This is a genomic window from Clostridium sp. CM042, assembly GCF_055080995.1.
Genome location: NZ_CM143646.1, coordinates 1 through 115,343 on the forward strand (window position 1 = coordinate 1; position 115,343 = coordinate 115,343).

General features: G+C 31.7%; 120 protein-coding genes and 2 pseudogenes (1 of these 122 running past the window's edge). 110 read left to right on the forward strand and 12 right to left on the reverse strand.

Annotated features, from left to right (window positions below):
* Positions 1–299 precede the first annotated feature (299 nt).
* On the reverse strand, positions 300–467 hold the full coding sequence (locus ACWJJ7_RS00005) for a ribbon-helix-helix domain-containing protein (protein ID WP_462959418.1): 168 nt from the start codon (positions 465–467) through the stop codon (positions 300–302).
* A gap of 125 nt (positions 468–592) precedes the next feature.
* Between ACWJJ7_RS00005 and ACWJJ7_RS00010 the strand changes: the two genes are divergently transcribed.
* The 4 genes from ACWJJ7_RS00010 to ACWJJ7_RS00025 all read left to right on the forward strand — a co-directional run bounded on the left by ACWJJ7_RS00010 (position 593) and on the right by ACWJJ7_RS00025 (position 2,539).
* Positions 593–907, forward strand: a complete 315-nt coding sequence (locus ACWJJ7_RS00010) for a hypothetical protein (RefSeq protein ID WP_462963354.1) — start codon at positions 593–595, stop codon at positions 905–907.
* Positions 908–1,010: 103 nt separating this feature from the next.
* Positions 1,011–1,304: a hypothetical protein gene (locus ACWJJ7_RS00015; RefSeq protein WP_462963355.1), complete on the forward strand. Its 294-nt coding sequence runs from the start codon at positions 1,011–1,013 to the stop codon at positions 1,302–1,304.
* A gap of 43 nt (positions 1,305–1,347) precedes the next feature.
* A complete protein-coding gene (locus ACWJJ7_RS00020) occupies positions 1,348–2,232 on the forward strand; it encodes a ParM/StbA family protein (protein WP_462963356.1) in 885 nt (294 codons plus the stop codon).
* Entirely contained in the window at positions 2,213–2,539 is a 327-nt protein-coding gene (locus ACWJJ7_RS00025) for a hypothetical protein (RefSeq protein WP_462963357.1), read from the forward strand. Before ACWJJ7_RS00020 ends, ACWJJ7_RS00025 begins: the two co-directional genes overlap by 20 nt.
* A gap of 48 nt (positions 2,540–2,587) precedes the next feature.
* Here ACWJJ7_RS00025 and ACWJJ7_RS00030 read toward each other — a convergent pair whose 3' ends face one another.
* Positions 2,588–2,728, reverse strand: coding sequence for a hypothetical protein (locus ACWJJ7_RS00030; protein WP_165411885.1), 141 nt, complete (start codon positions 2,726–2,728; stop codon positions 2,588–2,590).
* Positions 2,729–2,816: 88 nt separating this feature from the next.
* Positions 2,817–3,026: a helix-turn-helix domain-containing protein gene (locus ACWJJ7_RS00035; protein WP_462963358.1), complete on the reverse strand. Its 210-nt coding sequence runs from the start codon at positions 3,024–3,026 to the stop codon at positions 2,817–2,819.
* A 1,112-nt stretch (positions 3,027–4,138) separates the two neighbouring features.
* Between ACWJJ7_RS00035 and ACWJJ7_RS00040 the strand changes: the two genes are divergently transcribed.
* The 5 genes from ACWJJ7_RS00040 to ACWJJ7_RS00060 all read left to right on the forward strand — a co-directional run bounded on the left by ACWJJ7_RS00040 (position 4,139) and on the right by ACWJJ7_RS00060 (position 11,058).
* A complete protein-coding gene (locus ACWJJ7_RS00040; RefSeq protein WP_462963359.1) occupies positions 4,139–4,639 on the forward strand; it encodes a GNAT family N-acetyltransferase in 501 nt (166 codons plus the stop codon).
* A gap of 167 nt (positions 4,640–4,806) precedes the next feature.
* Positions 4,807–5,328, forward strand: coding sequence for a GNAT family N-acetyltransferase (locus ACWJJ7_RS00045; RefSeq protein WP_462965045.1), 522 nt, complete (start codon positions 4,807–4,809; stop codon positions 5,326–5,328).
* Between the two features lie 218 nt (positions 5,329–5,546).
* The gene (locus ACWJJ7_RS00050) at positions 5,547–5,933 is read left to right on the forward strand and encodes a hypothetical protein (protein ID WP_462963360.1); all 387 of its coding nucleotides are present in this window, start codon (positions 5,547–5,549) and stop codon (positions 5,931–5,933) included.
* A 228-nt stretch (positions 5,934–6,161) separates the two neighbouring features.
* Positions 6,162–8,117, forward strand: a complete 1,956-nt coding sequence (locus tag ACWJJ7_RS00055; protein WP_462963361.1) for a DNA gyrase/topoisomerase IV subunit B — start codon at positions 6,162–6,164, stop codon at positions 8,115–8,117.
* A gap of 16 nt (positions 8,118–8,133) precedes the next feature.
* Positions 8,134–11,058 (forward strand): DNA topoisomerase IV subunit A, encoded by a 2,925-nt coding sequence (locus ACWJJ7_RS00060; protein ID WP_462963362.1) that lies wholly within the window; start codon positions 8,134–8,136, stop codon positions 11,056–11,058.
* A 47-nt stretch (positions 11,059–11,105) separates the two neighbouring features.
* Here the strand turns inward: ACWJJ7_RS00060 and ACWJJ7_RS00065 are convergent, their stop codons facing one another.
* A complete protein-coding gene (locus ACWJJ7_RS00065) occupies positions 11,106–11,573 on the reverse strand; it encodes a GtrA family protein (protein WP_462963363.1) in 468 nt (155 codons plus the stop codon).
* Positions 11,574–11,734: 161 nt separating this feature from the next.
* Between ACWJJ7_RS00065 and ACWJJ7_RS00070 the strand changes: the two genes are divergently transcribed.
* Positions 11,735–13,000, forward strand: coding sequence for a M16 family metallopeptidase (locus tag ACWJJ7_RS00070; protein WP_462963364.1), 1,266 nt, complete (start codon positions 11,735–11,737; stop codon positions 12,998–13,000).
* Positions 13,001–13,140: 140 nt separating this feature from the next.
* Entirely contained in the window at positions 13,141–14,910 is a 1,770-nt protein-coding gene (gene recJ, locus ACWJJ7_RS00075) for a single-stranded-DNA-specific exonuclease RecJ (RefSeq protein ID WP_462963365.1), read from the forward strand.
* A gap of 116 nt (positions 14,911–15,026) precedes the next feature.
* On the opposite strand, the gene ACWJJ7_RS00080 is transcribed toward recJ, so the two are convergent.
* From ACWJJ7_RS00080 to ACWJJ7_RS00090, 3 genes are all read right to left on the reverse strand, one after another.
* A complete protein-coding gene (locus ACWJJ7_RS00080) occupies positions 15,027–15,209 on the reverse strand; it encodes a small, acid-soluble spore protein, alpha/beta type (protein ID WP_462963366.1) in 183 nt (60 codons plus the stop codon).
* A 290-nt stretch (positions 15,210–15,499) separates the two neighbouring features.
* The gene (locus tag ACWJJ7_RS00085) at positions 15,500–15,685 is read right to left on the reverse strand and encodes an alpha/beta-type small acid-soluble spore protein (RefSeq protein WP_165412136.1); all 186 of its coding nucleotides are present in this window, start codon (positions 15,683–15,685) and stop codon (positions 15,500–15,502) included.
* A 52-nt stretch (positions 15,686–15,737) separates the two neighbouring features.
* Positions 15,738–15,923 (reverse strand): alpha/beta-type small acid-soluble spore protein, encoded by a 186-nt coding sequence (locus ACWJJ7_RS00090; RefSeq protein WP_165412135.1) that lies wholly within the window; start codon positions 15,921–15,923, stop codon positions 15,738–15,740.
* A gap of 222 nt (positions 15,924–16,145) precedes the next feature.
* Between ACWJJ7_RS00090 and ACWJJ7_RS00095 the strand changes: the two genes are divergently transcribed.
* The 33 genes and pseudogenes from ACWJJ7_RS00095 (at position 16,146) to ACWJJ7_RS00255 (ending at position 46,533) form a co-directional block, all read left to right on the forward strand.
* The gene (locus ACWJJ7_RS00095; RefSeq protein WP_462963367.1) at positions 16,146–17,219 is read left to right on the forward strand and encodes an undecaprenyldiphospho-muramoylpentapeptide beta-N-acetylglucosaminyltransferase; all 1,074 of its coding nucleotides are present in this window, start codon (positions 16,146–16,148) and stop codon (positions 17,217–17,219) included.
* 175 nt (positions 17,220–17,394) lie between these two features.
* A complete protein-coding gene (locus tag ACWJJ7_RS00100; protein ID WP_462963368.1) occupies positions 17,395–18,786 on the forward strand; it encodes an MBL fold metallo-hydrolase RNA specificity domain-containing protein in 1,392 nt (463 codons plus the stop codon).
* Between the two features lie 221 nt (positions 18,787–19,007).
* The gene (locus ACWJJ7_RS00105; protein WP_462963369.1) at positions 19,008–19,433 is read left to right on the forward strand and encodes a flavodoxin; all 426 of its coding nucleotides are present in this window, start codon (positions 19,008–19,010) and stop codon (positions 19,431–19,433) included.
* Positions 19,434–19,676: 243 nt separating this feature from the next.
* Positions 19,677–23,189 (forward strand): pyruvate:ferredoxin (flavodoxin) oxidoreductase, encoded by a 3,513-nt coding sequence (gene nifJ, locus ACWJJ7_RS00110; protein WP_462963370.1) that lies wholly within the window; start codon positions 19,677–19,679, stop codon positions 23,187–23,189.
* 152 nt (positions 23,190–23,341) lie between these two features.
* Positions 23,342–23,755 (forward strand): DUF1292 domain-containing protein, encoded by a 414-nt coding sequence (locus tag ACWJJ7_RS00115; protein ID WP_462963371.1) that lies wholly within the window; start codon positions 23,342–23,344, stop codon positions 23,753–23,755.
* Between the two features lie 242 nt (positions 23,756–23,997).
* Positions 23,998–24,642 carry an HAD-IB family hydrolase gene (locus tag ACWJJ7_RS00120; RefSeq protein WP_462963372.1) on the forward strand — a complete coding sequence of 215 codons (645 nt, stop codon included), beginning with the start codon at positions 23,998–24,000 and terminating at the stop codon, positions 24,640–24,642.
* A 116-nt stretch (positions 24,643–24,758) separates the two neighbouring features.
* Positions 24,759–25,643, forward strand: coding sequence for an aminotransferase class IV (locus ACWJJ7_RS00125; RefSeq protein WP_462963373.1), 885 nt, complete (start codon positions 24,759–24,761; stop codon positions 25,641–25,643).
* A 105-nt stretch (positions 25,644–25,748) separates the two neighbouring features.
* Complete coding sequence (locus tag ACWJJ7_RS00130; protein ID WP_462965046.1) at positions 25,749–27,704, forward strand: flagellar assembly protein A; 1,956 nt, start codon at positions 25,749–25,751, stop codon at positions 27,702–27,704.
* A gap of 11 nt (positions 27,705–27,715) precedes the next feature.
* Positions 27,716–28,165 carry a chemotaxis protein CheW gene (locus ACWJJ7_RS00135; protein ID WP_462963374.1) on the forward strand — a complete coding sequence of 150 codons (450 nt, stop codon included), beginning with the start codon at positions 27,716–27,718 and terminating at the stop codon, positions 28,163–28,165.
* A 14-nt stretch (positions 28,166–28,179) separates the two neighbouring features.
* A complete protein-coding gene (locus tag ACWJJ7_RS00140; protein ID WP_462963375.1) occupies positions 28,180–28,668 on the forward strand; it encodes a chemotaxis protein CheD in 489 nt (162 codons plus the stop codon).
* A 150-nt stretch (positions 28,669–28,818) separates the two neighbouring features.
* Positions 28,819–29,388 (forward strand): annotated as a pseudogene (locus tag ACWJJ7_RS00145) (CheB methylesterase domain-containing protein); the annotation flags it as partial.
* Between the two features lie 3 nt (positions 29,389–29,391).
* A complete protein-coding gene (locus tag ACWJJ7_RS00150; RefSeq protein WP_462963376.1) occupies positions 29,392–30,156 on the forward strand; it encodes a CheR family methyltransferase in 765 nt (254 codons plus the stop codon).
* Positions 30,157–30,200: 44 nt separating this feature from the next.
* Positions 30,201–32,234 carry a chemotaxis protein CheW gene (locus ACWJJ7_RS00155; protein ID WP_462963377.1) on the forward strand — a complete coding sequence of 678 codons (2,034 nt, stop codon included), beginning with the start codon at positions 30,201–30,203 and terminating at the stop codon, positions 32,232–32,234.
* A gap of 12 nt (positions 32,235–32,246) precedes the next feature.
* The gene (locus ACWJJ7_RS00160; protein ID WP_462963378.1) at positions 32,247–32,846 is read left to right on the forward strand and encodes a chemotaxis protein CheC; all 600 of its coding nucleotides are present in this window, start codon (positions 32,247–32,249) and stop codon (positions 32,844–32,846) included.
* A gap of 16 nt (positions 32,847–32,862) precedes the next feature.
* Complete coding sequence (locus tag ACWJJ7_RS00165; protein ID WP_462963379.1) at positions 32,863–33,222, forward strand: response regulator; 360 nt, start codon at positions 32,863–32,865, stop codon at positions 33,220–33,222.
* Between the two features lie 12 nt (positions 33,223–33,234).
* Positions 33,235–33,636 (forward strand): chemotaxis protein CheW, encoded by a 402-nt coding sequence (locus ACWJJ7_RS00170; protein ID WP_462965047.1) that lies wholly within the window; start codon positions 33,235–33,237, stop codon positions 33,634–33,636.
* A gap of 110 nt (positions 33,637–33,746) precedes the next feature.
* Positions 33,747–34,742 carry a flagellar motor switch protein FliM gene (gene fliM / locus ACWJJ7_RS00175; protein WP_462963380.1) on the forward strand — a complete coding sequence of 332 codons (996 nt, stop codon included), beginning with the start codon at positions 33,747–33,749 and terminating at the stop codon, positions 34,740–34,742.
* Positions 34,735–35,958 carry a flagellar motor switch phosphatase FliY gene (gene fliY / locus ACWJJ7_RS00180; RefSeq protein ID WP_462963381.1) on the forward strand — a complete coding sequence of 408 codons (1,224 nt, stop codon included), beginning with the start codon at positions 34,735–34,737 and terminating at the stop codon, positions 35,956–35,958. The genes fliM and fliY overlap by 8 nt, the downstream gene beginning before the upstream one ends.
* A 245-nt stretch (positions 35,959–36,203) precedes the next feature.
* A complete protein-coding gene (locus ACWJJ7_RS00185) occupies positions 36,204–36,476 on the forward strand; it encodes a flagellar biosynthesis anti-sigma factor FlgM (RefSeq protein ID WP_462963382.1) in 273 nt (90 codons plus the stop codon).
* A 2-nt stretch (positions 36,477–36,478) separates the two neighbouring features.
* Positions 36,479–36,886, forward strand: a complete 408-nt coding sequence (locus ACWJJ7_RS00190) for a flagellar protein FlgN (protein WP_462963383.1) — start codon at positions 36,479–36,481, stop codon at positions 36,884–36,886.
* A gap of 15 nt (positions 36,887–36,901) precedes the next feature.
* Positions 36,902–38,620, forward strand: coding sequence for a flagellar hook-associated protein FlgK (flgK, locus tag ACWJJ7_RS00195; protein WP_462963384.1), 1,719 nt, complete (start codon positions 36,902–36,904; stop codon positions 38,618–38,620).
* 28 nt (positions 38,621–38,648) lie between these two features.
* Positions 38,649–39,572 carry a flagellar hook-associated protein FlgL gene (gene flgL / locus ACWJJ7_RS00200; RefSeq protein WP_462963385.1) on the forward strand — a complete coding sequence of 308 codons (924 nt, stop codon included), beginning with the start codon at positions 38,649–38,651 and terminating at the stop codon, positions 39,570–39,572.
* Positions 39,573–39,614: 42 nt separating this feature from the next.
* A complete protein-coding gene (fliW, locus tag ACWJJ7_RS00205; protein ID WP_462963386.1) occupies positions 39,615–40,064 on the forward strand; it encodes a flagellar assembly protein FliW in 450 nt (149 codons plus the stop codon).
* Positions 40,058–40,273 carry a carbon storage regulator CsrA gene (csrA, locus tag ACWJJ7_RS00210; protein ID WP_462963387.1) on the forward strand — a complete coding sequence of 72 codons (216 nt, stop codon included), beginning with the start codon at positions 40,058–40,060 and terminating at the stop codon, positions 40,271–40,273. Before fliW ends, csrA begins: the two co-directional genes overlap by 7 nt.
* Before the next feature lie 14 nt (positions 40,274–40,287).
* Positions 40,288–40,635, forward strand: coding sequence for a flagellar protein FlaG (locus ACWJJ7_RS00215; protein ID WP_462963388.1), 348 nt, complete (start codon positions 40,288–40,290; stop codon positions 40,633–40,635).
* A 47-nt stretch (positions 40,636–40,682) separates the two neighbouring features.
* Positions 40,683–40,973, forward strand: a complete 291-nt coding sequence (locus tag ACWJJ7_RS00220; protein ID WP_462963389.1) for a hypothetical protein — start codon at positions 40,683–40,685, stop codon at positions 40,971–40,973.
* Positions 40,974–40,985: 12 nt separating this feature from the next.
* Entirely contained in the window at positions 40,986–41,387 is a 402-nt protein-coding gene (fliS, locus tag ACWJJ7_RS00225) for a flagellar export chaperone FliS (RefSeq protein ID WP_462963390.1), read from the forward strand.
* On the forward strand, positions 41,384–43,042 hold the full coding sequence (gene fliD / locus ACWJJ7_RS00230) for a flagellar filament capping protein FliD (protein WP_462963391.1): 1,659 nt from the start codon (positions 41,384–41,386) through the stop codon (positions 43,040–43,042). The genes fliS and fliD overlap by 4 nt, the downstream gene beginning before the upstream one ends.
* Positions 43,043–43,078: 36 nt before the next feature.
* Positions 43,079–43,420 (forward strand): hypothetical protein, encoded by a 342-nt coding sequence (locus tag ACWJJ7_RS00235; protein ID WP_462963392.1) that lies wholly within the window; start codon positions 43,079–43,081, stop codon positions 43,418–43,420.
* Between the two features lie 186 nt (positions 43,421–43,606).
* Positions 43,607–44,851, forward strand: coding sequence for a flagellin N-terminal helical domain-containing protein (locus tag ACWJJ7_RS00240; protein ID WP_462963393.1), 1,245 nt, complete (start codon positions 43,607–43,609; stop codon positions 44,849–44,851).
* A 194-nt stretch (positions 44,852–45,045) separates the two neighbouring features.
* Positions 45,046–45,867: a flagellin gene (locus ACWJJ7_RS00245; RefSeq protein ID WP_462963394.1), complete on the forward strand. Its 822-nt coding sequence runs from the start codon at positions 45,046–45,048 to the stop codon at positions 45,865–45,867.
* Between the two features lie 174 nt (positions 45,868–46,041).
* Entirely contained in the window at positions 46,042–46,221 is a 180-nt protein-coding gene (locus tag ACWJJ7_RS00250) for a YjfB family protein (protein WP_462963395.1), read from the forward strand.
* A gap of 18 nt (positions 46,222–46,239) precedes the next feature.
* Positions 46,240–46,533, forward strand: a complete 294-nt coding sequence (locus ACWJJ7_RS00255) for an AAA family ATPase (protein ID WP_462963396.1) — start codon at positions 46,240–46,242, stop codon at positions 46,531–46,533.
* A gap of 197 nt (positions 46,534–46,730) precedes the next feature.
* Here ACWJJ7_RS00255 and ACWJJ7_RS00260 read toward each other — a convergent pair whose 3' ends face one another.
* Complete coding sequence (locus ACWJJ7_RS00260; RefSeq protein ID WP_462963397.1) at positions 46,731–47,081, reverse strand: hypothetical protein; 351 nt, start codon at positions 47,079–47,081, stop codon at positions 46,731–46,733.
* A gap of 276 nt (positions 47,082–47,357) precedes the next feature.
* Here ACWJJ7_RS00260 and ACWJJ7_RS00265 point away from each other — a divergent pair, with 276 nt between their 5' ends.
* From ACWJJ7_RS00265 to ACWJJ7_RS00420, 32 genes are all read left to right on the forward strand, one after another.
* On the forward strand, positions 47,358–48,224 hold the full coding sequence (locus ACWJJ7_RS00265) for a flagellin N-terminal helical domain-containing protein (protein WP_462963398.1): 867 nt from the start codon (positions 47,358–47,360) through the stop codon (positions 48,222–48,224).
* 479 nt (positions 48,225–48,703) lie between these two features.
* Complete coding sequence (flgB, locus tag ACWJJ7_RS00270; RefSeq protein ID WP_462963399.1) at positions 48,704–49,105, forward strand: flagellar basal body rod protein FlgB; 402 nt, start codon at positions 48,704–48,706, stop codon at positions 49,103–49,105.
* Between the two features lie 6 nt (positions 49,106–49,111).
* Positions 49,112–49,546, forward strand: a complete 435-nt coding sequence (gene flgC, locus ACWJJ7_RS00275; protein ID WP_462963400.1) for a flagellar basal body rod protein FlgC — start codon at positions 49,112–49,114, stop codon at positions 49,544–49,546.
* Positions 49,547–49,557: 11 nt separating this feature from the next.
* Complete coding sequence (gene fliE / locus ACWJJ7_RS00280; protein WP_462963401.1) at positions 49,558–49,857, forward strand: flagellar hook-basal body complex protein FliE; 300 nt, start codon at positions 49,558–49,560, stop codon at positions 49,855–49,857.
* A 15-nt stretch (positions 49,858–49,872) separates the two neighbouring features.
* Entirely contained in the window at positions 49,873–51,441 is a 1,569-nt protein-coding gene (fliF, locus tag ACWJJ7_RS00285) for a flagellar basal-body MS-ring/collar protein FliF (protein WP_462963402.1), read from the forward strand.
* 3 nt (positions 51,442–51,444) lie between these two features.
* Positions 51,445–52,458, forward strand: a complete 1,014-nt coding sequence (gene fliG / locus ACWJJ7_RS00290) for a flagellar motor switch protein FliG (RefSeq protein ID WP_462963403.1) — start codon at positions 51,445–51,447, stop codon at positions 52,456–52,458.
* Entirely contained in the window at positions 52,442–53,194 is a 753-nt protein-coding gene (locus tag ACWJJ7_RS00295) for a FliH/SctL family protein (RefSeq protein ID WP_462963404.1), read from the forward strand. The genes fliG and ACWJJ7_RS00295 overlap by 17 nt, the downstream gene beginning before the upstream one ends.
* Positions 53,195–53,211: 17 nt before the next feature.
* Positions 53,212–54,519, forward strand: coding sequence for a flagellar protein export ATPase FliI (gene fliI, locus ACWJJ7_RS00300; RefSeq protein ID WP_462963405.1), 1,308 nt, complete (start codon positions 53,212–53,214; stop codon positions 54,517–54,519).
* 25 nt (positions 54,520–54,544) lie between these two features.
* Positions 54,545–54,979, forward strand: a complete 435-nt coding sequence (gene fliJ / locus ACWJJ7_RS00305; protein WP_462963406.1) for a flagellar export protein FliJ — start codon at positions 54,545–54,547, stop codon at positions 54,977–54,979.
* A 17-nt stretch (positions 54,980–54,996) separates the two neighbouring features.
* On the forward strand, positions 54,997–57,282 hold the full coding sequence (gene fliK, locus ACWJJ7_RS00310) for a flagellar hook-length control protein FliK (RefSeq protein ID WP_462963407.1): 2,286 nt from the start codon (positions 54,997–54,999) through the stop codon (positions 57,280–57,282).
* Between the two features lie 29 nt (positions 57,283–57,311).
* Complete coding sequence (locus tag ACWJJ7_RS00315) at positions 57,312–57,986, forward strand: flagellar hook capping FlgD N-terminal domain-containing protein (RefSeq protein WP_462963408.1); 675 nt, start codon at positions 57,312–57,314, stop codon at positions 57,984–57,986.
* A 33-nt stretch (positions 57,987–58,019) separates the two neighbouring features.
* Complete coding sequence (locus tag ACWJJ7_RS00320; protein ID WP_462963409.1) at positions 58,020–58,442, forward strand: TIGR02530 family flagellar biosynthesis protein; 423 nt, start codon at positions 58,020–58,022, stop codon at positions 58,440–58,442.
* Between the two features lie 72 nt (positions 58,443–58,514).
* Positions 58,515–59,516, forward strand: a complete 1,002-nt coding sequence (locus ACWJJ7_RS00325; protein ID WP_462963410.1) for a flagellar hook-basal body complex protein — start codon at positions 58,515–58,517, stop codon at positions 59,514–59,516.
* 805 nt (positions 59,517–60,321) lie between these two features.
* The gene (locus ACWJJ7_RS00330; protein ID WP_462965048.1) at positions 60,322–61,656 is read left to right on the forward strand and encodes a flagellar hook-basal body complex protein; all 1,335 of its coding nucleotides are present in this window, start codon (positions 60,322–60,324) and stop codon (positions 61,654–61,656) included.
* 111 nt (positions 61,657–61,767) lie between these two features.
* Positions 61,768–61,959: a flagellar FlbD family protein gene (locus tag ACWJJ7_RS00335; RefSeq protein ID WP_462963411.1), complete on the forward strand. Its 192-nt coding sequence runs from the start codon at positions 61,768–61,770 to the stop codon at positions 61,957–61,959.
* Positions 61,960–61,970: 11 nt separating this feature from the next.
* Positions 61,971–62,789: a motility protein A gene (locus ACWJJ7_RS00340; RefSeq protein ID WP_462963412.1), complete on the forward strand. Its 819-nt coding sequence runs from the start codon at positions 61,971–61,973 to the stop codon at positions 62,787–62,789.
* Positions 62,782–63,516, forward strand: coding sequence for a flagellar motor protein MotB (locus ACWJJ7_RS00345; protein ID WP_462963413.1), 735 nt, complete (start codon positions 62,782–62,784; stop codon positions 63,514–63,516). Before ACWJJ7_RS00340 ends, ACWJJ7_RS00345 begins: the two co-directional genes overlap by 8 nt.
* Positions 63,513–63,971: a flagellar basal body-associated FliL family protein gene (locus ACWJJ7_RS00350; RefSeq protein WP_462963414.1), complete on the forward strand. Its 459-nt coding sequence runs from the start codon at positions 63,513–63,515 to the stop codon at positions 63,969–63,971. The genes ACWJJ7_RS00345 and ACWJJ7_RS00350 overlap by 4 nt, the downstream gene beginning before the upstream one ends.
* An 8-nt stretch (positions 63,972–63,979) precedes the next feature.
* Positions 63,980–64,348, forward strand: a complete 369-nt coding sequence (gene fliO / locus ACWJJ7_RS00355) for a flagellar biosynthetic protein FliO (protein ID WP_462963415.1) — start codon at positions 63,980–63,982, stop codon at positions 64,346–64,348.
* Complete coding sequence (gene fliP, locus ACWJJ7_RS00360; protein ID WP_462963416.1) at positions 64,332–65,156, forward strand: flagellar type III secretion system pore protein FliP; 825 nt, start codon at positions 64,332–64,334, stop codon at positions 65,154–65,156. The genes fliO and fliP overlap by 17 nt, the downstream gene beginning before the upstream one ends.
* Positions 65,157–65,166: 10 nt before the next feature.
* Entirely contained in the window at positions 65,167–65,436 is a 270-nt protein-coding gene (fliQ, locus tag ACWJJ7_RS00365) for a flagellar biosynthesis protein FliQ (RefSeq protein ID WP_462963417.1), read from the forward strand.
* Positions 65,437–65,447: 11 nt separating this feature from the next.
* Positions 65,448–67,292 carry a fused FliR family export protein/FlhB family type III secretion system protein gene (locus tag ACWJJ7_RS00370; protein ID WP_462963418.1) on the forward strand — a complete coding sequence of 615 codons (1,845 nt, stop codon included), beginning with the start codon at positions 65,448–65,450 and terminating at the stop codon, positions 67,290–67,292.
* A gap of 5 nt (positions 67,293–67,297) precedes the next feature.
* Positions 67,298–69,364: a flagellar biosynthesis protein FlhA gene (gene flhA / locus ACWJJ7_RS00375; protein WP_462963419.1), complete on the forward strand. Its 2,067-nt coding sequence runs from the start codon at positions 67,298–67,300 to the stop codon at positions 69,362–69,364.
* Positions 69,361–70,530, forward strand: coding sequence for a flagellar biosynthesis protein FlhF (gene flhF, locus ACWJJ7_RS00380; RefSeq protein ID WP_462963420.1), 1,170 nt, complete (start codon positions 69,361–69,363; stop codon positions 70,528–70,530). Before flhA ends, flhF begins: the two co-directional genes overlap by 4 nt.
* Entirely contained in the window at positions 70,524–71,384 is an 861-nt protein-coding gene (locus tag ACWJJ7_RS00385; protein ID WP_462963421.1) for a MinD/ParA family protein, read from the forward strand. Before flhF ends, ACWJJ7_RS00385 begins: the two co-directional genes overlap by 7 nt.
* Before the next feature lie 12 nt (positions 71,385–71,396).
* Positions 71,397–72,041 carry a flagellar brake protein gene (locus tag ACWJJ7_RS00390; protein WP_462963422.1) on the forward strand — a complete coding sequence of 215 codons (645 nt, stop codon included), beginning with the start codon at positions 71,397–71,399 and terminating at the stop codon, positions 72,039–72,041.
* 12 nt (positions 72,042–72,053) lie between these two features.
* On the forward strand, positions 72,054–72,785 hold the full coding sequence (locus ACWJJ7_RS00395; protein ID WP_462963423.1) for a FliA/WhiG family RNA polymerase sigma factor: 732 nt from the start codon (positions 72,054–72,056) through the stop codon (positions 72,783–72,785).
* Between the two features lie 17 nt (positions 72,786–72,802).
* Positions 72,803–73,240, forward strand: a complete 438-nt coding sequence (locus ACWJJ7_RS00400; protein ID WP_462963424.1) for a hypothetical protein — start codon at positions 72,803–72,805, stop codon at positions 73,238–73,240.
* Between the two features lie 8 nt (positions 73,241–73,248).
* On the forward strand, positions 73,249–73,440 hold the full coding sequence (locus ACWJJ7_RS00405; RefSeq protein ID WP_462963425.1) for a hypothetical protein: 192 nt from the start codon (positions 73,249–73,251) through the stop codon (positions 73,438–73,440).
* Entirely contained in the window at positions 73,437–74,219 is a 783-nt protein-coding gene (locus tag ACWJJ7_RS00410; protein ID WP_462963426.1) for a flagellar hook-basal body complex protein, read from the forward strand. Before ACWJJ7_RS00405 ends, ACWJJ7_RS00410 begins: the two co-directional genes overlap by 4 nt.
* 43 nt (positions 74,220–74,262) lie before the next feature.
* The gene (locus ACWJJ7_RS00415) at positions 74,263–75,063 is read left to right on the forward strand and encodes a flagellar hook-basal body complex protein (protein WP_462963427.1); all 801 of its coding nucleotides are present in this window, start codon (positions 74,263–74,265) and stop codon (positions 75,061–75,063) included.
* Positions 75,064–75,216: 153 nt separating this feature from the next.
* The gene (locus ACWJJ7_RS00420; protein WP_462963428.1) at positions 75,217–75,996 is read left to right on the forward strand and encodes a hypothetical protein; all 780 of its coding nucleotides are present in this window, start codon (positions 75,217–75,219) and stop codon (positions 75,994–75,996) included.
* Positions 75,997–76,067: 71 nt separating this feature from the next.
* On the opposite strand, the gene ACWJJ7_RS00425 is transcribed toward ACWJJ7_RS00420, so the two are convergent.
* On the reverse strand, positions 76,068–77,714 hold the full coding sequence (locus ACWJJ7_RS00425; protein WP_462963429.1) for a putative manganese-dependent inorganic diphosphatase: 1,647 nt from the start codon (positions 77,712–77,714) through the stop codon (positions 76,068–76,070).
* Between the two features lie 362 nt (positions 77,715–78,076).
* Between ACWJJ7_RS00425 and ACWJJ7_RS00430 the strand changes: the two genes are divergently transcribed.
* Positions 78,077–80,602 (forward strand): calcium-translocating P-type ATPase, PMCA-type, encoded by a 2,526-nt coding sequence (locus tag ACWJJ7_RS00430; RefSeq protein ID WP_462965049.1) that lies wholly within the window; start codon positions 78,077–78,079, stop codon positions 80,600–80,602.
* A gap of 36 nt (positions 80,603–80,638) precedes the next feature.
* Here the strand turns inward: ACWJJ7_RS00430 and ACWJJ7_RS00435 are convergent, their stop codons facing one another.
* A complete protein-coding gene (locus ACWJJ7_RS00435) occupies positions 80,639–81,052 on the reverse strand; it encodes a hypothetical protein (RefSeq protein ID WP_462963430.1) in 414 nt (137 codons plus the stop codon).
* Between the two features lie 250 nt (positions 81,053–81,302).
* Here ACWJJ7_RS00435 and ACWJJ7_RS00440 point away from each other — a divergent pair, with 250 nt between their 5' ends.
* The gene (locus ACWJJ7_RS00440; protein WP_462963431.1) at positions 81,303–83,594 is read left to right on the forward strand and encodes an AAA family ATPase; all 2,292 of its coding nucleotides are present in this window, start codon (positions 81,303–81,305) and stop codon (positions 83,592–83,594) included.
* Positions 83,595–83,686: 92 nt separating this feature from the next.
* Here ACWJJ7_RS00440 and ychF read toward each other — a convergent pair whose 3' ends face one another.
* Complete coding sequence (gene ychF / locus ACWJJ7_RS00445) at positions 83,687–84,784, reverse strand: redox-regulated ATPase YchF (protein WP_462963432.1); 1,098 nt, start codon at positions 84,782–84,784, stop codon at positions 83,687–83,689.
* A gap of 308 nt (positions 84,785–85,092) precedes the next feature.
* On the opposite strand from ychF, the gene mraZ reads away from it, so the two are divergent.
* From mraZ to ACWJJ7_RS00590, 29 genes and pseudogenes are all read left to right on the forward strand, one after another.
* Entirely contained in the window at positions 85,093–85,521 is a 429-nt protein-coding gene (mraZ, locus tag ACWJJ7_RS00450; RefSeq protein ID WP_462963433.1) for a division/cell wall cluster transcriptional repressor MraZ, read from the forward strand.
* 13 nt (positions 85,522–85,534) lie between these two features.
* Positions 85,535–86,467 (forward strand): 16S rRNA (cytosine(1402)-N(4))-methyltransferase RsmH, encoded by a 933-nt coding sequence (gene rsmH / locus ACWJJ7_RS00455; protein ID WP_462963434.1) that lies wholly within the window; start codon positions 85,535–85,537, stop codon positions 86,465–86,467.
* A 27-nt stretch (positions 86,468–86,494) separates the two neighbouring features.
* Complete coding sequence (locus tag ACWJJ7_RS00460; RefSeq protein WP_462963435.1) at positions 86,495–86,980, forward strand: hypothetical protein; 486 nt, start codon at positions 86,495–86,497, stop codon at positions 86,978–86,980.
* A 46-nt stretch (positions 86,981–87,026) separates the two neighbouring features.
* Complete coding sequence (locus tag ACWJJ7_RS00465) at positions 87,027–89,222, forward strand: stage V sporulation protein D (protein ID WP_462963436.1); 2,196 nt, start codon at positions 87,027–87,029, stop codon at positions 89,220–89,222.
* Between the two features lie 236 nt (positions 89,223–89,458).
* Positions 89,459–90,904 (forward strand): UDP-N-acetylmuramoyl-L-alanyl-D-glutamate--2,6-diaminopimelate ligase, encoded by a 1,446-nt coding sequence (locus ACWJJ7_RS00470; protein WP_462963437.1) that lies wholly within the window; start codon positions 89,459–89,461, stop codon positions 90,902–90,904.
* Positions 90,905–92,320 (forward strand): UDP-N-acetylmuramoyl-tripeptide--D-alanyl-D-alanine ligase, encoded by a 1,416-nt coding sequence (locus tag ACWJJ7_RS00475; RefSeq protein ID WP_462963438.1) that lies wholly within the window; start codon positions 90,905–90,907, stop codon positions 92,318–92,320. It begins immediately after the preceding gene.
* Positions 92,317–93,270, forward strand: a complete 954-nt coding sequence (gene mraY / locus ACWJJ7_RS00480; RefSeq protein WP_462963439.1) for a phospho-N-acetylmuramoyl-pentapeptide-transferase — start codon at positions 92,317–92,319, stop codon at positions 93,268–93,270. Before ACWJJ7_RS00475 ends, mraY begins: the two co-directional genes overlap by 4 nt.
* A gap of 20 nt (positions 93,271–93,290) precedes the next feature.
* Positions 93,291–94,397: a stage V sporulation protein E gene (gene spoVE, locus ACWJJ7_RS00485; RefSeq protein WP_462963440.1), complete on the forward strand. Its 1,107-nt coding sequence runs from the start codon at positions 93,291–93,293 to the stop codon at positions 94,395–94,397.
* A 429-nt stretch (positions 94,398–94,826) separates the two neighbouring features.
* The gene (locus ACWJJ7_RS00490) at positions 94,827–95,645 is read left to right on the forward strand and encodes a cell division protein FtsQ/DivIB (protein WP_462963441.1); all 819 of its coding nucleotides are present in this window, start codon (positions 94,827–94,829) and stop codon (positions 95,643–95,645) included.
* Between the two features lie 40 nt (positions 95,646–95,685).
* Complete coding sequence (locus ACWJJ7_RS00495) at positions 95,686–96,414, forward strand: DUF881 domain-containing protein (RefSeq protein ID WP_462963442.1); 729 nt, start codon at positions 95,686–95,688, stop codon at positions 96,412–96,414.
* Between the two features lie 10 nt (positions 96,415–96,424).
* Positions 96,425–96,763 (forward strand): small basic family protein, encoded by a 339-nt coding sequence (locus tag ACWJJ7_RS00500; RefSeq protein ID WP_165412109.1) that lies wholly within the window; start codon positions 96,425–96,427, stop codon positions 96,761–96,763.
* A gap of 12 nt (positions 96,764–96,775) precedes the next feature.
* Entirely contained in the window at positions 96,776–97,474 is a 699-nt protein-coding gene (locus ACWJJ7_RS00505) for a DUF881 domain-containing protein (protein ID WP_462963443.1), read from the forward strand.
* 136 nt (positions 97,475–97,610) lie between these two features.
* On the forward strand, positions 97,611–98,282 hold the full coding sequence (locus ACWJJ7_RS00510; protein WP_462963444.1) for a YggS family pyridoxal phosphate-dependent enzyme: 672 nt from the start codon (positions 97,611–97,613) through the stop codon (positions 98,280–98,282).
* Positions 98,283–98,326: 44 nt separating this feature from the next.
* Entirely contained in the window at positions 98,327–98,731 is a 405-nt protein-coding gene (locus ACWJJ7_RS00515) for a cell division protein SepF (RefSeq protein WP_462965050.1), read from the forward strand.
* A gap of 70 nt (positions 98,732–98,801) precedes the next feature.
* Positions 98,802–99,053 (forward strand): YggT family protein, encoded by a 252-nt coding sequence (locus ACWJJ7_RS00520; protein ID WP_462963445.1) that lies wholly within the window; start codon positions 98,802–98,804, stop codon positions 99,051–99,053.
* Between the two features lie 24 nt (positions 99,054–99,077).
* Positions 99,078–99,851, forward strand: a complete 774-nt coding sequence (locus ACWJJ7_RS00525) for a YlmH family RNA-binding protein (RefSeq protein WP_462963446.1) — start codon at positions 99,078–99,080, stop codon at positions 99,849–99,851.
* 15 nt (positions 99,852–99,866) lie between these two features.
* On the forward strand, positions 99,867–100,478 hold the full coding sequence (locus tag ACWJJ7_RS00530; RefSeq protein WP_462963447.1) for a DivIVA domain-containing protein: 612 nt from the start codon (positions 99,867–99,869) through the stop codon (positions 100,476–100,478).
* Positions 100,479–100,585: 107 nt separating this feature from the next.
* Positions 100,586–101,278, forward strand: coding sequence for a 5'-methylthioadenosine/adenosylhomocysteine nucleosidase (locus ACWJJ7_RS00535; RefSeq protein WP_462963448.1), 693 nt, complete (start codon positions 100,586–100,588; stop codon positions 101,276–101,278).
* 118 nt (positions 101,279–101,396) lie between these two features.
* Complete coding sequence (locus tag ACWJJ7_RS00540; protein WP_462963449.1) at positions 101,397–101,996, forward strand: TraR/DksA C4-type zinc finger protein; 600 nt, start codon at positions 101,397–101,399, stop codon at positions 101,994–101,996.
* A 170-nt stretch (positions 101,997–102,166) separates the two neighbouring features.
* Positions 102,167–102,319: pseudogene (locus ACWJJ7_RS00545) on the forward strand (helix-turn-helix domain-containing protein); the annotation flags it as partial.
* A 39-nt stretch (positions 102,320–102,358) separates the two neighbouring features.
* Positions 102,359–103,558, forward strand: a complete 1,200-nt coding sequence (locus ACWJJ7_RS00550) for an RNA-guided endonuclease InsQ/TnpB family protein (RefSeq protein ID WP_462963450.1) — start codon at positions 102,359–102,361, stop codon at positions 103,556–103,558.
* A 164-nt stretch (positions 103,559–103,722) separates the two neighbouring features.
* The gene (gene lspA / locus ACWJJ7_RS00555; protein ID WP_462963451.1) at positions 103,723–104,169 is read left to right on the forward strand and encodes a signal peptidase II; all 447 of its coding nucleotides are present in this window, start codon (positions 103,723–103,725) and stop codon (positions 104,167–104,169) included.
* Entirely contained in the window at positions 104,170–105,081 is a 912-nt protein-coding gene (locus tag ACWJJ7_RS00560) for an RluA family pseudouridine synthase (protein WP_462963452.1), read from the forward strand.
* Positions 105,082–105,306: 225 nt separating this feature from the next.
* Entirely contained in the window at positions 105,307–105,843 is a 537-nt protein-coding gene (gene pyrR, locus ACWJJ7_RS00565) for a bifunctional pyr operon transcriptional regulator/uracil phosphoribosyltransferase PyrR (RefSeq protein WP_462963453.1), read from the forward strand.
* 97 nt (positions 105,844–105,940) lie between these two features.
* Complete coding sequence (uraA, locus tag ACWJJ7_RS00570) at positions 105,941–107,224, forward strand: uracil permease (protein WP_462963454.1); 1,284 nt, start codon at positions 105,941–105,943, stop codon at positions 107,222–107,224.
* A gap of 247 nt (positions 107,225–107,471) precedes the next feature.
* Positions 107,472–108,611: a THUMP domain-containing class I SAM-dependent RNA methyltransferase gene (locus ACWJJ7_RS00575; RefSeq protein WP_462963455.1), complete on the forward strand. Its 1,140-nt coding sequence runs from the start codon at positions 107,472–107,474 to the stop codon at positions 108,609–108,611.
* Positions 108,612–109,176: 565 nt separating this feature from the next.
* Positions 109,177–109,641 (forward strand): hypothetical protein, encoded by a 465-nt coding sequence (locus tag ACWJJ7_RS00580; RefSeq protein WP_462963456.1) that lies wholly within the window; start codon positions 109,177–109,179, stop codon positions 109,639–109,641.
* 54 nt (positions 109,642–109,695) lie between these two features.
* Positions 109,696–109,860 (forward strand): hypothetical protein, encoded by a 165-nt coding sequence (locus ACWJJ7_RS00585; RefSeq protein WP_462963457.1) that lies wholly within the window; start codon positions 109,696–109,698, stop codon positions 109,858–109,860.
* Positions 109,861–109,916: 56 nt separating this feature from the next.
* Entirely contained in the window at positions 109,917–110,039 is a 123-nt protein-coding gene (locus tag ACWJJ7_RS00590; RefSeq protein ID WP_462963458.1) for a hypothetical protein, read from the forward strand.
* Positions 110,040–110,219: 180 nt separating this feature from the next.
* Here ACWJJ7_RS00590 and ACWJJ7_RS00595 read toward each other — a convergent pair whose 3' ends face one another.
* Entirely contained in the window at positions 110,220–111,953 is a 1,734-nt protein-coding gene (locus ACWJJ7_RS00595; RefSeq protein ID WP_462963459.1) for an Rqc2 family fibronectin-binding protein, read from the reverse strand.
* A gap of 184 nt (positions 111,954–112,137) precedes the next feature.
* Between ACWJJ7_RS00595 and dapF the strand changes: the two genes are divergently transcribed.
* The 3 genes from dapF to ACWJJ7_RS00610 all read left to right on the forward strand — a co-directional run.
* On the forward strand, positions 112,138–112,959 hold the full coding sequence (gene dapF / locus ACWJJ7_RS00600) for a diaminopimelate epimerase (RefSeq protein ID WP_462965051.1): 822 nt from the start codon (positions 112,138–112,140) through the stop codon (positions 112,957–112,959).
* A 148-nt stretch (positions 112,960–113,107) separates the two neighbouring features.
* Positions 113,108–114,787 (forward strand): GspE/PulE family protein, encoded by a 1,680-nt coding sequence (locus ACWJJ7_RS00605; protein ID WP_462963460.1) that lies wholly within the window; start codon positions 113,108–113,110, stop codon positions 114,785–114,787.
* A gap of 53 nt (positions 114,788–114,840) precedes the next feature.
* Positions 114,841–115,343, forward strand: the 5' portion of a protein-coding gene (locus tag ACWJJ7_RS00610; protein ID WP_462963461.1) for a type II secretion system F family protein. Its footprint extends 499 nt past the window's final position; 503 of the gene's 1,002 nt are visible here — the first part of the coding sequence; it begins with the start codon at positions 114,841–114,843; the stop codon falls past the right edge of the window.

Sequence of the window (115,343 nt, forward strand, 5' to 3'; positions counted from 1 at the left end):
AAAATACCAGGGGTATTTTTATTTGCCAGTTTTTATTTAAGTATTGCCTTGTATAACATTATTTAAGCATATCATTACCAACATATCAATAACCATACGTTTAAAATCAACATGTGGTTAACGTGCATACTTAATAAGACTATAGGTATTAAGACTTTATTAATAAGACTATATTAATAACTCTATATAACAACAACTATATGATTAAGGGTATGCTATAAAATAACGGTTTGGGGTTGTTTTGTTAAGTAGAAGTAGAAATTTAAATAAAAAAATAAGGTAGCCAAATTTATCATTGGTTACCTTTTGCCATATTCTTTTAATAATAAATCTAATGCTTTATCGAATAGCTTTGAAGCGGGTATCGAAGTTTCGTTTGACAAATCTTTAAATTGCCTTAATAAGTCTTTATCAAATGTGCTAGAGTATCTTTCTCTATTAACTAAAGTATCTTTTTTAGTTTTCATAAAAACCTCCTAAACTTAGAGTATACCTATATTATAACATATAAATTGATTAACATTAATTAATGTTGTATACTGATAACAAGTTAATTAATGTTAATCAATGTTAAATAAGGGGGCGACATAACATGGCTACTAAGGGATTTACCAAAATAAACAATTCAATAATTTTCGATTTAGAACTATCAATTGAGGCTGTAGGGCTTTATGCTAAATTACAATACTTATCTACCATGGACAACTTTTCTATCAGAAGAGAACATATAAAATCCATTAGTGGCTATGGAGAAGCCGCCTTCAGGAGAGTTTGGAAAGAACTTAAAGATAAATGTGTACTCGTTGAAACTAAAACAAGAAATAAAGGCAGATATGAGTATGTATATACATTAAAAATATGTAGGTGCCACAAAAATAACGGCTCCAGTAAAGAAAAAGAAAACTAAACATATAGATAGTGATGGTGATGCTCCACTGGAGGGACAAATAACTATTGATGATGTCTTAGGAGCAGAGCAACAAGAAGTAGTTACCATAAATGAAGATGTTGTGGCAGTAGTACAAGCTACGGGGTTTACTGGTTCAGAAGCAACTAAACTTTTAAAAGCGGCTAGTAATGATGTTACTAAGGTTATTGAGTGTCATAAATATACTGTTGCTCAGGACAATGTAAAAGATATTTTTAGCTACACAAAATGGGCAATAAAAAATAATAAAATTTTGAAATGTAAAAAAGAATATGCTGTCAAAGGTAGTTTTAATGATTATCCGCAGCGGAAATATGATTTTGATAAATTGGAAAAGTTACTGCTGTATGGTGAGCAGTATGAGTTGCCAGCATAGGAATGATGGCTAGAGAAAATAAATTAATTGGAGGTTTTTAATAATGAATAAAGGAATGCAAAATACAATTATAGACGTAGGGAATTATTTTATAAAGTATATAGGCGAGAATAAGGGTAGTTTTAGTGCTAAATACACTACAGACTACCAAAGCTACCAAGATAGCTTTCAAAGGGTTCAGATAGAGGGATTTACCACATATTTGACCATTGGAGAGTTCAGTAAAGAATATGACAAAACCAACAAGGAAAACTTTATACCTCAACTTATGTATGCTATATGCAAAGCTAATAGTGGTGACGTTATAAAAACTAATTTATGTTTAATGTTGCCTATAATGCAGATGGCCAGTAAACAAAAGTTAATAGATATAGTAAATAAAAATAAGCATACAAAATTAAAGTTTAATGGCGTAGATAAAGAAATTTTCATAGAGGACACATTAATATTACCTGAGGGTTATAGTAGCTATTTCAGTCTTAGTAAGGAGCAGAAGGCGGGTGATATTTGCATAATAGATTGTGGCAGCAGAACAATAAATCTGTCTATATTAGAAAATGGAAAAGTGGTTAAGCTTCAGACAATCAAATTAGGAAGTTATGACCTATATACTAAAATTAAAAATATAGAGAATAAGGATTATAGCGAGGAAGATATACAAAGACTTATAGATAATAAGATAATTACAGTAGAACCAAAAGAATACGCTTTATTTTTAAGCAATATATTAAACTCTATAAAGCCTTATGCCAATCTTAATACCTATAAAGTTTACTGGACCGGTGGTACAAGCTTAATGTTGAAAAATCATATAAGGCAATTACTTTTAAAGGCAAGTTTTGTATTATATAATGCAAGCACAAGCAATGTAGATGGAGCATTGGAAGCGTGTAAGAAGGTGTGGAATAATGGCGATAAGCAAGAATAGTGTGAGAGTCCAATTCACTCTTAATACAGAAAAAGAAAAAGAAAATCAAATAGTAGAATTCCTTAGTGGATGCATGGACCCCAATAGCTCCATTAAGGAAATAATTTATAATTACATAGTGAGTAACGGTGGTGTAAAGTTGCCACTAGTTACTCCAACAGGAATAAGTGAAGGTGATGCAAAGTTACTCACAGTAAGTAAAAGTGATGATATGAATAAAAATATAGTGAGTAATAGTGAAGAAAAGTTACACGACGTGAGTGAATTAGAAGCAAATGAGCTAGATGAATTAAGTAAGTTTATTTAACTTGTATGCACAATCCCAAAAGCCTTGGAATTATCTCCAAGGCTTTTGTTATTCCTGTTCTTTTAACCATTTTTCGAGTAGCTCATTTACCAGAGACGATAAGCTTTGATTGTCCTGTGCCCTAATCAATCTTATTTTAACTTCTTCTTTTAATTTTAGTTCTATATATACCGTAGTTTTTTCATTCATATAAACACCTCAAAACAATTATACAAAGCACAGGTGTAACATCATACCGTTATGCCATCATACCATTGTAATGGCACTGTAGCTAAAGTTAATTCTCATGGAAGTGATTAAATAAAATCAAATCATGTGGGGAAATCCCTAGAGCTATACCTATTTTAGCTATAGTGTCAATTGAAGGATTTCTCTCTGAGTTTTCGATATACGATATGGCGGACTGGCTTACTCCACTTCTAATTGCTAATTCTTTTTGAGACCATTCTTTTTCCACTCTGTACTCTTTTACTTTCAGTGTATACATAATCGTTCCCCTTAAATAACCTTTATACTACAATATATATTATAATTCTACAAAATTCAATGAATAAATTTTTACAATTGTCGAATGATGGGGAAAGTTACCAATATAGTGGTAGCGGATTAGTTTACAATACAAGAGAAGAGAAAAAGGACATAAATAATTAACAAAAATAAACTCAATTTTAAATTTGCAATGAAAGGAATGGACCTAAGCCAGTATTAATTAATATAAAACAAGAAGCTATTTGACTATAGGCAATATATAGTTATGATATAGACTATAGGGAACGTGTGTTTGCAATTTGTATTTTAATGTGATATTATATATCCATATAAGGATATAGATGGAATACAACTTAAATAATAACAAAGATATTCTAGGAGGTACAAAATGGCTAAAGATGAGATAATCAAAAAACTGGAAAAAGAAAATTTGCGAATTGTAGCAGAAAACAAAAAACTTAAAAAGTTTATTCGAAGTATAAAAAGCTTGTTAGTATGAGGTTGTTTTTCTTACCTATATATATGAAGGGAAAATTCCGTCGGTGACTAATAATTATCAGCCATTTTTCCGACGGAACATTAAACATTAAAAATAATATATAAACATAGACAGACATAAAATACAATTTAGTTTCTGATATAAGCTCTATTCCATGTTAATACATAACCATAAATGAACATAATATAAAGCAAATTGTAACCTCATATAAACACACTCCTCACATTGAGACTATTGTAGATATAGTAAAAGTTGTATAGCCATATATATCAAGGGCTAAGATAGAACTAAGGATTGAGCTTCCTTAGTTCTATTTTTTCGCCTTTTTTCAGGGGCGAAGCCAGATAAAAATTTCGAATAAATGCCCTGAAAATTCACGTTAATCAGTAGTAGATTATTGTATAAAATGGTATAATTTATTCATTGAAGTTGTTTGAAAAATGTAATATTAGGCGTAAAGATTATCTGAAAGGTACCTGTCACCTTTCAAAAATTGGAAATGAATTTTCAATAAAGAGTGTATCAACAGTAATATACGAATTAATATAAGCTAATAAATGGAGTTCTTAAAATTTGCAAAACAAAAATTACTTATATAATAGGGGGGGAATATGATTCGACTAAGACCATATAAATTAAGCGATTCGGAATATATTTTAAATTGGTTTAACGATGAGCTCACTTTCACACAATGGTGTGCAGATAAATTTACATATCCATTAACTAAAGAGCAATTGAATGAGTATTATCATAATTATGAAAAGGATGATAATGCGTGGATAATGACTGCTCTTAATAAAGAAGGAACACCTGTAGGTCATTTTTTGATGCGTATGGCAGATTATCAAAATGAAAGCATCCACTTAGGATTTATTATTGTAGATTCACAAATTCGAGGAAAAGGGTATGGAAAAGAGATGGTATCTTTAGCCATAAGATATGCTTTTGACATATTAAAGGTAAAGAGAGTTACTTTGAGCGTATTTGATAACAATCTTTTTGCTCATTATTGCTACAAAGCAACAGGTATTGTAGATGAAAAGCATAATGAAGGGATCTTCACGTATGGAAACGACAAATGGGGGGGTTATGATATGGCAATAGAAAAATAATTATCCTCATTATGTGCAAATGATTTAATTTGCTTTCTTCTGATAAATCGAAGCAAGTAAAATTAGCACCAGAATGGACGAGTCAATATCAACCTTGGGAAGAAACTAATAAAGCACTTCCGTCTTTAAGAGGTGTATAATGAGTGAACAAAATAAAGGAGGATGCTATGGAAATAATTACATTAACTTTACCAACCAAAGAATATGAGAGACAAGTTTTGGATTATAAAAATGAATTCGAAATAAATGGTGACAGTATGGATGGCACAGCAGGATTACAAAAATCCAGAAGTTTTGATGAATGGTTTTCTGTACTTATAGATAATTCTAAAGAAGAAACTGTCAGAACTGGGTTTGTTCAAGCATCCACCTATTTAGCAGTAAGGACATGTAATCAAAGAGTAATTGGTATGATAGATATTCGTCATCGCCTAAATGGTTATTTGCTTCAATTCGGTGGGCATATCGGATATAGTGTAAGAAAATCTGAACGCAGAAAAGGATATGCAAAAGAAATGCTTTGTTTAGCTTTGAAAAAATGCAAAGACATAAATATCGAAAAAGTCCTTGTTACTTGTGATAAAGAAAATATTGCATCAGTAAAAACAATTATTTGCAATGGTGGTGTCTTAGAAAATGAAATTTCAAAGGGAGGACTAATTACGCAAAGATATTGGATTTCGTTGTAATAACAATAGAGGAGAGAATTAAGTGGCTGAAATAATATATAAAGGTAATTTTACCAATTAAGAGGAGGAAATTAAAAATTATTACTATAAATAATTAGATGGAGAAGTAATATAGTTAACATGAGCATAATTATTTCTGTAATTTAATCAAAACATGTACCCTTTTTTATTTGAATGGCATATTAAAGTAGTATAAACTCAAATAAGGAGGGGACATGATGGTAGAGATAATTACACAATATGTATTAATAGTGCTTTTAGCAATGGGACTTGGGTATTTAGCTTATTTGTTAAAAGAAAAAGATGTAAATATTAAGGACGACTATTTTGGTCTTGATTATATAATACTTGGTTCTTTAACTGCTACAGAATCTACACCTGAAAACGCTAAGAAAATTATTAGAATTGTTTCAAAAGCAGTGCAATATGTAGAAACTAACTATAAAAATAGCGAAAATACCCTTAAAGAAGAAGAAGCTATTAAAATTGTAAAAGAAGGCACTAATTTATTGGATTTTCAAAGTAATGTAGATGACGAAAGCGTAAAATATTTAATAAGAGTAGCTGCGGCATTATTGCCACCAACTAATAAAAAAATAGATTGAGGATATTGGTGACTAAAATTAGATCGAATTACTGTATTGACCAGTAGAAAAATTTTATTCTGCCGGTCAATATTTTTATAGAAAATTGGACAAAAACAATATAAAAGAATAAAAACTCCTCTAAAAACAGAAACTAATGTTCTGTTTTTTTTATTTAAATCTCTTTACCTTTTGTTAATAAACATATAGAATAACAAATGTATGATAAAATTTTATTGGAGGATTTTTATGAGTTTTGATAAAGAAGAAATTCAAACATATGATGTAACAGACTTAACTTCTCTAGAAAAACTAGAGCCTGTAAGAATAAGACCTGGTATGTACATAGGGTCTACAGCAAGCAAAGGCCTACATCATTGTATATGGGAGATTTTAGATAACTCTATAGATGAGATATCTAATGGCTATGGCGATAGAGCTGAAATTATATTAAATAAAGATAAAAGTGTCACTATTGTTGATAATGGTAGGGGTATTCCAACAGGAATACATCCTATAAAAAATAAATCTGGTGTAGAAATGGTATTTACTGAGCTTCATACTGGCGGAAAGTTTAATAATAAAAATTATAGAACTTCTGGTGGACTTCATGGTGTTGGAGCAGCAGTTGTAAATGCATTATCAGAATGGCTACTAGTTGAAATAAAACAAAAGGGGAAAATTTTCACTCAAAGATTTGAATATGCTTATGATGCTGAGTTAAAAAGACTTATGCCAGGTACACCGGTGGGTAAGCTTGAAATCATAGGAGAAACAAAAAAAACAGGTAGTAAAATTACTTTTATGCCGGATAAAAATGTATTCACTACTTTGGAATTCAGTTACGATGTTATTGATGAAAGATTACAAGAATTGGCGTTCCAGAACAAAGGAATTACCTTAGTGTTTAAAGATAAGAGAAAAGACGGAAATATCTTAAAGGAATATCACTCTGACAGGGGCCTTCTAGATTTTATTGATTATTTAAATGAAAGCAAAACTCTTCTTCACAAGGACCCTATATTCTTTCAAGGTGAAAAGGAGATAAATGGGATACAATTGTATGGAGAAATATGTATTCAATTTACTGATTCTACTACAGAATACATTGCTAGCTATGTCAATAATATACCAACTACAGAATCTGGAACTCATGAAACTGGGTTTAAAACAGGGATGACAAGGGCTTTTAAAGAAGGAGCTAAAAAGCTTAATCTTTTAAAAGAGAAAGATAAGGAATTTGAAGGTGACGATTTAAGAGAAGGAATGACAGCAATAGTTAGAATTAAAATAAGTAACCCAATCTTTGAAGGCCAAACTAAAAGCAAACTAGGAAATAATGAGGCATACAGCATGATGAATGAATTGTGTTATGTTAAAATTTTAGAATGGATAGAAGATAATAAAGAGATGGCTACTAACATAATAAATAACGCACTTTCTGCCGCATCTAGGCGGGACAAAATAAAAAAGATTAATGAAGCGGAAAGAAAAAAAGTAGGTAAGGGGGCATCTCCTCTTGCAGGGAAGATTGCAGTATGTACAATAAAAGATTCAAATGTTACAGAATTTATAGTAGTTGAAGGGGACTCAGCTGGTGGAAGTGCTAAGCAAGCTAGAGATAGAAGGTTTCAATCTATAATGCCATCAAAAGGTAAAATTATGAATACAGAAAAACAAAAGCTAGAAAATGTACTGGCTAGCGAAGAGTTAAAAATATTCAACACTGCAATTGGAACAGGAGTTTTAGATAATTACCATGAAAAAGATTTAAAATATGATAAAATAATTATTTTAAGTGATGCAGATGTTGATGGCTATCATATTAGAACATTATGGATGACTTTTATTTATAGGTATATGAGGCCACTAATTGCAAAAGGTCATCTTTATATGGGAATGCCTCCTCTTTATAAGGTTTATAGGAACACGAAAAATGGTGAAGTGGCTAAGTATGCATATAGTGATGATCAATTAGCTAAGACGAAAAAAGAAATCGGAAAAGGTGCTTTTATCCAAAGATATAAGGGGCTTGGAGAAATGAATCCAGATCAACTTTGGGAAACTACACTAAACCCAGCTACAAGGACGCTTCAGCAGGTTACTATAGAGGATGCAGCAAAGGCTGAGAAGATGGTTTCACTTCTAATGGGCGATGTTGTTTCACCTAGAAAAAATTATATGTATAAATATGCTGAGTTTTAACGGGGGGATTTGCTAAATGGCAAGAAAAATTGATGTACCTAAAGATAATAATATAGTAATGATTCCAATTGAAGAAGCTATGCCAGATAACTATCTTCCATATGCAGTGGAAGTTGCAAGAGAAAGAGCGTTGCCAGATGTGCGCGATGGTTTAAAACCAGTGCATAGAAGGATTCTTTATGGAGCATATATGCTAAAGGCATTTCCAGATAAGCCTTATTATAAATCAGCAAGAATAGTTGGAGATATTCTTGGTAAATACCATCCGCATGGAGATAGCTCTGTTTATGGTGCCATGGTAATACTAGCTCAATCTTTTGCCACAAGAAAACCATTGATAGATGGTCATGGAAATTGGGGAAGCCAAGATGGGGATAATGCAGCTGCTATGCGTTATACAGAAGCAAGGCTTTCTCCTATTGCTCTTGAAATGATAAGAGATATTGATAAAGGCGTTGTAGATATGGTAGATAATTATTCCGATACAGAGAAGGAACCATCGGTACTGCCATCAAGATATCCAAATCTATTAGTAAATGGAACCTTTGGTATAGCGGTAGGAATAGCAACAAACATACCACCTCACAATTTAGGAGAGGTAATTGATGGGTTACTCGCTTATGCTGATAATAAAGAAATTACAACAAAAGAGCTTATGCAGTATATTAAAGGACCTGATTTACCAACAGGAGGCATAATAATTGGCAAAAATGCTATAGAATCTGCCTATGAGACTGGGGAAGGTAAGGTAACGTTACGTTCCAAAATGAAAATTGAAGCTTTAGAAAGTGGACGCATTGGCATAGTTATTACGGAGTTTCCATATAGAAAAAACAAGGCGAAATTACTTCAATCTATTTCTGATATGACAGCAGATAAAAAACATTTAAAATCCTTAGAGTCTATTGTAGACATTAGAGATGAATCTGATAGAAGTGGACTTAGATCAGTAATTGAATTTAAAAAATCCACAAATAAGGAAACTGCCACCAAGGTACTTAAATACTTAATGATGAAAACAGAACTTCAGTGCAATATATCTTTTAACATGGTAGCACTCGCCAATGGTAAACCCCAAACTATGGGGCTTAAAACTATATTAATGCACTACTTAAATCACCAAAAGGATGTTGTTACTAAAAGAACCCAAAGAGAACTAGAAGTTGCAGAAAGCAGATTCCATATTGTAGAAGGATTTATTAAGGCTGTAGAGGTAATGGATGAAATAATTGCAACAATTAGAAGCTCAAAATCTAAAAAAGATGCTGGACAAAACCTGATAGTTAAGTTTAATTTTACTGCGCTTCAAACTGAAGCAATACTTGAACTGATGTTATATAAGCTAACAGGACTTGAAATAAAGATATTTTTAAAGGAATATAAAAAATTAGAAATACTAATTAGGGGGTATAAAAAAATTCTTGAAAATGAGAATGAACTCCTTAAAGTAATAAAAGCAGAAATCTCAGAAATTAAAGAAAAATATAATGATCCGAGAAGAACGGAAATTATTGAGGATGATAGCCAAGCTAAAATAGACATAGAAGATATACTAGTAGTAGAGGATGTTATGATAACTTTATCTAACGAGGGGTATATAAAGAGAGTGCCTATGAAATCCTATAATAGATCAAATATTAATATAGAAGATATAGAGTATAGAGAGGGAGATTTTAATACATATTTACTACAGACCAATACTAAAGATACATTAATTATCTTTACTGATCTAGGTAATATGTATCAACTAAGAGGAGATTTAGTGCCAGAATATAAGTGGAAGGAAAAGGGTGAAAGAATTGATACCCTTATTCGCGGAATTGATTTAACAAAAGAAAAAGTAGTTTCTTGTTTTTTATTGGAAAACTTATCAGCTAATAAGGAATTTATGTTCTTTACTAACAAAGGAAACATAAAGAAAACAGAGCTTAATAAATTCGTTACGAGTTATACTAAATTATCAGCTTTAAAACTAAGAGAAAATGAAAAGCTTCTTGAAGTTAAGTTAATCTCGACAGAAAGACAGGAAAGTTTTATAAAGATACTGACTAAAGAAGGCCTGGAATTTTCTATAGAAGAACCTATACTTGAAGATGTTCCTAGAAATATAGTAGGCACTCAGTTATTTAATTTAACGCAAGGCGACCAAGTGGTAAAATTAGAATTTACAGAGGGTTATGATTATAAAGAATTTAATTTTAGTATAAATGCAAAAGGCGCAATAAAAATATCCAGTAAAAAAACTAATACTCCATTAAGTACTTATACCAAATCATCTTCTACATTGCTTATATTTACTGAAAAAGGATTAGTACATAAACTACCTAGCTATATGATTCAGAACATTAATAAGAAAGGCATATGTATTAATACTCTTCTGGATAATTTCAAAATTGACGATAAAATAATAGGGATTATGTCTGTTGATGATTTCAACGAAGAAAGAAGTATATATCTTTTTACAAAGAAAGGATTTACAAAACGAACTAAGATTTGTGAATTAGATGGAAATTTCTTCTCTACGTTGGTGTGCAAACTTAAAACAGAAGAAGATAAATTAATTTCTGTAAAAATTAACAAAGATAATGTAGATAAAGATGTGTTAATGGTGACAAAAAAGGCAATGTGCATAAGATTTAACGTAAATAATATTAATTTTATGGGGAAAGTTGCATCTGGGGTAACAGGCATAAGCTTAAAAGATGATGATGAAGTTATATTTGTAGATTTGGTAAATTCAGTAACGGAAAAGGTAGATGGCTGTAATGAAATACTTGTGACGCTTGACGAGAATTTAAGTTTAACAGTCAATTCATTTAAAGGTGAAAAAAAGATTATAAGACTTGAGGATATAAACGTTCAAAATAGAGCAGGTAGAGGTAAAAACTTAACCAGTGCACTCATAGATGATTATGTAGAGGAGGTTATTTTAGGCATCTGAAAAAAATATAAAAAAGACATGCAATAAAAGTTAAATAAAACTTAATTTTAGCATGTCTTCTTTTTATTAAAAACAAAAAACTTGTTAATTAAAAAGCCAAGTAGACCTATAATTGTAGAATCTATTAGGATACATACGTTAAACCACAAGTGGTTTAAGTGCATTATATTACTATGGTGATGTATAAGATGAATTAAAGGATTCCTACTTGTTAATAGGACTAACATAAAGCTATTTAAAATCATACTAAAAAATAGTACAGATGCATATTGAAGATAACCTCTTTCTGCGGAAGTTTCTTTAAAGGTGAACTTCTTGTTTAATTTATAACTGGAAATTGAATAAACTGAAAATGCAATTATGTTAAAAACAAATAACATTTTTCCCTGGGTTATGCCTGTACTATATGAAAGAATATTTAGTATGATAATTTCTATTATAATGTTAGTAGCACCAACTAAAGCATATTTAATAAATTGAGATAAGGACTGTAGTGTTTTATTTTTATTATTCATAGCACTCTATTCTTAAATAAAATATGTTTAAGAAATTAATCACCACCCTTTTTATGAAAAGAATATTATGATGCGCTCATACATAATAGTGTACAACAAAAAAAAACAAAATAAAAGGAAAATATTTTCAAAACAAATAAAACAAAAATGAAGGTGATTGTATGGAAAAAATAATATTTGAAAATGGAATTAAGTTATTGTACAAGAAATCGGAAAATAATTTAACTTCATTTACAATAGGGTTTAATGCAGGTGCAAATCAAGAGAAAAGTGAACATTTAGGAATTGCTCACGTGGTAGAGCATATGATTTTTAAGGGGACGACTTCTCGCACGGAATATGAAATAAATAAATTATGTGATGAAACCTTTGGGTTTTGTAATGCGATGACTAATTATCCATATGTAGTATATTACGGAACCACCTTAGACGAAGATTTTGAAAAGGGGTTTGAAATTTACTCAGATATTCTTTTGAATCCTTTGTTTAAAGTGCATGGGTTCAAAGAAGAAATAGAAGTGGTTAGCGCTGAACTAAAAGAATGGAAAGATGATTCGTATCAGTTTTGTGAAGATTCCATGCTCTATAATGGGTTTGAAAAGCGAAGAATAAAAAATTTAATTATAGGTACAGAGGGAAGCATCCGTGCTATCACCATTAAGCAAATCAAAGATTTTTATGAGAAGTATTACACCTCGGATAATTGCGTAGTAAGTGTAATATCTTCCATGAGCCTTAAAAAAGTTTCAGAGATAGTGGAGAAGTATATTGGTAATTTAAATCCTAAATTATCTAGTGGAAATGACCATATAGAAAGGGATAAAGAGTGTCTATATGAAAATAATAAGCCAGGCACCTATTTCCAATATAGAGATGATTTGCAAGGTGCTAAAATTCAATATTGTTTTCCAATACATGATTTAAACCTAAGAGAAATTAGTGCTTTAAAGCTATTTAGTTTAGTTTTTGGAGAAGGTACAAGCAGTATTTTGTATGATGAAATTAGGACTAAAAGAGGCCTCGTATATGATATAGGCAGTAAAATCAAAAATGAAACAGGAATAAAACTTTTCACCATAACCCTTGGAACTTCATGTGAGAATGTTAAAAAGACCATAGAAATTATTAATGATGAAATCGAAAAAGTTAAAGAGCTTAGGAATTTTTTTGATAAGCAATGCATTTTAAAACTATGCAAAAGTTACAAATTAAGAAGAATGCTAGCTCTGGAAAAATCTATTCAAACTAGCGTAAATTTATGTGTATATGAAATTATGTATGGAGACAGTTCACAAATTTTCTCGGAATTTGATGGGATGAGAAACATTGTGGATGAAGAAATAATGAGAGTAGTTAACAAAGTTTTAGTGAATGCTACTATACAGGTTTTAACGACAGTTCAGAAGGAAAGTATACCACTTCTATAAGTGGGAGTTACATACTATAATAAAGAAAAAACTTCAGTGGGAGTATAAAACTCCTTCTGAAGTCGTTAATTATCTTCTTCGAAGCTATGCAGCTTCGAAGAAGATGATTTAACGCCAAATGTAGAAAGTGGGAAATAAATATGAAAAAAAAGTGGTTGATAAGAAATACTTCTAAAGACATTAGTTCAATAGCTAAAAGATCAGGTGTAAGTGATGTTATAGCTAAGATATTAATTAACAGGGGATTTGATAATGAAATAGACATAAAAAAATTTATGAGAGCCAGTATAAATGATTTGTATGATCCGTTTTTAATGAAAGATATGGAAAAAGCTACAAATTTAATTAAATTAGCAATTGGAAACAATGAAAAAATTGTAGTATATGGTGATTATGATGCGGACGGTGTTACTAGTACAGTTATAATGTATAAGGGATTAAAACATTGTGGTGCAAATGTAGAATACTATGTTCCGGATAGGGAACATGAAGGTTATGGTATAAATATTGATAGGATAAGAAAACTAAATGAGCAAGGTTTTGAAGTGATTATAACTTGCGATAATGGAATCGCAGCTACTGAGCAGGTTAAATTGGCAAAAGAACTAGGAATGACCGCCATAATAACTGATCACCATGAATTATCATTTGAAGAAGATGATAAAGGGATTCGAACTTTCAAGATTCCGCTAGCAGATGCTGTTATTAATCCAAAGCAAAAGGAATGTAATTACCCATTCAAACAATTATGCGGTGCAGGTATTGCTTTTAAATTTGTACAAGCACTATATATAAAACTTGGAATTAATAAGGAATTTGTAAAGGAATTTATAGAAATAGCAGGAATAGGTACTATTTGTGATGTGGTAGATTTAATTTCCGAAAATAGAATAATTGCTAAAAATGCTTTAGTTATGTTAACAAATACAAAAAATCTTGGGTTAAAATGTTTAAAGGAAATTTTAGGCATTAATGATAAAGAGATAAAATGTTATCATGTTGGGTTTCAAATAGGACCATGTATAAATGCTACTGGAAGATTAGATACGGCCGCTATTTCAGTAGAATTACTTCTATGCGAAGAAGAAACTAGAGCAAAAGAACTAGCTAAAACATTATTTGAACTTAATAAAAAAAGACAAGAGATGACAACCGAAAATGTGGAAGAGATAATAGAACTTATACATAACTCCATTTTTAAAAACGATAAAGTGTTAGTAATTTATAAAGACACAATTCATGAGAGCATTGCAGGAATTGTAGCAGGGCGTGTTAGGGAAACTTTCAATGTGCCAACAATAATATTAACTAAAGGAAAAGAGAACCCAAAAGGTTCAGCAAGATCTATTGATGAATACAATTTATTTGAGGAATTAATAAAATGTGAAGAGTTGCTTGAGAAGTTTGGGGGTCATCCAATGGCTGCGGGTTTATCTATAAAAGAAGAAAATATAGAAAAATTAAGGCGAAAATTAAATTCTCTTTGCAAGTTAACAGATGATGATATTGTGCCTAAGGTAAGAATAGATCAGCGAATACCATTAAACAAAATAAATTATGAGATGATTAACGAATTAGAAATTTTAGAGCCATTTGGTAAAGGCAATTCAACCCCATTACTTGCAGAAAAAAATATTCCTGTTTTAAGAATAGATATACTAGGTAAAAATGCAAATACATTAAAAATAAAATGCGTAATGCCTGGTGTAAATAAAACAATTGATGGAATATGTTTCAATAGAGTGGAAGAATTTATAGAAATGCTAAAAGATAGATATGGAGAAGACCATATGAACTATCTTAAGAGTCCAAGAGGAATGAAGCTAGATTTAATTTTTTCACCTCAAATTAATGAGTATAACGGATATAAATCTATTCAATTAAAAATTTTAGAATTTAAACTTAGTTAAATCATCTCCTGCGGAGCTGCATCTCTTTCGAGCTGTTATCTCCTGCGGAACTGAAATGTCGTATAATAAAGGTACATAGATCTCGGTCTATGTACCTTTATTATATTATTTTTAAATTATAAGTTTTTCTCGTATTGCTCTACCATTTTTTTTACCATCTGTCCACCAACAGAACCGCATTCTCTTGAAGTTAAGTCTCCATTGTAATCTGTAAAATTTACTCCTAATTCTTTTGCAGTTTCCATTTTAAATGAATATAATCCGGCTTTAGCTTCAGGTACTAACTTTCTGTTTGACATTTGTTAATCACTCCTTCTATATTTTATTTTAGTTATGATAGTATCTTGTGCAGAAATTCGTAAAATATAATAGAATACTTAAGGGAAATAAGGTAAGTACAACATTTTAAATTAATACATGTTAGCATATGAAATATTTTAATAAGATACAAATAATTACATGTAATTAAGTTGGTTTTTATTTCGATGACTTTAAATAAAGGCACATATGGTTATACAATTTAGGGTAAAATACAAAAGTTAAGAGGCATATGACTAGCATATACCTCTTAACAATTTAGAATCTTAAATTATAAGTTTTTTTCGTATTGTTCTACCATTTTTTTAACCATTTGTCCGCCTACAGATCCGTTTTGTCTAGAAGTAAGATCTCCATTGTAACCCTCTGTTAAATTAACTCCAACTTCCTGAGCAGCTTCCATCTTAAATTTGTTTAAACCTGCTTTAGCTTGTGGTACTAATGTTTTATTTGACATTTGTCAATCACTCCTTCTATTTTTTATTTTTTAACTGATTTAAGGTTTCTAATTATAAGTTCTTTTCGTATTGTTCTACCATCTTTTTAACCATTTGTCCGCCAACAGATCCATTTTGTCTAGAAGTAAGGTCTCCATTGTAACCCTCTGTTAAATTAACTCCAACTTCTTGAGCAGCTTCCATTTTAAATTTGTTTAAACCTGCTTTTGCTTGTGGTACTAAATTTCTGTTTGCCATAATAAATTCCCTCCTTTTTTTTGTTATTACTTTATGATAGTAGTTTATCCCTATATTCGATTTTTATATTAGTGGATTGAAGGGTGATTTTGAAAATTATAAACTCTTTAGAAAATTATGGATAAGATAATTTTTTAATAAATACTAAACTTTTTAGCCTAATTGGTATATAATGATTTAGTACATGCTGAGAAAAGCATGTTTTTTAGAAGGGGTGTTAAAGTGAAAAAACACAAAATAATAATGACTGGTGGCGGTTCAGCAGGACATGTAACACCAAATCTTGCACTTATACCAAAACTTAAAATGTTAGGTTATGAAATTGAATATATTGGTACAAAAGAAGGTATTGAAAGAAAAATAATAGAAAGTGAAAATATAAAATATTATCCTATATCTAGTGGGAAACTACGAAGATATTTTGATGTGAAAAACTTTACAGATCCTTTAAAAGTAATTAAAGGTATATTTGAAGCAAAAAAAATAATAAAAACGCAAAAGCCTGATATTGTTTTTTCTAAGGGTGGTTTTGTTTCTGTGCCTGTAGTGCTTGCTGCATTTTTTAATAAAGTACCTGTAATTGCTCATGAGTGTGATATTACACCAGGACTTGCTAATAAATTAGTAGCTCCTTACTGTACAAAAGTATGTGTAACTTTTCCAGAAGCATTAAATGAAATAAAAAATGGGAAAGGAGTAGTAACTGGAAACCCTATAAGACGCGAATTATTTGAAGGAAGTAAAATAAAAGGGAACGAAATATGCGGATTTAAAAATAAAAAACCAATATTAATAATTATTGGTGGTAGTTTAGGATCTAAAGTTATAAATGAAGTAATACGGTCAATGCTTGAAAAATTAATTTTGGAGTATAATATTATTCATATTTGTGGCAGTGGTAATTTTGAAAAATCACTTCAAAGTAAAAATGGTTATAAGCAGTTTGAATACACGACGGATGAATTGCCTCATTTATTAGCTAGTGCAGATATTGTGGTGTCTAGAGCAGGAGCAAATGTCATTTTTGAACTCTTGGCACTTAGAAAACCTAATTTATTAATTCCATTATCAGCTAAGGCTAGCCGCGGTGATCAAATACTTAATGCAAAATCTTTTGAAAAAAGCGGTTATAGTATGGTTATTCAAGACGAAGAGCTAACTCCTGAAAATTTAGAAATTAAAATTAAAGAACTGTATAATAATAGATACAAATATATTGAAAAAATGAATTCTAGCAACACTGAAAAAAGCATTGATTTAATAGTAGAATTAATAGAGAAATATAGAAAAAGATGAAGAAAGTAAAATTTCTTCATCTTTTTTTATTTAAAAAATTATAAATATTATTTAAAAAGGAATGTTTTTTATATAAAAAACAAAAAAGTGTGCAAACTTTAATTATAAGAATATGTTTTTGCTTATTATATAAATATAAAAATATTTTTAAAATGAAAAATAAAGGAGAAAAAAGATGGAACTTCAATTTTTAGGCGCAGCAGAATGCGTTACAGGTTCATGTCATTTGATAAAAGTGCAAAATAAAACTATTTTATTGGATTGTGGATTATATCAAGGAAGAGACGGAGACCATGGTAAAAATGAAAATTTTCAATTTAACCCGAAAGATATAGATTTAGTTATATTATCTCATGCTCACATAGACCATAGCGGTAGAATTCCTTTACTATATAAGAAGGGATTTAAAGGCGAAATAATTTGCACAAAAGCTACAATGGAATTATGTCAGGTGATGCTAGGAGATAGTGGTCATATTCAGGAGATGGAAGTAGCGTGGAAAAACAGGAAGCTCAAAGAAAAAGGGCTACAACCTAAAGAAGCCTTGTATTCTTCCAAAATTGCAGAAGAATGTTTAAAACTCTTTAAAAGTTATTCTTATAACGCAGAAATAAAACCTTTTGATGGATTAACAGTTATCTTTAAGGACGCAGGTCATCTATTGGGGTCAGCTATTATAGAGCTTAAGGTAGAAGAAAAAGAAGGATCGAGTATTAAACTTGTTTATAGTGGCGACTTAGGTAATTTTAATATTCCACTTATAAATGATCCTACATTTATTGGTGCTGCAGACTATGTAATTATGGAAACAACCTATGGAGATAAAGTGCATAATAACTTCAAAAATGTAATGAAAGAATTGGGAAATATAGTGAAAAAAACCTTCGATAGAGGAGGAAATGTTATAATTCCATCTTTTGCAGTAGGTAGAACCCAAGAGGTTCTATATGCCTTGAATAAGTATTTTGAAGAAGGGCTGGTTAAAAACTGTTGCGTATATGTGGATAGTCCTCTTGCAGAAAAAGCGACAAAAATTTTTGAAAATAATAGAGAAATTTTTGATGATGAGGCAAAGGAATTAGAAAAACATGATACTAATATACTGGATTTTGAGGGGCTAAAATTTACTCATTCCTCAGAAGAATCTAAGGAATTAAATAAAATGCAAAATGGGATATTAATAATATCTACAAGTGGAATGTGTGATGCGGGTAGAATAAAACATCATTTAAAGCATAATTTATGGAGAAGTGAAAGCTCCATAGTATTTGTAGGATATCAAGCTGAGGGTACTTTGGGTCGTGAAATTTTAGATGGGAATAAAATGGTAAAAATTTTTGGAAAAGATATTTCGGTTGCAGCATCGATATATAATTTGCAAAGTCTTTCTGGCCATGCAGATAGAAATGGTTTAATTAATTGGATAGAAAATATTGAGAAAAAACCTAAACAAGTTTTACTTGTACATGGTGATGAAAATTCTCAAAAAAGTTTTAAGATGCTATTAGATTTAAAAGGATATCAGTCTGTAATTGTTAAGAGTGGGGAACAATATAAGATTCCATAATATTGATAAAATATTAACGATTTACAGCTAAAATTCACATATTCTCATATGTAAACGTACAGTAGGGTTTTGTTGGAAATTAGTTGGATTTTTCTTTGCGTAGAAAAAATTAAAGAACAATACACCATTTATAACAAAAAAACTTGAATATTTTTCATTTTGATGTATAATTAAGGGGTAATATAAACTATCTATTAATATGAAAGTATGGGGTGATAGTAATGAAAAAATTAACAATAATTTATTTGAGCAATGGTGGAAATGTTGAAGTTTTAGCTAATCATATTGCTAAAGGTGCAAAAGATGCAGGGGCAGAGGTACTAGTTAAATTAGCTAGTGAAGCTACCGTGGAAGATGTAACTAGCGCAGATGCAGTTGCCTTTGGAAGCCCATCAATGGATAACAATAGAATTGACCAACAAGAAATGCAACCTTTTATTGACAAATTTAAATTAATCCCAGTTAACAATAAAGTTACAGCTTTATTTGGATCTTATGGATGGGATAATGGAGAATTTATGAACAAATGGATAAGTTTAATGAAGGAATATGAATTTAATGTTATACAAAGCTTAACTGTTAATGAAGCTCCTACTAATGAACAACTAGTTAAAGCAGAAGAAATGGGTAGAATGTTAGCTAAGTAACCTTTTTATTACAGAAATATGTAATGTTATGTAATGACGAGGTATTTAGTAAATCATGTAGATTATAAAAGCCTATCATGGCTAGCTAACGCTTAGAAGTATTAGCTAGTTTTGCATAAAATCTAATAGAAAGTTATTATTTTTAAGTGTAGAGTTATTTTTAAAACAATACTCTTATTTGTAATTCTTATAAAAGTTTTAAACACATTTTTATAAAATCTTTTAAGAAAGAAGGCATATTAAATGAGAAAAATGAAAACTATGGACGGAAATACAGCAGCAGCACACGTTGCCTATGCATATACTGATGTGGCAGCAATTTACCCAATAACACCATCTTCAACAATGGCAGAGTATTGTGACGAATTGGCAGCTAAAGGAACAAAGAATGTATTTGGTCAAAAAGTTAAAATGATGGAAATGCAATCTGAAGCGGGAGCTGCAGGAGCAGTTCATGGCTCACTTCAAACAGGAGCATTAACTTCAACTTTTACTTGTTCTCAAGGATTATTATTAATGATTCCAAATATGTATAAAATAGCGGGAGAACTTTTACCTGGAGTATTCCATGTAGCTGCTAGAGCATTAACTACTCACGCACTTAATATTTTTGGAGATCATCAAGATGTAATGGCTACAAGACAAACTGGATTTGCTTTACTTGCATCTAACAGTGTACAAGAAGTAATGGATCTTTCACCAGTTGCTCATTTAACAGCACTTGAAGGAAAAATTCCTTTTGTAAGCTTCTTTGACGGATTTAGAACATCTCATGAAATACAAAAAATTGAAGCATGGGATTATGAAACTCTAGGAAGTTTGTTAAACAAAGAATCACTAGAAGCATTTAGAAACAATTCAATGAATCCAGAACATCCTGTAACTCGTGGAACAGCACAAAATCCAGACGTTTATTTTCAAGGAAGAGAAGCTTCAAACTCATTTTATGATGCTCTTCCAGAAAAAGTTGAAACATGTATGGGAAAAATAAATTCATTAATCGGAACTGACTACCACTTATTTAATTATTATGGTGCACCTGATGCAGATAGAATAATAATAGCAATGGGATCAGTTTGTGAAACAATTGAAGAAACTATAGATTATTTAAATGCAAAAGGAGAAAAGGTTGGAGTGCTTAAAGTACATCTTTACAGACCATTCTCATTAGACCATTTCTTTAAATACATACCTAAAACAGTTAAGAAAATATCAGTACTTGATAGAACAAAAGAGCCAGGATCAATTGGAGAACCATTATTCCAAGATGTTAGAAGTGCTTATTTTGATCAAGAAAACAGACCAGTTATAGTTGGTGGAAGATATGGACTCGGTTCAAAAGATACTACTCCAGCTCAAATCGTTGCTGTATATGATGCTTTAAAAGCAGCTTCTCCAGTAAATGACTTTACTATAGGAATAGTTGATGACGTTACTAATAAATCACTTACAATTGGTGAAGCTATAACAACAACACCTGAAGGAACTAAAGAATGTAAATTCTGGGGCCTTGGATCAGATGGTACGGTTGGAGCTAACAAGAGTGCAATAAAAATCATAGGAAACCATACAGATATGTTTGCTCAAGCATACTTCGCATATGATTCTAAGAAATCAGGTGGAGTAACAATTTCTCACTTAAGATTTGGTAAGAAAGCTATAAAATCAACATATTTAATTAGTTCTGCAAACTATGTTGCTTGTGGTAATCAAGCTTATGTAAACAAATATGATGTTCTAAAAGGAATTAAAGATGGTGGAACATTCCTATTAAATTGCATATGGAATATGGAAGATTTAGAAATAAATTTACCAGCTTCAATGAAGAGATATATTGCTAATCACAATATCAACTTCAACACTATTGATGCAGTTGGAATAGCTGGAGCAATAGGTCTTGGCGGAAGAGTTAATATGATAATGCAATCTGCTTTCTTTAAACTTGCAGACATTATACCTGTAGAAGATGCAGTTAAGTATCTTAAAGCAGCTGTTATTACATCTTACGGTAAAAAAGGTGAAAAAGTTATAAACATGAATAATGCAGCAATTGATAAAGGTGTTCAATCAGTTGTTAAAATTAATGTTCCAGAAAGCTGGAAAACTATTAAAGATGCAAATGAAACAGAAGAAGCTAGACCAGATTTCGTTAAAAATATTGCTGATGTAATGAACAGACAAGAAGGAGACTCTTTACCTGTTAGTACATTTGTTGGAATAGAAGATGGAACACTAGTGCCAGGAACAGCTGCATTTGAAAAGAGAGGAATTGCTGTTAATGTACCAGAATGGCAAGTAGATAAATGTATACAATGTAATCAATGTGCATATGTATGTCCACATGCTGTAATAAGACCTTTCTTAACAAATGATGAAGATCTTAAAAATGCACCAAAGACTTACGAAAGTAAAAAAGGTGTAGGTAAGGGTTTTGAAGGTCTACATTTTTCAATAGGTATAAGTAATGAAGATTGTAGTGGTTGTGGTAACTGCGCAGAAGTATGTCCTGCAAAAGAAAAAGCTTTAATCATGAAACCATATGCGTCTCAAGCAGATAAAATACCAAATTGGAAATTCAATATAAATTTACCTAAGAAAGAAAATCCAATGGGAACAGCAAATGTTAAGGGAAGCCAATTTGAGCAACCATTAATGGAATTCAGCGGAGCTTGTGCTGGATGTGGAGAAACACCATATGCTAAACTTATTACTCAATTATTTGGAGATAGAATGCTAATTGCTAACGCTACAGGATGTTCTTCAATCTGGGGAGGAAGTTCACCGGCTTCACCATATACAGTTAATGAATGTGGTAAGGGACCAGCTTGGGCTAACTCATTATTTGAAGACAATGCTGAATTTGGATTTGGAATGTTCCTTGGAACTAGCCAATTAAGAGATAAAGTAGAAATGTCAGCTAAACAGGCATTAACAATGAAAACAAGCGATGCTTTAAAATCAGTTCTTAATGAATGGATTGAAAGTAAAGAAGATGCAGAAGGTTCAAAAGCTGCAACAGCTAAAATGTTACCATTATTAAATGCTGAAAAAGATAATAATGAAGCATTAAAAGAAATATTCAGCAAAAGAGATCATTTAGTTAAAAAATCTCAATGGATATTTGGTGGAGATGGCTGGGCTTATGATATAGGATTTGGTGGAGTTGATCATGTATTAGCATCTGGTGAAGATGTAAATATATTTGTATTTGATACAGAAGTATATTCAAATACAGGAGGTCAATCATCAAAATCTACTCCAGCGGCTGCTGTTGCGAAATTTGCAGCAACTGGTAAGAGAACTAAGAAAAAAGATTTAGGTATGATGGCAATGAGTTACGGATATGTTTATGTTGCTCAAATAGCTATGGGTGCTGATAAAGCTCAAACACTAAAAGCTATAAAAGAAGCAGAAGCTTATAAAGGACCATCACTTATAATAGCATATGCTCCATGTATAAATCATGGTCTTAAAGTTGGAATGGGTTGTACACAACTTGAAACTAAGAGAGCTGTTGAATCAGGATACTGGGCTATGTATAGATTTAATCCAACTTTAAAAGAAGCAGGAAAGAATCCATTTATATTAGACTCTAAAGAACCAACTACTTCATTTAGAGAATACTTAATGGGTGAAGTAAGATATTCTTCACTAGCAAAAACATTCCCAGAAGTAGCAGAAGAATTATTTATTAAAACAGAAAATGATGCTAAGGAAAGATTAGCAGGATACAAAAAACTTGCTAGTGAAAAATAGTATTTAAAATCACAAAGTAAAAGGAAGATGGATTAAATTTCATCTTCCTTTTACTTTTAAATAATTTAATAAAAAAGAATTCAAAAAAACCTTTTATTATTTTATCATTTAGGGTAGAATTAAACTATACTCAAAGTAGGAGGTACTACATTATGAATGAAGATAAAAAAACATCATGCGGATGCGGATGCGGTGATCATGAACAGGACCAAGAAAATAAGGGTTGTGGATGCGGTGGTCATGAACATGACGAAGAAAGTAAAGGTTGTGGATGCGGCGGTCATGAACATGACGAGAATGAAGGCTGTGGATGTGGTTGTGGCGAGGGCGAAGCTTTAACAGTAGATTTAGAAGATGAAAATGGGAACATAGTTCCTTGTGAAATAGTAGATGGATTTACTTATAAAGATAATGAATTTGCGCTAGTTCAAAATCCTGAGGATGATTCAATATATCTTTTCAAAGTAATTGGAGATGAAGAAACAGGTGAGTTAGTTATCCCTGAAGATGAAGAATTCGCAGAAGTAACTGCATATTATGAAGAATTGATTAAAAGCGAAAAGTAATTCTATAAAAGAGTCGTTGCAAATGCATCGACTCTTTTTAAGTTTTTTAAAGAATTAATAGCGAGCTTAGGGTAACAATATTAATAGTATTACTCTTAGAGTAATACGGTATCATTAATGATATTTCAGGAGGAAACTCCAGCTTCTATAAGTGGGAGTATAAACCTCCTTCTGAAGTGCTTAATGCATCTCCTAGGTTGCTGTCGTAGCGACCCAGGAGATGATTTAAAGGAGGGTAAATAATGAAAGAAAAATTAGCTATTTTTGATGTGGATTACACTTTAACAAAACGAGAGACTTTAGTAGAATTCTATTTTTTTATGATAAAAAAGAATCCTAAATTCATAAAATATCTGCCTAAAAGTATATTTTCATCTATATTTTACGTTTTCAAGATATATGATGCTTCAAAAGCTAAAAAAACATTTATAAGATTTATTGATGGTATAGAAGAAAATGAAATGAAAAAAATAGTCAAAGAATTTTATGAAACACGTTTAAGTAAAATAATATATAAAGATGCTATAGATACCATAAAAAAAATGAAGATACAGGGATATAAAATTTATTTAATTTCTGCCTCTGCTGAATTCTATTTAAATGAATTCTATAATATAAAGGAAGTGGATAAAGTAATAGGGACGCGGTTCATTAAGGAGAATGGCTTACATAGAAATAAAATTTCGGGAGAAAATTGCAAAGGAGAAGAAAAAGTAAAAAGGCTAAAAGAAGTCTTGAAGACAGAAAATATAGAAATTGATTTTGAAAACTCCTATATGTTTTCTGATTCTCTATCAGATTTACCTCTTTTTAATTTAGTGGGGCATCCTTATTTAATAAATTTTAAAAAAACACACGATAAGATTGAAATTTTAAAATGGAAGTAGTAGGCTATTTATAGAGGTTAACTTTAAATCAGCACTACATGTGATGGCTTGACATTGATTATTATAAGATAACAATTAGTTAATTCTATCTTTCAAAAAAACAAGGAGGGGTTTATATGGATAAGTGTATAAATGCATATTTTTTATTCGGAGGGGAAATTAAAAAATGTGAAGAATTTGAGAATTGTAATAGTAGTGCAGGGAAATCATTATATGAAGTTATAAGGATAAGTGATGGAATCCCCATTTTTCTTACGGAGCACTTAGATCGTCTTTACGATTCTGCAAAAATTATGAAATACAATTTAAGTATTAATAGGGATGAAATTATAAATGAAATTCTTAAACTAATATATAAGAATAAAGCGCAAGTTGGAAATATAAAATTAGTTATAAATTATAGCCCAAGTGATGAGAAATGCAATAATAAAAATGACTTTAATGAAAAGGTTTTATTATATTTTTTGCCACATGCTTACCCTTCAAAAGATCAATACGTGGAAGGTGTAAAAACTATTACTTATCATGGAGAGCGAAGTAATCCAAATGCTAAAGTTATTAATAGTGTTTTTAGAGACAAAGTAAATGAGCAAATAAATAATAAAGACGTATATGAAGCAATTTTAGTGGATGATGAGGGTTATATTACTGAAGGCAGTAAATCAAATATTTTTATGGTCGAAGGTTCAACAGTTGTAACATCAAAGGTTGCAAATGTATTACCTGGCATCACAAGACAATTTGTCATAAAAACCTGCAAAAAGTTAAATATAGTGTTTGAAGAAAAAAACATCCATGAGAGGGATCTTGAATCATTAACAGGTTTGTTTATTTCCGGAACCTCACCGAATGTACTTCCAATAAAAAATGTGGATGAATTTTCTTTTGATTCATCAATAAATCCAATAATAAATTCAATAATGAAGAAATTTGATGATGAATTAACCGAGGATAAACAGAAATTTGTAAAGTTTATTCAAAATAGAACGATAAATAAATAAAACCTTTGAAAAGTTTAACAAAGCTTTCAGCTCCACAAGAGATGATTTAACAAAAGATGTAGAAGTTATATTATAATTTATTTATAGAAAGAGGTGTAACAAGTAATAGGCAAGGTAGAGTACCCAAAATTCCAAGGTCGTAACGTTCAGAAATGTTTGCAAAGTGCAAGTGTTAGTTTAGGTGTGTCAGCAGAAAGGTTAAAATATACTATACTAGAGGAAGGAAGAGGCATGTTTAAGAAATATGCTGTAATTTCTATAGATGCTATAGAAGATTTAAATGGTAAAAATATTGATTGCGAAACAAATGGAACTATAGAAATTCTAAATGGTATCATTAAAATAAAAAATCCTAAAGGCACTGGAAAACCAGCGTTAATTTCTACTGAAAATAATATTACACTAACGGTAAATGGAGAAAAAGTTATCTCCCGTACCACCGTATATGAGGAAAGTACTATTGATATTATTTTCAACGAAGAAGAGGAAGAAGACGCTAAAGCTAAAAGGTATATGAATTTAAGGATAACTCAAGACAGGATGGAAGCTTATATTAGTATTATATATAAGCCTAATACAACTTATAAATTAAAAGATGTCGGGCCTTCAAACTCAGTTTTATTAGAAAGCGATGTAAAAGAAGAAGTTATGCCACCAAAATTTACAGAATTAGAAATTAGAAATGAACTTCAAAATCATAATATTAGATATGGAATTTTGAAGATGAGCATTATGAAATGTGAAACGGCTAATGAGATTTCGGAACTGATTATTGCAAATGGGAAGAAAACTATAGATACAGTAGATGACAGACTCGAAGTCAAATGCAATGTAGAAGGCAAGCCAAAGGAGCAGAATAATAATGATGCTATAGACTACAAAGATATAGGATTCGTACAAGGAGTAGAAAAAGGACAAGTCTTAGCCATTCTTTATCCGGGCAAAAAAGGAGAAGATGGAATAGATATTACAGGCAAGACTATAATATCTAAAAACATAAAAAAAATAGTGCTAGGCGTAGGAGAAGGTTGTAAAATTGTAGATGAATGTACTGTTGTGGCAACAAGAGAAGGTAGACATTCTAGACGGGGAAACACTTTTTTCGTTTATGAAACTTATGAGGTAAATGGAGATGTGGAACTGAAGACAGGAAACATTGAATTTGTGGGAGATATAATTATAAGTGGCAGTGTACACGAAGGTATGAGAGTGGAAGCAGGCAATTCTATTTTAGTTAAAAACAATGTAGCAGAAGCAGAAATCACTGCGAATGGTGATGTTGTGGTAAGGGGTAATGTAATTAATTCCAAAATTTCAGCAGGAAAAGAAGACGTATTAACTTTAGAATATTTAAGTGACTTAAGGAGTATGAAAAACGACCTAACAAAATTAATAGAATGCGTAAAACAATTAAAAGAAATGAATCTTATGGTAAAAAATACTACTGATGGACAAATTGTTAAAATTTTAATAGAAACTAAATTTAAAAAACTCCCTCAAACTTCCATTAAGATAGTTAAAAGAATACTGCAGCAGAAAAGTATTGATGATAAATTAGTATTTATCATTAAAAATAAAATACTTGATGTTTGTACTCTTAACATAAAAAAATATGAGGAATTAAATGATGCAGTAACGATCATTGATGATAAAATCTCAGTCCTTACGATGAATTTAACTGTTCCTGTGGATGTGGTGTTAGACTATTGTCAAGATACAACAATTAAGAGCTCAGGTAATATTATCCTTAGTGGTAAGGGAGAATATGTGTCACAAATGGTTGCAAGTGATAGTATAATTTTTCAAAAAGATAAAAGCTTAGCTCGTGGTGGAGTTATGAAAGCTGGAAAAGAAATTAGATGCAAAATAGTTGGAGGAATGGGGGGAGTATCAACAGTACTTATGGTAGAAGACCATGGCCAAATATGGGTGGAAATTGCTTATCAAAATACTAGATTTATTATAGGCGATAGAGAGTACATTCTGGATACTCCTAGTAAAAATATTCATGCGTACCTAAATGATGCTAGAGAATTAACTGTTGATAAGTTACAACTTTAGGGGGAGTTAATATGAAAGAACAAGAAATTAAGGTATTAGTTTTTAGAATAAATGGTGAGTATTATGCTACTAGTATATTAGAAGTGGAAAGAATACTGCAATATCAAAAGTTAACTAAAATTCCAGATTCACCACGATTTGTTGAAGGCGTGATAAATTACGAAGATAAAATTTTGCCAGTTATATCACTATCAAAAAAATTCGATTTACCTTCCTCTGAAATACAAGGAGAATCTAAGATAATAGTTGCAAAACAAAATAATGGTAAAATAGGTATAATAGTTGATTTTGTTTCTGAAGTTAAGGATGTGAGGTTAGATAACTTAGAAGAGTCCCCAGAAATAATTTCGGAAATATCTAAAAGATATATCAAAGGACTTATTAAGAATGATGGTAGAATAATTATATATTTAAATATTTCAGCTATATTGACAGAAGAAGAAAAAATACAAATATTATAAAATAAGGTGTGGATATGGGATATAATGAAATAAAAGTAGGAATTTCAGATTTAAATGTAGCATACTCTCCAGATAAATTAATAACTGTGGGCCTAGGATCTTGTGTTGGCATTGCAATTTATGACAAAGAGGTCGGACTTGGAGGATTGGCACACATAATGCTTCCCGATAGCAACCAATTTAATAAAGTAACCAACGAAATGAAATTTGCAGATTTAGCCATACCCATATTAGTAAAGGATATGATAAAAAAAGGTGCAAAACTTAAAAATATGAAGGCTAAAATAGCTGGTGGAGCCTCCATGTTTAATTTCTCAGATAAAAGCATAATTATGGATATTGGTAAAAGAAATGGAGTAGCGGTGAAAAATGCACTAAAGGTTTTATCCATTCCAATAGTGGGAGAAGATATTGGGGGTAATAAAGGGAGAACCTTGATATTTGAAACCATCAATGGATTGCTATTTATTAGAACAGTAGGTATAGGAACCACAGAAATTTAGATTTTAGGTACGGTTAACGGGGGAAGATAATGTTAAAGAAAACTAAAGTTATTGTAGTAGATGATTCAGTACTAATGAGAAGACGCATATCTGATATGATAAATGCTGAGCAAGATTAAAACTAGAGTAGAAAATGTAGTGTGCCATAATATAGAAGCTGTGGTTATTGGAGCGTCTACTGGTGGACCTAAAGCATTATATAAGATAATAACAGCTTTGCCAGGTGATTTAGGAGTTGCAGTTTTAGTAGTACAACATATGCCGATGGGTTTTACAAAAGCATTTGCGCAGCGACTTAATTTAAACAGCAAGTTAAAGGTTATAGAAGCGCAAGATGGAAATTTAATAGAAAAAGATGTAGTTTATGTTGCTCCTGGTGGATATCATATGGAAGTAGGAAGTGACAAGAAGATACATTTAAATACAGAGCCTACTATTTGGGGAGTTAGGCCTGCAGTAGATAAACTTTTTTTATCCGCAACCAGCGTTTATGGTTCTAGGCTTCTAAGTGTTATACTTACTGGTATGGGACGTGATGGTGCACAAGGCACGAAAGCTATCAAAGACAATGGAGGTGTTACTATGTCTGAGCACCAATCTACTTGCATTATATATGGTATGCCAAAGGCTGCTTTTGAAACAGGTAAAGTAGATAAAGTTGTAATGCTCGAAGATGTTGCACAGGAAATTACTAAAGTTGTAACGGGGAGGCGATTATAGAAAGTGGACTTAATATATTTTCAGCAATGGGTTTTAAAAGAATATAATATAGATTTATCGGCCTATAAATCTAATCAATTACATAGGCGGATTTTAAGTTTAATGTCCAGAGTTGAGGTTAATTCTGTAGAGGAGTATATTAGGTTATTAAAGAAAGATCCTACGCAAAAACAAAAGTTTTTAGATTTTATCACAATAAATGTAACAGATTTTTTTAGAAATCCTGAAATATTTGACGAACTTTCAAAAAAAATAAAATCAGAACTCTCATATAATTCAGGGCTTAAAATTTGGAGTGCAGCATGTTCTATTGGAGCTGAGCCTTATTCCCTAGCTATGATTATGGATAATTTAAATCCAAGAGCTAATCATAAAATTATAGCTACAGACATAGATAGCACAATACTTCAAAAAGCCAATAATGGGGAATATGTTTATTCAGAAGTTAAAAATGTCTCAAAACAATATCTAGATAAGTATTTTGTGATTAATGGTGATAAATACTGTATTAATTCTCAAATTAAAAAGATGGTGCAATTTAAGAAACATGATCTTATTTTAGAGAATTATGAAAGCAATTTTGATTTAATAGTCTGTCGAAATGTAGTTATTTATTTTAATGGAGATGTTAAGGATAAAATATATAAAAAATTTAGTGAGTCACTAAAAAAAGGTGGATTACTTTTTGTTGGGGCAACTGAAAGTATATATAATTATAAAGATTATGGATTTGAAAAAACATCCACATTTATTTATAAAAAAATCTAAGGTGAATAACCATTTAGGACTAATGATTAACAAGGGGGAAAATAATGGATACATCGCAATATATGTCAATGTTTTTAGAAGAGTCAATGGAAAATTTGCAGACATTGAATGAAGCTCTTCTTGAACTTGAACAGAATCCAGAAGACATAGACAAGCTAAATGAAATATTCAGGGTAGCTCACACCATAAAGGGCATGGCGGCAACTATGGGATATAGTGAAATGGCCGAATTAACACACAATATGGAAGATGTTCTATCTAAATTTCGCGAAGGAAAGCTTAAAGTTACGGAAAAGGTGGTAACTGTTTTATTCACATGTTTAGATACTTTAGAAAAAATGGTGGATAATATTTCAGAGGGAATTTCTGAAGAAACTCCGATTGAGGAGATAATACATGATTTGCATTCCATAGCAGAAGGGAATGATGCTCCTGAAAATCATGAAAAAGAAAATCAAGTTATTAAAGAAAGTAAAGATAATCTTAATGAGGGAGTTAGTCTTAATGAATATGACATTAATATTATTAAGCAAGCAAGGGATAAAATGTATAATGCTTTTGAAATAAGGATTCTATTAAGTGAAAATACACTGCTTAAGGCAGCGAGAGCATTTCTCATTTTTAAGAGCTTAGAAGAATATGGTGATATTATAAAATCCATACCGTCGGCAGAAGATTTAGAAAATGAAAATTTTGAATTCAAAATAAATTTAGTCTATATTACAAATAAAGATAAAGCAGAAGTTATTGATATTTTGCTAAATATATCTGAAGTGGAAAATGTACGGGTAGAGAATGTTGATGCTACAATTAATACGGATAATTTGTCTGATAAATTAGGGGAAATTAAAGAAATAGAAAAATCACCTGAAGTTAAAATAGAAACAGAGAAAAGTAGCCAGGTTGTAGATGATAAAAATAAAGATAAGAAGAAAGTAGTTCACAAAAAAGCTCATCAATCTGTGAGAGTTGAACTAGATAGATTAGATAAATTTATGAATATGGTATCTGAACTTGTAATTCATAGAACAAGACTAGAGCAAATAAGTAGCAATCATAAATTAACTGATTTAAATGAAACTTTAGAACAAGTAGCTAGGGCCACGTCAGAGCTACAAGATTTAGTAATGAAAATAAGAATGTTACCACTGGAAACAGTATTCAATAGGTTTCCAAGAATGATAAGAGATTTATCGAAAGAGCTTGGAAAAGAAATGGAACTTAAAATACAAGGACAAGAGACGGAAATTGATAGAACGGTTATTGATGAAATTGGTGAACCGCTACTTCATTTACTTCGTAATGCGGCGGATCATGGGATAGAATCTAGTGAAGAGAGAACTTCCAAAGGTAAAAATCCTATTGGCACAATTAAGCTTATAGCTTATTCTGAAGGTACAAAAGCTATAATAAAGGTAGAAGACGATGGTAAAGGGCTAGATGTTGATAAAATAAAAGAAAAGGCTAATAAAGTTGGTATAAATACTGAAGGGATGTCAGATGTAGATGTAAAAAATTTAATTTTTGCACAAGGATTTAGCACAAATGAGAAAGTAACAGATATTTCTGGACGTGGAGTTGGCATGGATGTTGTTAAAACAAAAATTGCTGCCCTTGGTGGAACGGTAGATGCTATAAGCGAGATTGACAAAGGTACTTCATTTATTATAAGATTACCATTGACACTACAAATTATTCAAGCATTACTCGTAAAAATTGGTGATGAAACTATGGCTATTTCTCTTGGTTATATTGATAGAGTAATAGATTACAAGGATGAACTAATTAAGAAAACTAATAACAAAGAAGTCATTGTTTACAATGATAGTGTAATTCCGCTAGTAAGGGTAAATGAAAAGATGAAAATAGAGGCTAGCGATAAAAATAAGCAATATATTGTTATTGTGAAAGTGGGAGAGAAAACAGTAGGACTTTTAGTAGATTCGCTTCTAGGACAACAAGAAATTGTAATAAAGCCCCTAGGAAAAACATTGCAAGGATTAAAAGAATATATAGGAGCAACTATCTTAGGGGATGGTCTAGTTACTTTGATACTAGATGTTGCAGCCCTAGTGTAAGGAGAGTATAGTATGGATTATTTAGGGCTTAGTCCTATTCAATTAGATGTTTTGCAAGAAGTGGGAAATATTGGTGCGGGAAATGCAGCTACTTCCTTATCACAATTATTGAATGAAAAAATAGATATGACCGTGCCAGCAGTAAAGATTATTAACTTTGATAATATTTTTTCTAAAATAGGAGTTGAAGAAGTAGTAAGTGGTGTAATTGTAAGAGTGCTTGGAGATATACCAGGAAATATACTATTTACCTTAGAAAAGGAAACGGCTTTAGACATTATTTCAAAATTATTAGGTGAAGAGCAGAAAGAGATATCTGAAATTGGGAGCTCGGTATTGTGTGAAATAGGGAATATTATTTCAAGTTCTTTCATGAATGCAATAGCAAAACTCACTAATCTTACGCTTATGCCATCGGTGCCAGCTGTTGCTGTAGACATGATGGGCGCAATATTATCAACTACTTTTATTGAATCAGGTCAATTCGACGAGTATGTACTAGATTTAGAAACGCAGTTTTTACGAGAGAATGAAAAAATAAGAGGGCATTTCTACTATATACCAATGCCCGGATCACTAGAGAAAATATTAAATTCATTAGGTGTAAATTAATTGGAGGTATTATAAAATGGCTAAAGTATTAATTGTTGATGACGCGGCATTTATGAGAATGATGATAAAAGATATATTAGAAAAAAACGGATTTGAAGTTGTAGGGGAAGCAAGCAATGGAATAAAAGCAGTGGAGCTGTACAAAGTAGAAAAACCGGATGTTGTAACTATGGATATTACCATGCCAGATATGGACGGAATTGAAGCTGTTAAAGCTATTAGAGCTATTGATCCTGCTGCAAAAATAATTATGTGCAGCGCTATGGGCCAACAGAGTATGGTTATGGATGCAATAAAGGCCGGTGCTAAAGATTTTATTGTCAAACCATTTCAAGCAGATAGAGTATTGGAAGCAATAAAAAAAGTTATAGGTTAGGAGGTGGATATTATTCAAGTAGTTGTATTTAAAGTTAATGAGGAACAGTTTGCAGTAGAAGCATCTATTGTTCAAAGTATTAATGATATGATGGAAATAACAAAAGTACCAAAATCTGAGAAATACATAAAAGGTTTAATTAATTTAAGAGGTACTATAATCTCTCTCTTAGATATAAATCTCCTTTTAGATATTGAAAAAGGCCTGGGGAGTCAAGAAAATATTATTATATTAAATTTACAAGAAGAATCTGTTGGAGTAACAGTAGACCAAGTTGATGAAGTATTAGAAATTGAAGAAAATTTGATTGAAAAAATTGAAATTGACAAAAACAAACCCTATATAAAGGGTATTATAAATTTTAAAGATAGAATTGTTACATTAATTGATATTGGTAAGCTTATTGAAAAATAAAAACTTATTGAGAAATAAAAACTTATTGAGAAATAAAATGGAAACAATAAGAAATGGAAACATGATTCAATATAACAATAATACTGCATACATAGAAATGAGGTAGAAATATGGCAGAAGTATTATCGCAAAGTGAGATAGATTCACTTTTATCTGCCCTATCTTCTGGGGAGATAGAAGCAGATCGCCTCACAGATGATGAGGAAAAGCATAAAATTAAATTATATGATTTTAGGAGTCCTCAAAAATTTTCAAAAGATCACTTACGAACGCTTGAGCTTATTCATGATAATTATGGAAGGATAATATCAAGTTATTTATCTGCACAGCTAAGAAGTAACGTAAAAATTAAAACTGAAAGTATTCAACAAATAACATACGATGAATTTATTCATTCAATCCCAAACCCCACCATTTTAACTATATTTAAAATGCCACCTTTAAGTGGTTCTATATTATTTGAAACTAATCCCCAGTTCTCTTTTCAAATAATTGATATACTTCTAGGTGGTATGGGGAGTAGAAAGGTTAAGCTTAGAGAATTTTCTGATATAGATAAAAATATATTAAGAAATGTTAATACGGGACTTATAGCTAACTTAAAACTTGCTTGGGAAGATGTTTTGGACGTAAAACCAGAGATTGAGACACTAGAAACTAATCCTGCACTTAATCAAACTCTGGCTCCAAATGAACCAGTTGCCCTAATTACTTTCTCGGCAGAACTTAGTAATATTAATAGCTTTATAAATATTTGTATACCATATTTAAGCATTGAAAAAGTACTAGATAAACTAGTTGGTCAATATTGGTTTAGAGAAAATAATGAAGAAATTGTCAGTGAATCTAAAGAAAAATTGAAAAAACGATTAAATATAGTAAGTGTTCCAATAAAAGGGGTACTAGGTAGTACAAATATTACTGTAAATGAATTTCTGCAATTAACTGAAGGCGATGTAATTACATTAGATAATTCAAGTGATAGCCCAGTTAAAGTATTTGTGGAGGAACATTTATGTTATACTGGCAAGCCTGGTACTATAGGTAAAAATAAGGGGATTCAGATATTAGATATAATAGATAAGGATGTGGAAAATTATGAGTAACGGCTTTCTTTCGCAAGAAGAAATCGACGCACTCTTAAATGGAGGCGACGAAGTTTCTGACAAAAGCGGCTCTGACCAAAGTGCAAATTCTGAACTTGGCATAGGCGAGGAACAAGGCATGAGCTCTGAACCACAGCAGGCATTTGAGCTCACTGATATTGAGAAAGATTTGCTTGGTGAAGTTGGAAATATTTCTATGGGCTCAGCATCAACAGCTCTTTCCACTATAGTAGGTCAACCAGTGAATATAGCAACGCCAGTAGTTTCAATAAGTACACTTAAAGATTTAAGAGCTAATTTTGAAGTTCCAAGTGTTGCTTTAGACGTGAACTTTACAAGCGGAATAGCAGGCGGAAATCTTTTAGTAATAAAGACTACTGATGCAGCGGTTATAGCTAGTTTGATGATGGGTGGAGATGGCAAAGTAGAAGGAAATCCTCAGCTATCAGAAATTGAAATTAGTGCTGTTTCAGAAGCTATGAATCAAATGATTGGATCTGCTGCAACATCTATGGCAACTATGTTTGCTAGGGAAGTAAATATATCACCTCCTCAGTCTAAGATATGGGATGAGGATACTTCACCTTTAAGTGAAACTATAGATAAAGACGAGGAAGTTGTTCAGGTAGCTTTTAGAATGACTGTTGGTGATTTGATTGATAGTGTTATAATGCAAGTGCTTCCTGTAAAAACTGCTAAAAAAATAGTGGCTATTATGATGGGCACAGAACAAACCGAGGAAGCACCAAAAGTAGCTAGTAGTCAGGGTGAAATGGAAGAACCAAATGTACAGCCGGCCAGTGTAAAGCAAGAGACACAATATGAACAGGGTTTTGTGCAGGAACAAGCGCAGCCGGAATATAATGCAAAACCGATTGAGAGGCCACAGCCGCAAGTAGAGGTTAGGCAGGCAGCCTTTAAACCATTAACAAAGGCTCCCGTTTGTAATTCTCCAAGAAACATCGACTTAATATTAGATGTACCACTGGAAATTTCCGTAGTACTTGGAAAAACTAAAAAGAATATTAGGGACATTTTAAATTTGGGAACAGGATCTTTAATAGAACTTGATAAGTTAGCAGAAGAGCCAGTAGATATATTAGTAAACGGTAAAAAAGTAGCATATGGCGAAGTTGTAGTTGTAGATGAGAATTTTGGAGTTAGAATTACTAGTATAATTAGTGGTGAAGAAAGAGTTAAAGCAATAGTTGAATAAGTGAACATGTGTATTACATAGTATATGAATAAGGAATAAATGTTATTTATTCCTTATTCATTTTTTTTTAGAAATTTTATGATAGTTTATATAAATCATACGAAAATAAATAAATATAGTAAATAAATTATAAATATCAGAGTAATATTAAATATTGTATAAACATTTAAAGATTATATACGATAATAGAAATAGATAGAATAGAAACTAGGCTTAAAGATATAAAAAGCTAGGAGTGAATAACAATGAAAATAGATGGAGTAAAAAATAATGTAGTTAGTAGTTATAAAAAAAATATAGCTAAAACAGAATTAAAGGCAACTGCTTCAAAAAAAGATACCATAGAGTTATCCTCAGTAGGGAAAAGTTTAAGTGCATTATCATTGGAGGGTAAACCGGTTAATTCAAAAGAGAAGATAGAAGCTATTAAAAATAAAGTAATGCAGGGCACCTACAATGTGGATTCAAAATTAGCAGCTAAAAGAATAATTGATATTATGAAAGGGAGAGAAATTTAGTTATGATGCAAAAACTAAATGAGATTATTGTGCAGGAAACAGAGGTTGTGAAGGCCTTGCTATTAGAACTTGAAGAGCAACACAGATGTATAGCTGTTAGTGATATTTTCGGAATGGAAGCTTGCGTAGGTAAGATTAAAGAAGCTAATAAAAACATAGCGTATATGGAAGTTGAGAGGCGAAAACTTACGCAAAGTAGAACTATGGGGTCAATAGTTGAAGAAGCAAGAGATGAGGAGCTAGAGAGTAATTATAATAAAATTAAGAATCTATTACAAGAAGTTGTACTTCAAAAGGATACGAACGAGTTACTTATAAGACAAGGACTTAGTTTTACAAATAGAATATTGAATGTATTAAATCCAGTAAGAGAGCAAGCCACTTACAATGCAAGTGGCAAAATTAAATAATATGAGGTGAAAGAAATGTCAGGATTATTTTCAACTTTTAATATAGCTAGAAGCGGTATGAGTGCTCAACAAAAGGCTTTAGATGTAGTTAGTCATAACGTAGCTAATGCTAATACAGAGGGATATTCAAGGCAAAGGGTTACTATGGAGACTACAAGGCCATTTGGTATGCCTTCTATGAATAATGCTATGGGGCCAGGTCAATTAGGTACTGGTGTACAGATTTCCGCTATAATAAGAATAAGAGACGTTTTTTTAGATTACCAGGTAAGGACGGAAAATGGAACTAGTGGGTTATATCAAGGGCGTGAAAAATTCCTTTCACAGATTGAAGGTATTATGAATGAGCCTAGCGATACAGGAGTTTCAAACCTCATCGGAAAGGTTTTTGACTCTTGGAATGAACTTTCATTACATCCGGAAAATTCAAATTCAAGAACTGTAGTAGCACAACAATCTAAAGCACTAACTGATGAATTAAATAATACTTATAATCAGTTAATAAAATTAAAAGGCAATAGTCAAGAGCTTATTAAGCAGAATGTAGTGGGCATAAACAATATGCTTGATCAAATAGATGTATTAAATCAACAGGTTATTAGCGTAAAAGTTGGCGGGAATGAGCCTAATGATTTGATGGATAAAAGGGATTTGTTAATAGATCAGCTAAGTTTGAAATTTGGTATCACTATTGATAAAAAGGCACTAGGTGGAGAAGATCTTAAACCAGATGATGCCTGCGGTATGGGAAATGCATGCCTTGTAAGTTCTACTAACAAAGATGAGGTTAAGAGATTTTCTTATGTGAGTAGTATTGAAAAAATAGCAGATGGAACCTATAATGTTACTTATTACAAAAATGGAGATATGTCCAGTGAGGGAAACGAAAAAACTATAAACATGAACTTAACTGATGCAGAATATAAAGAATTAGATCAATGTAGAGTACTTTGGTCAGATAAAGATGGAAATGCTATTAAAGCAGATGGCAGTAAAATTTTAGAGAGTAGTAGTTTTACTGATTTAAAATTATTTACTCCTCAAAAGGGAGAACTAAAAGGCTATATGTCTGTACAGGCAGATATAGACAAATATATAAACGAGTTAAATGGTCTAGCTAAGAGTATTGCATTTTCTATAAATGCGGTGCATAGCGGTAACAGTGCTGAAAAAGAAGGTGAACTTAAATTTTTTGTTAATAGCGAGCCTGGAGGTAAAGAGGAAGGAATAACAGCTGGTAATATTTCTGTTAATGAAGATATACTAAGAGACGTTATGAAAATTAAGACTGGAAAAGGTGATACTCCAGGGGTAAGTGATGGAGATAGAGCATTAGCTATTGCACAACTTAGAGATGTGAGGTTAGATATCCAGAACATTGATAAGACAACCAATAGGGAGAAGTTTTTAACGAACAACAATAAATTCAGTTCAGATCCAGTACTAGGAGTTGATACAATTGCATCAAGTGTGAATGGCATGACAGTTAGTGGTTATTTCACGGATATCGTAAGTAGATTAGCGGCGCAGACCGAAACGGCAAAAAAAACTGTAATCAACCAGGAATCACTATTAGCAGGTTTAGAAGAATCAAGGGCCTCTATATCAGGTGTATCCTTGGATGAGGAAATGGCGAATATGATTCAATTTCAACATGCTTATCAAGCTAATGCAAAGATTATTTCAACCGTTGATGAGCTTCTAGATGTAATTATTAATGGGCTAAAAAGATAAATGATAGAATTATACGAGGAGTGAAGATATGAGAGTAACAAATAAAATGCTTTCAAATAATTATTTAAGAGATATGAGAACAAATTTAGCTAATATGAGTAGGTTACAGAGTCAAATGGCTTCTGGTAAAGAAATAACAAAAGCTTCAGATAATCCTTTTAAAACTTCTAGAATAATGCAGATGTATTCAGAGATAGATGCGAACAAACAATATAATAGTAATATTAAAAATACAACAAATTGGCTTGACACAACAGATTCGGCATTAGGAGATGTAGGAAAGGTAGTTGGAAGAATTGAAGAACTTTTAGTAACAGCTGGAAATGGTACCTACGACAGTGGACAGAGACAAGCTGTTAAGGATGAAATAAATCAAAGAATACAGGAACTTTCACAAATATTAAATACTAGCTTTGATGGTAAATATATATTTGGAGGCACAGACGGAACAATTAAACCTGCGGGAACAAGCACGGATGCAGGTGGAAATGATGAGTTAATTTGTAGAACAAAAGCGGGTGATAAGCTATTAGTAGAAATATCCCAAGGTGTAACTATGGATTATAACGTTACAGCAACACAGGTTATAAACTATGGAACCGGTGGTGATGAGAACCTTATGAAATTGTTAGGGAATATTACAAAACACCTTGACTCGACTGAGCCAAATGATATTAAAGAGTTGAACAATGCAGACCTAGAAGGAATACAAAAAGTTATGACTAATGTATTAAAGCTACGTTCTGAGGTTGGAGCTAAGCAAAATAGAATGGAAAGCGCTAAAACTAGAAATGAAGATCAAAATTTTAATATGACAGAAATATTGTCTGCAACTGAGGATATAGATATTACAGAAAAAACAATGGAAGCTGCTATTATGCAAACCGTGTATATGGCATCTCTTCAAATCAGTGCTAAGATACTTCAACCTTCATTAATTGATTATCTCTAGGCTAGTTGAGAGTTGAATTATTAAAAGGAGTTGATTTGTAATATGGAGCTGGTTACTAAGTATCATGGAGCTCGAGCATATAGTGATGAAGATGTTATATTGTTTAAAAAAGGTCTGCCGGGATTTAAAGAATTAAAAAAATTTATAATTTTTCCATTGGAAAGTAATGAAGTTTTTAGTATATTACACTCAATTGAAAATATTGAGGTTGGTTTAGTTTTGGTATCTCCATTTACAATTGCGGCGGATTATGAATTTAAAATACCAGACATTTATATAAAAGAACTCAAAATAGCTAGTCCTGAACAAGTATTAGTATTAACTACCGTAACTTTAAGTCCAAATGTTGAGGATATGACTACTAATTTAAAAGCCCCAATCATTATTAATATAAAAGAAAAATTAGGTGGACAATTAATATTAGATAATGATAAATACAAAATAAAGGAACCTCTATTTAACGACATTTCAGAAGGTACAAATAAATGTTAGTAATAGGCAGAAAAAAAGGTGAATCCATACTTATAGGTGACGACGTTGAAATAACTATAGTTAAGATTGAAAATGGATCTGTAAAAATTGCTATAACTGCACCAAGAGAAGTTGGAATTTTGAGGAAAGAACTTTATATAGAAGTCACAGATGAAAATCAAAGAGCTACGGTTTTTGATGCATCAGCTTTAGAAAAGTTAAAGAAATAAATTAGGGGGAAAATATGGATATCGGGGGTATTAATCAAAGTAATTTCACAGATATAGGTATAACTTATAAAATTCCTGAAAATGTTATGGTTTCAAAGCCGGTTCAAATTAATAATTCATTTAGTGAAAAGCAAAACACTGAAAAAGAAGTTAAAAATGCAGTAAATAAAATAAATAAATTTCTAGATGGTGAAGGTATACATGTGCAATATGAAAAGCATGATGTGCTTAACCAAATGATTATAAAAGTAATTGATAACAATACTAATGAAGTAATAAAAGAGATTCCCTCAAAAAAAATATTAGACATGGTAGCCAAAATGTGCGAAATGGCTGGTATTTTAGTAGATAAAAAAGCATAATCCTTTAACAAAGGTGCACCCTTTAGAATAAAGATAGGAGGGCTATTATGGAATTTAAATTAAATAAAATTGATGTTGAGATAAGGCAAAGAGTTAAGGATACTACAAAATCTGGTGTAGTTCATAGAAAAGATTCAATAATCGTAAACAAAGATAAAAATCCTAGCGATAATTCAAATTCTCAGGTCGACTTTAAGTATAAAATTTCAAAATATAAGAAGAAACATAAAATATCTGTAGGAGCATTTATAAATACCCAATATGAGGTAGAGGTTTTTAAAGAGACTATAGATAAAGAGCAAAGAAGCATTGGAAATTTTATAGACACTAAAAAGTAGAGGTGAAGTAATATGGCAATGAACGCTTATGGAAATGCATTCAATACTTATAAAAGCAATAGTGTGAATTTCGCATCAAAGGATCAATTGCTTTTGATGTTAGTAGACGGGGCTGCAAAATTTTCGAAAATAGGTAGACAGGCCATCTTAAATAAAGATGTTAAAAAAGCTCATGAAAATATTATAAAAACTCAAAATATATTCTATGAATTAATGGCAACTTTAGATGTAAATAAGGGCGGAGAATGGTCAGAAAATTTAATGAAAGTTTATGAGTTTATAGTAAGGCGGCTTACGGATGCTAATATGAAAAAAGATGTACTCATAATGGAGGAGATTATTCCACTAATTGATGATGTTCGAGATACTTGGAATCAGGCATATAATAAGACTAAGGGAGGATGTATTAAATGAGAATTTCGGGGATGGCTACAGGACTGGATACAGACACGCTAGTAAAACAAATGATGAAACCTTATACAATGAGAGTGGATAAGATGAAACAGGATAGGCAAATAGTAGCTTGGACGCAGGAACTTTACAGGGATATATTATCAGATACATCTAATATTATAAATACATATTTTAATAATTTAAAACTTGATACGAATATGTTAAGTAAAAATAACTATTCGGGTTTTGATGTAACGGCGGCTAGTAGTACAACAGGGGAAAGTGCAGGGGCGAGTGCTACGGCGTCTGTAGGAGCTGTTGCTGGAAACTATAAAGTGGTAGTAACGAAGTTAGCTACAGCAGCAAAGATAGAGAGTACAGGAAAAGTAAAGGCAACAGATGGTAAAGCGGTAAATAAATATACTACAAAATTAAGTGATTTAGGTATTGACGGTAACAGTGAGGGTAATGTAACTTTAACCTTTGATTATACCGATTTAAATGGTGTAAACCAAAAAAAACCTATAACTGTATCAAAGGATGCTACAATATCTCAATTAACAGATGCCGTTAATCAAGGTACTTCTGGAGCTGTTAAATTGAATTTTAGTGAACTAACAGAGTCATTTAGTATAGAGAGTTTACAAACAGGAAGTTCATCATTATTAACGGTAGCAGATGAAGGAACAGGTGTTTTAACAAAATTAAAATTACCGGTAAATGATGATGGAACTGGAAATGTAACCCTTGGAGGAAATGCTATAGCTACAATAACTCCTCCAGGAGCTTCTGCAGGAACTTCTGTTGAAAGACCGGGTAATACTTTTTCTATAGATGGAATTAATTATACATTAACAAAAGCAAATGCAAAAGATGATGTAACAACTAGTACAAACATTACGGTTACTGGGAATTCACAAAAAACTTATGATAAAATTAAAGGCTTTATAGATATGTATAATGAATTAGTGGATAAGGTTAGCGGAAAGACTGATGAAAAGAAGCAATATAAGTATCTTCCGCTTACGGATGAACAGAGGACCAGTATGAAGGAAGATGAAATTAAACAATGGGAGACTAAGGCTAAAGTAGGGTTGTTAAAGGGTGACTCAAATTTAGACAATATGCTTGCCTCAATGAGAAGTGCTTTTTATGAAGGCGTAGAAGGTGCAGGCATATCTCTTTCAGAAATCGGATTATCAACCTCGGAGGATATAAGCCAAAGAGGGAAAATTATAATAGATGAGGAAAAGCTAAAAACTGCTATTGAAACTAAAGGAGAGCAGGTTGCTAATTTGTTTGCAAAGCAATCTACAACATATTCTTCATATAATGCAGATGCTACAAGCATTGAGAGAAGTACAAGAAACAAAGAACAAGGTATATTTCAAAGAATAAATGATATTGTGCAAGATTACACAAGAACATCAAGAAATAGTAATGGTAAAAAAGGTATTTTACTTGAAAAATCGGGAATAAAAGGAGATACAACTGAATTTAAATCTTTGTTATCTGAAGATATTATAAAGAAAGATAAAAAGATAAATGAAATGATAAAAAGTCTAGCATCTAGAGAGAATAAATTTTATTTGCAGTTTTCAAAACTGGAGGTAGCTATGAATAAGCTGAACTCCCAATCAAATTGGTTAACGCAACAATTAGGTGGAGGACAATAAAATTCTTCTAAAATCTGTAGGAATGGGGAAGTTATTTTGAAAGAATTGACACAACAATTAGTTAGATTCAAGCAGGTAACTATGGAACTTATTAGATCACTGCAGCAGGACAAAATTGATAAATTAGATGATTTATTAGATAGTAGACAAATGGTTATTGAAAATATGGAAAAATTGCAATACACTACCGAAGAATTTTCGAATATATGTGATGAACTGGATATAATAAAGGTGCAGCACGAATTATTAGAATTGATGCAAACAAAGAAAGAAAGTACAAAGGAAGAATTAAATAAAATACAAATAACTAAAAATGCTAATAATAATTATAATAAAAGTTTTTATGTTAATTCAAGCATGTTTAATAAGAAAATATAGTAAGTATGAATAAAAGATTGAAATCAACAAATTAGTTTTAAAAAAACTATAAAGTATATAATTAAGTCTACGATATAAGTAATAGAAGTTGAAAATATAAATTTATAAAATGATAGATAGCCAAATGGCTTACTATAGATACAGTGCGCAAGGAAGTGCACTTTAAAAATCAAGGAGGAATTTATTATGATAATCAATCACAACTTAGGTGCAATGAACGCTAATAGAAACATGGGTATAAATGCAGGTGCCGCAAATAAATCAATGGAAAAACTATCTTCAGGTCTTAGAATTAACAAGGCTGGAGATGACGCTGCAGGTCTTGCTATATCTGAAAAGATGAGAGGACAAATAAGAGGACTAGATCAAGCTGGAGCTAATGCTCAAGATGGTATATCTCTTATGCAAACTGCAGAAGGCGCATTAAGTGAAACACATAGCATACTTCAGAGAATGAGAGAATTATCAGTTCAATCAGCTTCAGATACTAATACAGCAGAAGATCGTGTTAATATACAAAAGGAAACTACTCAATTAGGCGAAGAAATTAAAAGAATTTCAGACCAAACTGAATTCAATACAAAGAAACTTTTAAATGGTAACATGGGTTCTGCAGTTTCAACTTCTGTAGTTCAAGTACAAACAGGAACAATGGAAAAAACAATGGGGGATGCTACTGCTTTGTCTGATTTGAAGGACTTAGCTGGAAATAATCTTCAATTAGCAGTAGGTGATGAAATAACTGTTAGTTACTCAGTAAATGGTACTGCACATTCAACAACTTATACTATAAATGATCTTACCGAAACATTAAAAGATATAACAGATAAAGTCATATCAAAAGATCCAACCAATATAGCTTCAATAGAAACAGTTGACGGTAAAACAACTGTAACTGCAAAGAATGCTGGTACTGCATCTCAAATTAATGGATTATCTTTTGAAGTTAAAGACATTTCAGGAGTTAGAAAAGAAGCAGCTTCAAATGCATTATCAAATATAGAGGTAACTACAGAAGCAGCTGATTTAAGAGCAGATGGAAGTGCTAATTTTCAAATCGGTGCTAATCAAGGACAGACGTTAAATCTATCAATTGAAAATATGGGTGCTGAAGCATTGGGAGTTAGAAACCTACAAGTAGGAACTACTACTGAAGCAGCTACAGCAATCAAAGTATTAGATGGCGCTATAGCAAAAGTTTCTGGTGAAAGAGCTAAGCTTGGTGCTTATTCAAATAGATTAGAGCACACAATAGCTAATTTAGGAACTTCATCAGAAAACTTAACATCAGCTGAATCAAGAATTAGAGATGTTGATATGGCTAAAGAAATGTCAACATTCTCAAAGAACAATATTCTTAATCAAGCTGCGCAAGCTATGCTTGCTCAAGCTAATCAACAACCACAACAAGTTCTTCAATTATTAAGATAATTGATAAACTTATAAAAGAAATACTAAGGAGTCAGGGTGAAAGCTCTGGCTTCTTTTTTCAAAATTAAAGAAAATTTAGTCAATCTTCCTGCAAAATAGTACCTGCTATCTGATGGTTTATGTCAAAAAATAACAAAATAAAAAATAATGATAAAAGTAGTATATGAGTATTTTTTACAATAGGAGGTGATTTCATGAAAGTAGGAGGGCATAATATTTTAGGTTCCTTAAATTCACTATCTAAGAATATAAGAAATTCATCAGAGGCAATAGGCAAAGTTTCTTCAGGAAAAAGAATAAATAAGGCTGCTGATGATGCATCAGGATTATGTATTTCGGAAAGTTTTAAAGCTCAGGTTAGGGGGTTATCGCAGGCTGAAAGAAATATCCAAGATACTGTTTCCATGCTTCAGGTTGCAGATGGAGCTATGGATGAAATAACAGCTTGTTTACATAGGATGAAAGAACTTTCTGTGAAGGCATCCAATGGAACATTAATAAATAAAGATATGGAAATGGTGGATTCAGAATTTCAACAGCTAAAAAAGGGTATAGATGATATTGTTAGTAATACTGAATTTAATAGCATTAAGCTATTAAATGAGAATAAAGAATTATCTATACAAACAAAAGATAGACCATACACAACTTATATGATTAGCTTGTTTGATGTAAGTACAAGTAGCCTTGGCATATCGGATGCTTCGGTTTCAAATTGTGGAAATGCACAGGAATCTATATTTAAGATTGATAATGCATTAGAAAAGATTACATCATATAGGGTATCAATAGGTGCGGATTCAAATAGTCTTCAACATGCTTATAATGATACAACCAATTCAAATTATAACTTAACGGCTTCATTATCTAGAATAGAGGATATAAATATGGCAACTTCTTTTATGAAGTTTACGAAGGATAATGTTATTACTCAATATAGTGAGATGATGGCTACATCATTAAAACAAAATGCGGAAAGCGCAAATGCATTATTAAATAAATGGTTTGAGAGATAAGGAGAAGGCGTTTCCTATAATTGATAAAATTAACAACAGTGGGGCAGGGGAATATTTCCTCTGGCTCTTTCGTAATGTTAAAGTAAGGTATGAGCAAATAGTAGCAAGCTCAGTCATTTTTCACTTTCAAGGGCAACTATGACTTGGAAAAAATAGCGAATGGGAGGTGTTTTGATGGACATAGGAGCACTATCAATGGTAATGAGTCAGTCAAAGGTGCAACAATCAGCTGGTATAGCAGTGATGAAAATTGCTATGGATATGGGTAAGCAGTCCGCTACTCAGATGACAGAAATGATGGGTAATGTTGCGGTAGATTCAAATGTAGGACAGAACTTGGATGTAAGGGCATAGAGAACCAATGTTATTGGTATGGTGGCAGATATAGCTTTTAGAATGGCAGTGTTAAATCCATTTTTAGAGGGAAATGTTATTAAAGAGATTACAGGAGTGGTATTGATAGATGAGATAGATTTACATTTACATCCTGAATGGCAGCGTAAAATTATTGGAGACTTAAAAAGAGTGTTTCCTAAAATACAATTTATGGTAACTACACATTCGCCATTTATAATACAGTCTTTAGAAGAGGGAGAATTAATTAATTTAGATTGTACCAATGATAATGTAGGATTTTCAAATTATACAAACATGAGTGTAGTTTAACAAGTTGCTACAGGTTCAGAGCTTTCAATAGAAAAAGTCATAGAATTGAAAAATAAAATGAAAATAGACGATTGATGCGCTTATTTATTTCCTTCTGAAATGTGGTTAAATAAGCTTATTAATCGTCTATGATTATTTATTATTAAATTTTGATGTTTTATTATGAAGTTTAATTATACTTTAGAGTTTTCCAATATTTATTTTATTAATTTTAATTTCTTACTCATTTCTATTATTCTATTATCATTATTGCAAGTTTTCATAGAAAGATTGTTAATATCAATTTGCATGTTATCAACCTTATCCTCTATAATATTAAGTTTTTCTGTATTTGTTGTGTATCCGTCATATAATGAACCTATTTTAGTTTTTATTTCCCCATCCACTGTTACTCCAAGTTTTTTTATCTCACTTTCAACATCATCAAGTCTTTTCTCAACACCATCAAATCTTTTCTCAACACCATCAAATCTTTTATTTGTATCTGTTTTAAAACTTATTAACTCACCATACATTTTCTCTAATAATTCAAAAGTTTTATCCACCATAATAACACACTCCCTATACCTTTATTGTACTATTATACACTACTTAACCAAATTTATGAATCACATAATTTTTTCCACTCAGCCAAGTAGCAAGGCATCCCGTTGGCCTGCCAAGCAACCCAAGAATATAAAATTTGCTGGTAATGTAAAAAACAACATTTACTAATGAGTACTCATTTTTTTTTAGGGTTTATAGAAATTTATATAAAGTTATTGATTCTTTAAACGAAGTAGTAAGTGAAGAATAATTAAAAAAACTTTAATGGAGTTGATTTTATGAGATTAAATAAGAATATGGCCTCTTTAAATATATATAAATCGTATAGCAAGAATCTTTCTAAGCAAAGTTCAGCCTTAGGGCGAATATCCTCTGGTGTTAAGATAAGTAGTGCCAAGGATAATCCTAATGCAATTGCTCAAAGCGAGAGATTTAGAATGCAGATAAGAGGGCTTCAAATGGCAGCAAGAAATACTCAAGATGGGATTAGCATGCTTCAAACCACAGAAGGTGGTCTTGAGGGTATTACTAATAGCTTACAAAGAGTTAGAGAATTATTAGTACAAGCTGGAGGGGCTACAACTAAAACGGATAAAGAAAATATCCAAAAAGAAATAAATCAAATGTTAGATGGAGCAGATGATCTTGCCAATAATACTGAGTTTAATGGAGTTAAGCTTTTAGTTGATAAGCAGGTTGAAGGTAAACCTGCTAATGATAATAAGGGTTCAGTTTTTATAGAAACAGTTACAGGTGCTAATGTAGGAGAAAAAATTAAAATACCAAAATACAATTTAACTACAGAAGGGTTAAAACTTAAGACTGAAGGTGTAGTTAAGATAGATGTGAATAATATAGGTGATTCTCTAAAACTTGTAGACAAAGCTATTGATACTGTCATCAGTGCTAGAAGTAAATTTGGAGCCTTAGAGAATAGATTTGAAAGTAGCTATAATTCTATAATTGAGATGGCAGATAAAGTACAATCCGCTGAGAGTGGTATAAGGGATACAGATATGGCAGAGGAAATGATGGAATATTGTAAGTATAATATTCTTATAGAGGCTGGAACAGCTATGATGGCTCAATCAAATAAAATTCCACAGGATGCACTAAGAATATTAGAGAATGTTAGAAGTAGATAAATTAATTAAGATAAAGTAAAGGATCATATAATTATATTAATAACTAAAGGAGGCTTGATGAAAATCAAGCCTCCTTTAATTATAAGTCACATCAAAATAAACACGTTGGTTTTTCCGACTTGTTTTTTTATTTTCATGTGACGATACAATCAACATATAGACAAATTAAAACAATAATATAATCATGAAATGTAAATAAAAGATGAATATTACAATAGTTACTGGTAAATAAACATAGGCAGTGAAGTAGCATTTTAATTGTGAAATTGGGTACTTTAAATTTTAAAGTAATTATTGGTAAAAATTAATGAAAATTAATGAAAAAAATACACATTAAGGTAGTAAAATGGTATATAATAGACATGCATGGTAGTATATATTAGATTGAAAACAAATTTAGCTATTAATAGTAAAATATTAGGTTTGGAGAATTAATTTCGCATTATATGTCTAATTGGTATATTAAGGGGGATAAAATCGTGAATGTAAATGGAAGTTCTATAAGTGAAGATACTTACAACTTATTGAAAAAGGGTATGGATGCTTCCGCACTGAGAAGTAAAGTTAGTGCAAATAATATTGCAAATATTAATACAAAAGGTTATAAAAAGCTCTATGTTACATTTGAAGATACATTAAATGGTAGCATGGGTGAAGATACAATGAAAACTAATAATAGTAAACATATGCAAACAGGCAGTAGCAGCGGAGATATTACAGTAAAAAGAGAAGAGAATACCAGTATGAGACAAGATGGTAATAACGTGGATGTAGATCTAGAAATGACTAATCAGGCTGCAAATACATTAATGTATAATGCTCTGGTTAAGCAAGTTAACAGTAAATTTTCACTTACAAGTTATGTTATAGGAGGAAAATAATAAATTATGAATAATGTTTTTAGGGGAATGGGAATAAGTTCTAGTGGACTAACGGCAGAAAGACTAAGGATGGATACAATAGCTTCTAATGTAGCAAATGCAACTACTACTAGGGGAGAAGATGGAAAACCATACATAAGAAAAATAGCTGTATTTCAGGAAAATTTGCAACAAGAATTAGATAAAACTAGTGGATCATACAAAACAAGCTTTAAAGGTGTTAAAGCCGTTGGAATTGAAAATGATGATTCACCTTTAAGACGTGTATATGATCCATCACATCCTGATGCAGACAATGAGGGATATGTGACTATGCCTAACGTAAATATTACAAATGAAATGGCAGATATGATTGCTTCTACAAGAGCATATGAGGCAAATGTAAATTCTATAAATGCTCAAAAGAGTATATTTTCTAAAGCTTTAGAAATAGGTAAATAGGAGGATGATTTATGAATATTAATGCTTATATGGGCAACACAAAAATAGCTAATGAACTTCAAAAAAACGAGTTAGAAGCTGATAAGAACAATGGTAATTTTCTAGATACTTTAAAAGAAAAAATAAATGAAGTCAATGATAAACAAATAGAAGCGGAAAATCTTACCCAAAAGTTTATAAAGGGTGAAGAAGAGGACGTACATAAGGTCATGTTATCCACAGAAGAAGCTAAACTGTCGTTAGAACTGGCAGTACAAATTAGAAACAAACTTGTAGATGCTTATGGAGAATTTAATAGAATGCAGATATAGTAAGGGGTGCAAAATATGAACAAGCTGCTTGAAATGAAGAACAAGCTTTCGCAAAGCTGGGGTAGTTTAAGCAAAAGTAAAAAAATAGCTTACAGTTTACTTGCGGGCGTAATAATAGTAGCTTTTAGCTCTTTTTTAATATTAGCATCTTCGACTAAATATGATGTGTTATTCTCAAATATGACACCAGAGGATTCAGGTGTAGTTGTAGCAAAGTTAAAAGAGAAAAAAGCTCCATATAAAATAACGGGTAACTCCATACTAGTACCTAAGGCAGATGTTGACAGCCTTAGAATGGAGCTTATGTCTGAGGTTAAGATTACAGAGGGAAGCAGTGGATTTGAACTTTTTGATAATGGTAAAATGGCGCCTACGGATACAGAAACTAAAATTATGTACCAAAGGGCTTTAGCTGGCGAAATTGAAAGAGCTATTAAGTCTTTTCCGGAGATTGAAGGAGCTAAGGTTAATTTGGTGTTGCCAGAGAATACAGCTTTTGTTCGCGAAACACAGCCAGCTAGTGCATCTGTTGTATTAAAACTTAAAGCAGGTACTAAGCTTGATAATGCACAGGTAAAGGCAATAGTATCGCTTCTAACTGGAGCTGTTGAGAACCTTCCAAAGGAAAATGTGAGTATAGTATCTGATAAATTTGAGCTTTTAACTGAGGGCTTATATGATGCACAAAAAGATACTGTAACTGGTTCTACAGATAAGCAACAACAGTTAAGAGCACAAATCGAAAAGGATTTAGAAGCAAAGATAATGAAGGTGTTAGAACCTATATATAAAACTGGAATAAGAGTTTCTGTTAATACAGAGCTTGATTTTGATGCAATTGAAAGAAAAAGTATTACATATGATGAAAAAAAGAAAGCAGTAGCAAGTTCGCATGATACTGAGACATGGAATGGAGGCACTAGCACTGGCTTATCCACTAGTCCTGTAGATGAAGCTTCAAAAAATACTTCGCCTACAACTACTAAGGATGGAAATATTGTGAATAAAGATAGTACAAAAAATTATGAAAACTCAAAAACAGAGGAAAACTTAGTGAAGGCACCAGGGGCAATTAAAAAAATTACTACATCAGTTGTACTAGATGGTAATTTGGATCAAACCACTAAAACTTCTGTAAATAATTTAGTTTCGCAAGCAACAGGATACTCTGGAGCGAGAGGTGACACTATAAGCATAGAAGGTTTGAATTTTGATAGCGCGAGTAAAAAAGCGGCTCAGCAAGCACTCCTTGATATAGAAAAAGCCGATAAAGCAGCAGCATCGAAAGCACTTTACACTCGCATAGCATATGGAGCTCTAGGTGTTATATTACTTGGTATAGTGATATTTGCGATTCGTAGGTCTAGTAAGAAGAAAGAAATAATTTCAGATGGCATTGGTTTGGCAATTGAAGATAATATCACTCCAAAGCAGCAAGAAGTATTTGAGCCTATTGATTTGGATTTTCAAGGCAATGATAAAAAATCACACGTTGAAAAACAAGTTAAGAAGTACGCAGAAGAGAAACCAGGGCAAGTTGCAGATATAATTAAGTCTTGGCTTACAGAAGATGAGAGGGGATAAATAGTGTCTAAAGGTGAAAAACTTACGGGGATTCAAAAGGCAGCTATATTATTTATAACTTTAGGTCCGGACGCATCATCTGGTATAATAAAAAAATTACCAGAAAAGGATATTCAAAGGATAACATATGAAATTGCTAATATAACTTCAGTTAAATCTGATCAAAGACAAGTAATTCTAGACGAATTTATGGAAATGAATAAAGCTAAGGATTTTCTTTTAGAAGGTGGAGTTGATTATGCAAGGAGTCTGCTTTCAAAAGCACTTGGAAGCCAGAGGGCCAAGGAGATATTGGACAAGGTCATGGAAGAAACACAACGATATAGGCCATTCTCCATTGCAAGGAAAGCAGAGGCACATCAACTTTTAAATGTTATAGCTAATGAACATCCACAAACAATAGCACTTATTATGTGTTACATGCAATCAGATAAGGCTGCTCAGATAATGGCGGAACTGCCTCTGGAACTACAAAGCGAAGTAGCTTTTAGAATCGCAACTATGAGTAGTATTTCGCCTATGGTTATTAAAGAAATTGAAAAAGTCCTAGATGGAAAATTATCTTCTGTTATTAGAACAGATAGTAATGTGGTTGGTGGAATTGAATCACTAGTGGATATTTTAAATCAAGTAGATAGAACTACAGAAAAGAATATTACAGAGGGCCTTGAAAGAGAAGATGGGGAACTCGCAGAAAAGGTTAAGGAATCTATGTTTGTATTTGAAAATATTGTCACATTGGATGATGTTTCAATACAAAGGATTTTAAGAGAATTAGATGCTAAGGATTTATCTCTTGCATTAAAGGGATGTTCAGAAGAAGTTGCAAATTCTATATTCAAAAACCAATCTAAGAGAGCAGCAGTAGCTTTAAAAGAAGACATGGAGTTCCTTGGACCAGTTAGACTTATGGATGTTGAAAAAGCACAACAAAAAATTGTTAGTGTTTTGAGACGTTTAGATGAAGCAGGTGAAATTGTACTTTCAAGGGGTGGTGAAGATGCGATCATCAATTAATGTCATAAAAAATGCAATGGTCATAAACCAGGGAAATAGAGAAATAAGTACTCACTTAAGTGAAGCATCCAAGGTAGCAATTATGGATGAAAATCCGGGTATTAATAAACCTAACATGGAAAGCTATGAAAATGTTGTTGGGAATATGTTAGAAAACGCAGGGAGAGAAAGCGAAAAAATTATTTCAAAAGCTTATGTAGAAGCGCAAGATATAAAAACACAGGCATTTAATGAGGGACTAGAACAGGGACAAAAGGAAGGTTATGATAATGCTTATAACGAGGCTATTAGTGGCGCAATGGATGAGGCAACAAAAGTGAGAGCTAAGGCTGATTCCATATTAAATGCAGCGAAAAGTGAGTATGATGGGTATTTAATAGAGAAAGAGAAACATATAAAAGACTTAGTTGTAACTATAGCTGAGAGCATATTAAAAAAAGAAGTAAAGGAAACCGATGCCTTAAATGAAATGATTTTCAATACTCTAAAATCTGAGAGAAACATAAAACTATATATTATAAAAAGTAATAGTTCTCATTTTGATACGATAAAGAGCCAAATTGAAAACTTTAAAAGTAAGCTCGCTTTTCAAGGAGATATATTTGTAATAGAGGATAATTTTTTAGATGACGGAACAGCTGTTATTGAAAAAGAAACAGGTAAAAGCATTGTAAGCATATCTTATGGCATAGAAAAAATATTAGAAATGTTTCAGGAAGAACAAATACAAACATAGAAGGGGCGAGCACTATTATGATAGCTCTAAATTTTGAGTATTTAATTAATAAAATTCCTGATATTAATTACACCTATTCCGAAGGTGTGGTAAAGAATGTTATAGGACTTACCATTGAAGTTCAAGGAATAACGGCCTTTGTTGGCGAAGTTTGTAAAATTTATAATAAATCAAATGAGCAGATTTCTTGTGAAGTTGTTGGATTTAGAGATAAAGATGTAATTCTAATGCCTCTCGGGGAACTAGTGGGTATAGCACAAGGATGTAGAGTGGTACCAACTGGAAGTCCACTAAACGTTAAATGCTCTGATGAATTGTTTGGAATGGTCCTAGATGGACTAGGCAACCCATTGAATGGTTGCGAAATTAGTAAATATACAACTTATTCTTTGAATGCGTCTCCACCAGATCCTTTAAAAAGGCGGAGGATAACAGAAGTTTTACCTACTGGTATTAGGGCAATTGATGGTTTTTTAACCTGCGGAGAAGGTCAAAGAATTGGCATCTTTGCAGGTAGTGGAGTAGGAAAGAGTACCACACTTGGAATGCTTGCAAGAGAAGCAAAAGCAGATGTAAATGTTATTGCACTTATTGGAGAAAGAGGAAGAGAAGTAAGGGATTTTATAGAAAAGGATTTAGGGGAAGAGGGACTAAAAAAATCAATTATAGTATGTGCAACCTCTGATAAACCAGCCCTAGTAAGATTAAAGGGTGCATTTACAGCTACAGCTATTGCAGAATACTTTAGAGATCAAGGAAAAAAAGTAATATTAATGATGGATTCAGTAACAAGATTTGCAATGGCACAACGAGAAATTGGACTAGCTATAGGCGAGCCGCCAGCTACTAAAGGATATACACCATCAGTGTTTGCAATGTTACCGAGATTAATGGAACGTAGCGGAATGTCAGATAAAGGTTCTATTACAGCCTTCTATACAGTGCTTGTAGATGGTGATGATTTTAATGAACCAATAGCAGATGCTGTTAGAGGCATACTTGATGGACATATAGTTTTATCTAGAACGCTCGCTTCAAAAAACCATTATCCAGCTATTGATGTTCTAAGTAGCGTTAGTAGATTAATGTCTGAAATTACTACAGTAGAACATAAACAAGCGGCATCTTTAGCAAGGGATTTGATGGCAACTTATAAGGATTCTGAGGATTTAATAAATATTGGTGCCTATGTAAAAGGTAGCAGTAAAAAAATTGACAATGCAATTAAGTATAATGATAGCATCGATTCCTATTTAAAACAGGGGGTAAATGAGAGTACAGAATTTAAAGGCAGTTTGGATATGCTAAAAAATATGTTTAATTAAAGTTTCTTAGGGAGGAGTTTTTAAATTGGCCCAAGGGTACAAGTTTAGACTGCAAAAGCTTCTTGATATTAGAAAAGATGTTGAAGATAAAAGTAAATTTAAATTTAAAAAAGCGCAAAGTGAAAAAAACATTGTAGAAGATGAGCTAAATAAACTAAAAGAAAAATATAAAATCCATAGAAATATAGATTCATATGAATCAGTTGTTCAGCAGAAAATCAAACAAAATTATTTAAATGCTTTAAATCTCTCCATTGATGAAACTGCAGTAGCTCTAGAAGATAAAGAAGAGATACTAGAGCAAAATAGACAAGAATTGAAACACTGCCAAGTTGAAAAGAAGACTGTTGAAATTTTAAAAGAAAATCAGAAGAGTGCTTTTTTAAAAGAACAAAATTCAATAGAACAAAAGACTAATGATGAGTTTGCACTTTATGCTTTTATTAGAAATAACCGTTAGGAAGGGAGGTGAAAAAGATGAACGTAAATGTTAATGTAATGAATTCTGCTACATCTAAAAAATACAATGAATACCAGGATTTGAACAATGTATGCGATAATAGTAAGTTAAAAATAATGAATTTCGCAGATATAGTTATTGATGCATTAAAACAAAATACTGAAAAATCGTCAAAAGAGCTGGTAGATAACGATAAATCTACCGAGGAAGTATTGCAAATTCAGCAAATATTACAATCTTTGAATCTTATGATTAAAAGTGATTACAAAGTTCCGGCTATTAAATATGAACTTAATTCCATTAATCTAGAACAAATTAGCGAAGAACAATTAACAGGAATAGGGAAATTGTCACCTGAAACCAGAAAAGCATTAAAGAACAATCTTAGTGAAATAGTTACTTTGCTAGGAAATTCAGAGGGGAATAATGAGACTTCTCATCAAATACTTGATATGCTGCAAAAACTAACTACTAAAGTTTCTGAGATAAAGGGAGATTTAAGCTTATTAAAAGCTCCGGGTATCAAAACTGTTACCTTAGATAGTCCATTTGTAGAAAAATTTCTTGGAAATTTGATTGGTGAAGATAGGGAAAAAATAAAAATACCAAATGAAGTTAATGAAAACCTCACAGTTGAAAGCAGTAATGTGAAGGGTTTGAACAACCTTTATGATAATAACAAGTTAAAAGAGAATATAATAAATTTTGTAGAGGTAGATATTGATACACTGAAACAAAACACTGTGAAATCGTCAAAAGAATTGATAGGCGAAGAACAATTAACAGGAATAGAAAAATTAGTACCGATGGCAAAACCCATATTGAAAAACAATCTTAATGAAATAGTTACTTTGCTAGGAAACTCAAAAGGAAATAACGAGACTAGGACTCAAATATTTGATGTATTACAAAAACTAACTACTAAAGTTTCTGAGGTAAAGGGAGATTTAAGTTTATTAAAAGTAGTTGATGAAAATCCCACAGTGGAAGTAAATACCGCAGAGAATTTGAACAACGCATACGACAATAACGAGCCTTCTCCTCAAATAGTCGATGTAGTGCAACAACTAATTACTGAAGTTCCTGAGGTAAAGGGAGATTTAAGCTTATTAAAAGTAGTTGATGAAAATCCCACAGTAGAAGGCAGTCTCACAGAGAATTTGAATAGCGCATACGATAATAGCAAGTTAAAAGAGAAGATAATAGATTTTGTAGAAGTAGCTATTGATGAACTAAAGAAAAACACTGTGAAATCGTCAAAAGAATTGGTAGGTGAAGGTAAATCTATCGAAAAAGTGGCCCAAATACAGCAGGTACTAAAATCTTTGAGTTCAGTGTTTCAAAGTGTAGACGCTACTAAAAATGAAGTTAATTCAATTAACTTAGAACAATTATTAGGAGTAAAGAAATTAACACCGCTAGCCGAAACTTTGCTAAAAAATAACCTTAGTGAAATAGTGAATTTTAGTGAAAAATCAGAAGGTAATAACGGAACTTTGCCAAAAGTACTTGATGTATTACAAAAACTAGCTACTGAAGTTGAAAGTTTAAAAGAAGATTCAAAATCATTAAAAGTTCCTAATTACCAAGTTTTTACTGGAAATAGTGAGGATAAATCAATTAAAGATAATGTACTGACAAAGCAAAGCATAAAGAATACATCCGGGATTGTTCCTATAAACCAATTGCAGAGTTCGGATAATACTGAGCAGGGCGATGAATTTTCGGAAAGTAGACCATTTGAGGAAAAATTTCTTGATAATTTGCTAGGTAAAGATAAGGAAGAAACTAAAATTTCAAAGGTAGTTAATTTTATGAACCAATTTGAAGCTGTAAAGAATGTAGACACAACTAAAGTACAAGCACCTAACATAACAATTAATAAAAATAATTTTGAAGTGGATGTAATTAAAACTATAAAATTTATGGAAATTAACAATATTAAGGATTTAATAGTGAAAATGAATCCTAAGGAGCTTGGAGAAATAACAATTAAGATTACTATGGAAAGTGGAATCATGAAGGCCAATATATCTGCTCAAAATAAGGAAACTTATAATTTGCTAAATCAAAATGTTCAGGATATTTGTGATAGGTTAAAAAGTATGGATATTAAAATCCAGAGCTTAGATATAAATGTGTATGAGGATTCAACATTTTTTAGTAAAGATTCTAGTAAGAAAAATAATGATGGTAGACGAAATAATAACTCAAAAACGAATAAGGATTTAGAAGTAGACGGAGATATTTCAACAGGAAATAACAATTTTATAGAAGAAAACCAGGTGAATAAATTTGTTTAAAAATAATTTAGTGTTGAGGAGTGATAAATATGCCTACAGATGAAGCAATATCATCACCTGCAATTAAATCAGGTGAAACCTATACCACGGCCAGAGCAACTGACAGAGGAACTAAAATTGTAAAGAAAGGTCAAGAGATGGACCAAAATTCTTTTTTGAAGATACTTTCTGCAGAACTTAGCCACCAGGACCCAACCAGTGCTAAGGATGGTACAGAATTTGTAGCTCAAATGGCACAATTCGCGTCACTAGAACAGATGTCCAATATAAATGGCACTATGACTTTTTCAGGTTCTACTGCATTAGTTGGTAAGGTGGTAGCGTTTGATAGTTATGATACAAAAGGAGTTCAATATGGGGGCACAGTCAAAGCAGTTTATAAAGATTCAGGTACAACATATATGTCAGTACAATTAGTAGATGGTACTATGAAAAATTTCCCGGCTGACACTTTATCAGATGTTATAGATATATCGGGTGCTAAATCGGATTATTTAAATAACAATACAGCATTTTCCGCTGCTATTAACTTAATGAGTAAAAAAGTTGAGACGGTGAAATTAGACGATGGTGAGGTATATTCAGGAACTGTTAAAAGTGTGTCTAAAACTCTAAATGGGATTAATCTAACTATAACTTATCAAGAAGATGATGTAGAAGTTACTAAGGATATAAACTATGATGACATTGCAAAAGTTGGATAAAAGAGTAATTAAGATGGTAAGGTGATGTTAAAAATGTCTTATAGAGTAGTAAATGGTAAACTATATTCAACTAGTGACTTTACTGAGTATTCAAATGTAGGGCCACAAAATGAAAAAGGTAAAGTTAATAAGGAACAAACAAATTATAGTAAGGATAAAAGTTCATTTAACAAAATTTTAGATAAACAAATTATAAAAGAACAAGGGTTCACCATATCAGCTCATGCAGCGCAAAGGCTTAATAGTCGCAATATTGATATCAAAGATGATGACATGAAAAAAATTAATGAGGGAATAAATGTGGCGGACAGTAAAGGATCAAAACAAGCTTTGTTATTATACAAGGATATGGCTTTGATTACAAGTATCAAAAATCGGACTGTAATCACCGCAATAGACAAAAATGAAAGTAAAGGAAAAGTAATAACCAATATAGATAGTGTAGTTATGATATAAGCCGGACCTTATTAGGGAGCTTAACTTTGTGGAATGACAGAAGCAAAGTGATAAAAAAATGGAGGTATTATTATGTTAAGATCATTTGATGCTGGGGTAAGTGGATTGAAAGTAAATCAGGTGAAGCTAGATGTTTTAGGAAATAATATAGCTAATGTAGGAACTACAGCTTTTAAAAGTTCAAGAGTCAGATTTGAAGATATGGTAAGTCAAAGTATTGCTGGGTCTACAGCTCCGGGAGCAAGTCAAGGTGGAGTTAACTCAAAACAAATAGGCCTTGGAGTGCAAGTTTCGGGGATAGATACTATGGTAGAGCAGGGAGCGATGCAGCCAACATCTAGAAAGCTAGATGTTGCTATTGATGGCGAGGGGTATTTAATGGTGGCTGGTGGATCAGTACCTACTACAAATGCTGGTGGTGCCAAGGTAGACCGAGCGAAACATACAGTAACTGCTCCTGGTGAAATGAAATTATCTTACACAAGAGATGGTGCATTAACTTTAGATGAAGCGGGTAATTTATTAAATTCAGACGGATTAAGGGTACTAGGATATTCTGTTAGTGACAGCACAAATTCAAGTTTAACTTATAGTGGTGGGAAGTCTATTTCAAAGTTTGTTGATGCAAATAGCGGAAATTTAAAACCAAGTGCAACACTAATCCCTCTTGTTATACCAGATAAAATTGGAGGTTCAAGAATCTCATCTTATTCAATAGAAAAGGATGGCCAAATAAAAGCTGTTTTAGAAGATGGTAAAGTGGCAGTCATTGGTCAAATTGCAACAGCGTCTTTTAAGAATTCAGCTGGACTCTCGAAAGTTGGGGGTAATTTATTTCAAGAGACATTAAACTCTGGAGATGCAGTAGTAAGATCAGGTGTTGGAACTGCAGCTGGTACTGACAATAGCGCAGGATACGGAGTGGTGTTTTCGGGAATGCTCGAAATGTCAAATGTTGATTTATCTGAGCAGTTTACAGATATGATAATTGCTCAAAGGGCCTTTCAGGCATCGGGTAAGTCAATTACAACAGGAGATGAAATGTTACAGGATTTAATAGGTTTAAAGAGATAATAAAACAGAAAGGCTTAAACAAAAAATTATAATTACAGATAAATTATATTGAAATAAATAAAAAAGTGGAGGTATTATTATGTTAAGGTCATTTTATTCTGGGATTAGTGGGTTGAAGGTAAATCAGGTGAAGTTGGATGTTTTAGGAAATAATATTGCTAATGCAGGAACTACATCTTTTAAAAGTTCGAGAGTTAGATTTCAAGATATGGTAAGTCAAAGCATTGCTGGATCTACAGCTCCTGGAGCAAACCAAGGTGGAGTTAATTCAAGACAAATAGGTCTTGGAGTACAAGTTTCTGGAATAGATACTATGATGGCTCAGGGAGCGATGCAACCAACATCTAGGAATCTAGATGTTGCTATGGATGGCGAAGGCTATTTAATGGTTGCTAAAGGTGAAACACCTAAAGGATCAGCAACGACTACAACAGTTATAACTGCTGCTGATGCAGCTGCAGCTCTAGCTATCAATAATGCTGCTGCTGCAAAATTGGCGGCTGACCCTGCTATTAATGCAGCAGCTGTTGCAGCAGCTACTGCTAAAGCTGCTATTAGTACCCTTGCTACTGCTAAAGCTGTTGCTGCGGCGGCAGTTACTACCAAGGCTTCTGCGAATTATGCAAATACTACTGCGGCTAGCAAAGCGATAATAGCTGCTGAGGCTGCTAAAGCTGCGGCAATTGTGGCAACAGCTGCAGCAAAAGCTGCAACTGAAGCTACTAATAAAGCTGATGCTACGGCAGCAGTCGCAGCAACTGCTACTGCAGCTGATGCGGCTGCAGCAGTTGTGGCAACTGCTGCGATGACTGCTGCAGAAAAAGCTGCGACTGCTGCAGAAAAAGCTGATGCGGATAAAGAAGCTGCTGAAGTCGCAGAAAAAGCTGCTAAAGAAGCGCTAGATGAGGATCCCGGTAATGCAGAGTTAATTAAGGTTGCGGCGGATGCTGCTAAGGATGTTGTTGATACTACTAAGATTGCGAAAGATGCTGATGATGCTAAGGTTCTTGCTGATACTGCTAAGACTGAGGCTGATACTGCTAAGGGTATTACTGCTGATACTGCTAAAAAAGCTACTGCTGCTGCTAAGATTGATGCTGATGCTAAGGCTATTACTGATGCTGCGAAGACTGCTGCTGATACTGTTAAGACTGCTGCTGATATTGCTAATACCACTGCTGATGGTGCTGCTACAAAAGCCGCAGATGCGTCAACAGCTGCAGATGCAGCTGATAAAGTAGCAAAAGAAGCTGTGATTGAGGCAACTGCGGCTAAGGATATTGCGGATACTGCTAAAACTAATACTGCAGCAGCGGCTGTACCTTTTGAAGCAGCGTTAAGAACAGCTGATGCAACAGCTGTAAGAGCAATAGCTGCAGCTAAAGCTGCGACCATACCTTTAAATACAGATACAAAAGGTGTAGATTTAAACTATGATTATTCTGTAAGTAATAATACTAACGGAGTTGGTTTATCTTACACAAGAGATGGTGCTTTAACTTTAGATAGGAGCGGTAACTTATTAAATTCCGATGGATTAAGAGTATTAGGATATGCGGTAAATGATGGTAAAAATGCAAGTATAGATTATGATAATAATGGTAACCCCTTGATGAAATTTGTTGATGCAAACGGCTCAAGCTTAAATACAGAACGAAAACTAGTTCCTCTTGTTATACCAAATGAAATTCAAGTTACTCTTCCAGAAGCTAGAATTGTTAATTCTGATGGTACTATTACTTATACTGAGGCGTCAACAAGAATCTCAAAAATTGATACTTTTTCAATAGAGAAGGATGGATCAATTATAGCTGTTTTAGAGGGTGGTAAAGTGGCAGTTCTTGGGCAAATTGCAACATCGACATTTAAGAATCCAGCTGGTTTAACAAAAGTTGGAGGAAATTTATATGAAAATTCATCAAATGCTGGAGATGCAGTAGTAAGGACAGGAACTGGTGCTGCTACCGACAATAGCGAAGGATACGGGAATATGCTTCAAGGAATGCTCGAAATGTCAAATGTTGATTTATCGGAGCAGTTTACAGATATGATAATTGCTCAAAGGGCCTTCCAGGCATCTGGTAAGTCGATTACCACAGGAGATGAAATATTACAGGAGTTAATAAATCTAAAGAGATAGTATAGAAATAAAATTTGTAATAGGTCTCAAATACTATAGTATTTGGGACTTACCAAATTTTTTAAGTTTATAAGTTTATAATACATAATATACCATACCATAGGAGGTTGTATGATAGAACTTACAGGTTTAAATAAACAAGAATTTATCTTAAACGCTGATATTATTGAAAAAATTGAAAAAGTACCAGAAACATTAATAACTTTAATAAATGGTAAGCGGTACATTGTGCTTGAGAGTACAGAGGTGGTAATTGATCGAATACTAAAGTATAAAAAGAAGATATTTACTGGGGAGTTTTAGGAGGCAATGGCATGAAGAAACATGATAGTTTGACAAGTATTGGAATCGTAATAGGAGTTGTTTTGATTGGATGGGGTATGTCAGCTGGTGCAACTAATTTAAAAGTATTTTATGATTTCGCTTCAATCCTAATCACAATAGGGGGATCATTTGCGGCACTACTTATAGCTTACCCTATTTCGGCGATGAAGAAAGTAATGAAGGTTCTTGTACAATCTTTTAAAGAAAGTACAATGTCTAGTACAGAGATTATTAATAGCTTTACAAATTTATCTAAAAAAGCAAGAAGGGAAGGACTTTTATCTCTTGAAGATGAGATGGTACAATTAACAAACGAGTTTTTAAAAAAAGGACTTCAAATGGTAGTTGATGGTCTTGAACCTGAAACAATAAAGGAAATTATGGAACTAGAAATAGGGGAAATGGAGAGGCGTCATACTGATGGTGCGAATATGTTAAAAGCTTGGGCAGCTTATGCACCGGCCTTTGGTATGATTGGTACCCTTATAGGGCTTATTCAAATGCTTGCAAATTTAAGTGATTCATCAGCATTAGCTTCTGGTATGGGAAAAGCATTAATAACTACATTTTATGGTGCATTACTTGCAAACTTAGTATTAATTCCTATGGCACAAAATTTAAATTATAAATCTAGCATAGAAGTAAATAATAGGGAAATGATGCTTGAGGGAATACTTTCAATTCAATCTGGAGTAAATCCGAGAATTGTTGAAGAAAAATTAACCTCTTACTTATCACCAGATGACAGAGCTAAATTTATTAAAGATCAAGACAAAGATAAAGAAGCTGGGGTGAAGGATAATGTCTAGAAAAAAAAGTGGTGGCGAGGAGATGCGAACAGATGCTTGGATTGCTACTTTTTCGGATACAATGACACTTCTTCTAACTTTCTTCGTCTTATTATATTCATTTTCAACAGTTGATGCGGCAAAGTTTAAACAAATTGCGTCTTCCCTTCAATCAGTACTCACAGGTGAAACTGGAAAAAGTATATTAGATTTCAATGTAAAAAATGGAGAAGTCCCATTAGTTGGTGAACCAGTACCAACTACAACACCTAGTAATAATACAGAAGATATTTATAAAAAGGTTGAAAGTTTAATAAAAGAGAAAAAACTAGAGGACACTGTATCAATAAAATCGGACAGTAGAGGAGTTATAATTCAACTTAGGGAAAACATTATATTTGAAAGTGGAAAAGCAGAAATTATAGATAAGATTAAACCAGTACTAAATTCAATAAATGCTCTACTATCTACACTACCAAATGATATAGTAATAGAGGGGCATACAGATAACATACCAATTAGTAATTATGAATATAAAAATAATTGGCAATTATCTTCTGCTAGAGCTTTGAATGTACTTGAGTATTTTGTTTCTATTAAAGGACAAACTCATCCTGAACGATTTAAATCCGTTGCCTGCGCTGAATATCAACCTAGTGTACCCAATAATAGCGATGCAAACAGAGCCTTAAATAGAAGAGTAAATATTTTAATTGTTGCAAATAAAAAGGAGGACATTAAAAAATGAGTGATAACCCTAAAAAAGGAAATACTTTTAAAATTGTCATTATACTTTTGCTATTATTAGTTGTAGTTGGAGGCGCTGCCTTTGGAACCATGTATTTTATGGATAAAAAAAGTACAAGCGCCACGGATAAGTCAGCTAAAGCTAAGGAAATTAATGAGATCACTTATCCATTAGAGGAATTCTTAGTAAATCTAATGGACGAGGATGGAAAGCGGTATCTAAAGGTGAAGGTTGTTATTGGGTATGAAGAGAATAAGGATTTAACTGCAGAACTAGAAATAAAAAAGCCCGTTATTAGGGATATAGTCAATACGACTTTGAGAGCAAAAAAAACTACAGATTTTAGTGCTACAGGTCTTGATACTATAAAGGGTCAGCTAATTGCTAACATAAATCCAATTTTAACTAAAGGGAAAATTTCTCATATATATTTTAATGATATTTTAGTACAGTAGGTGATAAAATGATAGATGGAGAATTTTGGATATTGATTTTAAAAATTATATTATTTTTACCTGTGATATTACTTCTAATATATGCATCATTAAAATACGGTGGTAATAAACTTCAAAAATTGCAAGATGGTAGATATATGAAAGTGTTAGACAGGGTTGCGCTGTCTAAGGAAAATAGCATTATAGTTGTGAAAATTGGTGAAAAAGCATATGCGGTATCTTCTAGTTCAAAGGGAATTAATATTTTATTTGAATTACCTGGGGAAGAAATTATTACCATTGAGAATAGTAAAGAGATACCTCAATATGAAGACATGAAGGAATTATTTAAAAAACATATTATAAAAAAGGGTGTTAAAGATGAAAAGAAAAAATAAAAACTTGTTTATTTTTGCTTTGGTTATGGTAATAATGGGGATTGTTACATTAAAAGTTGTAAATGCGGCGCCACTGCCAATACCTAAAATTAATATTTCAGTTGATAATGCAAATACGCCAACTGAATACGTTGACAATATTAAATTATTAATGCTTCTTACAGTACTTACTCTACTGCCGTCAATTATTATAATGACTACTAGCTTTGTAAGAATTATTATAGTGCTATCCCTGTTTAAAAGTGCTATTGGAATTCAGCAGGCAATACCAAAAGAGGTCATAATTGGACTTGCACTATTTTTAACATTTTTTACAATGGCGCCAACATTTCAGAAGATTAATAGCGATGCTTTAACCCCTTATTTGAATAATAAAATAACTCAACAGGTTGCAATTGATAAGGGGACGAGGCCCATGAGAGATTTTATGTTAAAACAGACCAGAGCCAAGGACTTAAAACTCTTTTTAGAGGTAGGAAAATTAGAAGATACTGTTAAAAATGAAATTGATGCAAAAGGTAATGTAGTAATGAAAGATGGAAAGCCAAAACTCACCTATGATAAAGTGCCCCTATATGCAGTGGTACCTTCTTTTATAATTAGTGAACTAAGGCGAGCTTTTGAAATGGGATTTTTGTTATTTATACCTTTTATTATAATAGATATTGTTACGGGTAGTATTCTTATGGCTATGGGAATGATGATGCTGCCACCAGTTATGATTTCTTTACCATTTAAATTATTGCTATTCATTATGGTTGATGGGTGGAATTTATTGGTGAAATCATTGATTATGAGTTTTAGTTGAGGTGAATTAAATGACCGAGAGTATTGTGTTAACTGTAATAAAAGATGCTATTCAAACTGCAATAATGGTATCTGCTCCAATTCTACTTACAGCCACTGTAGTAGGGCTAATTATAAGTATATTTCAAGCAACTACTCAAATTCAGGAGCAAACATTAACATTTGTACCAAAGTTACTTGCAGTAGCAGTAATGGGATTATTAATGGGTAGTTGGATGCTTCACACAATAGTTAGTTTTACAACTAGAATTTTTGAACTTATTGCTAATATGGGAGGTTAGGTGGAGTAATATTGATTAGTACAGCTTATTATTTAGGATTTATAATGGTGCTACTGCGAATATCAGCATTCTTTATGGGTATACCTGTTTTCTTTCCTAAGTCTACTCCCGCAATGGCAAAAGTTGGATTTTGTGTTGTTTTCACTTTTCTAATTTTACCAGGTGTTAATTATGAAAATGTAAATTTGATTAATAATAACACTGCGCTAGTAATGTTTATTATGGCGGAGGTTATCACGGGTTTAACACTCGGGTACATAACAAAGTTTTGTTTCTTTTCAGCACAGATGGCCGGGCAGCTTATGGATTTTCAAGTTGGTTTTTCTATGATGAGCATATTTGATCCTATATCTAATGAGAACGTTACTTTGCTTGGGCGTTTACTTTACTGGACAAGTATGGTGATGTTTTTTGTGGTAGATGGCCATCATATGTTAATAAGGGCTATTATTGATTCTTTCAACGTTATTAATATTGGAAAGTTTATACTTAATCAGCAATCAGCTATGATGATGGTGAAAATTTTTATAGAATTTTTCACACTTGGAGTAAAAATAGCAATTCCAATTATTTTAATAATTATTATAACGGATTTAAGTATGGGTTTAGTATCAAGAACAGTACCACAGTTAAATGTAATGATTTTAGGTATGCCAATAAAAATAATAGTAGGACTCAGTTGCTTTGTTTTAGTGCTGCCAGCTGCTATAAAGTTAATAGTAAATTCTTTTTACACTATTCCAGATATAATTAAAGCTTTTTACAGAGTGATACCCATGCTTATTATCATATCTGCAGATAGTGGTGAAAAAACTGAAGAAGCTACTCCTAAAAAGAAAAGTGATTCAAAGAAAAAGGGTCAAGTAGCAAAGAGTAAGGAATTATCTTCTACCTTTACGCTTTTTACCTCAACACTTTTGATGATTATGTTAGGTGCGTATACCCTAGGCAATTTAAAAGGAATATTAAGTATTTTCTTAGGGAATTATTTAATACTTAATGTTACGGAGTATACTTTTAAAACTGTGCTTCTTGTTTCTATAATAAGATTCGGACTTGTGATTTTACCAATTGTGGTGCCTATTATGATAATGGGAGTGGTTGCAAGCTTAATGCAATCTGGGTTTATATTTACAAACGAACCACTTAAACCTGATTTAAAAAAACTAAGTCCTATAAGTGGATTCAAAAAAATCTTTTCTACAAGATCCTTGGTGGATTTAGTGAAGAACTTAGCTATAGTCACTACTATTGGATTTGTAGCATATAATTTTGTTAAAAGTAATTACTTGGATATAATGAACTACGGAAGTCTTAAAATAGAGGCTGTTTTAGTTGCTTTTGGAGAGCTAGTAGTAGCTATATTTTTCAAAATTAGTATAATTATGCTTGTAATATCTATAATTGATTTCGCATACCAGAAATACAAGCATAATAAAGAGTTAAAAATGAGTATGCAAGAAGTTAAAGAAGAATATAAACAACAAGAGGGGGACCCACAGATTAAATCGAAAATTAGGCAAAAGCAAAGAGAAATGGCATCTGGTAGAATGATGCAAGAAGTACCTGACGCTACTGTGGTCATTACAAATCCAACTCATATAGCCGTTGCTATTAAATATGAACAAGGTGGCGAAGGGGCCCCTATAGTTGTAGCTATTGGTGTAGATAATGTAGCTATAAAAATAAAAGAAATTGCAAGTGAAAATGATATTCCAATTATTGAAAATAAACCTTTAGCAAGGTTAATATATAAGGAATTAGATTTGGGCTCAGAAATTCCAGCGGATATGTATCAAGCTGTGGCAGAAATATTAGCGTTGGTATTTAAACTGAAGAAAAAAAGTAAGGGATGATATGCGTGGCTGAAAGATCAAAATATAGCATAAAAAATAATTTGGATGTTTTAGTTGCTTTGGGAGTAATAGGAATAATTTTAATGATAATTATTCCATTACCACCAAAGCTTCTTGATGTAATAATTGCACTTAATATTACACTAGCAGTTGTAATTTTGCTATTAACAATGTTTACAACAGAAGTTTTGCAATTTTCAGTTTTTCCAACATTACTCTTAATTACAACACTTTTAAGATTAGGGCTAAATATTTCATCTACCAGGCTAATATTAACAGAAGCTTATGCAGGAGATATAATTGAAGCCTTTGGTGAATTTGTTGTTGGAGGTAATTATGTAGTTGGGATAATTATTTTCTTAATAATAATTATTATACAGTTTGTAGTTATTACAGCCGGTGCTGGTAGAGTTTCTGAAGTTTCTGCTAGATTTACACTAGATGCTATGCCAGGTAAACAAATGAGTATAGATGCTGATTTGAATGCAGGTGTAATAACTGAAGAGCAGGCAAGAGAAAGAAGAATAAAGCTACAGGATGAAGCTAGTTTTTATGGAGCTATGGATGGAGCTTCCAAGTTCGTAAAGGGAGATGCAATAGCCGGTATAATTGTTACCATAATTAATATTTTTGGTGGAATAATTATAGGTGTTGTAATGCTTAAAATGCCAATTGCACAAGCTGCAACCACTTATATTAGGCTTACAGTAGGTGATGGTCTTGTGGGCCAGATTCCGGCACTTCTAATATCAACTGCTTCTGGTATTTTGGTTACTAGATCTGGCAGCAATAAAAATTTAGGAAGTCAAGTAACAGCTCAGCTTACTGCATTTCCAAAGGTTATTGCATTAGCATCAGTGGTGTTATTAGTTATGGCTGCAATTCCAGGCATGCCTCATCTTGTTTTCATTATACTATCGGTGGCTACAGCAACCAGTGCATATTATTTGCATAAAGACGAAAAAGATCAAAATATTATGAAAACAGAAATCATCGAGCAAGAGAATTACGAAACCGAAAATAGAGAACCAGAAAATGTAATGAATCTGATATCTGTGGAGCCTATGGAAATAGAAATAGGATATGGATTAATACCACTAGCAGATGAAGCCTCAGGAGGGGATTTATTACAAAGAATTGCCTCGGTAAGAAGGCAGTGTGCAATAGAGATGGGAATTGTTGTTCAGCCAATTAGAATTAAAGATAATTTGCAACTTAAAACAAATGAATACGTAGTTAAGATTCGAGGAACTGTAATAATTCGCGGTGAGTTAATGCCAAGTATGCTTCTCTGTATTGACCCAAGTTCTGAAGATATTACGATTCAAGGCATTAACACCATTGAACCAACATTTGGACTTCCTGCGGTGTGGATAAATAATGACCAAAGAGAAGATGCTGAAATCAAGGGACTCACAGTGGTAGACCCAACTACTGTAATGGTGACTCATTTAACAGAAACTATTAAGGGACATGCGTTTGAACTTCTAGGTAGGCAGGAAACGAGACTATTAATTGATTCTGTAAAAGAAAAATATAATACTGTAGTTGAGGAATTAATACCAGATCTTATGACTATTGGTGAAGTACAAAAAGTTCTTCAAAGTTTATTAAAAGAAAAGGTAGCTATAAAGGATATGGTTACAATTTTAGAGTCCTTAGCGGATAATTCTAGAATAACTAAGGATACAGAAGTATTAACAGAATATGTGCGTTTTTCTCTGGGAAGAAGTATTTGTAATGGATTAGTTGACGAAAATGGGTGTATAACAATTATAACTCTTTCACCCGAAGTTGAAAATATTATTTCGAGTAACATTCAAAAATCTATACAAGGTTCTTTTCCAGCAGTAGATCCTGATACCACAGGAAAAATATTAAATTCAATTAAAAGTAATATTAGCACAATTTATTTTCATAATAACCAACCAGTAATACTAGTATCTCCTAAAATAAGACCAGCTTTTAGACGATTAATTGAAATGGTATTCCCTAGCGTCTGCGTGCTTTCTCTTAATGAAATACCGAATGAAGTTGAGATTAAAACGGAAGGAGTAGTGACGCTAGAATGATTATAAAACGATACGTAGTTAATAACATGAACGAAGCCATGACAAGAATAAGATATGAACTAGGTAGCGATGCTGTAATTATAAGTCAAAGAAAAATTAGGAAACCAGGAATAAAAGGATTGTTTTCTAAAAAAATTATTGAAGTAACTGCAGCTATTGAAAATGAAAAAGATAGAGATGTTGTAAAGGGTATGGAAGCAATTAAAAAAGTTGTGCAGCAGGAAAAGACAATTAAAGATTATTCTAGTGAGGTCCAGAAACAAAATAAAATTCAACCTAAGAATTATGAGGATGCTCAGGATGATAGTCCTAGTAACGGTGATAATTACTCGAAAGACTTAATGAGTGAAATGATGAAGATGAAAACTATGATTAGTGACCTCTCGAGTGGTACGATTAAAGGGTCTAATCATAAAAGTGATATAGAAAAAATATTGCAAGACAATGATGTAGATAGTGAAAATATTGAAAATATTATGATGAAAATTAAAAATATTAAAGTGGAAGATAGCGAATATGAGAAATTGAAAATGGTATTAAAAGAAATGATTCATGTTACTAAGGCAAAATTAGAAGGCAGAGTAGTGCTGGTAGGGCCTACAGGTGTAGGTAAAACTACAACCATAGCAAAACTTGCAGGAAGACTTGCTTTAATTCAGAAAAAAAAAGTAGGATTAATTACTGTAGATACTTACAGAATTGGTGCAGTAGAGCAACTAAAAACTTACGCTGACATTATGAACATTCCTTTTAAAGTAGTATATAATATGAATGACATGGACAAGGCTATAGAAAGTATGAGTGAATGTGATGTGATATTGATTGATACCACAGGACGAAGTAGTAAAAATAAAATGCAAATCTCTGAGCTACGAACATTTGTGGATAAGGCTGATACAAAAAATATTCATTTAGTGCTAAGTTCTACAACGAAGAATAAAGATATTAAACATATTATTGAAGGATATGAAATTTTGCATTATAATAGTATAATAGTCACTAAATTAGATGAAACTTCCACATATGGATCTATACTTAATATATTAGAAATTGCAAAAATACCTCTAAGTTTTGCATCAACTGGCCAAAATGTACCAGATGATATTAAGGAGTTATCCGCTGAGAAACTTGTTAGTCTAATATTAGGAGAGGAGACTGTATGTTAGATCAAGCACAAAGACTCAGACAAATGGCAGTTGGAAATGAGGAGGGGGACCATAGAATCCCTAGAATTATAACTGTTACTTCCGGTAAAGGGGGAGTAGGTAAAAGTAACATAGTAGTAAATTTATCTATAGCACTTCAAAAGATGAGCAAGAAAGTTATGGTTTTTGATGCAGATATAGGAATGGGAAATGATGATATTATAATGGGATGTTATTCTAAATATAACGTATTCGATGTTATTAGCAAGGGCAAAGAAATTGAGGAGGTTGTTATAACTGGACCTTTTGGGGTGAAACTTCTTCCGGGTGGCTCAGCCCTTACAAAAGTTGAGGATTTGACGCAATCTCAAAGAGATATGTTTTTAAACAAGCTTACGGCTTTAAAAGGACTTGATTATATACTAATGGACACAGGTGCAGGTGTAAGTAAAAGTGTTTTGGGCTTTATTGCTTGCTGTGAGGATTTAGTAATAGTAACAACACCAGAACCTACGTCACTAACGGATGCATATAGTCTATTAAAGGCTGTTAAGCATTTTAATATTAAGAATTCTGCGAAAGTTATAGTAAATAGATCGTTAGATAATAATGAAGCTAATATTACTTTCAATAAATTTAATAATGCTGTTACTAAATTTCTTGATATGAAACTAGAATATTTAGGAAAAATTAGTGAAGATAATAAATTAAATTATGCAGTAAGAGCACAACAACCTGTGATAATAAGTTATCCGAAGTCTCAAGCAGCTCAGGATATAAATAATATTGCAAGTAAAATTGAAGGCATGACGGAAAAGTCAAGTGGTATGGGGATAGAAGGGTTATTTAAGAAAATTTTTAGCGTTTTTTCATAAGGAGTTGGGGGAGTGGCTAAAGTAAATTTTAAATTAAATAAGAAATTGGAAATATTAATTGATGAAAAATATTTTAAAAGCAATATACAAGATATAACAGAGGAATATATAGCAATTAGTATTCCTATTAATTCAGGTGAATATCTTCCATTGTCAAAGGACGATATTATAGAGGTGATTTATTATGAAGGGGAAAATCTTTATAAATTTAAGTCTCAAGTTATAGGACGTAAATTTGAAAATATACCTATTTTACTTATATCAAAACCTAAGGAAGTTAAGAAGATTCAGAGGAGAAAATATGTTAGGGTATCATTAATAAGAAACGTTAAATATAAAAATATTAAGAATCATCCAAGAATTAATCCTAGTACAGTGGATAAGAGTGAATATTTAAAGGCTGTATTAGTTGATTTAAGTGGTGGTGGTATGAGAATTAAGGTGACTGAGGAAATAAAGCTTAATGATTTTATTCTGGTGTCCTTAACTGTTAATAAAGAAGACATACTTATAGTGGGGAAAGCAAAGAGAATCCAAAAAGATGATGAGGGCAGATGTGTTTGCGGATTGAGCTTTGAATTTTTAGATAACTCAATACGCGAAAAAGTTATTAAATTTACATTTCAACTTATGAGAGAACAACTGAAAAAAATTTAGGGAGGCGTTTATATGTCCATAGCGGGTGTAGCTGATGTACGCGAGCAAATTGTGAAAAGCCATATACCTTTAGTTAAATATATTGCGTCTAGAGTAATAATTGGAAAAACTAAATATGTTGAATATGAAGATTTAATGAGTTATGGTATGCTAGGACTTATGGATGCCCTGGGAAAATTTGATAGTACTAAAGGTATGAAGTTTTCAAGTTACGCATCAATAAGAATAAAAGGTGCTATGATTGATGAACTTAGGCGAAATAGTCCTATATCAAAAGGTGCTATGGATAAGCTTAATAGATATAATGAGGCTATTGAACGGCTACAGAGACGTTTTTGTAGAGAACCTTCAAGCCATGAAATAGCAAGTGAATTAGGCATTACAATTTATGAGGTAGCTGAAATTGAAAACAATATAAATTATATATCCATAGTTTCACTTGAGGATTTGATTTTTTCAGATGATGATGATATGCCACTTAGTGGTACAATTAAAGATGAAAAGAGTCAAAGCCCAGAAAAAGCTTTAGAAGAAAAAGAGCAAATTGAATATTTAGCTTTGGGGCTCGAACATCTTAAAGAAAAAGATAGAATGGTTTTAACTTTATATTATTATGAAGGTCTTACATTAAAAGAAATAGGAAATATTTTAAGTGTATCTGAATCAAGAGTTTGTCAACTTCATAGCAGAGCACTGATAAATTTAAGAAAAGCTTTAGTAAAACTAAAATATGAAATAGTATAAAATTCGGGGTGATTTATATGCCAGGTTTATTAATTTTTGTTGGAATAATTCTTGTAATTTTAAATGTGTTATCTATTAAAAAGCAGAATAAGTCATTTAATGGAGTGCTAGGGAATGCTATAGAAAATACTCATGATTATGACATTAAACTAGGGGAACTTAGACAAGAGTTTTCTGAAAGTATATTGGAACTCCAAAGTGAATTAATGGATATGAAAGAAATTATGGGAAAAAATAATATATTACATAAAAACTATGAAGATAAGCAAAATGAGAATAATAACAAAATTATTATAGAAGAACCGATTACTATTAATAGGAATAATGGAAGTAGTGCAAAGGTTGAGGAAATAAAAAGATTATTTAGTGAGGAATATTCCTTGGACGAAATATCAGAAATGACGCATTTAGGTAAGGGGGAAGTACTATTAATAAAGGAGTTGTATATAAGATAAAAAGTTTAATGGACTTTCTAAGTGATAGGAAACTTCTAATAGGAATAGGAATAGGTATGATTATGGCTTCTATTTTATTAAGCGGTGCAAAGATAAATTATGAAACGAGTAAAGGTAAGATTGAAATAAAGGCTAGAGGATATGGTATGCGTTACCCGGATGAAATGCCGATTATAACTAATAAAGAGGTGGGGAAATGATTAGAGGTCTTTATACAGCGGTTACAGGACTCATAACTGGAGAGGCTAAACAAAGTGTTGTAACCAATAACATAGCAAATGCGAATACAAATGGATTTAAAAGTGATAACCTTTCTATTAAAAAATTTGATGATGTGTTAATACAAAATTATGATAAAATCATAAATGGTGGGAACACGAAGAATACTATTGGATCACTCAGTATGGGAAGTGAAATCGATGATTTAAACACATATTTTGACCAAGGTATTCTGACAGCGACGGATAAAGCTACAGACTTTGCAATAGACGGAACTGGTTTTTTTACAGTACAAAGGAATGATGGTATTTCCACTAAAAATTATTATACCAGAAGTGGTGATTTTCATGTTGATGGAGCTGGGTATTTAGTAACGGATAGCGGAGATAAGGTTTTAGGTAAAAATAAAGCAACCAATGCAGCACAACCCATATTTGTAGGCGATGGTAAACTTCAAGTAGATAATAGCGGAAATATTTCAGTTAATGGTGTAAACCAATATAAATTTAGTACAGTGGATTTTAAAGATTATAAGAGCATTAAAAAGGTTGGGGATAATTTGTTTGATGCAGCGGGTCCAGTGCAAAATCAAAATATTACTGTTAAACAAAATTCACTAGAGAAATCAAATGTTAATGTTACAAGCGAAATGATAAATATGATGGCAATTACGAGGAATTTTGAAAGTAACCAAAAAGTTATACAAGCTATTGATGAGACTTTAGGAAAAGCTGTAAATGAAGTAGGAACAGTAAGATAAAACAACTAGATGAGAATTAAGTAGTTAGGAAGGAGCGACGCAAATGTTAAGACTTCTATGGAATAGTCAAAGTGCTATGATGTCCCAACAGGAAAAATTAGATGCTATATCAAATAATATAGCTAATGTAAATACCAACGGGTATAAAAAACTTGATGCAAATTTCAAAGATCTTGTTTATGAATCACTTGATAGAAAGGGATATCCAGTGTCAAAAGGCGAGAACGGTAAAGCGATACTTCAAAATGGTACTGGCGTTCGGGTATCCGAATGGATAAGGGATAATGTACAAGGTCAGCTTACACAGACGACCCTAACAACAGATTTCGCTATAGATGGCAACGGTTATTTTGAAGTGGTACAGCCGGATAATAGCAGGGCTTATACAAGGGCAGGTAATTTTCTCACAGATGCAAGTGGAACTATAGTCGACCAAAATGGAAATAGATTAAGTATAATTGATGATAAGGGTAATGATATTAATAAGGTGAATGGACCTTATAAATTTGATAAAAACAATTTTAGTGTGGATTCACAAGGTGTTGTAACTATAAAAGATGGCAATATAAATAGGCCTGTGGGAGAATTAATGGTTTTAGATGCTGTAGGCGATAATTCAATGATTTCTGTAGGGGATAATTTGTTTATTCCAAAGCCTGGTACAAAGATTGTGAAAAGCCGTGATTATACTGTTATGCAAGGGTACTTAGAACTATCCAATGTTGACATTACAACGGAAATGACTGAAATGCTTGTAACTCAAAGAGCTTTTCAGCTTAGCTCTACTACTTTAAAAACTGCTGATGAAATGTGGCAAATGGCTAATAATCTGCGGGGCAAATAAATTTATTATTATAAAAGATGTGAAGCTCCTCAGGAGATGATTTAATAGTATTTCTTTTTTGCTTGTGAGAAATAAAAAAAAGTTTTAATTAAAGCAAACCCTTCATATACTATTAGTAAAGTACATAATAATATAATCATAGGAGGGATGAAAATGGTAATGGGATATACAATTGGATGTTTAATTAGTATATTGCTATGGAGAGTAGATAGACAAGGATTATTTAATTTTATCAATATAAAATTGAAGAAAAAAATTAAGAATATATATATGCTGCAATTTTTATATTTATGTGCAGTAATCGCTATATATATTGCGCTTACCTTTCTGGCAGACATTACTTTTATAAAAAGCAATCAAGTATTTAATGCTATAACAGCGTTTATAGTAATAGATATAAGTAATACAGAGCGGAAAAGTTTAAATAATACTGAAAGAAAACATTTTTATGACACAATATCTACTATATCTAGATCACTTATATGCGGATTTATTGCACCTTTATTTTATATTCTAATACTAGGGAATGGCGCAGCTATTGTATTTACTTTACTCTATAGTATAACCTTTGACAAGGAATTGAACATACTAGGTCTATTGCTGACATGTGCTACGATAATCCCAGCAATAATCGCAGAATTATTTTTATATGTAATTTATGTTTTTAGAAACCAAAAAGTAAAGATAGATTTTAAAGGAGATTATGCTAATAACATTTGGAGAAAACCTACGCTAAATGTTGATATTTTAGCTGCTTATATAGAATCTGTTAATTTTTATTTTCATTATAATGGTAATGATATGCATTATCTGAAAAGTTATGGTGGCTATAGTGGCAAGATTGATGATGCATGCATTAAGGATTATTTAAGTATAAGTTATTCTATATGTTTTATAGTTTTTACTGTCTTCTTAGTTCTACAAATTTTATAGAGAAATTTTAGAAATTACAATATATATAAATAAAAACAAAGCATATATTATAAATAATATATGCTTTGTTTTTATTTGTTTATTTTATTTAGGGCAGCTGTAATAGGGGGTATAACTTGTTTTTTTCTTGAAACTATACCAGGAATATATACACCGCTATCAGTTAGAGTAACATCAAAGGCTTTTGAAACAACATCCTTATGTTCCCCTGTAGCTATTAATACTGAACCGCCATTTAATATATCAGTTAGCATTAGTAAAATCAAGTCAAAGCCATTTTCGTTGGCTTTTTTATTCATTAAATCTATCATGTTATCTTTCAGTGGGTCAAAGCCTTCAATATACATTGTACCAACTTGTGATACTCCTATTTTAAAAGTATTAAGAGTAAAGGTCTTAAAGTCTTGGTAAAAAATTTCTTGAGCAGTTTTGCCCTCGAGTGATGTCCCGGCTTTAAACATTTGTTTGGAGAACTCTTCCACGTCTAAATCAGCAATTTGAGCTAATTTATTTAATATAAGTTCATCGACTAGTGTAGAAGTAGGAGATTTTAGAAGTAATGTATCAGAAATTATTGCTGCACATAGAAGACCTGCAGTACTTTTTGAAGGTCTAATTCCATTTTCAAAGAATATAGATGCTACGATTGTTGAAGTACTACCTACAGGTTCATTTCTAAAATATATAGGTACGCCAGTTTGCACATCTGCAATTCTATGATGATCAATTATTTCTAGTATTTCAGCATCTTCTATACCTAGTACAGATTGGGCTTTTTCATTATGGTCTACAAGTATGATTTTTTTTCTGTTTTCTGATATTAAATGATATCTAGATATACTTCCAATGACTTTACTATTTTCATCAGTAACAGGATAACTTCTGTATCTAGTCTCAATCATAATAGACTTTATGTCATCAATAAAATCTTCTGAATTGAAGCTTACAACATTTTTTTTGCTCATAACATAATTGATTGGGATGCTTTGCGTTATTAATCTAGAAGCTGTAAAAGTATCAAAAGGGGTTACTATTATTGTACAGCTATTAGTTTTTGCAAGTTCAATAACTTCATCTGTTGGAGTATGGTTTCCTGTAATTATTAAAAGAGAAGCATTACAATTAATTATTAAAAGCTGGGTATCTTCTCTATCTCCACAAATGGCAACATCACCAGCTTCAATTACAGATTTTGTGCTTTCTGGATGCATAGCAGCTACAATAATCTTTCCAGTTATTTTAAATGCATCTTTTGTTTTGCAAATGCATTTAGCTGATAGAGTATCTAAAATATTATCAAGAGTTGTATTGCTCTTGGCAAGAATAGCATTGTCCCAAACATCTAAATAGCTTGAAGCGAGACTTGAAACTGAAGCTACACCAGCTAATCGCTCATTTTGGTCGATAACAGGTAGAGTGTTAGTATGATTTTTTTTCATAATGGACCAGACCATTTTAAGAGAAATATCTGGTGAAATTGGAGCTACGACGTCTATATCTAAATCAGAAATTTGTGTTTTAACCGTAGTTATAAGCTCAGGCTGCTCTACATTAAAGTAATTAAGAATAAATTCTGTTTCGCTATTAACTTCACCGAGTCTTATAGGAAATGCAGGGATTTTCCCCGTTTTATTTTTAAACTCTGCATAAGCAATAGCAGAGCAAATAGAATCAGTATCTGGATTTCTATGGCCAGTAATATAAATAATGTTTTTCACGTATGGGCCTCCTTGTATTGTTCTTGCGAGTATAACAATTATTAGTTGTTATACTCATTGTCATTTTTAATTAGCAAGCGTTGCTAATATTATTTTATAATCAAATTTCTATATTGTAAAGAAAAAACCAATTTTAATTAAATAATACACTATATTTTGTTCATATGTAAGTAAATAAATACATATATTAGTATGGAATAGGAAATATAGTAACTTATAGGAGAGGCAATGGTTAGCAAATGTTATCTATCTTAGGCAAGTATAAGGAGGGCAAGAAAGTGATTAACGAACAAGTGCCAAATAATAATACAAAGGATGAAAATAAGCTAAGAGGATCTGTACGTGATAGTAAGACATTATCAATGGGTCTTACCATAGAAGAGGCTGAACGTAGATTAAAAAAATATGGATTTAACAAATTAGAAAATAAAAAAAAGATATCCGCACTTAAAATATTTTTTTCACAATTCAATGATTTTATTACTTGGATATTAATTGTAGCAACAGTGCTTTCAGGGCTTATGGGAGAAAAAGCGGATGCAATAACTATATTTATTATAGTTATAATGAATGGAATACTAGGGTTTATTCAAGAGTTTCGAACTGAAAGATCACTGGAGGCGCTAAGTAAGCTAGCGGCACCAACGGCTAAAGTGATTAGAAATGGCGGGGTATTGGTAATAAATGCAATATATTTAGTGCCAGGTGATTTAGTGATTTTAGAAAGTGGAGATAGAGTTCCGGCTGATTGCATTTTGACTGAGGAGAATAACGTAATGCTAGATGAATCTTTACTTACTGGAGAATCTGCTGGAGTAAACAAAAACGCCAGTTCTAAGGATAATAACATTTATATGGGAACAATACTTCTTACAGGAAAATCTAAAGCAAAAGTTATAACAACAGGTATGAATACTGAAATGGGGAAAATAGCAGATATGCTTCATAGTATTGAAGAGGAGAGGTCTCCACTTAAAGATCGATTGGCACATCTTGGGAAAATATTAGTTGTGCTTTGTATAATAATTTGCCTAGTTGTAACTTTCATGGGCATCTCGCGTGGACAAGATAAATATGCCATGTTCCTATTGGGTGTAAGCCTTGCAGTAGCTGCAATACCAGAAGGGTTAACTGCTATAGTTACAGTTGCTTTAGCACTAGGCGTATCTAGAATGCTTAAAAGGAACGCTTTAGTTAGAAAATTACCAGCAGTTGAAACATTAGGTTGTACTTCTGTAATATGCACAGATAAAACGGGAACCCTAACTGAGAATAATATGACCGTAAAAGCATTGTATTTTGATGGACAGGTTTATGATGTTGATAAAGGCAAAATTCCATTAAATTTAGTTATGAAAAAAGCATTTACATACTGTAACGATTGTAATTACGATTTTAACGCAAAGAAATTGGAAAAATGCTTGTTTGGTGATCCTACAGAAACTGCTTTAATTAAAGGTTTTTTTGAAAATTCTAAGGAATTACAGGGATTTTTGAATAAATCAAGACGTTTATATGAAATACCTTTTAACTCAACAAGGAAAATTATGTCCGTAATTGTTAAAGAAAATGATAAAGAAATTTGCTATGTAAAGGGTGCTCCAGAAAGAGTTATAGAAAACTGCAATTATATATTGGTAGACGGATTGGTGCAACCGATGCTTCCGCATTATAAGAACCAACTAATAAGGTCTGTAGAGTCAATGTCCTATAAGGCATTAAGGTGCATTGCTTGTGCCTATAAGGTGTCTGGTATTATGAGAAATGATAATTTGGAAACTAATTTAATTTTCATAGGCGTAGCAGGTATAATTGATCCTCCAAGAAAAGAAGTAAAAGATGCAGTTATAAAGTGCAAGATTGCAGGTATAAAACCTGTAATGATAACAGGGGACCACAAAAATACAGCTTATGCTATCGGAAAAGAATTAGATATATGTAAATATCCAGAGGAGGTTATAACTGGAGATGAGCTGAATAAATTAAGTGATAAGGAACTAGATAAGAATATTGATAATTTTAAAATATTCGCAAGGGTAAGTCCAAAACACAAGCTAAGAATTGTAAAAGCATTTAAACAAAAAAATCATATTGTGGCCATGACTGGAGATGGTGTAAATGATGCTCCAGCTATAAAAGAAGCAGATATTGGGATAGCTATGGGAATATCCGGAACAGATGTAACTAAAGAGGCAGCCTCTATGATTCTTTTAGATGATAACTTTGCAACTATTGTTGCAGCAGTTGAAGAGGGACGTGTAATATATAATAATATAAGGAAATTTATCAGGTACTTATTATCCTGTAATTTAGGGGAAGTGCTTACCATGTTTTTGGCTTCATTATTCTACTTAGAAAATCCTCTGCTTCCAATACAAATTTTATTTGTAAATTTAGTTACAGATGGACTTCCAGCTATTGCTTTGGGTGTGGATCCAGCTGATAGTGATATTATGTTTGAAAAGCCTAGAGGAAAGAATGAAAGTGTATTTTCAAGAGGGCTTACAGAAAAAATTATCATTCGCGGGTGCCTCATTGGTGTTTGTACAATAATGGCGTTTATCGGTGGTAAATATTATGGTATGAATATCAAGGCATGTAGAACATTGGCTCTCGGAACATTAGTTTTATCTCAACTCATACATGTGTTTGAATGTAGATCAGAAAAACAATCTTTATTTGAAATTAATCCCTTTACAAATTTGTACCTAATTGGGGCTGTAGGTATATCCATAATTATGCTAATTGGCATAGTGTATATTCCATTCTTACAGAATGTATTTCATACCATACCACTTAATTTGGGGCAATGGTTAATTATTATATTTTTCTCGGGTATTATTTCCTTTATAAATAGTTTGTACTTGTATTTAATGCATAAGCACTAATTAAAAAGGCTATATGACAAAGTCATATAGCTTTCATTATTTAAAACGTCTATCAGATCTTACTCTTTGAACCTTTGGAGCATTTCCCTGCATTGGAACCAGGTCCTTCTTGGTAGTTATATTTCTAATGTTTACAATTTGAATCTGTTCTCTGTGTTCTTTACCTTTTTTGCCCTTCATTCCTTGAATTATAACAGAATGACCTTGAAGCACAGATATAAAGTTAACTTTTTTGAACCAACGGTGCTTTTTAAATACGCACTTAGAAATAGATTTACTTCCGTCGGCCTTTACTAAGATGGTTACAGTTAATTTATAAAATATTCTTAGATAATTTTTTTCTTCTACTTTGACTGATAGAACTCTACCTTGTGCTTGAGTAAGTCTATCACCATATCTCTTTAAATAAGCCTGTGTATAACTATTAGTCATTTTGTCTTTAAATCCCATCAGTATTACTCCTTCACAATAAAAATTATAAAAAACATAAAAAGTCAATAAGCTTATTATATCTTATGTTGTAATTTAACTCAAGTATTAAAAAAATCGCTATTATTGATATTTATTATTAAAATGTTATGAGGAAAAAAAATATATACGCATAAATTTAGAAATATTATTATTTCTTAATGATTTTATTTGTTCCTAAATTGGTGATTCAAGAATATTAATATAATAAAGAATTGAAAGGGGGAGGAGCATGAATAGAGAATTAACTCCAAAAGATATTATATATGAATTTGATGTTGAAGATATAAGTGCAAAAGAAGAATTATATACTATGCCACAATATTCTGATGTAATAGAAAATATTAAAACTGCTATGAGTATAGATAAAGAGGGTTTTAATATTTATTTAATAGACGATTTTTCAAAAGAAACTCTTAAAGAGATTATGAAATATGTAAATGAAAGTTTCGAAAATAAGAGTAAGCCAAAAGACATTTGTTATGTACTATATGAGGATGAAAAATCTCCCAAATCTATTTTTGTAAGTAATGGAGGAGGTAATAAGCTAAAAGAGATATTTGAAGAAATGCAGAATGAATATTTAGAGTGCACATTTCAGTTTTATAACAATTCTGCAAATAAAGAAATTGAAGACATTCAGGAAAATATTCAAAAGAAAAGAAATAAATTAATTGGTAAGCTAATAGATACAGCAAAAGAGAAAGGTTTTGATATAAAATCCACTAATAGTGGGTTTACATTCATTCCTTTAAGTGATAAAAAGGAAATGTCTGAAAATGAATATGAGATATTGGATAAAGAGGAAAAAGAGAATATTTTACAAACGGCAAGTATGTTAAAAGATAATGCTAAGAAAACATTAGAGGAACTAAAAGATTCTGAAGGAGAAGACTTAGAGAAAATAAAACAACTAATGGAAGTACACTATAAAAATGAAATGAATGATTTAAAAGAAGAATATAAAAATATGTTTATGGAAGATAAAACAGTACAAAGTTATTTTGATATAGTATTCAATGATATTGAAAAAAGACTTATAGATAATTATTCTTTAAGCTATGATGATGACGAGGAAAAAATAAATGAAATTATATACAAATATGTTGTAAATGTAATGGTAGATAATAGTGAAAATCAAATTCGGCCAGTAATATTTGAACAAGATCCTAATTTGACAAACTTACTTGGAAATATAGAATATGAAAATCACAAAGGGGTTTATTCTACAGGGATCGAATTTATAAAAAGTGGTAGTATACTAAAAGCAAATGAAGGGTGTTTGATAATTAGAGCAAATGATTTACTAAAGGACGCTGCGGCTTACCATAATTTGAAAAAAACATTATTAACAGAAGAGGTAGATTCGGCTTATAACAGAAACTCTTATGAGATTGGGTCCTTAAATTCATTTAAACCAGAACCTATACCCATTAAAGAAAAGATAATTCTTATTGGAAACTATGAGACTTATGACTTGCTTTATAATTATGATGAAGACTTTAGAAAAATTTTCACTATAAAAGCAGAATGCAATCCAGTGCAAAATATAGACAATGATTTAAAGAAATCTCTTGTATTTGAGATAAATAAAATTTGTAGTGAAAACAATTATAAGTTTCTTACAAAAGGAGCTATAAGAGAAGTAGCAAAGATTTTATCACGGAAAGCACAGAGTAGAGAAAAAATATACTATGATAAATATGAAATAAATAAGCTATTAACATTAGCTAGCAATAAGGTTAAAGAAGAAAATAAAAAAGAGATTAGTGAAGGAGATATAATTGAGGTAGGCTATAAAAAAGACATTATGGAAAAGGAAATTTTAAATAATTATAATGAAAAGAAGATGCTTATTGATGTTATAAATAGTAGAATTGGACAAGTGAATGGATTATCAGTAATGGATACAGGATATTTTAGTTTTGGTAAGCCAATAAAGATTACTTGTTGCTGCTATAAGGGAGAAGGTAATATTGTAGATGTTCAAAAGGAGAGCAATTTAAGTGGAAGTATCCATAGTAAATCTATTAATATTTTAAAGGGATATATAAGTACTATTAATGGTGGATTTACTAGACTACCAGTAGATTTTCACTTAAGCTTTGAACAAATTTATGGGAAAATAGATGGTGATAGTGCATCGGTTGCAGAAATAATATGTATGATCTCAGCGCTAAGTAAAATACCTATAAAACAGAACATTGCAATCACTGGTTCGGTAAATCAATTTGGTGAGGTTCAACCTATAGGAGGAGTAAATGATAAAATAGAAGGTTTCTTTGCAGCATGCAAAGCAATTGACACAATAAAGGATAAAGGTGTAATGATACCTTTGTCGAATGCAGTAGACTTGGTTTTAAATGAAGAAGTTGAAAGAGAAATTAAAAATGGAAACTTTCATATATATACGATGACATCTATAGAGGATGCAATTGGCGTACTAATGGGAAATCCTGATATTAGCTTTGATGCGGTAATGACAGCTATTAACAAAGAATTAAAAAAATATAGCAAAAAATGATGGACATCACCCCAGGTGATGAACAGCCTCGCAGGTTATTATTTAATAATAGATATTAAATAAGCAGGACTAAATTGTCCTGCTTTGTTTTGTTACACGTTAAATCTGAAGTTAACTACATCACCATCTTGCATAATATACTCTTTTCCTTCAAGTCTATAGAGTCCTTTTTCCTTAGCAGCTGCTTCAGAGCCACATTCAACTAATTTATCAAAGGAAACTATTTCTGCTCTTATAAAACCTCTTTCTATATCCGAATGGATTTTCCCAGCGGCAGCAGGGGCTTTTGTTCCAATGTTTATAGTCCATGCTCTTATTTCTTGAGGTCCTGCAGTTAAAAAGCTCATTAAACCGAGTAGCTTATAACTTGAGTGAATAAGTTTATCAAGGCCCGTCTCAGTAAGACCATATTCCTTTAGAAGTTCCATTTTTTCATCATCATCCAAAGTTGATAATTCTTCTTCAAGTCTGGCGCAAACTACAATTACTTCTGAATTCTCAGTTGCAGCAAATTCTTTAACTTTTTTAACCATATCATTTTCTGTATTACCAGACATTAAATCATCTTCGCTTATATTTGCAGCATATAATACTGGTTTTGCAGTAATTAAGAAAAGAATATTTACAAAAGCGGCTTCATCTTCGTTGAACTCTAATGTTCTTACTGGAAGATTTGCTTCAAGGTGTTCCTTTATTCTTTCCATAAGAGCATATTCCATTTTGGCTGTTTTGTCACCAGAACGAACAAGTTTTACTGACTTTTCCATTCTTCGGTCGATTACGTCAAGATCGGAAAAAATAAGTTCTAAGTTAATAGTATCTATATCACGTGTAGGATCGATAGCGCCATCTACATGCATGATATTATCGTCATTAAAACATCTTACCACATGAACAATAGACTCTACTTCCCTGATGTGAGATAAAAATTTATTACCTAAACCTTCTCCTTTGCTTGCTCCTTTTACAAGGCCTGCTATATCATAAAATTCAATTGCAGTACGAAGTATTTTTTTACTATTATAAATAGTTTGTAGTACATCCAATCTTTTGTCAGGTACACTTACAACACCTATATTTGGTTCTATAGTGCAAAATGGGTAATTAGCAGATTCTGCACCTGCCTTTGTTATTGCATTAAACAATGTGCTTTTTCCTACATTTGGTAGACCTACAATTCCTAGCTTCATATATATGTACATTCCTTTCGTGCGTTTAATATTATTAATTTCTTATAAATTATACCCTACATCTTAATGCATTTCAAGAAAGTTAATTAGTACAACAGTTTGATTTGACATTCGCACATGTGATAATTATGTATTTTTAGTTAATAAATTCAAATAAAATCATAAAAAGTTTAATTGTTTTTAAAAAATAAAAATAAAACAATAAAACAAGAAGGAATTTTCATTTTTCTATAGAATTATATTTGTTAGTGGTTTAAAATGGTTTAAAGTGGTTCAAAGTGGAGTAAGTTTATAAGGTAGGGGATAAAATGTTTATTGGTGAATATCAACATGCCATCGATAGTAAAAACAGAATGATTATTCCCACCAAATTTCGAGAGGGATTAGGCAGTGAATTTATATTGACTAAGGGCCTAGATGGATGCTTATACATATATACAATGGTTGAGTGGAATATAATGGAGGAAAAATTAAAGAAACTTCCATTGACGAGTAAAGATGCTAGGGCATTTGTACGGTTTTTCTTCTCAGGAGCGAATGAAATAACAATAGATAAGCAAGGAAGAGCTTTAATACCACAAAATTTATGCGAATATGCAGGCCTTCAAAAGGAAATAGTAAGTATAGGAGTATCAACTAGAATAGAAATATGGTCTAAGGACAAATGGGATAAATACAATGAATCAGATATGGATTTTGATGAAATAGCAGAAAAAATGAATGAATTAGGTATATAAAAGGAGATTAAAAATGGAATTTAAACATGTATCAGTTTTATTAAATGAGTGTATTGATGCACTAGATATTAAAGAAGATGGAATTTATGTTGATTGTACATTAGGAGGTGCAGGGCACTCCTTAGAAATCCTAAAAAGACTATCACCTAAAGGAAGGTTAATTGGAATTGACCAAGATGCGGATGCATTAAAAGCTGCTAAGGAAAAAATTAAAGAATATAACAATGTTACATATGTACATGATAATTTTTATAACATTGAAGCAATACTTGGCAAACTTAAAATAGAAAAAGTAGATGGGATTTTTATGGATTTAGGGGTATCGTCATATCAATTAGATAATGCAGAACGTGGTTTTAGCTACATGAGGGATGCGAATCTTGATATGAGAATGGATAGGAGTAAGGGGATAACAGCATATGATGTGGTGAATAACTATGAAGAGCCACAGATAGCGGAGGTTTTAAAAAATTATGGCGAAGAAAAATTTTCAAAAAGAATTGCTAATTTCATAGTAGATAGAAGAAAAGACAAACCAATTAATACTACTTTGGAACTAGTGAATGTTATAGATGCAGCAATTCCCGCAAAGTTTAAGAGAGATGGAGGGCATCCAGCTAAAAGAACATTCCAAGGAATAAGAATTGAAGTTAACGGGGAATTAAAAATATTAGATAAAGCAATCGAAGATGGAATAGCTAGACTTAATCGCGGTGGAAGAATGGCGATAATTACATTCCAGTCACTTGAAGATAGAATTGTTAAAGTTAAATTTAAAAGTTTAGAAGATCCATGCAAATGTCCAAAAGAGTTACCTATGTGTGTGTGTGGTAAAACACCGATTGTGAAACTTATAAGTAGAAAACCTATAAGGGCAACAGAGACAGAGATAGAAACAAACTCAAGAAGTAGAAGTGCAAAACTAAGGGTAGCGCAAAAAATTTAGTTCTAAATTGTGGATGGGGTGAATAAAGTGATAATAGAAAAAAATAAGTTTATAATGGATGGAAATACAGTTTTAGCACCATATGAACCATTAAAAAAACGAAAATATGAAGATCTAGAAAAATCACGAAAACAGACACAAAGCAGTAAAAAGCTGAAGGAAATGAAAAAGAAAAAAAACGTTCTTTTGAATATTAGTTTAGGGTTTGTTATTGGAATGATAACAATTGCTAGATATTGTATGATTTATAATTATCAAGATGCGACTTCTAAAGTTAAAGCTGAAATAGAAATGGTCAGTAAAGAAAATGACGCGTATGATGTAGAACTGATGAAGTTTAGGAATATAGGTTACATTGAGAAAACAGCGACAACAAAACTTCATATGGTTAACCCAAAGGTTAGTGACATACAATACTTAGATTTGAGTAAAAACAATTTAGAAACAAAAGAACAGTTAGAAGTGAAAACAAGTAACGATATAATAGATAAAATTAAAAATATTATTTTTTAGTCGATAATTACTATTTGCTTTGAAGAATTAGCAAGGAGGAAACAAATTGGCAAGAGGGGAGTATAGAGACAAGGTAATAGTTAAGCGTAGAATGTTGGTTGTCTTTTTCCTGCTTTTTCTTTTGCTTTCTCTATTAATTGGTAGGTTGAGTTACGTAATGATAGCTAAAGGGAAGGATTATAAAGAAAGAGCAATTTTGCAGTGGACAAGTGACGTTCGTATTGAACCAAAGAGGGGGAGGATTTTAGACAGAAATGGAAAAGATTTAGCTATAAGTGCAAATGTATTTAGAGTAGACTTAGATCTTAATTCGCTACGTGAAACTACTAGAAAAAATAAGCTAAGTATGAAAGATATTGCACCAGAAATCGCTAAAATACTTGGAATGGAATCTAGTGAAGTTTTACCTATTTTGACTAAGACTAATTCAAAGGGAAAACCTATTGGAGCAGCAATTTTGAAGAGAAGAATAGATAAAGCTACAGCTGATAAAATTAGCGATTTTTCAAAAGAACAAAAGCTTCGAGGAATTGTTATTACTGGAGATACAAAAAGATATTATCCCAATGACAATTTTTTATCAAATGTTCTAGGGCATACGAATTCTGATGGCAATGGACTTACAGGTGTTGAACTGTATTACAATAAATATCTATCAGGTATACCTGGAATAAAAATTTCGGAAACCGACAGAAAAAGTGAAGAATTGCCTTATACAATCTCAGATTATACAAAGCCTATAGAGGGCAAAGATGTAGTGCTTACTATTGATGAGATGATTCAATATTTTTGCGAAAAAGCGGCGAATCAGGCTATGATAGATAATAAAGCAGCCGGGGTTACTATAGTTGCAATGAATCCTCAAAATGGGGAAATACTGGGTATGGTGAATAAACCAGACTATAACCCCAATGACCCTTGGGATCTTAGTAAAAGTTATGATGAAAATCAAAAGGCGTGGAGAAATAGGGCAGTAAGTGATACGTTCGAGCCTGGGTCTATTTTTAAAGTTGTAACGGCTACGGGGGCTATGGAAGAGAAGCTAGTTAAGGAAGATGATGTATTTAACTGTACTGGTAGCACTGTAGTTTTAGGTAAAGCGGTAAAGTGTTGGAAAACTACAGGGCATGGATCTCAAAATTTTGTAGATATATTAAAAAACTCTTGTAATGTTGGATTTATGGAACTCGGTAGAAGACTAGGGCCGGAAAAATTAAATAAGTACATTGAATTGTTTGGGTTTGGTAAAAAAACTGGTATTGATTTAAATGGAGAAGCCTCAGGAATAATTAGAAAAGCAAAAGATATGACTGCTCTTGATGTAGCAGTAACAGCCTTTGGTCAAGGGAATACTTTATCTTGCATACAGTATATGGCAGCTTTTAATGCCATTGCAAATGGAGGAAAACTTATAACACCTCATGTTATGAAAGAGATAGTAAATTATGATGATTTAAATAATAAAAAAGTCCTGCAAAAATATTCGAATTATAATGAAAGAAAAATAGTGGATGAAGGAGTTACAAAGCAACTTCGATCTTATCTTGAACAAGTTGTAGAAACTGGTGGTGGTAAGAAGGCATTTATTGCAGGGTACCATATTGCCGGAAAGACAGGAACTGCTCAAAAGATTAGTGCGACAGGGCCTGGCTATGCACCAGGAAAATACGTCTCATCTTTTGCGGGGATGGCACCTGCAGATAATCCTCAAATTTCAATATTAATTAATATTGATGAACCAGACCCATCTTGGTATTATGGTGGTCAGATTGCAACAGTAGTTGGAAAGCAAGTATTTAATGATATTTTCAATTATTTATCCTTTAAATCTGATGCTTCAAAGGAGGAAACTTCAAAAAGCTTATTAAAGGATGTTATTGTGCCTGAAGTAAGGGGCCTTAAGAAGCCGGAGGCAGAAAAATCATTGAAAGATAATAACTTAAAGGTAAAATTAAGTTCAGATGGAGAAGTTATTACTGATATGACTCCGAAACCTGGATATACGGTTAAGGAAGGAACTGAAATTATTTTACACGCTGGTGAATTAAAAAAAGATAATAATATGGTCATGGTTCCAAATATAATAGGAAGTAGCCCGGAAACAACTACTGCACTTCTAGGAAGTCTTGGACTAAAAGCTAAATTTGTTGGTAATGGAATAGTATCAGAACAAAGCATAGAAGGCAAAGAAGTAAAAAAAGGAACTACGATAACAATACATCTAGATATTACGGCTGACTAGTTAAATCATCATCTGCGATGCTGTAATATTAATGACTTCAGAAGTGAATTTATATCCCGCGGAATACTTTACTTTGTTATAGTATGTAACACCTACTTTTAGAAAAGGGTGACTTTACTTCTGGAATGTCATTAAAAATAGTGTATAATTAGGTGATAGGCACATAAAAATAAAAACCGACAGGACTCAGCAATTCTGAGCTGTCGGATTTGCCATGTAAAAGGGGAATAGATATTATGAAGTTTAAAAAAATTATGGAGAATATTAATTTCAATTTAATCCAGGGTAATATGGACATTGATATAAAGGAAATTCAATATGATTCAAGAAAAATTAAAGAAGGAGATGTATTTCTCGCCATAGAAGGATATAATCTTGATGGTCATAAATATATACAAAATGCAATTAAAAATGGAGCGGTTGCTATTGTATGCCAGAAAAATATAGAAGAGCATTTAAACTGTGCGGTGATTAGAGTAGAAGATAGCAGAAAAGCATTGGCCATAAGTGCAGCTAATTACTATGAAAATCCAAGTCGTAACATGAAAATGATAGGAGTTACAGGTACTAATGGAAAAACAACTTCAGCTTTTATGATTAAAGCTATTTTGGAACAGCAAGGGTACAAAGTTGGACTTATTGGAACCATTGCAAATTATATTGGAGAAAAGAAAATTCATACAGAGAGGACTACTCCGGAATCACTTGAATTACATGAGCTTTTTAAGGAAATGGTGGAGTCGCATGTGGATTATTGTGTTATGGAGGTGTCTTCGCACTCTTTAAGTTTAGACAGGGTATATGGAATAGAATTTTGCGAAAGTATTTTTACAAATTTAACTCAGGATCATTTAGATTTCCATAAAACATTTGAAAATTATTTTAATGCAAAATTAAAGTTATTTAAATTAAGTAAAAGCGCTGTAATCAACATTGATGATGTATATGGCGCAAAAGTCTATAGTTTAATTAAAAGTAGAAAATTAAGCTATGGACTAAATAGCAATGCAGATATTATGGCCAGTGATATAAAAATGCATTCACGGGGAAGTGAATTTACATTAGGGTACAAAGAAAACTCTTTTGAAATAGAATTGAGTATACCAGGAAATTACAATATATATAATGCGCTTGGGTCTATAGCAGTTTGCTTAAATCAGGGAGTAGACCTAGCTAAAATTAAACTAGCTCTACAAAAACTTCAAGTGCCTGGGCGTTGTGAACTTGCTTACAATAACCATGAGTTGGGATTTGAAATAATTTTAGACTATGCACATACACCGGATGCCTTAGAAAACATACTAAAAACTGTCAGGGAATTTACAAAGGGTAAACTTATAAGTGTTTTTGGTTGTGGTGGAGATAGAGATAAAACCAAAAGAGCTATAATGGGCAAAATTGGAGCTCAGCTAAGTGATTTTTCATTAATAACTTCAGACAATCCAAGAACTGAAGATCCTATGCAAATAATTAATGATGTAGCATCCGGTATTGAAAAACATAATTTCGAAATTATAGAGAATAGGCGCGAGGCTATAAAACGAGCAATTGAAATTGCAAGATGCGGTGATATAATTGTTATTGCAGGAAAAGGGCATGAAGACTATCAAGTTTTGAAAGAAAAAACTATACATTTTGATGAGAGAGAAGTTGTTTCAGAGATAATAAAGGAGCTATTTTAGATGGAATATATTAGTTTTGACGAGATATTAGAGGCAACTGGGGGTAAAATAGTAGTTAAAGGCGAAAATGTATTATATAATAATGTTTGTATAGATACAAGAACTATAAAAGAGAAGGATATTTTTATAGCATTAAAGGGTGAAAATTTTAACGCTAATGATTTTATTGTTGAGGCTAGCAAAAAAGGAGCTTCAATTTGCATAATTGATGAAATGAAATTTGGTAAAGCGATGCTTAATAAGAAAACAGCTGTAATTAAGGTAGCGGATACTAGAAAAGCACTACTTAATCTTGCAAAATTTTATATGAATAAGCTAAGTTTAAAAGTAGTAGGAATTACCGGATCTACAGGCAAAACATCCACAAAGGATTTGGTTGCAGCAGTGCTTGGTGCAAAATTCAAAGTGTTTAAAACTTTGGGCAATTTTAACAACGAGATTGGGCTACCTATGATGATATTTAAGTTAGATAAAAGTTATGATGTTGCAGTTCTAGAAATGGGTATGAGTGATTTTGGAGAAATTCATAACTTATGTGAGACTTCAAAACCGAGTATTGCTATTATTACTAACATTGGAATGTCTCACATTGAAAATCTTAAAACTAGAGAAAATATTTTAAAAGCTAAGATGGAGATAACAGATTTTTTTAGTAAAGACAGTGTTTTAATTGTAAATTCAGACAATGATTTATTAGAAGATGTAAACACATCAAATTATAAACTTATAAGAACGGGAATTGATTCTGAAGCTGATTTAAAAGCATGCGATTTAAATGTAGAGGAAAAGAAAATAACCTTTCGCATAATGGACAAGAAAAATTTGATAGATAATATTATTGAGGTGAATATACCAGGAAGGCATAATATATTAAATTCCATGCTAGCAGTAGCTTGCGCTAGGGCAATGGGCATGAGTTATAATGAAATTGCTCAAGGTTTTAAAAAGTTAGAAGCTACGTCTATGCGTTTAGATATAACAAAAGGTAAAAAGTTTACTATAATTAATGACTGCTATAATGCTAGTCCAGACTCAATGATAGCCGCAATTGATGTGCTTTGCAATATTAGTGGGAATTCTAAAATCGCGATTCTTGGTACTATGAGGGAACTCGGAAATTGCGCCACGCAGGCACATAAACAAGTCGGAGAATATGCAAAACGTAAAAATATTGATTTACTAATTACTTTAGGTGAATTTAATGAAGCATATAAAGAAGGATTTAACGATATAGATAAATATAGAAGTTTTCAAACCTATAATGAGGTAGTTTCATTTTTGGATGGAATGATCAATAAAGATGATGTTGTTTTAGTTAAAGCTTCAAGATATATGAAATTTGAGAGTATAGTTAGCGAACTAACGAATTTACATTCGTTCACGAATATAAATGCTAAAGAGGTGATAGAAAAATGAGTTTAATTATTTATTCGGTTTTAATTGCATTTTTCCTATCAATTGTACAAGGACCATTAGTAATTCCAATGTTACATAAACTTAAATTTGGTCAAAATATAAGAGCAGAAGGGCCTAAAAGTCATCTAAAAAAAGCAGGGACACCTACTATGGGTGGTATAATATTCATGATTTCTACAATAATTACAATGTTAATCCTTGTTAGACATACCAGCGATGAAGCTATGATTGCAATGTATTGTTTTATAGCTTTCGGATTAATAGGACTTATTGATGATTTGCTGAAAATAATACGTAAACAAAATGAAGGACTTACATCTAAACAAAAGATGTTACTTTTAGTTGTAGTATCAGGATTAATTGGCTATTACTCTTCGATTAAAATAGGAACGGATATAATAATACCATTTTCTGATAAAGTTGTAAATTTTGGTGTCTGGTATGTGCCTTTCATTATTCTATATTTTGTAGCGACAACAAATTCAGTTAATTTAACAGATGGAGAAGATGGTTTAGCTACTTCAGTTACCATAATAGTTATGACATTTTTTGCATTGGTTAGTAATATGATGTTTCATACGACTCTTGCAATATTCTGTGCTGCACTTGCAGGTGCATTACTAGGATTTTTAAAATACAATTCTTATAAAGCACAAATTTTTATGGGAGATATGGGGTCGCTTGCACTTGGTGGCGCAGTAGCTGCAGTGGGTATGATACTAAAATCACCTTTTTTAGTGTTTATTGTAGGGGGCATATATGTTATAGAAACTCTTTCTGTTATTATTCAGGTTTCAGTATTTAAGGCTACAGGTAAGAGAGTATTTAAGATGTCTCCAATTCATCACCATTTTGAATTAAGTGGATGGCATGAAACTAAGATTGTTGCAGTATTCTCCATTGTAACAGTGATTTTATGTTTAATTGGATTTCTATCCTTTTCCTATTAGTGATGTAAGGAGGATATAGTATGAAAAAATACAAGGTTAAAATGGGACAAATAGACTTTATGTTATTTGCAACCATAATGCTTCTTGTGGCAATCGGAGTGGTAATGGTTTATAGTGCCAGCTCATATTATGCGGCTTTTAAATTTAACGATCCAGAATTGTTTTTTAAAAAACAATTTATGTGGGCAGTCATTGGCTGTGTTTTTATGTTTACAGCTATTAAAACTGATTATCATATTATAAAAAAATACACTGGAATTATCATGATAATCACTGTAATATCTTTACTTGCTGTATTTGCATTCCCACCTATAAATTTCTCTAGACGGTGGATTCCATTAGGATTTGCAAAATTTCAGCCATCGGAAGTTGCAAAATATGCTATAGTATTATATATGGCTAAAAGCTTAGATTTAAAAGGGGAAAAAGTCAAAGAATTTGTTAAAGGGGTACTTCCATACCTATTAGTTTCGGGCTTTTATGCAGGTTTAATTTTGTTAGAGCCAAATTTAAGTATAGCAGCTATTATAATGATTGTTACTATAATTATTTTATTTGCAGTAGGCGCAAAATTTCAACATCTTTTTGCTATAGGATCATCGCTGGTAGCTGCGGTTGTTGCTCTAGCAATTTTTGAACCATATAGATTGGCTAGGGTTATGAATTTTAGGGACCCCTTTGCCGATAGTCAAGGTAAGGGGTATCAATTAGTTCAATCATTACTTGCACTTGGGTCAGGAGGATTTACTGGTTCAGGAATTGGCCAATCAAGGCAAAAATGTTTATATATACCGGAACCACATACGGATTTTATTTTCGCAATAATTGGAGAAGAATTAGGGCTAATCGGATGCGGTTTTATAATTTTATTATTCGTTATTTTTGTATGGCGTGGTATTAAAATAGCAGTTACGGCGAGAGATATGTATGGTACTATTTTAGGTATTGGAATTACATCCGTTATAGCTGTTCAAGCAATTATTAATATAGCAGTAGTTACTGGGTCAATGCCAGTAACAGGTGTGCCGCTTCCTTTTATAAGTTATGGTGGTTCAGCCCTGGTTTTTAATATGTTCGCAATGGGAATACTTTTAAATGTGTCAAGACAAACTGCAAATAAAAATTAGAATAAAAGGCATGCATATGTGCATGCCTTTTTCTACGCTTAACGACATTTAATAAGGATAGTTTCCCTCTTATATAAGTGGGAGTTCCGTGTTATAACAAAAATAAAATTTCAGTGGGGGATAACAATTGAGAATTGTTATCTACTCCAGAGGTCTACAAAAGGGGAAATCTCCTTCTGAAGTCGTCAATGCAGCTTCGCAGAAGATGATTTAATTTTGCAAAATATTAATTTTTTTAAAATACTGATAAATACATTGAAATTGAGATGTAAATAATTAAGTTAAGTGTTATTATATAATAGAGGCAAATTTTAAACCATATTTATGTAAATAAACTTGGTTATTCGTTATAATCTACAAATTTAGAATGTTGTATTTTACTAAACTAATTTGTAAAAAAAATATATATTATTGAATGCGGGGAAGTGAATGGCAAAAAAGAGTAATAATCTTAAAAAAGGTAATTATATTATAGAAAACAAAGAAAAATTATTACATAGAAGAAAAAGCAAAAAAAAAGTAAAGTATTTAATGTTACTAGTCATAATTATGATATCTACATTAATTACATTATGCATTAAATTGCCTTATTTTAATATTGCAACTATTGAAATTATAGGAAATATGAATGCTTCTAAAGTTGAAATCAATGATACGGCAAGTATTCACTTAGGAGATAATATTTTTTCAGAAAGTTTCAATGATAGCAAGCAACAAATCATGAAAAATCCGTATATAATAGGTGTAAAAGTTAAGAAAGACCTGCCTAATAAGATTGTAATAGAAATAGAGGAAAGAGTAGCTGTATTTTATGGTAAATTAAACAACACTTATTATATTCTAGATAACAAAGGTATTCTGCTTGAAAAAAGGTCTAATGTTAAAGATATGAACTTAGTGAATTTAATTGGATTCAATTTTGAAAAATGTGAAGTAGGTAATTTAATTGCGCCAAAGAATGATAGAAAAATAAATATTGCAGTGGAAATAACAAATATTATTGATGATTATAGAAAGAATAAAGGCAATAATATTATAACAATGGTAGATGTAAGCAATGTATTAGATATCAAGGTTTACGCGGGGGGGATGTGCATTAAATTTGGTACAAGCGAAGACTTAAAAAACAAATTTAATAAGTCAATAAATATTATTACGCAACCTCAATATAAGAGTGAAAAGGGATATGTAGATGTTAGTTCTAAAAGCAATCCAGTTGTGTTTATAGAACAAAAGAGTAAAAAATAACAATATTTATCTCCCACAGAGAGTAGCGAGGAGGAAGTCTATGAAAAAGTTTAGATCCCAAATATCCATTGGTATAGTATGTGTATTATTAGGATTTATGATCTCTTACCAATTTAAAATGATAGGAAAACAAAATTCGGCAGCAGTAGTAGATAACAATAAGAATACACCAGAAATTATAACTGAAAACGAGCAACTGAAAACGAGCAAAGAAGTTATGCAGAAAAAGATTGATGATTTAGATGCTAAAATGGCGAAATATGAAAAGACAAATCTGGGAGATAATGGAAAAAGTGAGTTGCTGTATAAAGAATTGGAAGAAACAAGAACTCTTACTGGAGAAACCGAAGTAGAAGGGCAAGGCATAATAGTTTATATAGATCCTAAGAGTGACATTTTTGGTAGTAACACTGAAAATCAGCAGGCGATAAACGATGTGGATTTAGCTCATATAGTAAATGAATTAAATTCAGTAGGTGCTGAGGCAATTTCTATTAATGATATTAGGTTAACTACCCGCAGTGGAATAAGAAACGCTGGAAATGCAATTATTATAAATGATGAAAGAATTTCTTATAGTAAAAGAGTCACTATTAAAGCAATTGGAGATAAAGCAAGGCTGGAAGGTGCTATAAAATTTCCAGGAACAATCTCACAATTCTTGAGTGGTGCATGTGATGTAACTACGAATACAGTAGATAAAGTTGTGATTTCTAAATATAACAAAGTATATAAATTCGAGTATGCAAGGCCAGTAGAAAAGAAGTAGAGGTGATTAAATGGTTGCTTTTGTAGGGTTATTAATAGGAATTATATTAGGAGTCGTATGGAATGTTGATATTCCGGTTGGATTTTCTCCGTATATTTCTGTAGCAATTTTTGCGTGTTTAGATTCAGTTTTTGGTGCGTTAAGAGGGTCAATTTCTCATAATTTCAGAGCGGATATTTTTATATCAGGTTTTTTTGGAAATGCGGTGTTAGCTGTAGCGATGGTTTATCTAGGCGATAAATTAGGAATTCCAATTTATTTAGCGGCAGTTATAGTATTTGGTGGAAGAATATTTGAAAACTTTGCAATTATTAGGCGACTTTTAATAGATAAAACCAAATCTCATTAATGAGGTGATTAAATGAAAAATAATGAAGCTACCGTTTTTGTTTTTATTGCTTCAATAATCCTAGGACTTCTTATTGCTATGAATATTGGATTTGAAGGGAAAAATACTGTTTTAGATGTAAAACAGTATGATGTAGCCTACAATGAGAGAACTAAATTGTATTCTGAATTAAGCAATTTAAAAGAAGAATATTATAAAGCTTATTCAAAGCTCGAAAAATATGAGAGTAGTGATGAAAAAAAAGCTGAAATTACTAAAGTTATTCAAGATGAAGTTAGTAATAATAATATATTCTTAGGTAAGACTGATGTTAAAGGTCCTGGAGTTGAAATTACATTAGATGATGCTGATAATTATGTTAATAGTAATCAGTTAATTCACGATAATGATGTTATTCAAGTGATAAATGACCTAAAAAATGCAGGGGCAGAAGCAATTTCTGTTAATGGAGAAAGGATTATTTATAATAATTATGGATTCTGTGGTGGGCCTTATATTAATTTGCATGGTGTTAAGATAGTAAGCCCATTTTTAATCAATGCCATAGGGAATAAAGATGTGTTATACAATTATTTAACACTAGAACAAACATATATGACATTATTGAAGACTAGAGATGTTAAAGTTAATATTCTTAAGACGGATAATGTAGAAATATTGGGATATACGGGCTATTTTAAATATAATTATATGAGCCCCACAAAAAAATAAATTAGTTTAATTAAAAATAATATTAATTTATAAAAAAATGAAGGAATTCTATGTTAAATGAAGAAATAAGTAGAAATGGAGATTACAATTAACAATTGTTTTGTGTCATAAAGATGATTAAGGAGGGGACGGATAGTTGACTATTGGGGAAACTTATAACAAAATAAAAAATGAACTTCCAGAAGAGGTAACACTAATATGCGTTTCTAAGACTAGACAAATTAATGAAATAAAAGAAGCATACACATCAGGGGCTAGAGATTTTGGAGAGAATAAGGTACAAGAATTAATCGGAAAATATGATAGCTTGGATAAAGACATAAAATGGCACTTTATAGGACATTTACAGACAAACAAGGTGAAATATATAGTTGGAAAAGTTTATCTTATTCATTCTTTAGATAGCGTACATTTATTGCAAGAAATTGAAAAGCGTTTTGCTTCTAAAAATGAAATTGCCAGGGCTTTAATTCAAATTAATATAGGAAAAGAAGCTGCAAAGACAGGTATAGCTGTTGAAGAAATAAGTTCTCTAATAAAAGCGTGTGAAGAATGTAACAATGTAAAAATTAAAGGACTAATGGCTACAATTCCCATCGGTAACGAAGAAAGTAGTAGAGGATACTTTACTCAGATGAAAACTATATTTGATGATCTAAAAACTTTTGAATACAAAAATGTTTCCATGGAAATTCTATCATTAGGTATGAGTAAAGATTTTCAAATTGCTTTAGAACAAGGTGCTAATATGATAAGACTTGGTGAGAAAATATTTGGTAAACGAGATTACAAGAAACTGGAGGTATAAAAATGTCAAGTAAAGTAATGAATAAGGTTATGGGATTTTTAGGTATGGCAGAGGAAGAGGAGGATGAAGTTCAAGAAATGGAGAATGAAGAGGAAAACGTGGATATTGAATCATTGATGAATGCAAACAAAAATCAAAGTAAAGTAGTAAACATTCATACCTCGATATCTACAAAAGTAGTTATCATAAAACCAGATGATTTTGATGAAGCAATTACAATCAGCGATAATTTAAAAGCTAGAAAAATCGTAGTAGTTAACACTAATGGATTAGAAGCTAAAACTGGGCAAAGGTTATTAGATTTTGTTGGAGGAGTATGCTACGCTTTGAGTGGTGAGCTTCAGCAGGTAGAAAAAGGAGTGTATATAATTTCTCCTTCTAATGTAGAAGTTGATAATGCATTGAAAAATGAACTAAGCTCAAAAGGAATTTTTAATTGGAATAAATAAAATGAAAATATTTTAAGGATAGCAATGAATAATTGTATTTACATTTGAGAAGTTCAGGAGGTTATAAAATTTGTATAGATTAATTGGAATGATTTTTAATGTGTTAGAGTATGCAATTCTTGCGGAAGTGGTTTTGTCTTGGGTTTATAGGGGGAGGTCAAACCAATATATAGAATTATTACATAAAGTAACTAGACCTCTATTAGAGCCAGGTAGAAAAATTCAAGAGAAATATTTTAGTAATACAATGGTAGATTTTTCGCCAATAATTGCACTTTTTATTTTGATGATTTTAAGAAAAATTGTGTATATTATACTGTGAATAATTTAGTAAGGTAGGATTCAAATGGATAAAAAAAATTTTCTTAATAGTATAAATTGTGATGATAAAAATTTAATTTCTAACATATTTAGTAAAATACAAATAGCTGAAAAGACAAATAAAATCATATTTACTAATGATTTTATATCTCCGGCTATATGGAATCAAGTTTCGGCTATATGTGAAAATTATAAAACGAAAGTGTTCACTAATGGTATATTTAAAGATGCTGACAGGAGAATGGTATCATTTTCAGTTGCCGGCGAACCTAAAGAATATCCTATAAATTTATTGAAAATAATTAATAAATCCAAGTTTAACAAATTAGAGCATAAGGATTATTTAGGTGCAATAATGTCTCTAGGAATTAATCGAGAAAAACTAGGTGACTTAATAATTCAAGATGCAATATGTTATGCACCAGTTTCTAGTGACATTAGTAATTACATAATTAATAGTTTAAATGGTATAGGAAATTGTCCATGTGAAGTTAGTGAATATGATTATATATTACAGGACCTTCCAGAGAGGAAATTCCAAGAAAAAATCATTATTTCTACGTCACTTCGCCTTGATAGTATGGTTTCAGCTATATGTAATATTTCAAGAAATAATTCAGTTGCACTAATATCAACAGGCAAAATATTAGTGAATTATTTTCAGTGTTTAAAAAAAGATAAGGTTATCAAAAATAATGATACTTTAACAATTAGGGGATATGGAAAGCTAAAAATTGCAGATATTAGAGGGATCACTCAAAAGGATCGTTTGAAAGTTGCAATAAAGCAATATATTTAGTTAAGGGGGAGCAAGATGAGAATAACATCTATGGATATTAACAATAAAGAGTTTAAAAAAGGCTTAAGAGGTTACAATGCTGATGAAGTCGATGAATTTTTAGATAAGGTATCTGAAGAATATGAAATTATGTATAAAGAAAATTCAACTTTAAAAGAAAAAAAGAACTTTTTAGAAGAAAAATTAGAGCATCATGTTAAAATAGAATCTACAATTCAAAATACATTAGTATTAGCTCAAAATGCAGCAGAGCAAGCAAAGTTTACTGCTCAAAAAGAAGCAGAATTGGTTATTAAAAATGCGAATGACTCTTCTCAAAGGTTAATAGATAAGGCTCATAATGATGTACTTAAGATAAATGATGAATATGAAATAACTAAGCAAGAATTTGCAAAGTTTAGAACAAAATTCAGAAATTTTATGAATTGTCAATTTGAGATGTTTGAAGGCTTAGAAAATGACTATTTTAGAAATTACAATTTGGGTAATGAAGTTAATGATAATATAAGCGAGAGTGAAACAGATGTTTCGTTAAAATATTCTGAAGTTACACTCAAAGACATTGACGAAAAAGAGTTTAATAGCGATGATATAGAAGAAATAAAAACCTTTTTTGCAAAAGGGTAAAAACATAGAGATCTCACTCACTGGGTGAGATTTTTTATGTAACAAAACTACTAAACTGAATCAGTATAGCGTGTACTGTACTAGATATTTTAAGGAGGAATAGAAAAGTGAATATAGGTATTATTGGAGCAATGAAAGAAGAAGTTGAATTTTTAGTTAGGGATATGGACTTTAAAAGAAAAGATGTGAAGGCTAAAATGGAATTTAGGCTTGGTGTTATACATAATAAAAATGTAGTTGTAGTTACTAGTGGTATTGGCAAAGTTAATGCTGCGGTTTGTGCTCAAATATTAATTGATGATTTTAATGTAGATTATATTATAAATGTTGGAATTGCAGGGGGGACTGTCGATAATATATACCCAGGGGATGTTGTAATAGGTGAGAATTTAGTACAACATGATATCGATGCGTCTGCATTTGGTGAAAAAAAAGGACAGATCCCAAGATTAGATACTTTTGATTTCAAATGTGATAAGACGCTAATTCAATATGCGAAAGAAGCATGTAAGGATATAAAAGGACATAAGCATTTTACGGGAAGAATTGTGTCAGGAGATCAATTTATTGCAGAAGCTTCTAAAATAAAATGGCTTAATTCTGAATTTGAATGTTTGGCTTGTGAAATGGAAGGAGCAAGTATCGCTCAAGTGTGTTACTTAAATGAAATTCCATTTATTGTTATTAGATCAATATCGGACAATGCAAGTAATGGTGCCCATATGGAGTATGATAAATTTAAAGATATTGCTGTGGAAAATTCTACAAATATTTTAAATAATATGTTGAAATTGATTTAAAAAAAATTAATTATTATTAAATAAGTGTAATAAAATTCTTTCCATGAGAAAACATAAGTATATAGAAGTTTTATTTTTTTTATATTACTACTATATTAAAACTAGAGGAGTTGTTATCATGGAAAAGAATAAAATACAATATTTTAAAGAAAAATTAATAAGTGAACAGGTGCGAGTCCTTGATATTATTAATCAAATGAAACAAAATGGAGTTATAGATTCTAACAGTGAAATGGCAACCGAATTGTCTTTTTATGACAATCACCCGTCTGATACTGCAACTGAATTATTTGATAAGGAAAAGGGGCTCGCACTTAAGGGGAATGAGATGTCAACTATAAAAAAAATTGAAGATGCTCTAAAAAGCATTGAAAATCATACCTATGGTAAATGCAAGAGTTGCGGCATCGATATAAGTGACGAACGATTAGAATTTACACCTTACGCAGAAAACTGTGTGTTATGTCAGAAATCCATAGATAATAACAAGCCAGCAGAGCAAAACAATAGATGCGTTGAGGAAGATGTACTTGGGATACCCTTTAGATACAGTAATAGCGGTGAAGTAGGTATTGATGCTGAAGATACTTACCAGGTAGTAGAACGTTTTAATAAATTAGAAGGTATATCTGAGTTTTATGATGATGACGATGACGGTTATGTTGAACCTATAGAGAAAATAAGCAATGACCAATATAAAAATCAGTTACCAGATTAAATTAGGCAGACTAAAAAAAGTATATATTGCAAAGAAATTTTTAGTTTAAAAACTACATTTGTAGCAATATATACTTTTCTTTTTTATATTAAATAGGAGTATATAACTGTTTAGAAAACAATAACAATCATAGACATGTGCAGTAATATATATACATGGAGATGATTTGAATGAATATATACAAACCACAAGAATTTGCTGAAATGATAGGGGTTTCAGTAAGAACATTACAGAGATGGTATAACGATAAGAAGTTAATAGCTTTTAGAAATCCTTCTGATAGAAGATATTACACCCATAACCAATATGTTGAATATATGGGCTTAGAAAGTATAAGAAAAAAATAGAAGGAGATAAGGAAATTGTTAAGAGCATATAAAACGGAAATAAACCCAACAGAGGAACAAAGACGACAGACTCGTCAAAGCATTGGTGTTTGTAGGTATTTATACAACTTTTATTTAGCTAAAAATAAAGAATTATATAACCAATTCAAAGATGGATTAATTGATAAAAAACAAGCTTTTATAAGTGCCAATGATTTTGATAAATTCATAAATCATGAAATTAAAACACAAGAAGAATTAACGTGGATTAATGGGTGTGGTTCAAAAGCTAGAAAAAAAGCTATTTGTAATGCTGAAACTGCATCTAAAAGGTTCTTTAAGGGACAAAGTAAATTTCCCAACTTCAAGAAAAAGAAGAACCAAGATGTTAAAATGTATTTTCCTAAAAACAACAAAACTGACTGGATAGTAGAAAGACATAGGATTAAAGTGCCGAGTCTTGGCTGGGTAATGCTTAAAGAAAAAGGATATATCCCAACTAACTTAAAAGTGACTAGTGGAACTGTAAGTTTTAAAGCAAGTAGGTATTATGTTTCTGTTTTAATTGATGTTAAAGACACCAATGATTATTCCACTTCTGAGAATCAAGGAATAGGAATAGATTTGGGAATAAAAGACTTGGCAATAGTTAATACAATAGAGGAACCATTTAAAAATATAAATAAGACTAAAGAAGTTAAAAAATTAGAAAAAAAGTTAAAAAGAGAACAAAGGAAGCTTTCAAGGAAATATGAAAGTTTAAAAGTAAGAAATAAAAAAAGAAAAAAAGAAGGAGGAAATGCTACTAGACACAATATATCCAAGGAAATAGCCATTGTACAAAAACTTCATCAAAAACTTTCTAATATTAGAACCGATTATGTTAATCAAGTAATTAATGAGATAGTAAAAACCAAACCGTCTTATATAACAATTGAAGATTTAAACGTAAAAGGAATGATGAAGAATAAGCATTTAGCAAAGGCAGTAGCACAACAAAATTTTTACGGCTTTAGAGTTAAACTTGCTTTCAAATGTAAGCTTAATAATATAGAACTAAGAATTGTTGATAGATGGTATCCATCAAGTAAAACGTGTTCTAATTGTGAAAGCATTAAGAAAGATTTAAAACTTTCAGACAGAATGTATGTATGTCCAGTATGTGGACTTATAATTGATAGGGATAAAAATGCTAGTATAAACCTTGCAAATGCTATAATATACAAAGTCGCATAATCAAGCGAATGTATATGTGTACCGATGGCTAGTCGGGAATTTACGCCTTTGGAGTGTTATATCAAATGTTAGTAGTGTCAGCAATGATATGAGGACAGACACAATGAAAAAGGAATTTTCTTGGTATGGATATGTTTGTCCATATTTTAAGTAGCAGGAAGGGTATGGAGGTATTAATTATTTTCTTAGGGCTTATATTGGACAGATTAGCCAAAGTTTGGGCACTAAGTTCTTTGAGAGAGAAAAATGGAGTTGTATTAATTAAAGACTTTTTTAAATTAGAATATTTAGAGAATAGAGGAGCGGCTTTTGGGATTTTGCAAAATAAATTGATATTGTTAGCTTTAGTTACGTTACTTATTATATCAGGTATGATATATTATATTATTAAGTATAAGCCAAAATCGAAATTCCTAAGGATAAGTTTTGCTTTAATTATAAGTGGAGCACTCGGAAATTTATGTGATAGAGTATTTTATAAATATGTAGTAGACTTTATTTTAATTCATTATAAAGAGGTATATTCTTTCCCAACATTTAACATAGCTGATATGTTAGTAGTTGTGGGAACCGCGATTTTGGCAATTTCTATAGTAAAGGAAGAGGTATAAATGGACAGATATGAGTTTAAAGTTGATGAAAATTCAGTTGGTACAAGATTAGACGTTTTTGTTTCTAGTAAGTTTGAAAATAAATCTAGATCATATATTCAAGGAATACTTGAAGGTGAAAATGCGACTGTTAATGGAAAATGTAGAAAAAGTAATTATAAATTAAAACTAGAGGAATTAATTACATTGGATATTCCAGATCCTGTAGAGTTAGACGTAAAAGCAGAAGAAATACCCTTGGACGTTTTATATGAAGATAGTGACGTAATTGTAATTAATAAACCCCAGGATATGGTTGTTCACCCTGCACCGGGCAATTATAGTGGTACATTGGTTAATGCACTCTTAAATCATTGCACAGATCTATCAGGCATCAATGGTGTGCTTAGACCAGGGATAGTTCATAGAATTGATAAGGACACATCTGGAGCATTAGTGGTAGCTAAAAATGATAACGCACATAATTCTCTTGCAGCGCAGCTTAAAGATCATTCAATGACAAGAAGTTATTTAGCTCTTGTAGAAGGTATAATTAAAAGTGATACAGGTACAATAGATGAACCAATCGGAAGACACCCTAAAGATAGGATAAAAATGGCAGTAGTTGAAAGTGGTAAGAAAGCTGTTACCCACTTTAAAGTAATAGAAAGATTTGATAGTAATACATTAGTAGAATGTAACTTAGAGACAGGGCGAACTCATCAAATAAGAGTACATATGGCAAAGATAGGACATCCTTTAGTTGGCGATTTGATATATGGTTATAAAAAGCAGAGCTTTAATTTAAAGGGGCAAGCTCTTCATGCGAAAAAACTTGGATTTATACACCCAAGTACTAATGAATACATGGAATTTATTTCACCCCTTCCAAGTTATTTTGAAAAACTGATAACTAAGTTAAAAAATAGTTGAAATAGCGCATAACATGTGATATTATAGTGGCGATACAATATCACATGTCATGTGTATTGTGTTATTAATATAATATTTATCCCTTTAAATGTTCCAGAGAGATCATAAGGATAAAGATAGTAATACTATTATTATGCAAGTATAGTATGCCTTTACCTTTTGGTGAAGGCTTTTTTATATTAAGCTTATTAAAAGAAATAATACTATTAAGTAGGAGGTTAGGTTATGGAATTTAAATCAGTGTTGTTAGATGAAAAAGCTATAAAAAGAACATTGACAAGAGTAGCACATGAAATTATTGAAAAAAACAAAGGAACAGAAAACATTATCCTTGTAGGAATAAAAAGACGAGGAGTACCAATTGCAGAAAGAATTGCTCTTTTAATAGAACAGTTTGAGGAAATTAAAATTCCAGTAAGCAGTGTTGACATTACTTTATATAGAGATGATCTTACATCAATAGACAATCAGCCAGTATTAAATAATGTAGATTTGGGCATAGATGTAATAGGTAAAAAAATTATTTTAGTAGATGATGTACTGTATACCGGAAGAACTGCGAGAGCTGCTATTGATGCCATAATAGATAAAGGCAGACCGCAAATGATACAATTAGCTGTTTTAGTAGATAGAGGACATAGAGAACTACCTATTAGGGCAGATTATGTAGGGAAAAATATACCTACTTCAGGTAAAGAAATGATTTCTGTTGAACTTTTAGAAATTGATGGAAAAGATTCAGTAAGCATATTTGAACTGTAGCTTCGAAGAAGATAAACAGCATCGAAGATGATGCATAGCTTCGAAGAAGATAAATAATCTTTTAATATAGTCCAGCGAGACTAAAAGGAGGCACTAAATGAAAAATTTTGTAGATGTTGATGAAAGATTACCTATAATAAAGACTATCCCATTAAGCTTCCAGCACTTATTTGCTATGGTGGGTGCGACTATACTTGTACCAATGCTAACAGGTCTTAGCCCATCAATTGCGCTGTTTTGCAGTGGTGTGGGAACATTATTGTATATTTTATGTACAAAAGCTAAGCTTCCAGCATATGTAGGTTCATCTTTTGCATTTATAGGACCGATGTCAGTTGCAACAAAGTTATATGGACAAAGTTCTATGTTGTCGGGTATTATTGCAGCAGGGTTTGTATATGTAATTGTAGCTTTAATTATTAAACTTGCAGGAACGAAATGGCTAGATAGAGTACTGCCCCCAGTTGTGGTAGGTTCTGTGGTAATTGTAATAGGACTTAGCTTAGCTAGCGTAGCAATAGATTGGTCTGGGCTTAATTCATCATTTACAACCCCAGCACTTGAAGGTGTATCTAGAGGTACATGGGTATTTATATCAATGGCAACACTTGTCATAGCAATAATGGGTACTATGTATTTTAAAGGATTTTTCGGGGTAGTGCCAATTTTGATTGCAATGGTAGTAGGATATACACTTTCTGTATTTCTAGGAGTAATTCCGAGTGAAGTTTTAAAGGAAATATGGTCTGCAAAATTTATTACATTACCAAGTTTTGTTATGCCTTATTTTAACATAAATGCTATTATGCTTATTGCTCCAGTATCTTTCGTAACACTCGCTGAACATATTGGTCATGTATATGTTACAAGTAATGTTTGCGGAAAAGACTTCGCAAAAGATCCGGGGCTTCATAGATCAATACTTGGAGACGGTGTCGCTACCATGTTTGCTGGGTTTGCAGGTGGGCCTCCTAATACGACTTATGGTGAAAACATAGGAGTTATGGCAATCACAAAGGTTTATAGTGTTTGGGTAATTGGAGGAGCCGCTATCATAGCAATTATATTATCCTTTATAGGACCAGTATCTGCGGTAATAGGAAATATTCCACTACCTGTAATTGGGGGAGTTAGTGTAATGTTATTTGGAATAATTGCATCCTCTGGGTTTAGAATTTTTGTAGAAGATAAAGTTGATTTTAGTAAAAAGAGAAATCTGATAATCGCTTCAGTAATAATAGTTTTAGGTATTGGTGGAGGCGGCATTAAGTTTCCATTAGCAGGGGCAGAGGTAGAAATTGCAGGAGTGGCTTTAGCAACTTTAGTGGGTATTATATTGAACTTAGTTTTACCTGAAAAGAGTAAGTCAGGAGATAATTAATGGCATTTCAGAAGGAAAGTCTCCCACTTATAGAAGTGGGAGACTTTCCTTCTTAAGTCGTTAATTTATCTTCATCGAAGCTATTCATATTCATCGAAGCTATTCATATTCATCGAAGATGAGCAGCTCCGCAGAGATGATTTAATGGTGCTTAATTTAAAAATTCTAGACAATACTAACAAATAGAGATATTATAATATAAGAGAGGTACGAGAAATAACGTAAGAAGAAATGGGAGAGATAATATATGATGTATACTTTAATTGCCACTACTACTTTTGGAATAGAAGCAGTTACAGCAAAGGAACTAAAGGCACTTGGATACGAAGATTTAAAGGTTGAAAATGGAAGAGTAACGTTTGAAGGGGACGAAATGGATATTGCTATATGCAATACTTGGCTAAGAACTGCAGAAAGACTTTTTATAAAGATGGCTGAATTTAAGGCATTGTCTTTTGAAGACTTATTTCAAGGAACGCTTGCAGTTGATTGGGGTAATTTAATACCAGAAGACGGCAATATGCATATCGTAGGTAAATCTGTAAAATCACAACTCCACAGTGTGCCAGATTGTCAAGGCATAGTAAAAAAAGCGGTAGTTGAGGCTATGAAGAAAAAATATGATAAAGAGTGGTTTTCAGAAGAAGGACCTGAGTATAAGATAGAGGTTGCAATTTTAAGAGACGTAGTAACTTTATCAGTAGATACTTCCGGCACAGGACTACATAAGAGAGGATATAGAGAATATGCTGGTGAGGCACCACTAAAAGAAACTTTAGCTGCAGCCCTTGTGTTAATAAGTAAATGGGATAGCTCGAGAGTTTTAGCTGACCCACTTTGTGGTTCGGGAACAATTGCAATAGAAGCAGCTCTTATAGCTAAAAATATTGCCCCAGGGATAAATAGAAAATTTGTAAGTGAAACTTGGCCTAATATAGAGAGTGACATTTGGGAGCAAGTTAGGGAAGGTGCAAGAAAAACTGTAAGTCCTAATGAAGTTGAAATACTAGCTTCTGATATTGATGGAAGGCTATTAAAGACAGCAATTGACAATGCAGAAAAAGCAGGAGTCAAGGATTTTATAAAATTTCAAAAAATACCAATGCAAAGTTTTACGTCTAGGCAGAAATATGGAGTTATAATAACAAACCCACCATATGGAGAAAGATTAGGTGAGGCAGAAGAAGTAAAAAGACTGAATGTTGATCTTGGAGAGATGTATTCAAGCTTAAATGAATGGTCTTGCTTTGTTATAACAGCTAACCGTGAGTTTCAGAGGGATTTTGGAAAGAAAGCAGATAAAAACAGGAAATTATATAATGGAAGATTACTATGTTATTATTATCAATATATAAAAGAGATACCTAGGAAAAAAAGAGAAGACTAAGGGTGTATCAATATGAAAATTCTCCTGCGTGCCTTGCAATATGAGCTTGAAAAGTGAAATTTTATTAAGAAATTCTAATCTTTTGCGAATATAAAATTCTCTGACGTTCACACTCGACTTCCTGTCTCGGGTTCGCTAACCTGACGTCCTGTCAGGTTCACGAGAATTTTAGATTAGCAAAAGAAGAATTTCTAAATGAAATTTCAATGTTACTGCGCTTCTTATTGCAAGTCACTTTGGAGAAAGCTTATACTATTAGGCATGGTCCTGCGGGAAGATCGATTCGCTAGTCCGCTGTTGGAAGGGGTATGGGAATTTCTAAATGAAGATAAGACGAGGGATATATTATACATATATCCCTCGTCTTATTTTTGATTTATAATACAGCTCCGCAGGAGATGATTTAATGTTGAATATGAAACAAAATACAAAGTAAAATGTTGTTTTATGGTGTTAAATGGTACAATCTATCTATAAGTTGTTTCATAATCGTAGAAACGTGTGACCTAAATAAAAAAAAATTAAGTATTAATGACTAAAATTATTTGAGAAGGAGAGAGTTTTTATGAGTATTATTAATATTATTATTCCATTATTTTTTATTGCGATTATTTTAAAACAGGTAAGATATATGAAAGCATTAATAATGCCAACAAGAAAAAGGTATGTAGAAATTATTACCGTATTATTTGCTGTGATTATTTTCATAGGTATTACATATTTTTATGCGAATACCTGGGTTCATTATGTAACGGGGGTATTAGCTATTTTTATGTTTGTAAGCATGTGGATTAAAAAAGGAATTAACTCAAAAGGTTTCATATCAATGAATAGATGTAAAGAGAGTATATTATGGAATGAAATTGAAAAAGTTATGGTAATTAGTTCAAAGGATATAAAGGTTAAGTTAGCAGGTGGGTTTATGGAGCAAACATTTCATTTTAAAAAGAGTGATTACGATAAAGTGATTACTATTTTAAAGGAAAATTTACCTATACAAGCACAGTTACAAATAATCCTCAATAAATAAAGATATAAACAATATTCGTAAAGGGGTGAAATAGTGAACAATTTCTTTAAATATATGCTAAAACCTATGGCTATAATTTCATGTATACCATTTTTGGGGTTATTGATTTACTGGGGAACTCATAGAAAGGAGTTATTAGCAATAAGTATACTTTTATATTTTGGAATAATAATTGGTAATGTGACAAAATATTTTTATAAAGATAAATCTAAGATTTAATATATTACGTAACAATGGCATTATTCATATAATTTATTAATATTAGGAGGAGAATTTTGTGTCAGGATATAGAAAAAAGTAATATCATACATTATAAGAAGCGAGAAAAGATTGAAATTCCATTTGGAAATTCTTTTTTTGTGAATATTAAATGTAAAGGATATGTACCACATCCGTAGCCTACCGGATAAAAGATTTTCTTTGTGGCGATTATTGAGATTTATTAGTTTTTTTATCTGTCATCCCTTTTAGACACATATTAGGATAACTGCATAATAGTATGACATTCTCCGGAAGTGACTTGCAATCTCTTATTGCAAGTCGCTTCCGGAGAAAGTTATATGGATTAACCCTTTTTTTTATTCAACTCTTTCTAAAGTACTTTCGCTAGGGGTTATATACATAGTTTTATTTGTAGAGTAAATAACCATTCCAGGTTTTGCTCCTGATGGTTTCTTTACATTTCTCACCTGCGTATAATCAACAGGTACACTAGAGGAATTTTGGGATTTGCTATAAAATGCGGATAAGTTTCCAGCTTCTAAAAGGGTGTTTTCAGGTATATCACCAATGTTCTTAATAATAACATGAGAACCAGGTATATCCTTTGTGTGAAGCCACATATCGTTTTTATTGGCAAGTTTTAAAGTTAAAAAATCATTTTGAATATTATTTCTACCAACATAAATGTCAATGCCATCACTTGAGATGTAGTGCATAGGTTTGGTTGGTTTCGCTTTTTTACCTTTAGTGTGCTTTTTTAATGCAATATAGTCAGTTTCTATTAATTCATTTTTAATATCTTCAATTCCATTATAATTTTCTACATTTAGAATGTTAGTGAGTACAGAATGAAGATATTTTAACTCGTTTTCAGTGAGATTCATTTGAATTAGGCCCATTTCTTCTGCTATCTTAAATTTATTATATTTTTTGTAATAGTATTGAACATTTTGTGATGGAGTTTTGTTTTCATCAAGTTTAATTTTAATGTACTCACCATCTTCACTGTAATAATTTAAAAGATTAGCAACTTTGTCACCCTTTTTAAGGGAGTATATATTTGCAGTTAAGAGTTCACCCTGTAACTTATAGGTACCTTTAGTTTTACAGTCACTTAAGGTCGCGTTAAGTATTTTCACTTTTTTATCACAACGATTAATATTGTTGTTAACTATTTTTTGAAGGTTTGAGCTTTTAGAATTTAATCTATCGTGTTTATCTTTTCTAAAATAAAAAGTCTCTATTAACATAGACGGGGATTCAAATTCTTCAAAATCACAATCTTTTAATGAAGTAAGCTTTATACAATGGAAATCTTTTAGTTTATCATTCATAACATAGGAAGCTAAAAAAATATTATCACGCATGTTTTTAAAGGTGTTTATAGTGAAATCATAAATGTTTTTAGCGTGCGCTAAATCGAAATCATTATTGATAACGGAATACCTATAAACAAGCTCTGATGATAAATTCGAGCTTATTCCTGTAAAAGTACCAGTAAAAAACTTTTCGGCGAATGGTATGTCTTTATCTATTAGATATTTATAGAATTCATCATACTCAAAATTAAAAGGATCTAGTTTTGTGGAAGCGGGAGGGTATATATACTCTACACCTGTGTATAAAACTCGATAACTGTTGACGTCTGAACTAACATGCTTAATGCTATCCATAATTAAATTATCTCGAGTACGAACTAGGCTAATATTACTGTGCCTACCCATTATTTCAATTATTAATGAGTATACACTATCAAAACCTAATTCATCGCTGCTTTTAAAGTCAATAACTAGTAATCTATCTGAATTTAGTTGTCTTACATCTATGACTGAGGCAGTATTTAAATATTTTCTTAGAACCATGCAAAATTTAGGGGCCTGTATTGGGTTTTGCTTATTAAAGTCTGTAAAATGAATTCTAGGATAATTGGAGCTTGAACTTATTAATAACTTATAGACTTTTCTATTTTTTTTGAAACTTAATATAATTTCATCTTTTTCTGGTTGGGTTACTTTATCAACTCGACAATCTATGATTATATCTTTTATTTCCTCAACGAGGCTAGATAAATAAATTCCATCTAATGCCATATTAATCATCCTTTCCTTCTGAAATGTCGTTAAATCAGCATAAATTTATATTTATGCTTTGTAAATAATACATTATATAATATACTATTATTAAGATGTATAACTATTAATAGTATACCATTAAAGAAAATTATTGAAAAGTCATGGTATGCGGTTAGCAAAGAGGAGGAGTTATATGGAAATTATATATTTTACAAAAATGCAAGGAACGGGAAATGATTTTATTGTTATTGAAGATTTTGAGGAAAAGTATAACAATTTAGAGCAATTAGCTAGCAAACTTTGTGATAGGCATTTTGGAATAGGTGCTGATGGTATTTTAATGGTTAGAAAAAGTAATATAGCAGATATACAAATGATAATTATTAATGCTGATGGTTCATATGCATCTATGTGTGGTAATGGCATAAGATGCTTTGCTAAATATATTTGGGAAAAAAAATATGTGCAAGGCGAAAATATAAAAATTGAAACTGGTGATGGTGTAAAGATCGCAAGTATACGCATTAAAGATGGATTCGCTGAAAGTGTAATTATAAATATGGGGAAATATAATTTTAACACTAAGAGAATTCCAGCTTTAGAAAAGGGAGAAATAGTTAATAAAAAGTTAGAGATTAACAATAAGGAGTACTATATTACGTCATTGCTTATGGGTGTACCACATACTATTGTTTTTGGGAAACATGAAGATTATAAAGTAGAGGAAGGGAAATTAATTGAGAATCACGGTTTATTTCCTGAAAAAACAAATGTAAACTTTTGTGAAATAGTAGCTAAAAACATGATAAAGGTTAAAACTTGGGAAAGAGGTGCAGGGCCAACTCTCGCCTGTGGCACGGGAAGTTGTGCATCAGTGGTAGCAGCCAATAGATTAGGGTATATAGAGAAAAAAGTATCGGTACAGGTTCCAGGTGGATTACTTAATATAGAGATTGTTAAAGAAGAGGTTCTAATGGAAGGGCCTGCAGAAATTACATTCGATGGAAAATTTTTTCTAAATTAATTTGCATACAACTGTCTATTTACTAATAGTGCAGTTGTTTTTTTATGGAATTTGTTTTTTTAAAAGTGAATATAATTTCCAAAAGTGACAATGATTACAAATATGATGCGCTTTATAAAGTTTACATATTAAGGAAAGGTAAAATAACATGAAAAAAAATTTACTAAAGTTATTATTAGATAAAAACCTAATTACCGCAGAGAGTTATAAAGAGGTAAAGGAGATTTCACTTAAGAAAAATTGTAGTGAAGAACAAATAATACTGTATGACATAAAGATAGATTTAAATGCTCTTATTTCAATAGTAAAGAATGATTTTAGCATACCATGTGTTGATTTAGAATCTATTTGCACAAAGAATAAAGCATTTAATCTAGTTTCAAAAGAAATAGCAAAAAGATATTGTTTAATACCTTTTTATGATAAGAACAATGAAGTACATGTGGCTTTTTCAAATCCCTTCGAAATAAAGGTTATTGATGAACTAAAATTTATAACAAATAAAAAGATTAAAATATTCTTTGCCCTAGCTAGCCAAATCTCGGAAGCTATCGAGAATTGTTATGGAAAACAAATTGTCGATGTTGCAGTTGAAGAAATGAAACAAGAATACATGCTAGAAGCCGAGCAAAAAAATGAAGAGGGGAATTCAACATTTTCTATTGAAAACGCACCTGTTATAAGGATAACAAATTCCTTGCTTAAACAGGCTGTAAATGAAGAAGCTAGTGACATTCATCTGGAGCCTTTTAAGAATTTTACTATAATTCGAATGAGAGTAGATGGAATACTAAATGAAATAAACCAAATTCCTAGTAATGTATATAAATCATTATGTACAAGAGTAAAAATAATGGCAAATATGGATATAGCTACTAAGTTAATCCCATTAGATGGCAAGATAACTGAAAATATAGACGGAATAGACTACGATTTCAGAGTATCCTCGTTGCCAACGATGTATGGAGAAAAACTAGTTATAAGGGTTTTATACAAAGCAGAGAGATTCATTAATTTGGACTCATTGGGATTTAGCCCTGACAAAGTTATGCTGTTAAGGGATACATTAAAACTTTCTCATGGAATGATAGTGGTAGCGGGACCTACGGGAAGCGGGAAATCAACAACATTATATGCGCTACTAAATGAAATCAATAGTAAAAGTAAAAATATTATTACTATAGAGGATCCTATAGAATATAATATGCCTAGAATAAATCAAGTAAATGTAAATAATAAAGCGGGGCTTACTTTTTCAAATGGGCTCAGAAGTATATTGCGGCAAGATCCAGATGTAATAATGATTGGAGAAATACGAGATGAAGAAACAGCACAAATAGCTGTGAGGGCATCAATAACGGGACATTTAGTTTTATCAACGCTACACACAAATAATGCTAATACTTCAATATCGAGGCTGATAGACATGGGTATTCCATCATATTTGGTTGCGGATTCATTAGTTGTGGTATTAGCTCAGAGATTAGTAAGAAAATTATGTCCTTATTGTAAAATTGAATATGAGATTATTTATGAGCAATTTAAGCATTTAGGATTTTACGGGGGAGAAAAAGTATATAGTGCTTTAGGATGTAATAAGTGCAATGAAACTGGATATAAAGGCAGAACTGCGATATATGAATTATTAAAATTAGATAGTAATCATAAAGCTATTATAGCAAGGAGTGGAATAAGTGATGAGCTTTGGAAATATTGCAATGAAAAAAAATCAAGTTCGTTTATGGAGAGTTGTAAAGAGTTAGTGATTAATGGTGTAACCTCAATAGAAGAATTTGTAAATGCTACTTATAGCTATAATTTTGAATAAGGTGGTTGAAATAATAATAAGTCAAGTATGACAAGTGATAGGTGAAATATAATATGAGATATAAATACACGGCTAAAACCTCAAATGGAATTTTAATAAAGGGCAGTACTGAAAGTGATAGTACTTACGAATTAGCATTAAGATTACGTGAAAAAGAGATATTTTTAATAAAAAGTAGGCGTATAAAAAAAATAACTCAAATTTCTAGAAAACCTAATTTAAAAATAATATCTATATTTTGTAAGCAATTCTCAATATGTATTAAATCAGGTATACCCATATGTGATATTCTTAATTTGCTTTACGAGCAAATGCTTCATAAATCTATAAAAAAGAGTCTTATTAGCATTAGAGAAAACGTACAAAAAGGTAATTCACTATTTGTAAGTATGAAGAAGACTGTAAATGTATACCCCGAGTTTATGTTAAATATGATTTATTTGGGTGAGGAGAGTGGAAAACTGGATATAATCCTAGGGAAATTGTCTGAGTATTATGAAAAAGAATATAAGCTCTTAAAAAAGTTTACTAACTCTATGATTTATCCTTTTACAGT

Excerpts from the sequence above, each read along its gene's own strand:
- ACWJJ7_RS00005 (WP_462959418.1), bottom strand. The coding sequence starts at position 467 with ATGAAAACTAAAAAAGATACTTTAGTTAATAGAGAAAGATACTCTAGC.
- ACWJJ7_RS00010 (WP_462963354.1), top strand. The coding sequence starts at position 593 with ATGGCTACTAAGGGATTTACCAAAATAAACAATTCAATAATTTTCGAT.
- ACWJJ7_RS00020 (WP_462963356.1), top strand. The coding sequence starts at position 1,348 with ATGAATAAAGGAATGCAAAATACAATTATAGACGTAGGGAATTATTTT.
- ACWJJ7_RS00025 (WP_462963357.1), top strand. The coding sequence starts at position 2,213 with ATGGCGATAAGCAAGAATAGTGTGAGAGTCCAATTCACTCTTAATACA.
- ACWJJ7_RS00030 (WP_165411885.1), bottom strand. The coding sequence starts at position 2,728 with ATGAATGAAAAAACTACGGTATATATAGAACTAAAATTAAAAGAAGAA.
- ACWJJ7_RS00035 (WP_462963358.1), bottom strand. The coding sequence starts at position 3,026 with ATGTATACACTGAAAGTAAAAGAGTACAGAGTGGAAAAAGAATGGTCT.
- ACWJJ7_RS00040 (WP_462963359.1), top strand. The coding sequence starts at position 4,139 with ATGATTCGACTAAGACCATATAAATTAAGCGATTCGGAATATATTTTA.
- ACWJJ7_RS00045 (WP_462965045.1), top strand. The coding sequence starts at position 4,807 with ATGGAAATAATTACATTAACTTTACCAACCAAAGAATATGAGAGACAA.
- ACWJJ7_RS00050 (WP_462963360.1), top strand. The coding sequence starts at position 5,547 with ATGGTAGAGATAATTACACAATATGTATTAATAGTGCTTTTAGCAATG.
- ACWJJ7_RS00055 (WP_462963361.1), top strand. The coding sequence starts at position 6,162 with ATGAGTTTTGATAAAGAAGAAATTCAAACATATGATGTAACAGACTTA.
- ACWJJ7_RS00060 (WP_462963362.1), top strand. The coding sequence starts at position 8,134 with ATGGCAAGAAAAATTGATGTACCTAAAGATAATAATATAGTAATGATT.
- ACWJJ7_RS00065 (WP_462963363.1), bottom strand. The coding sequence starts at position 11,573 with ATGAATAATAAAAATAAAACACTACAGTCCTTATCTCAATTTATTAAA.
- ACWJJ7_RS00070 (WP_462963364.1), top strand. The coding sequence starts at position 11,735 with ATGGAAAAAATAATATTTGAAAATGGAATTAAGTTATTGTACAAGAAA.
- recJ (WP_462963365.1), top strand. The coding sequence starts at position 13,141 with ATGAAAAAAAAGTGGTTGATAAGAAATACTTCTAAAGACATTAGTTCA.
- ACWJJ7_RS00080 (WP_462963366.1), bottom strand. The coding sequence starts at position 15,209 with ATGTCAAACAGAAAGTTAGTACCTGAAGCTAAAGCCGGATTATATTCA.
- ACWJJ7_RS00085 (WP_165412136.1), bottom strand. The coding sequence starts at position 15,685 with ATGTCAAATAAAACATTAGTACCACAAGCTAAAGCAGGTTTAAACAAA.
- ACWJJ7_RS00090 (WP_165412135.1), bottom strand. The coding sequence starts at position 15,923 with ATGGCAAACAGAAATTTAGTACCACAAGCAAAAGCAGGTTTAAACAAA.
- ACWJJ7_RS00100 (WP_462963368.1), top strand. The coding sequence starts at position 17,395 with ATGGAACTTCAATTTTTAGGCGCAGCAGAATGCGTTACAGGTTCATGT.
- ACWJJ7_RS00105 (WP_462963369.1), top strand. The coding sequence starts at position 19,008 with ATGAAAAAATTAACAATAATTTATTTGAGCAATGGTGGAAATGTTGAA.
- nifJ (WP_462963370.1), top strand. The coding sequence starts at position 19,677 with ATGAGAAAAATGAAAACTATGGACGGAAATACAGCAGCAGCACACGTT.
- ACWJJ7_RS00115 (WP_462963371.1), top strand. The coding sequence starts at position 23,342 with ATGAATGAAGATAAAAAAACATCATGCGGATGCGGATGCGGTGATCAT.
- ACWJJ7_RS00120 (WP_462963372.1), top strand. The coding sequence starts at position 23,998 with ATGAAAGAAAAATTAGCTATTTTTGATGTGGATTACACTTTAACAAAA.
- ACWJJ7_RS00125 (WP_462963373.1), top strand. The coding sequence starts at position 24,759 with ATGGATAAGTGTATAAATGCATATTTTTTATTCGGAGGGGAAATTAAA.
- ACWJJ7_RS00135 (WP_462963374.1), top strand. The coding sequence starts at position 27,716 with ATGAAAGAACAAGAAATTAAGGTATTAGTTTTTAGAATAAATGGTGAG.
- ACWJJ7_RS00140 (WP_462963375.1), top strand. The coding sequence starts at position 28,180 with ATGGGATATAATGAAATAAAAGTAGGAATTTCAGATTTAAATGTAGCA.
- ACWJJ7_RS00155 (WP_462963377.1), top strand. The coding sequence starts at position 30,201 with ATGGATACATCGCAATATATGTCAATGTTTTTAGAAGAGTCAATGGAA.
- ACWJJ7_RS00160 (WP_462963378.1), top strand. The coding sequence starts at position 32,247 with ATGGATTATTTAGGGCTTAGTCCTATTCAATTAGATGTTTTGCAAGAA.
- ACWJJ7_RS00165 (WP_462963379.1), top strand. The coding sequence starts at position 32,863 with ATGGCTAAAGTATTAATTGTTGATGACGCGGCATTTATGAGAATGATG.
- fliM (WP_462963380.1), top strand. The coding sequence starts at position 33,747 with ATGGCAGAAGTATTATCGCAAAGTGAGATAGATTCACTTTTATCTGCC.
- fliY (WP_462963381.1), top strand. The coding sequence starts at position 34,735 with ATGAGTAACGGCTTTCTTTCGCAAGAAGAAATCGACGCACTCTTAAAT.
- ACWJJ7_RS00185 (WP_462963382.1), top strand. The coding sequence starts at position 36,204 with ATGAAAATAGATGGAGTAAAAAATAATGTAGTTAGTAGTTATAAAAAA.
- ACWJJ7_RS00190 (WP_462963383.1), top strand. The coding sequence starts at position 36,479 with ATGATGCAAAAACTAAATGAGATTATTGTGCAGGAAACAGAGGTTGTG.
- flgK (WP_462963384.1), top strand. The coding sequence starts at position 36,902 with ATGTCAGGATTATTTTCAACTTTTAATATAGCTAGAAGCGGTATGAGT.
- flgL (WP_462963385.1), top strand. The coding sequence starts at position 38,649 with ATGAGAGTAACAAATAAAATGCTTTCAAATAATTATTTAAGAGATATG.
- fliW (WP_462963386.1), top strand. The coding sequence starts at position 39,615 with ATGGAGCTGGTTACTAAGTATCATGGAGCTCGAGCATATAGTGATGAA.
- csrA (WP_462963387.1), top strand. The coding sequence starts at position 40,058 with ATGTTAGTAATAGGCAGAAAAAAAGGTGAATCCATACTTATAGGTGAC.
- ACWJJ7_RS00215 (WP_462963388.1), top strand. The coding sequence starts at position 40,288 with ATGGATATCGGGGGTATTAATCAAAGTAATTTCACAGATATAGGTATA.
- ACWJJ7_RS00220 (WP_462963389.1), top strand. The coding sequence starts at position 40,683 with ATGGAATTTAAATTAAATAAAATTGATGTTGAGATAAGGCAAAGAGTT.
- fliS (WP_462963390.1), top strand. The coding sequence starts at position 40,986 with ATGGCAATGAACGCTTATGGAAATGCATTCAATACTTATAAAAGCAAT.
- fliD (WP_462963391.1), top strand. The coding sequence starts at position 41,384 with ATGAGAATTTCGGGGATGGCTACAGGACTGGATACAGACACGCTAGTA.
- ACWJJ7_RS00240 (WP_462963393.1), top strand. The coding sequence starts at position 43,607 with ATGATAATCAATCACAACTTAGGTGCAATGAACGCTAATAGAAACATG.
- ACWJJ7_RS00245 (WP_462963394.1), top strand. The coding sequence starts at position 45,046 with ATGAAAGTAGGAGGGCATAATATTTTAGGTTCCTTAAATTCACTATCT.
- ACWJJ7_RS00250 (WP_462963395.1), top strand. The coding sequence starts at position 46,042 with ATGGACATAGGAGCACTATCAATGGTAATGAGTCAGTCAAAGGTGCAA.
- ACWJJ7_RS00255 (WP_462963396.1), top strand. The coding sequence starts at position 46,240 with ATGGTGGCAGATATAGCTTTTAGAATGGCAGTGTTAAATCCATTTTTA.
- ACWJJ7_RS00260 (WP_462963397.1), bottom strand. The coding sequence starts at position 47,081 with ATGGTGGATAAAACTTTTGAATTATTAGAGAAAATGTATGGTGAGTTA.
- ACWJJ7_RS00265 (WP_462963398.1), top strand. The coding sequence starts at position 47,358 with ATGAGATTAAATAAGAATATGGCCTCTTTAAATATATATAAATCGTAT.
- flgC (WP_462963400.1), top strand. The coding sequence starts at position 49,112 with ATGAATAATGTTTTTAGGGGAATGGGAATAAGTTCTAGTGGACTAACG.
- fliE (WP_462963401.1), top strand. The coding sequence starts at position 49,558 with ATGAATATTAATGCTTATATGGGCAACACAAAAATAGCTAATGAACTT.
- fliF (WP_462963402.1), top strand. The coding sequence starts at position 49,873 with ATGAACAAGCTGCTTGAAATGAAGAACAAGCTTTCGCAAAGCTGGGGT.
- ACWJJ7_RS00295 (WP_462963404.1), top strand. The coding sequence starts at position 52,442 with ATGCGATCATCAATTAATGTCATAAAAAATGCAATGGTCATAAACCAG.
- fliI (WP_462963405.1), top strand. The coding sequence starts at position 53,212 with ATGATAGCTCTAAATTTTGAGTATTTAATTAATAAAATTCCTGATATT.
- fliK (WP_462963407.1), top strand. The coding sequence starts at position 54,997 with ATGAACGTAAATGTTAATGTAATGAATTCTGCTACATCTAAAAAATAC.
- ACWJJ7_RS00315 (WP_462963408.1), top strand. The coding sequence starts at position 57,312 with ATGCCTACAGATGAAGCAATATCATCACCTGCAATTAAATCAGGTGAA.
- ACWJJ7_RS00320 (WP_462963409.1), top strand. The coding sequence starts at position 58,020 with ATGTCTTATAGAGTAGTAAATGGTAAACTATATTCAACTAGTGACTTT.
- ACWJJ7_RS00325 (WP_462963410.1), top strand. The coding sequence starts at position 58,515 with ATGTTAAGATCATTTGATGCTGGGGTAAGTGGATTGAAAGTAAATCAG.
- ACWJJ7_RS00330 (WP_462965048.1), top strand. The coding sequence starts at position 60,322 with ATGACTGCTGCAGAAAAAGCTGCGACTGCTGCAGAAAAAGCTGATGCG.
- ACWJJ7_RS00335 (WP_462963411.1), top strand. The coding sequence starts at position 61,768 with ATGATAGAACTTACAGGTTTAAATAAACAAGAATTTATCTTAAACGCT.
- ACWJJ7_RS00340 (WP_462963412.1), top strand. The coding sequence starts at position 61,971 with ATGAAGAAACATGATAGTTTGACAAGTATTGGAATCGTAATAGGAGTT.
- ACWJJ7_RS00345 (WP_462963413.1), top strand. The coding sequence starts at position 62,782 with ATGTCTAGAAAAAAAAGTGGTGGCGAGGAGATGCGAACAGATGCTTGG.
- ACWJJ7_RS00350 (WP_462963414.1), top strand. The coding sequence starts at position 63,513 with ATGAGTGATAACCCTAAAAAAGGAAATACTTTTAAAATTGTCATTATA.
- fliO (WP_462963415.1), top strand. The coding sequence starts at position 63,980 with ATGATAGATGGAGAATTTTGGATATTGATTTTAAAAATTATATTATTT.
- fliP (WP_462963416.1), top strand. The coding sequence starts at position 64,332 with ATGAAAAGAAAAAATAAAAACTTGTTTATTTTTGCTTTGGTTATGGTA.
- fliQ (WP_462963417.1), top strand. The coding sequence starts at position 65,167 with ATGACCGAGAGTATTGTGTTAACTGTAATAAAAGATGCTATTCAAACT.
- flhF (WP_462963420.1), top strand. The coding sequence starts at position 69,361 with ATGATTATAAAACGATACGTAGTTAATAACATGAACGAAGCCATGACA.
- ACWJJ7_RS00385 (WP_462963421.1), top strand. The coding sequence starts at position 70,524 with ATGTTAGATCAAGCACAAAGACTCAGACAAATGGCAGTTGGAAATGAG.
- ACWJJ7_RS00395 (WP_462963423.1), top strand. The coding sequence starts at position 72,054 with ATGTCCATAGCGGGTGTAGCTGATGTACGCGAGCAAATTGTGAAAAGC.
- ACWJJ7_RS00400 (WP_462963424.1), top strand. The coding sequence starts at position 72,803 with ATGCCAGGTTTATTAATTTTTGTTGGAATAATTCTTGTAATTTTAAAT.
- ACWJJ7_RS00405 (WP_462963425.1), top strand. The coding sequence starts at position 73,249 with ATGGACTTTCTAAGTGATAGGAAACTTCTAATAGGAATAGGAATAGGT.
- ACWJJ7_RS00410 (WP_462963426.1), top strand. The coding sequence starts at position 73,437 with ATGATTAGAGGTCTTTATACAGCGGTTACAGGACTCATAACTGGAGAG.
- ACWJJ7_RS00415 (WP_462963427.1), top strand. The coding sequence starts at position 74,263 with ATGTTAAGACTTCTATGGAATAGTCAAAGTGCTATGATGTCCCAACAG.
- ACWJJ7_RS00420 (WP_462963428.1), top strand. The coding sequence starts at position 75,217 with ATGGTAATGGGATATACAATTGGATGTTTAATTAGTATATTGCTATGG.
- ACWJJ7_RS00430 (WP_462965049.1), top strand. The coding sequence starts at position 78,077 with ATGGGTCTTACCATAGAAGAGGCTGAACGTAGATTAAAAAAATATGGA.
- ACWJJ7_RS00435 (WP_462963430.1), bottom strand. The coding sequence starts at position 81,052 with ATGGGATTTAAAGACAAAATGACTAATAGTTATACACAGGCTTATTTA.
- ACWJJ7_RS00440 (WP_462963431.1), top strand. The coding sequence starts at position 81,303 with ATGAATAGAGAATTAACTCCAAAAGATATTATATATGAATTTGATGTT.
- ychF (WP_462963432.1), bottom strand. The coding sequence starts at position 84,784 with ATGAAGCTAGGAATTGTAGGTCTACCAAATGTAGGAAAAAGCACATTG.
- mraZ (WP_462963433.1), top strand. The coding sequence starts at position 85,093 with ATGTTTATTGGTGAATATCAACATGCCATCGATAGTAAAAACAGAATG.
- rsmH (WP_462963434.1), top strand. The coding sequence starts at position 85,535 with ATGGAATTTAAACATGTATCAGTTTTATTAAATGAGTGTATTGATGCA.
- ACWJJ7_RS00470 (WP_462963437.1), top strand. The coding sequence starts at position 89,459 with ATGAAGTTTAAAAAAATTATGGAGAATATTAATTTCAATTTAATCCAG.
- ACWJJ7_RS00475 (WP_462963438.1), top strand. The coding sequence starts at position 90,905 with ATGGAATATATTAGTTTTGACGAGATATTAGAGGCAACTGGGGGTAAA.
- mraY (WP_462963439.1), top strand. The coding sequence starts at position 92,317 with ATGAGTTTAATTATTTATTCGGTTTTAATTGCATTTTTCCTATCAATT.
- spoVE (WP_462963440.1), top strand. The coding sequence starts at position 93,291 with ATGAAAAAATACAAGGTTAAAATGGGACAAATAGACTTTATGTTATTT.
- ACWJJ7_RS00490 (WP_462963441.1), top strand. The coding sequence starts at position 94,827 with ATGGCAAAAAAGAGTAATAATCTTAAAAAAGGTAATTATATTATAGAA.
- ACWJJ7_RS00495 (WP_462963442.1), top strand. The coding sequence starts at position 95,686 with ATGAAAAAGTTTAGATCCCAAATATCCATTGGTATAGTATGTGTATTA.
- ACWJJ7_RS00500 (WP_165412109.1), top strand. The coding sequence starts at position 96,425 with ATGGTTGCTTTTGTAGGGTTATTAATAGGAATTATATTAGGAGTCGTA.
- ACWJJ7_RS00505 (WP_462963443.1), top strand. The coding sequence starts at position 96,776 with ATGAAAAATAATGAAGCTACCGTTTTTGTTTTTATTGCTTCAATAATC.
- ACWJJ7_RS00515 (WP_462965050.1), top strand. The coding sequence starts at position 98,327 with ATGGCAGAGGAAGAGGAGGATGAAGTTCAAGAAATGGAGAATGAAGAG.
- ACWJJ7_RS00525 (WP_462963446.1), top strand. The coding sequence starts at position 99,078 with ATGGATAAAAAAAATTTTCTTAATAGTATAAATTGTGATGATAAAAAT.
- ACWJJ7_RS00530 (WP_462963447.1), top strand. The coding sequence starts at position 99,867 with ATGAGAATAACATCTATGGATATTAACAATAAAGAGTTTAAAAAAGGC.
- ACWJJ7_RS00540 (WP_462963449.1), top strand. The coding sequence starts at position 101,397 with ATGGAAAAGAATAAAATACAATATTTTAAAGAAAAATTAATAAGTGAA.
- lspA (WP_462963451.1), top strand. The coding sequence starts at position 103,723 with ATGGAGGTATTAATTATTTTCTTAGGGCTTATATTGGACAGATTAGCC.
- ACWJJ7_RS00560 (WP_462963452.1), top strand. The coding sequence starts at position 104,170 with ATGGACAGATATGAGTTTAAAGTTGATGAAAATTCAGTTGGTACAAGA.
- pyrR (WP_462963453.1), top strand. The coding sequence starts at position 105,307 with ATGGAATTTAAATCAGTGTTGTTAGATGAAAAAGCTATAAAAAGAACA.
- uraA (WP_462963454.1), top strand. The coding sequence starts at position 105,941 with ATGAAAAATTTTGTAGATGTTGATGAAAGATTACCTATAATAAAGACT.
- ACWJJ7_RS00575 (WP_462963455.1), top strand. The coding sequence starts at position 107,472 with ATGATGTATACTTTAATTGCCACTACTACTTTTGGAATAGAAGCAGTT.
- ACWJJ7_RS00580 (WP_462963456.1), top strand. The coding sequence starts at position 109,177 with ATGAGTATTATTAATATTATTATTCCATTATTTTTTATTGCGATTATT.
- ACWJJ7_RS00585 (WP_462963457.1), top strand. The coding sequence starts at position 109,696 with ATGCTAAAACCTATGGCTATAATTTCATGTATACCATTTTTGGGGTTA.
- ACWJJ7_RS00595 (WP_462963459.1), bottom strand. The coding sequence starts at position 111,953 with ATGGCATTAGATGGAATTTATTTATCTAGCCTCGTTGAGGAAATAAAA.
- ACWJJ7_RS00605 (WP_462963460.1), top strand. The coding sequence starts at position 113,108 with ATGAAAAAAAATTTACTAAAGTTATTATTAGATAAAAACCTAATTACC.